Origin of the sequence: Phytoamicus setariae (assembly GCF_016722925.1) — a bacterium.
Taxonomy (GTDB): domain Bacteria; phylum Pseudomonadota; class Alphaproteobacteria; order Rhizobiales; family Rhizobiaceae; genus Rhizobium_E; species Rhizobium_E setariae.
On record NZ_JAEQNC010000013.1, the window covers coordinates 1 to 114,292 of the forward strand.

107 protein-coding genes, 2 tRNA genes, 1 other RNA gene and 1 pseudogene (1 of these 111 cut by a window edge) are annotated in these 114,292 nt (G+C 59.1%); 49 read left to right on the forward strand and 62 right to left on the reverse strand.

Features of this window, described 5'->3' with window-relative positions:
- Positions 1-230 precede the first annotated feature (230 nt).
- From JJB09_RS27165 to JJB09_RS20345, 6 genes and pseudogenes are all read left to right on the forward strand, one after another.
- Positions 231-386: a DUF3489 domain-containing protein gene (locus JJB09_RS27165; protein WP_425523750.1), complete on the forward strand. Its 156-nt coding sequence runs from the start codon at positions 231-233 to the stop codon at positions 384-386.
- A 160-nt stretch (positions 387-546) separates the two neighbouring features.
- A pseudogene (locus JJB09_RS26745) lies at positions 547-1,053 on the forward strand (DUF2924 domain-containing protein).
- Positions 1,050-1,661, forward strand: a complete 612-nt coding sequence (locus JJB09_RS20330) for a recombinase family protein (protein ID WP_246748833.1) — start codon at positions 1,050-1,052, stop codon at positions 1,659-1,661. The pseudogene JJB09_RS26745 and the gene JJB09_RS20330 overlap by 4 nt, the downstream one beginning before the upstream one ends.
- Complete coding sequence (locus JJB09_RS20335; protein ID WP_201662633.1) at positions 1,661-1,954, forward strand: recombinase family protein; 294 nt, start codon at positions 1,661-1,663, stop codon at positions 1,952-1,954. Before JJB09_RS20330 ends, JJB09_RS20335 begins: the two co-directional genes overlap by 1 nt.
- Positions 1,875-2,528, forward strand: coding sequence for a hypothetical protein (locus tag JJB09_RS20340; RefSeq protein WP_201662636.1), 654 nt, complete (start codon positions 1,875-1,877; stop codon positions 2,526-2,528). Before JJB09_RS20335 ends, JJB09_RS20340 begins: the two co-directional genes overlap by 80 nt.
- A 100-nt stretch (positions 2,529-2,628) precedes the next feature.
- On the forward strand, positions 2,629-2,799 hold the full coding sequence (locus JJB09_RS20345) for a hypothetical protein (RefSeq protein WP_201662639.1): 171 nt from the start codon (positions 2,629-2,631) through the stop codon (positions 2,797-2,799).
- A gap of 549 nt (positions 2,800-3,348) precedes the next feature.
- Here JJB09_RS20345 and JJB09_RS20350 read toward each other — a convergent pair.
- The 5 genes from JJB09_RS20350 to JJB09_RS20370 form a co-directional block, all read right to left on the reverse strand.
- Positions 3,349-3,424, reverse strand: a tRNA-Lys gene (locus JJB09_RS20350).
- Between the two features lie 79 nt (positions 3,425-3,503).
- Positions 3,504-3,579: transfer RNA gene (locus JJB09_RS20355), tRNA-Lys, on the reverse strand.
- Positions 3,580-3,707: 128 nt separating this feature from the next.
- Positions 3,708-4,607 (reverse strand): PhzF family phenazine biosynthesis protein, encoded by a 900-nt coding sequence (locus tag JJB09_RS20360; RefSeq protein WP_201662641.1) that lies wholly within the window; start codon positions 4,605-4,607, stop codon positions 3,708-3,710.
- 17 nt (positions 4,608-4,624) lie between these two features.
- On the reverse strand, positions 4,625-5,356 hold the full coding sequence (locus JJB09_RS20365) for an NUDIX hydrolase (protein ID WP_201662644.1): 732 nt from the start codon (positions 5,354-5,356) through the stop codon (positions 4,625-4,627).
- The gene (locus tag JJB09_RS20370) at positions 5,353-6,462 is read right to left on the reverse strand and encodes an endonuclease/exonuclease/phosphatase family protein (protein WP_201662647.1); all 1,110 of its coding nucleotides are present in this window, start codon (positions 6,460-6,462) and stop codon (positions 5,353-5,355) included. The genes JJB09_RS20365 and JJB09_RS20370 overlap by 4 nt, the downstream gene beginning before the upstream one ends.
- 267 nt (positions 6,463-6,729) lie before the next feature.
- On the opposite strand from JJB09_RS20370, the gene JJB09_RS20375 reads away from it, so the two are divergent.
- Positions 6,730-7,116, forward strand: a complete 387-nt coding sequence (locus tag JJB09_RS20375) for a DUF4189 domain-containing protein (RefSeq protein ID WP_201662650.1) — start codon at positions 6,730-6,732, stop codon at positions 7,114-7,116.
- A gap of 59 nt (positions 7,117-7,175) precedes the next feature.
- Here the strand turns inward: JJB09_RS20375 and JJB09_RS20380 are convergent, their stop codons facing one another.
- A complete protein-coding gene (locus JJB09_RS20380; RefSeq protein ID WP_201662652.1) occupies positions 7,176-7,988 on the reverse strand; it encodes a hypothetical protein in 813 nt (270 codons plus the stop codon).
- A 75-nt stretch (positions 7,989-8,063) separates the two neighbouring features.
- Between JJB09_RS20380 and JJB09_RS20385 the strand changes: the two genes are divergently transcribed.
- On the forward strand, positions 8,064-8,726 hold the full coding sequence (locus tag JJB09_RS20385; RefSeq protein ID WP_201662655.1) for a TetR/AcrR family transcriptional regulator: 663 nt from the start codon (positions 8,064-8,066) through the stop codon (positions 8,724-8,726).
- Between the two features lie 81 nt (positions 8,727-8,807).
- Here the strand turns inward: JJB09_RS20385 and JJB09_RS20390 are convergent, their stop codons facing one another.
- Complete coding sequence (locus JJB09_RS20390; protein ID WP_201662658.1) at positions 8,808-10,031, reverse strand: aminotransferase-like domain-containing protein; 1,224 nt, start codon at positions 10,029-10,031, stop codon at positions 8,808-8,810.
- A gap of 174 nt (positions 10,032-10,205) precedes the next feature.
- On the opposite strand from JJB09_RS20390, the gene JJB09_RS20395 reads away from it, so the two are divergent.
- Entirely contained in the window at positions 10,206-10,955 is a 750-nt protein-coding gene (locus JJB09_RS20395) for a hypothetical protein (protein ID WP_201662661.1), read from the forward strand.
- Here JJB09_RS20395 and betI read toward each other — a convergent pair.
- Positions 10,942-11,580, reverse strand: coding sequence for a transcriptional regulator BetI (gene betI / locus JJB09_RS20400; protein WP_201662663.1), 639 nt, complete (start codon positions 11,578-11,580; stop codon positions 10,942-10,944). The genes JJB09_RS20395 and betI overlap by 14 nt on opposite strands.
- Positions 11,581-11,684: 104 nt before the next feature.
- On the opposite strand from betI, the gene choX reads away from it, so the two are divergent.
- Entirely contained in the window at positions 11,685-12,632 is a 948-nt protein-coding gene (gene choX / locus JJB09_RS20405; protein ID WP_201662666.1) for a choline ABC transporter substrate-binding protein, read from the forward strand.
- Complete coding sequence (locus tag JJB09_RS20410) at positions 12,629-13,660, forward strand: alcohol dehydrogenase catalytic domain-containing protein (RefSeq protein ID WP_343229063.1); 1,032 nt, start codon at positions 12,629-12,631, stop codon at positions 13,658-13,660. Before choX ends, JJB09_RS20410 begins: the two co-directional genes overlap by 4 nt.
- A 212-nt stretch (positions 13,661-13,872) precedes the next feature.
- Here JJB09_RS20410 and JJB09_RS20415 read toward each other — a convergent pair whose 3' ends face one another.
- The 5 genes from JJB09_RS20415 to JJB09_RS20435 all read right to left on the reverse strand — a co-directional run bounded on the left by JJB09_RS20415 (position 13,873) and on the right by JJB09_RS20435 (position 18,484).
- Positions 13,873-14,622: a hypothetical protein gene (locus tag JJB09_RS20415; protein WP_201662669.1), complete on the reverse strand. Its 750-nt coding sequence runs from the start codon at positions 14,620-14,622 to the stop codon at positions 13,873-13,875.
- 91 nt (positions 14,623-14,713) lie between these two features.
- A complete protein-coding gene (ilvC, locus tag JJB09_RS20420) occupies positions 14,714-15,733 on the reverse strand; it encodes a ketol-acid reductoisomerase (RefSeq protein ID WP_201662672.1) in 1,020 nt (339 codons plus the stop codon).
- Between the two features lie 49 nt (positions 15,734-15,782).
- Complete coding sequence (locus JJB09_RS20425; protein WP_425523747.1) at positions 15,783-16,439, reverse strand: TetR/AcrR family transcriptional regulator C-terminal domain-containing protein; 657 nt, start codon at positions 16,437-16,439, stop codon at positions 15,783-15,785.
- Between the two features lie 185 nt (positions 16,440-16,624).
- Complete coding sequence (locus tag JJB09_RS20430) at positions 16,625-17,458, reverse strand: M10 family metallopeptidase C-terminal domain-containing protein (protein ID WP_201662678.1); 834 nt, start codon at positions 17,456-17,458, stop codon at positions 16,625-16,627.
- A gap of 123 nt (positions 17,459-17,581) precedes the next feature.
- Complete coding sequence (locus JJB09_RS20435) at positions 17,582-18,484, reverse strand: LysR family transcriptional regulator (RefSeq protein WP_201662680.1); 903 nt, start codon at positions 18,482-18,484, stop codon at positions 17,582-17,584.
- A 111-nt stretch (positions 18,485-18,595) separates the two neighbouring features.
- On the opposite strand from JJB09_RS20435, the gene JJB09_RS20440 reads away from it, so the two are divergent.
- The gene (locus JJB09_RS20440) at positions 18,596-19,600 is read left to right on the forward strand and encodes an aldo/keto reductase (protein ID WP_201662683.1); all 1,005 of its coding nucleotides are present in this window, start codon (positions 18,596-18,598) and stop codon (positions 19,598-19,600) included.
- 37 nt (positions 19,601-19,637) lie between these two features.
- On the opposite strand, the gene JJB09_RS20445 is transcribed toward JJB09_RS20440, so the two are convergent.
- The gene (locus JJB09_RS20445; protein WP_201662687.1) at positions 19,638-20,102 is read right to left on the reverse strand and encodes an Lrp/AsnC family transcriptional regulator; all 465 of its coding nucleotides are present in this window, start codon (positions 20,100-20,102) and stop codon (positions 19,638-19,640) included.
- Positions 20,103-20,272: 170 nt separating this feature from the next.
- Here JJB09_RS20445 and JJB09_RS20450 point away from each other — a divergent pair, with 170 nt between their 5' ends.
- On the forward strand, positions 20,273-20,998 hold the full coding sequence (locus JJB09_RS20450; RefSeq protein ID WP_201662690.1) for an aspartate/glutamate racemase family protein: 726 nt from the start codon (positions 20,273-20,275) through the stop codon (positions 20,996-20,998).
- Between the two features lie 31 nt (positions 20,999-21,029).
- Positions 21,030-21,395: a DUF4087 domain-containing protein gene (locus JJB09_RS20455; protein ID WP_201662692.1), complete on the forward strand. Its 366-nt coding sequence runs from the start codon at positions 21,030-21,032 to the stop codon at positions 21,393-21,395.
- Between the two features lie 11 nt (positions 21,396-21,406).
- On the opposite strand, the gene JJB09_RS20460 is transcribed toward JJB09_RS20455, so the two are convergent.
- Together JJB09_RS20460 and JJB09_RS20465 are read right to left on the reverse strand one after the other, a co-directional pair.
- Positions 21,407-21,913: a GyrI-like domain-containing protein gene (locus tag JJB09_RS20460; RefSeq protein WP_201662695.1), complete on the reverse strand. Its 507-nt coding sequence runs from the start codon at positions 21,911-21,913 to the stop codon at positions 21,407-21,409.
- 462 nt (positions 21,914-22,375) lie between these two features.
- Positions 22,376-23,128 (reverse strand): pyridoxine 5'-phosphate synthase, encoded by a 753-nt coding sequence (locus tag JJB09_RS20465; protein ID WP_201662698.1) that lies wholly within the window; start codon positions 23,126-23,128, stop codon positions 22,376-22,378.
- A gap of 531 nt (positions 23,129-23,659) precedes the next feature.
- On the opposite strand from JJB09_RS20465, the gene JJB09_RS20470 reads away from it, so the two are divergent.
- Complete coding sequence (locus JJB09_RS20470; protein ID WP_281431853.1) at positions 23,660-24,226, forward strand: MerR family transcriptional regulator; 567 nt, start codon at positions 23,660-23,662, stop codon at positions 24,224-24,226.
- 4 nt (positions 24,227-24,230) lie between these two features.
- On the opposite strand, the gene JJB09_RS20475 is transcribed toward JJB09_RS20470, so the two are convergent.
- The 3 genes from JJB09_RS20475 to JJB09_RS20485 form a co-directional block, all read right to left on the reverse strand.
- Positions 24,231-25,358 carry an ATP-dependent DNA helicase gene (locus tag JJB09_RS20475; protein WP_201662702.1) on the reverse strand — a complete coding sequence of 376 codons (1,128 nt, stop codon included), beginning with the start codon at positions 25,356-25,358 and terminating at the stop codon, positions 24,231-24,233.
- Positions 25,359-25,463: 105 nt separating this feature from the next.
- On the reverse strand, positions 25,464-25,871 hold the full coding sequence (locus JJB09_RS20480) for a VOC family protein (protein WP_201662704.1): 408 nt from the start codon (positions 25,869-25,871) through the stop codon (positions 25,464-25,466).
- 189 nt (positions 25,872-26,060) lie between these two features.
- On the reverse strand, positions 26,061-26,654 hold the full coding sequence (locus tag JJB09_RS20485; protein ID WP_201662706.1) for a LysE family translocator: 594 nt from the start codon (positions 26,652-26,654) through the stop codon (positions 26,061-26,063).
- 150 nt (positions 26,655-26,804) lie between these two features.
- On the opposite strand from JJB09_RS20485, the gene JJB09_RS20490 reads away from it, so the two are divergent.
- The 5 genes from JJB09_RS20490 to JJB09_RS20510 all read left to right on the forward strand — a co-directional run bounded on the left by JJB09_RS20490 (position 26,805) and on the right by JJB09_RS20510 (position 30,672).
- Positions 26,805-27,653, forward strand: a complete 849-nt coding sequence (locus JJB09_RS20490; RefSeq protein ID WP_201662708.1) for an aldo/keto reductase — start codon at positions 26,805-26,807, stop codon at positions 27,651-27,653.
- A gap of 165 nt (positions 27,654-27,818) precedes the next feature.
- Positions 27,819-28,706 carry an FkbM family methyltransferase gene (locus tag JJB09_RS20495; RefSeq protein WP_201662710.1) on the forward strand — a complete coding sequence of 296 codons (888 nt, stop codon included), beginning with the start codon at positions 27,819-27,821 and terminating at the stop codon, positions 28,704-28,706.
- A 280-nt stretch (positions 28,707-28,986) separates the two neighbouring features.
- Positions 28,987-29,364 (forward strand): COG4315 family predicted lipoprotein, encoded by a 378-nt coding sequence (locus JJB09_RS20500; protein WP_201662714.1) that lies wholly within the window; start codon positions 28,987-28,989, stop codon positions 29,362-29,364.
- Entirely contained in the window at positions 29,345-29,902 is a 558-nt protein-coding gene (locus JJB09_RS20505) for an RNA polymerase sigma factor (RefSeq protein WP_201662717.1), read from the forward strand. Before JJB09_RS20500 ends, JJB09_RS20505 begins: the two co-directional genes overlap by 20 nt.
- Positions 29,899-30,672 (forward strand): anti-sigma factor family protein, encoded by a 774-nt coding sequence (locus JJB09_RS20510; RefSeq protein WP_201662733.1) that lies wholly within the window; start codon positions 29,899-29,901, stop codon positions 30,670-30,672. Before JJB09_RS20505 ends, JJB09_RS20510 begins: the two co-directional genes overlap by 4 nt.
- An 81-nt stretch (positions 30,673-30,753) precedes the next feature.
- Here the strand turns inward: JJB09_RS20510 and ilvN are convergent, their stop codons facing one another.
- Entirely contained in the window at positions 30,754-31,326 is a 573-nt protein-coding gene (gene ilvN / locus JJB09_RS20515; protein WP_201662747.1) for an acetolactate synthase small subunit, read from the reverse strand.
- Between the two features lie 20 nt (positions 31,327-31,346).
- Positions 31,347-33,128, reverse strand: a complete 1,782-nt coding sequence (locus tag JJB09_RS20520) for an acetolactate synthase 3 large subunit (RefSeq protein ID WP_201662752.1) — start codon at positions 33,126-33,128, stop codon at positions 31,347-31,349.
- Positions 33,129-33,468: 340 nt separating this feature from the next.
- On the opposite strand from JJB09_RS20520, the gene JJB09_RS20525 reads away from it, so the two are divergent.
- A complete protein-coding gene (locus tag JJB09_RS20525) occupies positions 33,469-35,460 on the forward strand; it encodes an ATP-binding protein (RefSeq protein ID WP_201662755.1) in 1,992 nt (663 codons plus the stop codon).
- Positions 35,461-35,496: 36 nt separating this feature from the next.
- Here JJB09_RS20525 and miaA read toward each other — a convergent pair whose 3' ends face one another.
- Entirely contained in the window at positions 35,497-36,390 is an 894-nt protein-coding gene (gene miaA, locus JJB09_RS20530; protein WP_201662758.1) for a tRNA (adenosine(37)-N6)-dimethylallyltransferase MiaA, read from the reverse strand.
- On the opposite strand from miaA, the gene serB reads away from it, so the two are divergent.
- Positions 36,389-37,279, forward strand: a complete 891-nt coding sequence (gene serB, locus JJB09_RS20535; RefSeq protein ID WP_201662761.1) for a phosphoserine phosphatase SerB — start codon at positions 36,389-36,391, stop codon at positions 37,277-37,279. The genes miaA and serB overlap by 2 nt on opposite strands.
- A 133-nt stretch (positions 37,280-37,412) precedes the next feature.
- Positions 37,413-39,002 carry a tetratricopeptide repeat protein gene (locus JJB09_RS20540; RefSeq protein WP_201662764.1) on the forward strand — a complete coding sequence of 530 codons (1,590 nt, stop codon included), beginning with the start codon at positions 37,413-37,415 and terminating at the stop codon, positions 39,000-39,002.
- Between the two features lie 114 nt (positions 39,003-39,116).
- Here JJB09_RS20540 and JJB09_RS20545 read toward each other — a convergent pair whose 3' ends face one another.
- The 10 genes from JJB09_RS20545 to JJB09_RS20590 all read right to left on the reverse strand — a co-directional run bounded on the left by JJB09_RS20545 (position 39,117) and on the right by JJB09_RS20590 (position 48,495).
- Positions 39,117-39,776 carry a glutathione S-transferase family protein gene (locus JJB09_RS20545; protein WP_201662767.1) on the reverse strand — a complete coding sequence of 220 codons (660 nt, stop codon included), beginning with the start codon at positions 39,774-39,776 and terminating at the stop codon, positions 39,117-39,119.
- A 172-nt stretch (positions 39,777-39,948) separates the two neighbouring features.
- Positions 39,949-41,079, reverse strand: a complete 1,131-nt coding sequence (locus JJB09_RS20550; protein WP_343229064.1) for a glycosyltransferase — start codon at positions 41,077-41,079, stop codon at positions 39,949-39,951.
- A gap of 110 nt (positions 41,080-41,189) precedes the next feature.
- Positions 41,190-42,767 (reverse strand): glycosyltransferase family 39 protein, encoded by a 1,578-nt coding sequence (locus JJB09_RS20555; protein WP_201662770.1) that lies wholly within the window; start codon positions 42,765-42,767, stop codon positions 41,190-41,192.
- An 86-nt stretch (positions 42,768-42,853) separates the two neighbouring features.
- Positions 42,854-44,407, reverse strand: coding sequence for a Do family serine endopeptidase (locus JJB09_RS20560; protein WP_425523751.1), 1,554 nt, complete (start codon positions 44,405-44,407; stop codon positions 42,854-42,856).
- A gap of 50 nt (positions 44,408-44,457) precedes the next feature.
- Complete coding sequence (locus JJB09_RS20565) at positions 44,458-44,646, reverse strand: DUF2065 domain-containing protein (RefSeq protein WP_201662776.1); 189 nt, start codon at positions 44,644-44,646, stop codon at positions 44,458-44,460.
- Positions 44,643-45,551, reverse strand: coding sequence for a protease modulator HflC (gene hflC / locus JJB09_RS20570; RefSeq protein ID WP_201662779.1), 909 nt, complete (start codon positions 45,549-45,551; stop codon positions 44,643-44,645). The genes JJB09_RS20565 and hflC overlap by 4 nt, the downstream gene beginning before the upstream one ends.
- On the reverse strand, positions 45,548-46,633 hold the full coding sequence (hflK, locus tag JJB09_RS20575) for an FtsH protease activity modulator HflK (protein WP_201662782.1): 1,086 nt from the start codon (positions 46,631-46,633) through the stop codon (positions 45,548-45,550). Before hflK ends, hflC begins: the two co-directional genes overlap by 4 nt.
- Before the next feature lie 164 nt (positions 46,634-46,797).
- Positions 46,798-47,304, reverse strand: coding sequence for a dihydrofolate reductase (locus JJB09_RS20580; RefSeq protein WP_201662785.1), 507 nt, complete (start codon positions 47,302-47,304; stop codon positions 46,798-46,800).
- Positions 47,301-48,095, reverse strand: a complete 795-nt coding sequence (locus tag JJB09_RS20585) for a thymidylate synthase (RefSeq protein WP_201662788.1) — start codon at positions 48,093-48,095, stop codon at positions 47,301-47,303. Before JJB09_RS20585 ends, JJB09_RS20580 begins: the two co-directional genes overlap by 4 nt.
- A gap of 91 nt (positions 48,096-48,186) precedes the next feature.
- The gene (locus tag JJB09_RS20590; protein ID WP_201662791.1) at positions 48,187-48,495 is read right to left on the reverse strand and encodes a DUF2853 family protein; all 309 of its coding nucleotides are present in this window, start codon (positions 48,493-48,495) and stop codon (positions 48,187-48,189) included.
- Between the two features lie 128 nt (positions 48,496-48,623).
- Between JJB09_RS20590 and ssrA the strand changes: the two genes are divergently transcribed.
- From ssrA to JJB09_RS20610, 4 genes are all read left to right on the forward strand, one after another.
- Positions 48,624-48,978: a transfer-messenger RNA gene (gene ssrA, locus JJB09_RS20595) on the forward strand.
- A gap of 162 nt (positions 48,979-49,140) precedes the next feature.
- Positions 49,141-49,647: an SspB family protein gene (locus JJB09_RS20600; protein ID WP_201662794.1), complete on the forward strand. Its 507-nt coding sequence runs from the start codon at positions 49,141-49,143 to the stop codon at positions 49,645-49,647.
- A gap of 15 nt (positions 49,648-49,662) precedes the next feature.
- Positions 49,663-49,854 carry a DUF4169 family protein gene (locus tag JJB09_RS20605; protein ID WP_201662797.1) on the forward strand — a complete coding sequence of 64 codons (192 nt, stop codon included), beginning with the start codon at positions 49,663-49,665 and terminating at the stop codon, positions 49,852-49,854.
- A gap of 196 nt (positions 49,855-50,050) precedes the next feature.
- Positions 50,051-53,005 carry an FG-GAP repeat protein gene (locus tag JJB09_RS20610; RefSeq protein ID WP_201662800.1) on the forward strand — a complete coding sequence of 985 codons (2,955 nt, stop codon included), beginning with the start codon at positions 50,051-50,053 and terminating at the stop codon, positions 53,003-53,005.
- A gap of 101 nt (positions 53,006-53,106) precedes the next feature.
- On the opposite strand, the gene JJB09_RS20615 is transcribed toward JJB09_RS20610, so the two are convergent.
- Positions 53,107-53,598, reverse strand: a complete 492-nt coding sequence (locus tag JJB09_RS20615) for a thioesterase family protein (protein WP_343229065.1) — start codon at positions 53,596-53,598, stop codon at positions 53,107-53,109.
- A 108-nt stretch (positions 53,599-53,706) separates the two neighbouring features.
- On the opposite strand from JJB09_RS20615, the gene JJB09_RS20620 reads away from it, so the two are divergent.
- Entirely contained in the window at positions 53,707-55,119 is a 1,413-nt protein-coding gene (locus JJB09_RS20620; protein WP_201662802.1) for an FAD-binding oxidoreductase, read from the forward strand.
- Between the two features lie 70 nt (positions 55,120-55,189).
- On the forward strand, positions 55,190-58,822 hold the full coding sequence (locus JJB09_RS20625; RefSeq protein WP_201662805.1) for an AsmA family protein: 3,633 nt from the start codon (positions 55,190-55,192) through the stop codon (positions 58,820-58,822).
- 224 nt (positions 58,823-59,046) lie between these two features.
- Here the strand turns inward: JJB09_RS20625 and JJB09_RS20630 are convergent, their stop codons facing one another.
- Genes JJB09_RS20630 through JJB09_RS20640 form a run of 3 tightly spaced genes read right to left on the reverse strand, consistent with a single transcriptional unit; the run spans position 59,047 to position 63,583 of the window.
- A complete protein-coding gene (locus JJB09_RS20630) occupies positions 59,047-59,259 on the reverse strand; it encodes a ribbon-helix-helix domain-containing protein (protein WP_201662808.1) in 213 nt (70 codons plus the stop codon).
- 14 nt (positions 59,260-59,273) lie between these two features.
- Positions 59,274-62,411 carry an efflux RND transporter permease subunit gene (locus JJB09_RS20635; protein ID WP_201662811.1) on the reverse strand — a complete coding sequence of 1,046 codons (3,138 nt, stop codon included), beginning with the start codon at positions 62,409-62,411 and terminating at the stop codon, positions 59,274-59,276.
- Positions 62,408-63,583 (reverse strand): efflux RND transporter periplasmic adaptor subunit, encoded by a 1,176-nt coding sequence (locus tag JJB09_RS20640; protein WP_201662814.1) that lies wholly within the window; start codon positions 63,581-63,583, stop codon positions 62,408-62,410. Before JJB09_RS20640 ends, JJB09_RS20635 begins: the two co-directional genes overlap by 4 nt.
- A gap of 180 nt (positions 63,584-63,763) precedes the next feature.
- Here JJB09_RS20640 and JJB09_RS20645 point away from each other — a divergent pair, with 180 nt between their 5' ends.
- Positions 63,764-66,403, forward strand: coding sequence for an ATP-dependent helicase (locus JJB09_RS20645; RefSeq protein ID WP_201662817.1), 2,640 nt, complete (start codon positions 63,764-63,766; stop codon positions 66,401-66,403).
- Positions 66,404-66,527: 124 nt separating this feature from the next.
- Here the strand turns inward: JJB09_RS20645 and JJB09_RS20650 are convergent, their stop codons facing one another.
- The 4 genes from JJB09_RS20650 to JJB09_RS20665 all read right to left on the reverse strand — a co-directional run bounded on the left by JJB09_RS20650 (position 66,528) and on the right by JJB09_RS20665 (position 69,830).
- Positions 66,528-67,334 carry a CatB-related O-acetyltransferase gene (locus JJB09_RS20650; protein ID WP_246748835.1) on the reverse strand — a complete coding sequence of 269 codons (807 nt, stop codon included), beginning with the start codon at positions 67,332-67,334 and terminating at the stop codon, positions 66,528-66,530.
- A gap of 31 nt (positions 67,335-67,365) precedes the next feature.
- Positions 67,366-68,619 carry a cyclopropane fatty acid synthase gene (locus tag JJB09_RS20655; RefSeq protein ID WP_201662820.1) on the reverse strand — a complete coding sequence of 418 codons (1,254 nt, stop codon included), beginning with the start codon at positions 68,617-68,619 and terminating at the stop codon, positions 67,366-67,368.
- A gap of 169 nt (positions 68,620-68,788) precedes the next feature.
- Positions 68,789-69,523 carry a glutathione S-transferase family protein gene (locus JJB09_RS20660; RefSeq protein WP_201662824.1) on the reverse strand — a complete coding sequence of 245 codons (735 nt, stop codon included), beginning with the start codon at positions 69,521-69,523 and terminating at the stop codon, positions 68,789-68,791.
- 1 nt (position 69,524) lies between these two features.
- Positions 69,525-69,830, reverse strand: coding sequence for a Rieske (2Fe-2S) protein (locus JJB09_RS20665; RefSeq protein ID WP_201662826.1), 306 nt, complete (start codon positions 69,828-69,830; stop codon positions 69,525-69,527).
- 94 nt (positions 69,831-69,924) lie between these two features.
- Here JJB09_RS20665 and JJB09_RS20670 point away from each other — a divergent pair, with 94 nt between their 5' ends.
- A complete protein-coding gene (locus JJB09_RS20670) occupies positions 69,925-70,371 on the forward strand; it encodes a MarR family winged helix-turn-helix transcriptional regulator (protein ID WP_201662829.1) in 447 nt (148 codons plus the stop codon).
- A 6-nt stretch (positions 70,372-70,377) separates the two neighbouring features.
- Here JJB09_RS20670 and JJB09_RS20675 read toward each other — a convergent pair whose 3' ends face one another.
- Complete coding sequence (locus tag JJB09_RS20675; RefSeq protein ID WP_343229066.1) at positions 70,378-71,142, reverse strand: polysaccharide deacetylase family protein; 765 nt, start codon at positions 71,140-71,142, stop codon at positions 70,378-70,380.
- 194 nt (positions 71,143-71,336) lie between these two features.
- On the opposite strand from JJB09_RS20675, the gene JJB09_RS20680 reads away from it, so the two are divergent.
- Together JJB09_RS20680 and JJB09_RS20685 are read left to right on the forward strand one after the other, a co-directional pair.
- Complete coding sequence (locus JJB09_RS20680) at positions 71,337-73,430, forward strand: prolyl oligopeptidase family serine peptidase (protein WP_201662832.1); 2,094 nt, start codon at positions 71,337-71,339, stop codon at positions 73,428-73,430.
- A gap of 273 nt (positions 73,431-73,703) precedes the next feature.
- Entirely contained in the window at positions 73,704-74,837 is a 1,134-nt protein-coding gene (locus tag JJB09_RS20685) for a vWA domain-containing protein (RefSeq protein WP_201662835.1), read from the forward strand.
- On the opposite strand, the gene JJB09_RS20690 is transcribed toward JJB09_RS20685, so the two are convergent.
- The 3 genes from JJB09_RS20690 to JJB09_RS20700 all read right to left on the reverse strand — a co-directional run bounded on the left by JJB09_RS20690 (position 74,838) and on the right by JJB09_RS20700 (position 77,101).
- Entirely contained in the window at positions 74,838-75,749 is a 912-nt protein-coding gene (locus tag JJB09_RS20690) for a cytochrome c (protein WP_201662838.1), read from the reverse strand. It lies immediately after the preceding gene.
- Positions 75,750-75,890: 141 nt separating this feature from the next.
- Positions 75,891-76,331, reverse strand: coding sequence for a c-type cytochrome (locus JJB09_RS20695; protein ID WP_201662841.1), 441 nt, complete (start codon positions 76,329-76,331; stop codon positions 75,891-75,893).
- Positions 76,332-76,462: 131 nt separating this feature from the next.
- The gene (locus JJB09_RS20700) at positions 76,463-77,101 is read right to left on the reverse strand and encodes a LysE family translocator (RefSeq protein ID WP_201662844.1); all 639 of its coding nucleotides are present in this window, start codon (positions 77,099-77,101) and stop codon (positions 76,463-76,465) included.
- Positions 77,102-77,240: 139 nt separating this feature from the next.
- Here JJB09_RS20700 and JJB09_RS20705 point away from each other — a divergent pair, with 139 nt between their 5' ends.
- Complete coding sequence (locus JJB09_RS20705; protein ID WP_201662847.1) at positions 77,241-77,921, forward strand: WYL domain-containing protein; 681 nt, start codon at positions 77,241-77,243, stop codon at positions 77,919-77,921.
- Positions 77,922-77,977: 56 nt separating this feature from the next.
- Here the strand turns inward: JJB09_RS20705 and JJB09_RS20710 are convergent, their stop codons facing one another.
- Entirely contained in the window at positions 77,978-78,580 is a 603-nt protein-coding gene (locus JJB09_RS20710; RefSeq protein ID WP_201662850.1) for a superoxide dismutase, read from the reverse strand.
- Positions 78,581-78,761: 181 nt separating this feature from the next.
- Between JJB09_RS20710 and JJB09_RS20715 the strand changes: the two genes are divergently transcribed.
- Positions 78,762-79,166, forward strand: coding sequence for a hypothetical protein (locus tag JJB09_RS20715; protein WP_246748836.1), 405 nt, complete (start codon positions 78,762-78,764; stop codon positions 79,164-79,166).
- Between the two features lie 60 nt (positions 79,167-79,226).
- Positions 79,227-79,697, forward strand: coding sequence for an SRPBCC domain-containing protein (locus JJB09_RS20720; protein ID WP_201662867.1), 471 nt, complete (start codon positions 79,227-79,229; stop codon positions 79,695-79,697).
- Positions 79,698-79,767: 70 nt separating this feature from the next.
- On the opposite strand, the gene JJB09_RS20725 is transcribed toward JJB09_RS20720, so the two are convergent.
- The gene (locus tag JJB09_RS20725; RefSeq protein ID WP_201662870.1) at positions 79,768-80,139 is read right to left on the reverse strand and encodes a hypothetical protein; all 372 of its coding nucleotides are present in this window, start codon (positions 80,137-80,139) and stop codon (positions 79,768-79,770) included.
- 213 nt (positions 80,140-80,352) lie between these two features.
- On the opposite strand from JJB09_RS20725, the gene JJB09_RS20730 reads away from it, so the two are divergent.
- Positions 80,353-81,903 (forward strand): helicase HerA-like C-terminal domain-containing protein, encoded by a 1,551-nt coding sequence (locus tag JJB09_RS20730; protein ID WP_201662873.1) that lies wholly within the window; start codon positions 80,353-80,355, stop codon positions 81,901-81,903.
- Between the two features lie 278 nt (positions 81,904-82,181).
- Positions 82,182-83,705 carry an ATP-binding cassette domain-containing protein gene (locus tag JJB09_RS20735; RefSeq protein ID WP_201662876.1) on the forward strand — a complete coding sequence of 508 codons (1,524 nt, stop codon included), beginning with the start codon at positions 82,182-82,184 and terminating at the stop codon, positions 83,703-83,705.
- Between the two features lie 98 nt (positions 83,706-83,803).
- Here the strand turns inward: JJB09_RS20735 and JJB09_RS20740 are convergent, their stop codons facing one another.
- Positions 83,804-84,568: a VOC family protein gene (locus JJB09_RS20740; protein WP_201662879.1), complete on the reverse strand. Its 765-nt coding sequence runs from the start codon at positions 84,566-84,568 to the stop codon at positions 83,804-83,806.
- A gap of 158 nt (positions 84,569-84,726) precedes the next feature.
- Complete coding sequence (locus JJB09_RS20745) at positions 84,727-85,572, reverse strand: L,D-transpeptidase (RefSeq protein WP_246748837.1); 846 nt, start codon at positions 85,570-85,572, stop codon at positions 84,727-84,729.
- A 119-nt stretch (positions 85,573-85,691) separates the two neighbouring features.
- On the opposite strand from JJB09_RS20745, the gene JJB09_RS20750 reads away from it, so the two are divergent.
- Complete coding sequence (locus tag JJB09_RS20750; RefSeq protein ID WP_201662885.1) at positions 85,692-87,062, forward strand: TIGR03808 family TAT-translocated repetitive protein; 1,371 nt, start codon at positions 85,692-85,694, stop codon at positions 87,060-87,062.
- Between the two features lie 43 nt (positions 87,063-87,105).
- Here JJB09_RS20750 and aqpZ read toward each other — a convergent pair whose 3' ends face one another.
- Positions 87,106-87,795, reverse strand: coding sequence for an aquaporin Z (gene aqpZ / locus JJB09_RS20755; RefSeq protein ID WP_201662888.1), 690 nt, complete (start codon positions 87,793-87,795; stop codon positions 87,106-87,108).
- A gap of 212 nt (positions 87,796-88,007) precedes the next feature.
- Between aqpZ and JJB09_RS20760 the strand changes: the two genes are divergently transcribed.
- Positions 88,008-88,469, forward strand: coding sequence for a CreA family protein (locus tag JJB09_RS20760; protein WP_425523752.1), 462 nt, complete (start codon positions 88,008-88,010; stop codon positions 88,467-88,469).
- Between the two features lie 57 nt (positions 88,470-88,526).
- Here the strand turns inward: JJB09_RS20760 and JJB09_RS20765 are convergent, their stop codons facing one another.
- Positions 88,527-88,991 carry a chemotaxis protein CheW gene (locus tag JJB09_RS20765; RefSeq protein ID WP_201662894.1) on the reverse strand — a complete coding sequence of 155 codons (465 nt, stop codon included), beginning with the start codon at positions 88,989-88,991 and terminating at the stop codon, positions 88,527-88,529.
- A gap of 2 nt (positions 88,992-88,993) precedes the next feature.
- Positions 88,994-91,030 carry a methyl-accepting chemotaxis protein gene (locus JJB09_RS20770; RefSeq protein WP_201662897.1) on the reverse strand — a complete coding sequence of 679 codons (2,037 nt, stop codon included), beginning with the start codon at positions 91,028-91,030 and terminating at the stop codon, positions 88,994-88,996.
- A 170-nt stretch (positions 91,031-91,200) separates the two neighbouring features.
- Between JJB09_RS20770 and JJB09_RS20775 the strand changes: the two genes are divergently transcribed.
- The 8 genes from JJB09_RS20775 (at position 91,201) to JJB09_RS20810 (ending at position 97,935) form a co-directional block, all read left to right on the forward strand.
- Positions 91,201-91,359 (forward strand): hypothetical protein, encoded by a 159-nt coding sequence (locus tag JJB09_RS20775; RefSeq protein WP_201662900.1) that lies wholly within the window; start codon positions 91,201-91,203, stop codon positions 91,357-91,359.
- Positions 91,360-91,484: 125 nt separating this feature from the next.
- A complete protein-coding gene (locus JJB09_RS20780; RefSeq protein WP_201662903.1) occupies positions 91,485-92,087 on the forward strand; it encodes an SCO family protein in 603 nt (200 codons plus the stop codon).
- Between the two features lie 2 nt (positions 92,088-92,089).
- On the forward strand, positions 92,090-92,965 hold the full coding sequence (locus JJB09_RS20785; protein ID WP_201662906.1) for a 50S ribosomal protein L11 methyltransferase: 876 nt from the start codon (positions 92,090-92,092) through the stop codon (positions 92,963-92,965).
- A gap of 612 nt (positions 92,966-93,577) precedes the next feature.
- Positions 93,578-94,435 carry a pantoate--beta-alanine ligase gene (gene panC / locus JJB09_RS20790; RefSeq protein ID WP_201662909.1) on the forward strand — a complete coding sequence of 286 codons (858 nt, stop codon included), beginning with the start codon at positions 93,578-93,580 and terminating at the stop codon, positions 94,433-94,435.
- A 23-nt stretch (positions 94,436-94,458) separates the two neighbouring features.
- Positions 94,459-95,289 (forward strand): 3-methyl-2-oxobutanoate hydroxymethyltransferase, encoded by an 831-nt coding sequence (panB, locus tag JJB09_RS20795; protein ID WP_201662912.1) that lies wholly within the window; start codon positions 94,459-94,461, stop codon positions 95,287-95,289.
- A 237-nt stretch (positions 95,290-95,526) separates the two neighbouring features.
- Complete coding sequence (locus tag JJB09_RS20800) at positions 95,527-96,687, forward strand: ABC transporter substrate-binding protein (protein ID WP_201662915.1); 1,161 nt, start codon at positions 95,527-95,529, stop codon at positions 96,685-96,687.
- A gap of 232 nt (positions 96,688-96,919) precedes the next feature.
- Positions 96,920-97,633 (forward strand): AzlC family ABC transporter permease, encoded by a 714-nt coding sequence (locus tag JJB09_RS20805; protein ID WP_201662918.1) that lies wholly within the window; start codon positions 96,920-96,922, stop codon positions 97,631-97,633.
- Positions 97,630-97,935 (forward strand): AzlD family protein, encoded by a 306-nt coding sequence (locus JJB09_RS20810; RefSeq protein WP_201662921.1) that lies wholly within the window; start codon positions 97,630-97,632, stop codon positions 97,933-97,935. The genes JJB09_RS20805 and JJB09_RS20810 overlap by 4 nt, the downstream gene beginning before the upstream one ends.
- 15 nt (positions 97,936-97,950) lie before the next feature.
- Here JJB09_RS20810 and JJB09_RS20815 read toward each other — a convergent pair whose 3' ends face one another.
- The 11 genes from JJB09_RS20815 to JJB09_RS20865 all read right to left on the reverse strand — a co-directional run bounded on the left by JJB09_RS20815 (position 97,951) and on the right by JJB09_RS20865 (position 113,108).
- On the reverse strand, positions 97,951-98,595 hold the full coding sequence (locus JJB09_RS20815; RefSeq protein ID WP_201662924.1) for a lysophospholipid acyltransferase family protein: 645 nt from the start codon (positions 98,593-98,595) through the stop codon (positions 97,951-97,953).
- A gap of 144 nt (positions 98,596-98,739) precedes the next feature.
- The gene (locus JJB09_RS20820) at positions 98,740-100,572 is read right to left on the reverse strand and encodes an aminopeptidase P family protein (protein ID WP_201662927.1); all 1,833 of its coding nucleotides are present in this window, start codon (positions 100,570-100,572) and stop codon (positions 98,740-98,742) included.
- Between the two features lie 63 nt (positions 100,573-100,635).
- Positions 100,636-102,795, reverse strand: a complete 2,160-nt coding sequence (gene ligA / locus JJB09_RS20825; protein ID WP_201662930.1) for an NAD-dependent DNA ligase LigA — start codon at positions 102,793-102,795, stop codon at positions 100,636-100,638.
- A 60-nt stretch (positions 102,796-102,855) separates the two neighbouring features.
- Complete coding sequence (recN, locus tag JJB09_RS20830; RefSeq protein WP_201662933.1) at positions 102,856-104,529, reverse strand: DNA repair protein RecN; 1,674 nt, start codon at positions 104,527-104,529, stop codon at positions 102,856-102,858.
- Positions 104,530-104,550: 21 nt separating this feature from the next.
- Positions 104,551-105,399 (reverse strand): outer membrane protein assembly factor BamD, encoded by an 849-nt coding sequence (locus tag JJB09_RS20835; protein WP_425523753.1) that lies wholly within the window; start codon positions 105,397-105,399, stop codon positions 104,551-104,553.
- A gap of 206 nt (positions 105,400-105,605) precedes the next feature.
- The gene (lpxC, locus tag JJB09_RS20840; protein ID WP_201663057.1) at positions 105,606-106,559 is read right to left on the reverse strand and encodes a UDP-3-O-acyl-N-acetylglucosamine deacetylase; all 954 of its coding nucleotides are present in this window, start codon (positions 106,557-106,559) and stop codon (positions 105,606-105,608) included.
- Positions 106,560-106,836: 277 nt separating this feature from the next.
- Entirely contained in the window at positions 106,837-108,645 is a 1,809-nt protein-coding gene (gene ftsZ, locus JJB09_RS20845; protein WP_201662939.1) for a cell division protein FtsZ, read from the reverse strand.
- Between the two features lie 138 nt (positions 108,646-108,783).
- Positions 108,784-110,115 carry a cell division protein FtsA gene (gene ftsA / locus JJB09_RS20850; RefSeq protein ID WP_201662942.1) on the reverse strand — a complete coding sequence of 444 codons (1,332 nt, stop codon included), beginning with the start codon at positions 110,113-110,115 and terminating at the stop codon, positions 108,784-108,786.
- On the reverse strand, positions 110,112-110,999 hold the full coding sequence (locus tag JJB09_RS20855) for a cell division protein FtsQ/DivIB (RefSeq protein ID WP_201663058.1): 888 nt from the start codon (positions 110,997-110,999) through the stop codon (positions 110,112-110,114). The genes ftsA and JJB09_RS20855 overlap by 4 nt, the downstream gene beginning before the upstream one ends.
- A 26-nt stretch (positions 111,000-111,025) precedes the next feature.
- Positions 111,026-111,952 (reverse strand): D-alanine--D-alanine ligase, encoded by a 927-nt coding sequence (locus tag JJB09_RS20860; protein WP_201662944.1) that lies wholly within the window; start codon positions 111,950-111,952, stop codon positions 111,026-111,028.
- Positions 111,953-112,406: 454 nt separating this feature from the next.
- Entirely contained in the window at positions 112,407-113,108 is a 702-nt protein-coding gene (locus JJB09_RS20865) for a calcium-binding protein (RefSeq protein ID WP_201662947.1), read from the reverse strand.
- A 507-nt stretch (positions 113,109-113,615) separates the two neighbouring features.
- Here JJB09_RS20865 and adhP point away from each other — a divergent pair.
- Positions 113,616-114,292: the 5' portion of an alcohol dehydrogenase AdhP gene (gene adhP, locus JJB09_RS20870; RefSeq protein WP_201662950.1), read on the forward strand. It continues 349 nt past the right edge of the window; 677 of the gene's 1,026 nt are visible here — the first part of the coding sequence; the start codon lies at positions 113,616-113,618; its stop codon lies beyond the right edge, outside the window.

The following is a 114,292-nucleotide window of genomic DNA, read 5'->3' on the forward strand; positions in this document are numbered from 1 at the left end:
TTCCGACTGCGAGAGCTACGCGGCCAATTGGATCGTTCCGGTGGAGGTTACGGTCGTTCCCGAACCACAGACGTACGAGGAGGAATTCGTGATTTAATCACCCGCATGGGGCGGAATGGCGGCTTGGCGCAACTGCGACCCGCGTTATCACTGCGTCATGTCCGCTTTGCAGGGTTGCCTCAGCACCAGAGGCAAACACCCCGGTTGCCATCCCACAACCGACGCGAGGCATCACCCTTGCATCTGAAACCAAGGCAACGCTTGTCCTGAGGCTCCTGCAGCGAGAAGCCGGCGCAGCCCTCTCGGAGCTCATGGCTACCACGGGCTGGCAAGCACACTCGACCCGAGGCATTTTGTCCGGCACAGTGCAAAAAAGCTCGGCTTGAATCTGATCAGCGAAGTTACGGAAAATGGTATCCGGCGATATCGTATTGGCGATAAGACGGTGAACGATAGCGCACCCGAGCCGATCGAGCTACCTCCCTTCGGACCATTCAAAGGTGCCCAAACAGCTGAGCAACCCGTTACCGAGCCGGAGGCCTGATTATGGCTCGGTCGAGCATTGAGCAGAAAGTTGCTGCGGTCGGCGCCCTATCCCGGCCGGAGCTCGTCGACCTCTGGGTCAAAAAATACCGCTGCTTGCCCCCGTCCGGCGCGCGCCAACCACTATTAGTTCGATCTGCAGCTTGGCATCTGCAGGAAAAGCAGAACGGTGGTCTTTCGATGAACACTAAAAGGCTTATCAAAGCGACTTTGAAACGGATTGAAGCATCAACAAATGTCGGGGGCGTCGAGTTCATCAACGATCCTCCCGCAAAGGCGATTTAGCGCAACAAAGCAAATGCAAATGCCATCGATGACCATGCGGTTGGCGTGCGCGCCCAGCCCCTGCCTGGAGCCCGCCTGATCCGTGACTGGAATGGACACCGCTACGTGGTGGACGTGGTCGAGAACCGTTTTGTCATGGATGGCAAGCCCTACCGATCCTTGACGGCGATCGCCTTGAAGATTACCGGCGCGAAATGGTCCGGACCGAGGTTCTTTGGCCTATGAGCGAGTTCAAGAAACTCCGCTGTGCAGTCTATACCCGCAAATCCAGTGAAGAGGGCCTCGATCAGACCTTCAACTCGCTCGATGCACAACGGGAAGCCTGCGTGGCCTTTATCGCATCACAAGCAAGCCTCGGTTGGAAGCTTGTGCCCGAACCCTTTGATGATGGCGGCATTTCAGGCGGCACGCTTGAGCGGCTCGGTATCCAGCGCTTGCTCCAGCATATTCGCGACGGACGGATCGATGTGGTGGTTGTCTACAAGATCGATCGCCTCACCCGCTCGCTGATGGATTTTGCCAAGCTGATCGACGTGTTCGACGGACACTCAGTCTCCTTCGTCTCCGTCACCCAGCAGTTCAATACCACGACCTCAATGGGACGATTGACGCTGAATGTCCTTCTTTCTTTCGCCCAGTTCGAACGAGAGGTCACGGCAGAGTGCATCCGCGACAAAGTCGCCGCCTCTAAGAAGAAGGGGATCTGGATGGGCGGTGTCGTGCCTTTGGGCTATTGCGCTCAGGATCGCAAGCTTGTCATTGATGAGGATGGCGCCGTCACCGTGCGTCAAATTTTCAACGTTACCTGGAACTCGGTGCCGTTAAACCACTAATGCTGGAGCTGAACGAAGGGAGCGGTCGTTTGCCTGACGGAAGCGAGATCTTTGGCGCTTCGCTTCCTGCCTCTCCGCATAGCCGGGGCAAGATCTACCATGTGCTTTCCAATCCCATCTACATCGGCAAGATCCGTCACAAAGGCGAGTTGCACGATGGCGAGCTAAAGCCGATCGTTGACGCTGAGACGTACGAGGCCGTTCAGAGAATGCTTGCCAATAGCGCTGCCCAATCCCAAAGGCTCAATCATTCATTCGCGCCCCCCTCTGCTGACAGGGCGCCTCTTCGATGAGCAGGGCAATCGCCTCACACCCGTCCATACGCAAAACCACGGCAAGCGGTATCGTTACCATGTCACGGACACCCGGAAAGCCGACACCTACGATGCGGATGTCTGGCGCATCCCTGGATCGGTCATTGAACCGATTGTTGAAGCACAGCTCATTCAAGTCTTGAGGAATAGGGCGCAACTCGCGAAATGGATTCAAAAATATTGTCCTACCTCCAACCTGGCGCGAAGCCTTGAGAATGCCGCAGCGCTTGAGAGCCGCCTCTTGGCTGACAATCTCAGTGAAAGCAAAGCATCGATCATTCGGCGGATATTTATGCGTATCTCGCTGGCCACTAATAGCATCCACTTTGAGATCGACGTGCGCAGGCTGGTTGCGATTATCGCCAAGCATGGGCGCGGCATAGATATTCCGGCGGTCAATCAATCGGCAGAATCGGGCGGGAGGCAGCACGGGAAGCCCGCGATGAATCTGCAACCGCCACGATCTCGATCACCCTGCCCATCATTCTCAAGCGCCGAGGTGCGGAAGTACGGATCGTGGTTGAGGATGGCGCAACGCAAAACAAATCGTTGATCAAACTCTGATCGACGCCACCGCAAAAGCACATCTTGCCATGCAGAGGCTGACAGATGGATCAGGGAAATCCATCGCGCATATTGCCAGCGACTTCAGAATGGATGCATCAGATCTGAGCCGCATCCTTCCCCTCGCCTTTCTATCCCCCAAACTCACCGAGGCAATCCTGACAGGTCGGCAGCCGGCCGATCTGACGCTCCGCAAGCTCACGCGAGGTGTCGAAGTTCCCATCGAATGGGTCAAGCAGGATGAACTTCTGAGGGGCTAAAACACTTATTTTTACACCAAAAAAACCACGCCGGCACATTGCCGGCGGCTTTCGTTTCTGATCCGCTGCGGGCACACCTAGCACGCCATTCAAAAATGTCGAAAAGCGGCGGGTCGCAGAAGCCGGCCGACAGAGACTATCTCTGCTCTTCGGCGGATTTTTGGGAGAATTGGAGACGATTCTGGAAACTGTCCCAGCAGCATACCTTGCAAGTCTCGGAATAGTTTAAGTTATTCCAATAACTAGAAAATCAGCGTTTCTAGGAGGACTGTTTGGTGGAGCATGATGTGCTCACACCGACGACCTGTTGTTTTCAAGCCCTTGATTTGGCTGATGTTGCGAGACGCGGGTCGAATACATAACCCTTCACCTGCTGAAAACAACGGGTCGTGGAAATGGCCGAACGGAGACTACCTCTCGAAATTCGGGATAAAATCACGTTTTTGGAGAATTCGTACAAGCCGTTACGCACCAAAGGGCCGGCAACCCTTTGAATTCTCGGTAACTTATTGAGAGACAAGAGAATTCATGCACAAAGGCCAGACTGAATGGTGGGTGATGTAGGGTTCGAACCTACGACCCGCTGATTAAGAGTCAGCTGCTCTACCAACTGAGCTAATCACCCGCCGTGACCGCGCGTTTGCGACGCGTTTGATCGGCCGTATAAAGAAGAGTTTAAAGTCACCATTTTACTGGGGACTGAATGGTGGGTGATGTAGGGTTCGAACCTACGACCCGCTGATTAAGAGTCAGCTGCTCTACCAACTGAGCTAATCACCCGCCGTGACCCGCGTTGCTGCGCGTCTGATGGGCCGTATAAAGAGGAAGCTTCCCCTTGGCAACCCCCGCTCGGAGAAAACTTAAAAAAAACTGCAGTTTCCCCCGAGAGGGCAATTACCCTAGCGAAATCAAAGATAAAGTTTTCCCGAAGCAACCCGGACAGCTTCTCCACCGATGCGAGCACGGGAAATCTCGGCGCTTTCGACTTCGATATGCAGGTCGATATGCGAAGGGCGGCCCATCTCGACGCCCTGCTCGATCAACAGCGCGTGATGGCCGTCGGCGAGCGCATCGAAATGGCGGATTGCGCCGCTCATCGCAGCCACCGCGCCGCCCGTTGCCGGGTCTTCGGCAATGCCCATATCCGGAGCAAACATCCGCGCATGAAAGCTCGCGCGGTGATCGGCGCCGCCGCGGCAATAGACATAGGCGCTGAGGCTCTTGCCGACGCGCTTTTGCCACAAGCCGGCATCGAACGTCAGGGTACTGGCGATGCCCATGTCGCGCACCGGCACCATCAGGAAGGGTACGCCGGCGCTCCAGACCGACAGCGTATGATTCTCGAAACCGATATCGGCAGCGCTGATGCAGAGCGCATCGGCGACATTCTGTACATCGACATCAGCGGCGAGTTGCTCGGACTTGCGTGGCAGGTCGAATTCCGCGAATGACACCTGCCCGGGCGCAACGCGGACAAGACAACGGACTGGACCGACATTTTCCTCGAGCACGCTGACCACATCGAGTCCACGACTGGCATTTGACCGTTCCGCCAGCGCAATCGCCGTTCCGACGGTCGGATGGCCGGCAAAAGGCAATTCGCGGCCGGGCGTGAAGATGCGAATGCGGGCGGTATGGGCCGCATTTTCCGCCGGCTGCACGAACACCGTTTCCGACAGGTTGAATTCGCGCGCGATCGCCTGCATGGCATCGTCCGTCAGCCCCGCTCCGTCGAACACCACCGCTAGCGGATTGCCCGCAAGAGCCTTGCTGGTGAAAACATCGTAGATTGCATAGTCACGCGCCATGATTTCGTTCCCGTTACTCAATTGAACAGCCACCGCAGAATCGGCGGCATGAAGTAGGCATAGTCGTAGGCGGCAGGATCGGCATCGCGGATCGCCACCGCACCGGTGATTTCTGGTTGCGGGTCCGCCGCAACATGGGCCGCAATGATCTCCAGCATCGACGCAGCCGTTGCCGGGAACCGGAAAACCCGAAACACGCACACCGTGTTGAGAGCATGAAGCGCGTGATAGCCGGCGCCGGCCACCGCCGCTGCCAGATCGAGCCCGGTCTCCTCCAGAACCTCGCGCCGCATGTTGCCGTCAAGATCGCACAGGCCATCGACGACATCATGGCGATCCATTGAGCCCGCAGCGCAATAGACGCGCCCCGGATTGGCGGTATGCGCGCCCATGCGGATCGCAATCAGCGCGCCGTCCGAACTCATCACCACCGGCAAACCGAAAAGGTGATAGGCGTCTGGCCCTTGGCGCTGCTTTCGCCAATGCAGAAAGGCCGAGAACGGGATCATATGTGCCCTGCCCTCGAGCGCGCCGTTGCTGAAACTGAGCTGGCGCTGAAACACCATCTGCCCGTCATAGAGGTGCGGATTGGCGTCGATCTCGCGCGCCCAGTTCTCTGCAACTTCGGTACGGCGGGAGCAATGCCAGGGATGCTCGCCATCCAACACTGCCAGTCGAATGGCACCCGGTTCGAATATCACGCCCTCCGGCGGAAAGCCGGCTGCTTCGAGTGGAGTTAATTCAGTCATTGCAGATCGAGTTCCATGACGACCGGGCAATGGTCGGAGGCCTTCGGGCGGTCCCAACCCGTGCGCGGATAGCGCTCCACCTCCTGGCCCAGCGGAAAGACCGTCCTGAAGGGTTGGCCGCTACGGATGACTTCGGGAATGGCAGCTGGATTTAGCTTCGACAGAGCTCGCGACAACCAGATGTAATCGAGCTGGCACAGATGCCGCTCCAGCATTCCGCGCGCGTGGTAAAGCGTCCAGCGATCGTTTTCGGGTCGCCTCAGCATTGCGTTTTCCACAAAACCATCTGCCGAGAGGATATCGAGCGCGCTGACTTGCTCGCCTGCATGGGTAAAGGTAAACCCACTCCGCCGGGTGCCATCGATCATCAGTTTCTCCTGATAATCGTTCATGTCGCCGCAAATTACGAAATTCTTGTTCGCAGACGCATCCTTGCCGAACCGTTGTTCGATGATGCGCCGCACGGCCGTCAGTTCGGCGCGCCGGATCGCCATGGTGCCGTCGCGGCCGTCCACGCCTTCGCGATGCGTGCTCATGGACTTGAGATGCACGACATAGACTGTCAGCGGGCGACCGCCTATGCGCAGATCGAGTTCGAGGCAGTCTCGACGAAACACCCGGTCGTCGGGCTTTTCCGTCTCGGCAAGCTCCTCGTTGAACAGCCCAAGCTGCCTGTATGTCAGCTCCGAATGGCTGCGGACATCGACAAATTCGATCGGTTCGCCATCGGCCGTCTGGTCGCGCATCATGATGGCGACATCGATGCCGCGGGAATCGTTGCCCTCGATCAGGTACTTGTGCCGATATCCGGCTCCGATCATGCGGTAGAGATAGCCATATTCGAAAGCATTGAGCGCTTCGAGGCTCTCGACTTCCTGCAGGCAGAGGATATCGGCCTCCATGTCGGCGATCGCAAGCGCGGTCAGCTGACGGGTATCGTCGGTCGAGCCGATCATCCGCGCCTCTTCCAGCCGCTGATACTCCGCCTCGTTGTGAACAGCATAAAGGCGCATCACCCTGTCCTGCCGGACCTGATTGCGAAAACCGGTAAAATCAAAGCGGGTCAGCAGGTTTTCGATATTGAAGGTGCCGATGCGAACCGCCATGCCATTCTCCTCTGGGACTCATCCGAATCTATAGCATGCCGCAGTCTGGCGGTGAAATTGCCGGCGGCCATGACAAGTGGCCTGACTGTAAGTTGAACGCCAAACGCCGACTGCCGAAAACAGATTAAATCGGAGCGAAGCACCCAGAAATATACGCAAGTTCAGACAGTTGCGGTGAATCTCCTCTAAAATTCTCTGGACTCCAGAATATTGGGGAAAGATAGTTCGTCATTGGAAGGGAAACGCACCAATGCATAAGGGGACGACATGAATTCGCTTGGGAAATTACTTCTGGCAACATCGCTTGGGGCGGTATTGCTTTGCGAACCTGTGGCAGCGCTTGCGCAGGAGCTTTACGGCTCAATTGCCTACTCGCAACAGACCCGCGCCTATGGTTGGTCGATAGACAATGCTTCGCAGGCGGACGCCGAGAATTCCGCGATGAACGAATGCTACAAACGTGCGAGCGATTGCAAGGTCGCGATGTCGTTCCGCAATGCCTGCGGCGCGGTGGCGACAGGTGAAGACGGCGGCTGGGGCTCCGACTGGGGTCGCAATTACTCCGCCGCCCAGAACAAGGCCATGCACATCTGCGACGGCTATTCCTACAACTGCAAGGTCGTGGTGACGCAGTGCGTCACGGGCGCGCAGTAGGCCCGTAAAAAATACCATGGCCCTCCGGATTGCACCCGCGGGCTTCGCGGCGTGCAGTCCTATGCTGCGAGGGCCCAGTTTGTTCGTTCGTGCATGCACTTGAAGCCGGTGCGATACATATTCGCCAGCGATGGATTTGGGCCGTCCTGAATTCCTGTTTCGGTGAACACCCAGGCCTTTCCCAGCGATGCCGCATCGGCAATCCTACGCGCAATGAGTGCTCCCTGCGCGCCGTGCCTTCGCGCTTCAACAAGGGTCGCCGCAATTCCCAGCCAGCCGGCATCCTCGCCAATGTAGAGTGCAGCCCCACCGACTGCCCGCTTGCCATCGCGAGCGATATAGCAGCGCCAGCGGTCTCGGCCAGGCAGTGCTTCAAGCCACGGCTGGAACACGCCGGGCATCCCGAAACCGGCAAGCACCGTGCTGGCAAACTCCTTTGCCCTGTCTGCACCCGCCGGTTCGATCTGAAGGTCGGTCTCTACCTGTGGAACCTCATCCGTCATGCGACCCATCTTGGCCCAATTCGCAGGCAAGCGGGTAAAGCCCGCGTCCACCAGCCGTAGTTCGAATCCGCCCGGCATTGCGAATGGAGCCATCTGCAATTGTGCCACCGGCGCGGAATGGCTGCGCATATAGGCTGCTATTTTCGGCAACTCGCCAGCCTCGCCACGATGGTCGATACCGTAGCCGACCACGCGGTTGAACGTCACCAACGGAACATTCTTCGCACTGATGGAAAGCGCGCCGGCGATGGGACTGCAATCGGCGCCGAGCGCCTTGCCTGTCTCGGCGGGCATCGCGCTCATCATATCGGCGATGGCTTCCATTTCAATCGTCTCAGCCATGCAGGCTGCATCGGCCTTGCTCAACATTGCCAAGTCCTCCGAATTGCCTTACACCGTAAGGATAATCCACAGCCTCGCGATGTAAAGGAAATTTCGTCCTTCATGACGACGATGCCGAAAAAGCCGAAGCTGACACGCGAAACGATCGTCGAAGCTGCCATTGAGCTGATCGAGAGCGAAGGCCTGGACAGCCTGTCGACTCGCGCGCTCGGCAATCGGCTCGGGGTGCAGGCGATGTCGCTTTACCATCATGTCGAGAGCAAGGACGTCCTGCTCGATCTGATCACCGCCAGGCTGGCGACGATGATCGAGTTTGGCGACCATACGGGGAATTGGCGCTGCGAACTCGAGGCAGTCTCACGCAGCTATATCGACATTGCCAGGCGCTACCCCAGATCCTTCCCTCTGCTGGCGGCGCGCCGTTTCAATACGCCGGAGACCTTGCCGGTGCTCGAAAGGATCCTGTCGATATTCCGGCGCGCGGGCCTGCCACCGGCGGGAACCGCAGCGTCTTTTCGCATTTTGGGATATTACCTGAACGGCGCGGGCTTGACCGAAGGCGCGACGATAGAGGCCGAACGGCGAACCGATTTCCATCTCCAGGATTCCGGGTTCCTCGAAGGATTTCCAGTTTCCGGCGAGACGGTAGCGCATCTCGCCTTGCCAAATCTGTCCGGTATTTTCGAGAAGGGGTTGGAGGTGATCCTCGATTCGATCGAGGACGAGATAAGGCTTACCCGCGTGAACAGACCCCACTCCGTCTAGTGCAAAGCCCCAAATCCGAGATCCTGCCTCGGCAAGGTAAGACAGCGCCGCGCCTCGATTTCGAAGCGCGGCGCTGGTGGATCAGGCTGCTGCCAATTCAGATCGGATAAGGCTGCCAAGCCGAGAGATGCCCGTCTCGATCATCTCGTCGGATGCACAGGAGAAGCTCAGCCGCAGCGTATTCTGGCCACTGCCATCGGCATGGAAAGCCCTGCCGGGAACGAAGGCAACCTTGGCTTCGGCGATTGCCTTGGCCAACAATGCTGCGCCATCCATGCCCTTGGGCAGCGTCACCCAGACGAACATCCCGCCTTCGGGCTTTGTCCATTCGACACCGGCCGGCATCGACTTTTGCAGCGCCGCGAGCATCTGGTTGCGGCGATGGCTGTAGACCCGTTTGATCTTTTCGACCTGTTCGGCAAACACCCCGTCGGCGACCTTGCCTATTACCATCTGGTTAATGGTCGAGGAGTGCAGATCGGCCGCCTGCTTGATCAGCACCAGCTTGCGAACCACTTCCTCGTTGGCAACAACCCAGCCGACGCGCAGACCGGGTGCCAGCGTCTTGGAGAAGCTTCCGCAATAGAAGGTGCGGGTCTTGTTGATATCGCCGCCATGGCGGGCGATGTCGAGCGCCAGAATCGGCGGAACGGTTTCGCCGTCATAACGCAGCGCCTGATAGGCGGCGTCCTCTACAACAGGTATATCGAGCGTTTCAGCCAGGTCGAGCAGCCATTCGCGCTCGCCCTTGGTCATGGTTTCGCCAGTCGGATTGTGGAATTCGGCCACCGCATAGGCGAACTTCACCCGGCCGCCTGCCTTCTCCGCGGCGTCGACATAGGACGAAGCGGGGCGATTGCTCATCGGCAGCAGCTTGTCGTAGGTAGGCTCATAGGCGTTGAACGCGCCGAGTGCGCCCATATAGGTCGGCCATGTCACCAATGCGGTGTCGTTGGGCGACAAAAACAGCTTGCCGAGATAGTCCAACACCTGCTGGGAACCGGACGTGATGAACACGTTGGTCGCATTGCAGGGAATGCCGATCTTGGCCATTTCCTTGACGATCCAGTCGCGTAGCGGCTTGTAGCCTTCGCTGACGGAATATTGCAGCGCCGCGTCGCCCTGATCGCCCGCCAGCACCTCGCCATAGGCCTTGCTCACGGCTTCCTTGGGGAAAAGCGCGACATCGGGAATACCTCCCGCAAACGAAATAATATCCGGCTGCTCAAGCAGTTTCAGCAGTTCGCGAATTTCCGACGCCTTCATGCGCATCGCGCGCGAGGCAAAAACCTTTTCCCAATCCATGTGTATTTCCTCGTAATCTTCTTATAGCTTCGAATACACCGTGAAACGCATATTATGTCAATATTACTGACCTAATTAGACGGCGTGCGGTGATCACGATTTCTTTCATTTTACCGGCTGCGATCGTGCGTGCATGGACGTCATAGCAGAAAGCAATTGATACGGAGCCCCCTTGTGTACATGCACACCGGAAAACTTGTCTTCCTTCTCGCCCTTTTCGCTGCCTCCTCCACCGCCCAGGCAGGCTGCTACGACCTTTCCAAGGCCGAGCCGCGCCAGCTAGCGGGCTTGCTCAGCTATCGCATCTTTGCCGGACCCCCAAACTTCGAGGATGTCCAGAAAGGCGACACGCCCGAGCCGGGTTTCATTCTGAAACTCGCCACGCCGATCTGCCTGCAGGGCGACGAATTCGCTGATCCAGCCGCATCGTTCGATGAAGTCCAACTGGTCGAGACCGAGCAGACCGCCGGCACCCTGGCGAAATACAAACAGCAGAATATTGCGGTAACGCTCGAACGCGCGATGGCGGCCCACACCGGTCATCACCACCGGCCCTTGGTCGCCTGGGTCACCAGCATATCAGCGCCCGGGGACTCCGCTGAGGAATACGGCACGGCCGCGTCCACCATTCGCGCCTTCTACCTTGCGCTGGCGGCCGTCGATGGCGACACTGCGTCCAACTTTGTTGTCGCAGAAAAGCGCATCAGCGGCCCCTTTTCCGCTCATGCGCTGACTCGCTTCTACAGAAACCTTACAGAGCCGCTGCAACTGATCAACATCCAGCCATCCGGCAAAGACCAGTTCAAGGTCCGGTATACGTTCAAAAACGGGAATGCGCGTTGCGACGGCGAAGCTGCAGTGACCACCACAAAGCGCAAAGGGGTGGATTTCATCAACGGCATAAAGGCCCTCAATGGGTGCTGAGCGCAGTTGTCTTCAACCGAGCGACCAGTTCGTCGCCCAGCATTTTCTCGCAGTATTCGACCAGCAGCAGCTTGGCCTCTTCCAGCCAGATGTCTCTTTCCGCATGGCCGCGCCTTAGCCACAGGCCATCGATCATCGCGGCAAAGCCGCGGATGAAATGATCGGTTGGCTCGCGAGCCAACAGCGGCATCAACGCTGAGGCAACGTTCGATCGCAACCGGCTGTAATAGGGCCGTTGCAGGCGGGCGTAGCGCTCATTGTGCGAGGCTTCGGTGTAAAGCGACATCCACGCGCTGGCCGTGCTCTTATCGTAGCGGTGAGCCGGAAAGTTGCCGTCGATAATGGCGATCAACCGATCCCAACGCGTGGTCGCCTTCTTCATGTTGGCGACGACTTCCTCCATCAGCACGCGGTTGGCCAGCCGAACCATTTCGAAAAGAACTTCTTCCTTGTCTTTGAAATAGTAGGTTAAAATCCCCTGCGACATACCCGCCTCGTTGCAGATGCGGGTGGTCGTCAGCCCCTTCAGTCCCTCGCGCAGAAATATCCGATGCGCGGCATCGATCAGTTCAACACGGCGGATGTCTTCGATACGAGTCTTCTGTTTTTTAAGTCGTGCAACCATGCTTGCTTATTAGCGCAATAATTTTTTGTACGCTCTAACAATTTTTCATCTTGCCATACAAATAATGCTCGATAAGCTGCCCTCATAAACAAAAGGGGAAGCCAATGCGCAAATTCACCGCCGCCATGCTGATCGCAATCAACAGCGTGAGCCTGCCTTCCGTGGCGCTCGCCGCCGACAAGGAGGAATGTCAGGCCGTCCGGATGTCCGATCTCGGTTGGACCGATATCGCACTGACCAACACGACAGCAGAGATCATCCTGAAGGCTCTGGGCTACCAGCCGACTCAAACGCTTCTCGGCCTCAATGTCACCTATGACGCCCTCAAGCGCGGCGAAATGGATGTCTTTCTCGGCAATTGGCGGCCCGTGCAGGATATCGAATACAAGGCCTACTACGACGAAGGCTCGGTCGTCGCGCTCGGCAACAATCTCGAAGGCGCGAAATACACGCTCGCCGTGCCGAAATACGTCTCTGACGCCGGCGTAAAATCGTTCGCCGATCTCGCCGCCCACGGCGACAAGTTCGGCAAGACCATCTATGGCATCGAGCCCGGCTCCAACCTGCCGCTGGTGGAAATGCTGGCCGAGAAGCGCCACGGCCTCGATGGCGACTGGAAACTGGTGGAATCGAGCGAAGCGGCCATGCTGGCGCAGGTACGCCGCGCCATCTCCAGCAACGAGTGGATCGTCTTCCTCGGCTGGCAGCCGCACCCGATGAACATGTCGATGGAAATGACCTATCTGTCCGGCGGCGATCAGGAATTTGGACCCAACTTCGGCGGCGCAACCGTGCGCACCATCGTCCGCAAGGGCTATCCCCAAGACTGCCCGAACGTGTCGAAGTTCTTCACCAATCTGGCATTCGATATTGCTTATGAAAATGCCGGCATGGATCTCATCATGACCAAGGGTACCGAGGTTCCTGCAGCCGCCCGCGAGATGATGGCCGCTCACCCCGAAAAACTCGAAGCATGGCTCGCCGGTGTCACCACCCTTGACGGCAAGCCGGGCCTCGACGCCGTCAAGGCAGAACTTGGAATGAACCAGTGATCCTGCATACGTCCACAATGCGTGCCGCCGTGCTCACCGAGCACGGCAAGCCACTCCAGATCGCCGATGTGCCACGCCCCCGCCCGGGTCCCGGCCAGATTCTCGTGCGCCTGCAGGCCTGCGGCGTCTGCCATTCCGACGTTCACATCTGGAAGGGCGATGTCACCCCGCCTGATGTCCCCGCGCCGTTCGTGCTGGGCCATGAGGGCGTCGGCATCGTTGAAGGCGTCGGCAAAGGCGTCACCGAATGGCGGCAAGGCGATCTCGCCGGCGTTCCCTGGCTGCACGATACATGCTTCCACTGCGACGAATGCCTGGATGGCATGGAGTCCTTCTGCCAACACCAGCGGGCTCATGGATTGAATGTACCGGGTGCATTTGCCGAATATGTGATTGCCGATGCCCGCTTTGCCGTGCCTCTGCCATCCGGCATGGAACCGGTCGGCGCCGCACCCATCATGTGCGCTGGCGTAACCGCTTACGGCGCCATTCGTCGGGCAAGGCTGGAGGCCGGCGAGAGCTGCGTGATATTCGGTTGCGGCGGGCTTGGGCTCTATGCGGTCCAGATCGCCGCCCGACTGGGGGTCAAGGTCACCGCCGTCGATCGCGACCCGGCGAAACTCGCTCTGGCGCTCGAATATGGAGCTTCGCGCACGGAAGTTGCCGGCGAAGAACTTGCCAAGAGGTTCGCGAGCGAACATCCGAAGCACCACGCGGTGATCAACTTCGCGCCAACGACCGCGACCTGGGACGCGATGATAGCGGCCGTCCGGCCGCGTGGCCGTATCGTAGCGGCAGCTCTTGTCGCCGATCCGGTGCCCCTCAGTCAGGAATGGTTGACCGGAACGGGGGTGACGATAACAGGCACCAGCGTCGGCACCCGGCAGGAAATGGCCGAAGTGGTAGAGATGCATGCGGCCCAACCGCTGCTGAACGAGATCGAGGCCATCGATCTGGCCGGGGCCTCCGCAGCGCTCGCGGCGCTGGACCAGGGCCGTGCGAAAGGCAGATATGTGATAAAGTTCTGACCCGGTTATCGGGCTGGGCCGTCGCTGACAAAGCCCATGACGACAACTGTGAGAAACGCCGCAGCTATTGCGGCGTCGAACCAGCTGAGATGCTCGAGAAACGTCATCGTACCCCCCTCCAGACGATGCAACCTCCCCAGAAACCTAACACAACTTACCGCATTTTGTTCCATTGGCCAGACGAAATGGCTAAGGGACCTGCCCCGCGAGCATCAGGTATGTTTCAGATGCAGTATGGCCTTCAATGCTTCCTCGAACAGCCAGATATCTGAATTCGCCGCGGCCACTCCGGCACCGCGCAACCTTGTTTCGACGTCGGGATCACAGAGAAAAACAATAATCGACTGCCGCACCCCCTCTGGAACGCCGGACCAAAAATCCTCCGGCTCCCTCAGGTCCCGCATGCGCGCCACGAACTGCGCGAACTGCGCCGCCGAGCCCGGCGCCTGGTCGTCCAGCCAGACAGTCAGCTTCGGAACAACCGAAAGCCCGAGAAGCGCTGTCGCGCACAGCCAATCCTCCGCGTCACGCTCATCCGGATGGAAAAAGCGAAGTCGTGCCCAGGCTGCTTCGACAACCGCGATAATTGTAACCCTCTCCGCCTCGGGCCAGCCCGGCCAGTTTGCATAGAGGAGTTTTTCGGCGATAAGCGTCGGATCCAGGCCCGGTTCACCTTCCGCGCCCACCACGGCAAGGTGAATGATCCGCGGCAGAAAATGCTTGTAGTCGTCAACATCTCCGACCGTGGTAATCGCATGCGAGGCGAAGCGACCCAGCGCGTTCGCCGACAGCTCCTTCAAAGGCGCGGAAATCAGATGCGCAAGAATCTTTGCAGTATCCCTCAACGGCGATGCATGCAGCTGGGTCGGCACCGGATATGCAGAAAATACCGCATACAGATCCGCCAGTGCATCGGCGAGATATGCATTCGCTGTGACGACATCTCTGGGTATCTCGTTCATGTCTGGCTGATGTAGCAGTTCGCAGGCCAAACAAAAAGCCGGGGAAGTTGCCCTCCCCGGCTCCAATAGCTATTGGCTACCGCCAATTGGCTTAGTTGCGGGCCTTGTCGACCAGCTGGTTCTTGGCGATCCAGGGCATCATGCCGCGCAGCTTGGCGCCGACTTCTTCGATCTGGTGGCTGTCGTTCATGCGGCGGATGCCCTTGAAGCGGGCAGCACCCGAACGGTATTCCTGCATCCAATCCGAGGTGAACTTGCCGGTCTGGATGTCATGCAGCACGCGCTTCATTTCGGCCTTGGTTTCGGCAGTGATGATGCGCGGACCAGAAACGTATTCGCCCCACTCGGCCGTGTTGGAGATCGAGTAGTTCATGTTGGCGATGCCGCCTTCATAGATCAGGTCGACGATCAGCTTCACTTCGTGCAGGCATTCGAAATAGGCCATCTCGGGGGCGTAGCCACCTTCGACCAGCGTTTCGAAACCGGCGCGGATGAGCTCGACCAGACCGCCGCAAAGAACGACCTGTTCGCCGAAGAGGTCGGTTTCGCACTCTTCCTTGAAGTTGGTTTCGATGATGCCCGAACGGCCGCCGCCAACGCCACAGGCGTAGGAGAGAGCGAGTTCAAGCGCGTTGCCCGAAGCGTTCTGGTGAACGGCAACCAGGCACGGCACGCCGCCGCCCTTCTGGTATTCGCCACGCACGGTGTGGCCCGGGCCCTTCGGCGCGATCATGACGACGTCGAGCGTCGACTTCGGCTCGATCAGGCCGAAATGCACGTTGAGGCCGTGGGCGAAAGCGATTGCGGCGCCATCGCGGATGTTGCCGGCGATGTCAGCCTTGTAGATGTCGGCCTGCAGTTCGTCCGGCGTTGCCATCATCAGGAGGTCGCCCCACTTGGCGGCATCGGCAACGGTCATGACCTTGAAGCCGTCGGCTTCGGCCTTCTTGATGGTCGGCGAACCGGCCTTGAGCGCGATGACGACGTTGGCGGCGCCCGAATCCTTGAGGTTCAGCGCATGGGCACGGCCCTGCGAGCCGTAACCGACGATGACGACGTTCTTGGACTTGATGAGGTTGAGATCGGCATCACGATCGTAATAGACGCGCATTTGAATGTCCTTCCCTTTGCTTGTCTTGTCAGTAAATTCCGGCGGATCTCTATCCCGCCTGTCTGGTTCCGTAAAGGCGGAGAAATGCGGAAACCGATCGCTTCGCCCGTGGGCCAAAATCCTTTGCCCGCTCGGTCATGTCTTCGCCGAGCAGCATGCGTACATGCCAGTCCTTGACGATCAGCCCGTAGAGCGTCTCGTAGGCCTCGCCGGCATCCTCGAATTCGAGCAGCCCTGCCCGCTTGGCCGCGATCAGCAGGCTGGCCGCGCGACGGCCGATCTGCTTGCGGCCGCGCTCCAGCAGCATCTCGCCCAGCATCGAGCCATCACGGCTCGACTGGCCGATCGCCAGCCGGTTCAGCGCCAGCGACACATCGCCCGAAAGCACTTCCAGCAGCGCCACGGCGAACTCGTCGAGCAGGCGCTCCAGCGTCTCGCGGTTCAATGTACCCGATGACACCTCGCCGGTCCGCACCTTGGATGCCTGATAGACGATCATCGCCTCCATCAATCCGTCGCGGTCGCCGAACCACTTGTAGAGGCTCTCCTTCGAACAATTGGCCGCACGCGCCACGCCCGCCGTAGTCAAGGCCTTTTCGCCGCCGGAAACAAGCAGGCGAAGTGCCTCCTCCAGCACCGCGTTCTGGCGGGGCGAGAAGCTTTCCGAGCCTTGACTGTCAGTCGTGTTCAACATCGCGAAACCCATACGTACCGTACGGTACGGTTCGCAGTGTTTATGCGCCGGTTTTGGGCAGGGGTCAAGCTGATTTTTTGTGAGGCACAAGCAAGTTTCGTAACTTGCCTCTACAGCTGGCGCGCACCGACTTTCGGGCGCAACGAAGGGGAACACCGACCAGCCGACAAAGTGACCTGCTGCAGGCGTCCCTCACTTCAAAACAGGAAATCGCCAGCCTTCAGGTTGGTGGCAGGGTCCAGGCGGATCAGGAAATCGGCCTTGCCGTCGCCGTCCGTGTCACCATAGAGATAGTTATCGCCCCTCACTGTCTCGTATCGCAGCTCACCGGCCTCCTTGCTGAAAGCAGCCTTGCCGATGAAATCAAAATCCTGCAGTCCCTTCGTCGTGGAATCCGCGTCCCAGCCGCTGAGATCGATCTTGTCTCCCTGCTTCCTGCTGAAGTCAAAAATCGTATCCGCGCTTGCCCTGGTGCTGCCGCTGTCGCCCGTGCGAAAAACGAAAATGTCCTGCCCAACATCGCCATAAAGCTTGTCGGCGCCCCTGCCGCCAGAGATCCTGTCGTCGCTAACAGCACCTTTGAGCAGGTCGTTGCCACTTTTGCCGGAGATTTCGTTCAACTCGAATTCCACCGACAGGGTTATGTGGCTCCTCTGGCCAAAGGAAGCCCCCTGGAAGTTGATGGCAAACGAATTGCCATCGGGCGAAATCGATATATCCCGCGCATCGAGCCCGTGCACGTTGGTGTTCATTTTAACCCCGATAATCGGATTGAGCGCACCGTATTTGTCTTCAAACAGCACGCCGTTGAAAGCAGCCCCCGAGAATATCCCGGCATCGTGAAACGCGAAGCGTATCTGTGTGTCTGATACATCGATCGAGTAAAGGCTGGCCGTAGTGCCGAGCTCGATGCCGTCTTTGACAGTAAGGTCCTTTTGGGTCAGGACGCCACCGTAGGTCTCACCCTTCCAGGGAGTATTCGTGTCCGCATAGAAGTAGCTGTAAAAAATCTTCTTGCCCTGAAAGCCCACAATACATCCCCTTGAATATGCTCGGGAGCCTAGAGGGGCATCGTAAACAAAATCTTACCGCGGCCAGCATTGCCTAGCCGTCTGACGGGCGCGCCGGAATCTCCTTCTCAGCTTCGTCGAGCCTTACGCATCCAGACGCCTGCCTTTCACGAAATCCACGAATGCCCTCAGCGGTGCAGGCATGTGCCGGCGACTTGGATAATAGAGATACGGACCGGAAAACGGCTGCTGCCAGTCCCTCAACACTTCGACCAGGGCCCCGCTCTCCAGATGGGTTCGCAAGAGATCCTCGAAAGTCGATAGAATGCCCACCCCTGCGAGTGCCGCGCGCAATTCCATGTCGATCGTATTGGCGACAAGCGGGCCGTTCGGCGTTATGCGGACGATTTCCGCGTCGCGCTCGAACTCCCAATTGGAAATGCGACCACTGTCGAATTTGTGGCGAATGCAGGAATGATGCAGCAAATCGCGGGGATGGGCAGGCACGCCTCGCGCCTTAAGATAATCAGGTGATGCGGCCGCCGCAAACCGCTGCTGGCGCGGTCCGAGCGGAACGGCAATCATATCGAGGTCCAGGCTTTCGTCATAGCGAATGCCGGCATCAAAGCCCTCGGCAAACACGTCGACAAAGCTGTCCTTCGCCTCGATTTCCAGCGTCACACCGGGAAACTCTTTGAGGAAGGCGGCGGCGATCGCCGGTATGATTTCGCGGGCAACGAATGTCGGTACGTTGAGCCTGAGACTCCCCGCCGGGCTTTCATCAGAGCTCCGGACCTGATCGAGTGCTCCCGAAATCTCGCCCAACATCGGCGCTACTCTTTCGAGCAGCCGCTGGCCGGCCTCCGTCGGCGTCACACTGCGGGTGGTGCGATTGAGCAACCTTGTCTCAAGCCGCGCTTCCAGGCGTCGGACCGCCTCGCTGAGCGACGACGCCGAGACCGCGCGCAGCGACGCGGCCCTGCGAAAGCTCCTGACCTCGGCAACGGCCGCGAAGGCTTCGAGATCGGCGAGCGGCAATGAATTCATTGTACATATTTCCGAACGGGCCATTCAACGATGAGCGGATTATCGCACAAGCATGTCAGATGTAAAAGACCTGCATTCCGTTGAGTCAACCGGCGTTAAAGGAGCAAGACCGTGAAATACGTTACGTTAGGCAAGACAGGTCCAGAAGTGTCAGCATACGGCCTCGGCTGCATGGGGATGTCGGGGATGTACGGCCCCGCTGACCGGGCAGAATCCATCGCCACCATCCATGCCGCCATGGAAGTCGGCGTCACCCTGCTCGACACCGGCGACTTCTACGGCATGGGCCACAATGAAATGTTGATCGCCGAAGCGCTGAAGGGCAAGGATCGCGACAAGGTTCAACTCAGCGTCAAGTTCGGTGCCCAGCGCGACCCAATAGGGAACTGGCTCGGCTACGACGCGCGGCCAGCTGCGGTGAAATCGGCGCTCGCCTATACGCTCACTCGCCTCGGCGTGGATCATATTGACATCTACAGGCCTTCCCGCCTCGATCCGAACGTGCCGATCGAGGATACGATCGGCGCCATCGCCGAAATGGTCGAGGCCGGTTACGTCAGGCATATCGGGCTATCGGAACTTGGGGTGGACTCGATCCGCAAGGCAGCGGCGGTACATCCGATCTCGGACCTGCAGATTGAATATTCGCTGATGTCTCGCGGCATCGAGGACGAGATCCTACCCACCTGCCGTGCGCTCGGCATCTCCATTACCGCCTATGGCGTGCTGTCGCGTGGCCTCCTGAGTGGCCACTGGAACAAGGAGGCTGCTGGCAAGGGCGATTTTCGCGCCCATAGCCCGCGCTTTCAGGGCGAGAATGCCGAAAGGAACATGGCGCTCGCCAACGCCTTGCAAAAGGTGGCTGAAGAAAAGGGTATGACCGCGTCGCAGGCCGCCATTGCCTGGGTGGCGGCTCAAGGCGCCGATATCGTGCCATTGATCGGCGCCCGCAAACGCAACCAATTGTCGGAATCGCTAGGCGCGCTGGACAAGCCGCTCACATCCACCGATCTGGCCGCACTCGAAGCCGCCGTACCGAAGGGCGCTGCCGCAGGAGGCCGTTATGCCGAGGCGCAGTTGGCGCATCTTGACAGCGAAAAGCGCAAGGCTGGCTGATTGCCAAAACGATCTCGCCGGCAGGAGCAGGCGAGATCTAAACGGCGTATCCGACCGGCAACGCCCCGGACTCCTTCAGAGCCTCCATGGATATCGACGCCGAAACGTCGAACAGTTCGACCTGACGGATGATCTGCTTGTAGATCACATCGTAATGCTCGACACGCGGCAGCACGATCTTGAGAATGTAATCGTGGTTTCCGGTCAGACGGTGCGCCTCGACGATCTCCGGAATATTCGCAATCGCCCGGTGGAAGGCCGCCAACCAGTCATCGCCATGGCGCGCGGTCTTGACCAGGGCGAAGACCGTCGTCGGCACGCCCATCTTGGTCCTGTCGAGAACCGCCTTTCTGCCGAGGATATAGCCTTCGCTCTCAAGCCGCAGGATACGGCGCGAACAGGCCGATACGGACAGGTTGACGATATCTGCAAGCTCGGCAACGCTCATGCCGCCGTCACTTTGCAGCAAACTCAAAATCTTGCGGTCCCGGTCGTCAAGCATGCTCGGGCCTCCGTTAGGAAATATAGCTACGCACATCTATTGCGCATTATCGAGACAACCCGCAATATATTCGCACGAAAGCGCGATAATGGTAAAATCTTCGCTAACAATCTCCCATCCCTCCATGTCATCCTGCATTCAAATTGGCACAACTTGACGGCAGGATTGGAATGAAGACCATCGGATTGATCGGCGGGATGAGCTTTGAAAGCACCGCAATCTATTATACCGGCCTCAATCGCATGGCACGCGACCGTTTCGGGGGGCTTGTTTCGGCTGAGGTACTGCTGCATTCGGTGAACTTTGCCGAAATCGTCGCCCTTCAAAAGGCGGGCCGCTGGAATGAGGCGGGCGAGAGGCTTGCGACGATCGCCCGCAATCTCGAGACAGCCGGAGCGGATTGCGTCCTTATCTGCACCAATACCATGCATAAAGTCGCCGAACGAGTGCAAGCCGCTATCGACGTGCCGTTGATCAACATCATCGACGAGACCGCGGCCTCGCTGGCAGCGGCAGGCAGGAAGCGACCCCTCCTGCTGGCGACACGCTACACGATGGAGGATGGCTTCTATCATGCTGGGATGGAGGCCGCGGGCGTGGATGCCATGGTTCCGGATGAACCCGGTCGTGCCCGTGTCCACGACATCATTTTCAACGAGTTGTGTGCCGGCCACGTCCTCGACGCATCACGAAGCGAACTGCTTGAGATCATCGATACGGCCCGGAGTGCCGGCGCCGATAGTGTCATCCTCGGTTGCACCGAAATCTGCCTCAGTCTCGACCCCGCCAGCCTTGCCTTGCCCGGTTTCGACTCGACGGCGATCCATTGCGAGGCGGCTGCAAGTTTTGCTTTTGGACCGAACGCAGTATTGGCAACCAAACGGAGATATGCATAATCCCGACAACCAAACGGGAGAACGCATATTTATGAAAAGATTAGCAGTTTTCGCAGTAGCCGGCGCAACGTTGCTTTTGGCGGCGTCCATTGCACAGGCTGAAAAACGTTGCGGCTGGCTGGAAAATCCCACACCGGGAAACTGGTGGCTAACCGACTCCGAGATGTCCTGGACAATCATGACCCAGGGCGGCTTTGAAGCCGAGGGCATGGACCAGATCGGCGACATTTCAGCGGGAGACTATGCGGCCACCAATGGCAACTACGGCCACGCCTGCGCCTGCATGGACGTGATGACGGACCCGGATAACGGCCGTATCACCATGATTCATTCCTTCAAGCAGCTTTCGCTTGCCAAGTGCGCAAACGACAAGGCGCTTCCTGCCCCTGGCCAATAGATTTGCGCCTCCTATTCGGAGGCCGATTTGTGCAGGACCGCGATTTCAGTAATCCAGTCCTCCGGTGGCAAGCCCTCCAGCATGCTTTTCTTGAACACCGCAAGCCGGCAACCATATTGTATCCCGGCGTCAGTATGCGTTGCATCCCATTCCGCACCCGTTATGCTGCCCCACCCGGTCAGCATGGCGTGTGCATCGCGAAGGCCTGAATAGTCACCACGCCAAGTCACCGAGGTAAATGTACCTCCCGGCATCATGCCACCACGCATCGGACCGCCGCCCGGATGCAACTTGTCGGTAAAGTAGCCGAATTCAAGTTCCAACTCGCTGGATTGGGAGACGAGATTGTACCGAAGGAAGGAGTGGCCGGTTTCGGCAATCCCCTGCGCCTGCATGTACTGGCGCAATTCCGGATAGTACAGCCGAGCCTGCTTGCTGATCTGACGCTGCAGCAACCGGGCCCGGATCGCAAGATAGGGCTGCTTTTTGCGCCTCACTTTTTCAGGCAGGGTGAGCATGATAATATTCCTAGGGCAATTCAAATTCTATGTGACTGTTGATCACATTTGGAATTCATATAGGGTTAAAGCATCGACTTAAAAGTACCACCCCTAAAAAAACACAAGGAATGCACAACTTGATGTGTATACCTATTACAACACCAAAAAACACCCAAACTACAGGACCAAAACGAAACAATACAAATATGGAACACCTGCAATAAAGTGGCCGCCATCTTAAAGAATAGCTAAATTTAACTCAAATTTAACCACAAAAAATTCTGTTTCATTTCTACATATTTCAAGCATTACAAAATCAACAACCGACCAGACGACCATGAATCTTGAAAATCTCAAGATCAATTCATAGACACACTGAGAACAGCGCGACGAAGACGCGCGCAACACCAGACTGCTCTTCTCGCAGAACGGTCACCTCGGCCGAAGAGGCCGGATCAGATCATTACAATATGAGGCGGCTTAAACGCTGTCGCCAAGCGCCCGGCGATAACGTTTGACAGTCTCGGCCATGCCATATTGAAGAGCATCCGCAGTCAGCCCGTGACCGATCGACACTTCGGCCAACTTGGGGATCCGGGTGGCAAGTGCCGGCAGATTTGCAATCGTCAGGTCATGACCCGCATTGATATCGAGACCCCTTGCCATGGCGCGATCCGCAGTCGTGCCGAGCTTTTCCACCCACCGTGCCGCCGCGCCAGCATCGTCGTAGCATCCGCCATAGGGGCCGGTATAGAGCTCTATGCGGTCGGCTCCCACCTCGCGGGCGATGGTCACATCGTCTTCACTGCAATCACCATCAGCAAACAGCGACACACGCATGCCTGAGCGCTTGAGACGTGCGCAGACTTCACTGAGCCGCTCGCGGTTGGCGGCGAAATCCCAGCCGTGGTCCGATGTGGCCTGGGCGGGATCGTCGGGCACCAACGTAACCTGGTCCGGCAGGTGGCGTTCGACCAGTTCGAGGAAATCCTCGGATGGATAGCCTTCGATGTTGTACTCCCTGCCCGGAAACTCGTTCTTGACCAGCGCCTTCAGCGCCGGCACGTCGCTGAAGCGTATATGGCGCTCATCCGGACGCGGATGAATCGTCACGCCAGCCGCTCCGGCTTCCAGTGCGATCCGGCCAAATCCGACAACATCGGGCCAGGGAAGATCGCGCCGGTTGCGCAACATAGCGATTGCATTGAGATTGACAGAGAGTTTGGCGGCCATTTCTCGATCCGATGATGCAGTTAGACGAATGCATCATTTCAGTAACCGATTGAAATGACTGACGCCAGCCACATTTCTTCATAAATCGATCGCGATTATTGATCGGTATTCGCCGAAAGGCCCACGCCACTTCATGATGTATGCTTTCACGCATAAAATGGCTTACAATCTGACTATATTTCATATATAACGACGGTTGTGTCGAAATGCGCCCTTACCTTGACATTATGAAACAAGATGTTCTTAGGAAGCGGTTGATGTTTGCTGCGCAAATCGAAAGAATGCCATCGGGGAAATACCAGCACGATATGAGGCTGACCGCGTGCATTGCAATGCCGGTCGCTCAATAAGCGGTAACCTGAAAACGGTGAGAACCGTCTGCCTGATCGAAAACGGGGGCACGGCTACATGCATGGAATCTTGGATCAACACATACCAGAAGTTGAAACAGACAACGAAGACCGCGGCTCGCATCTTCCGTCCATTCCACTCCCTTCAAAGTTGCCGAACAAGCCAATCGCCATCGCCGACATGGCCAACATGTTTGGCGTGACGCACCGCACCCTTCATTTCTACGAGGAAAAAAGACTATTGAGGCCAAAGAGGCTGGGGGCAATGCGCGTCTATGAACCTCGCCAAGTGCAGATCATGGCCACCATCAATCTCTGTCGAGAAATCGGCATGCCGGTTGCCCAGATCCAGGAACTCCTTGCCGAACTGGCCGATACCGCGACCCAGTCCGAATGCGACCGCGTATTCCATGCCGCTCTGGAGAGCCGCAAGAAGGAACTGATCGCGGATGAATCCCTGATCCGCCGACAGATGCAGCAAATCAACGAAATCCTTGATGACGACCGCGCCGCCTCACGTGAGGGAAACGACTACCGTCAGTCCGGCGCACCATTCCTGTCGGATTTCGAATTTCACTGCCTCAAGCTGATGGCCGAAGGCAATACGCCCGCGCGCATCGCTCACACCACCAACAAGCCATTGGAAGACATCCTGACGATCGAGGCGACCATCATTCGTAAATTCGGCTCATCCAACCGCTTTCAGACCGTTGCCAAGGCTGTGCTGCTCGGAATGATCGGCGACTGAAGGATCACCGCACGATCGTCAGCGTCTCCGCCGCGCGCGTTACCGCCGTGTAGAGCCAGCGTTCCCGGGTTTCGCGGAATGCCCAGGCCTCATCGAACAGCACCACATTGTTCCACTGCGAGCCCTGCGCCTTGTGCACTGTCAGCGCATAGCCATAGTCGAACTCGTCATAGCGCTTGCGCATGTTCCAGGGGATCTCGCCGTCGACTTCCTCGAAAGCGGCCTTCAACAGCTTGATCTTGGCCGCGCCGCGATCCATGTCGTCGTCTTCCGGCCGGATCAGCAGGTTGATGCCGGGCTTCGTCGTTTCCTTGGAGGATGACATCACCTGCCAGAGCGAGCCGTTGAGCAACCCCTTCACCTGGTCGTTCCTGAGGCAGACGAGCTTGTCGCCGGCCGCCGGATAGGCTGACGGAAAGCCCTTGAGCTCGCGAAGCCGCTGATTGTAGCGCTTGCGCGTCTTGTTGGTTCCCACCAGCACCTGATCGGCTTCGAGCACCAGATCCTGCGTCACATCGTGGCGCGAGATCACCTTGGCGGCGCCGTAGTCGCCGGGCAGAATCTCCCTGCCTTCGCGCACCTGCATCGCCAGTTGGATGATCGGGTTGTCGCGTGCTTGCCTGTGGATTTCCGAAAGCAGGAAATCAGGCTCCTGCTCCGTGAAAAAACCACCGCCGGAGACCGGCGGCAACTGGCCCGGGTCGCCCAGCACCAGCACCTTGGTGCCGAAGCTGAGCAGGTCCCTGCCGAGCGCCTCGTCGACCATCGAGCATTCGTCGATGACAATCAGCGGCGCCTTGGCGACGGGGCTTTGACGATTGATGGAAAACATCGGCGCGATGTTTGTCTTGCCAGTGATTTCGTCGGCGACCTCTTCCTCGCCACGCGGACGATAGATCAGCGAGTGAATGGTCTTGGCATTGGACGCACCGCGCGAACGCAACACCTGTGCGGCCTTGCCGGTGAAGGCGGCAAACAGCACCTCGCCGTCGACATGCTCGGCAAAGTACTTTGCGAGCGTCGTCTTGCCGGTGCCGGCATAGCCGAACAGCCGGAAAACCTGGCTGTGGCCATCCTTCAGCCAGCGCGAAACGGCTTTGAGAGCCTCATCCTGTTGGGTCGAAAATTGCATAAGGCGACTTGGCAGGATTCGCAGTCGATAAGCAAGATGTTCTTGCCACGTTCCACCAGCGATGCGGCATTGTCAGCGGTACTGCGAAAGCCGGAAGTGCACGTCTCACGTCGAATGCGGGTCCAGCACGCAGAACACGGACACCTTGTTGCCCACAGGATCCCTGAGATAGGCGACATAGAAATCTTCTGAGTAATAGGCGCGGGTCCCGGGCGGCCCCTCGTCGGTGCCGCCAGCCGCGATGCCGGCTGCGTGCAATCTTTGCACGGTTTCGGGATCTGCGGCCCGGAATGCCGGCATCATGCCGTTGCCCGCTGTCGCCACCTTGCCGTCGAAGGGTTTCTGGATCCAGACCGTTCCCGGACCGTTGTCCTTGTCAGCGACGCCCCGGAGAGAGAAGCGGGCCGAGCCTTCTATTTCATGGCGTTCATAACCGAGTGGAACAAGCACAGCCTCGTAGAACTGTCCCGAGACAACGGGATCATTTGCACCAATGCTTATATTGCTTAGCATTGCACTCTCCCTTTACCTGCAAAAGCGATAACAGCATAAGGAAAGCAGCGAAAAAGCCAAGCAGGGGCACTGGCGAAAATGAACCGACCTGAAGAAACTGACTCAAGCCTCGGATTGGAATCGACTTCTCGCCGGACAGGATGTGGTCGTCAATTGCGCCGGCTGATGCTGAACAAGCCGGACATCGCCCTATTTTAGCATCGGCCAGAGCGACAGAACCAGCAGAACGGCCATCGTGATGTTGAAGCGCTTCAGGCGCACCGGATGCGACAGCCAATCGCGCAGCAGGGCGCCGAAGCCGGCCCAGCCACCCTGGCACGGCAGTGCAAGCAGAAGGAAGGCAAATGTGACGAGCAGAATCGAGCCAATGGGGTCTTCGGCATTCGCATAAGCCGCCATCGAAGAAACGGCCATCACCCAGGCCTTTGGGTTCACCCATTGAAACAGGGCAGCAGCCCAAAACCCCATCGGCGCCGATGTCTCCCCGCCCTCGCCCAGCGTCCGTGACGTGCCGATTGACCAGGCGATATAAAGAAGGTAGGCGCCGCCGGCGATCTTCAACAAGAGATAGGCGATCGGCACGGCGTGCAACAGCGCCCCCAGACCGAAGCCGCATGCGACCAGAAGGCTTGCAAAGCCAAGCTCTATGCCGAGCATATGCGGAACCGTCCGTCGAAGCCCGAAATTGACCCCGGAAGCCAGCAACATCATGTTGTTCGGACCGGGCGTGATCGAGGTTGTAAACGCAAACAGTAGCAGCGAAAGGAATATTTCGGGTGACATGGGCTTCTCCGGTTAGGTCAATAATACTGACCTAACTCCCCGCGTCCAATGAATAACATTGGAGGGCATCGCACGGAAATTGATTGAAGACCGTTTGACGCCGAACCGACAGGGAATATGCTCAGGCGAACAAGCAACAGGTGAGCACGCATGGACAACGACCCGATCCCGACGATTACTTTTCCCGATGGCACGGAAGTGCCGGCGCTCGGCCAAGGCACATGGAACATGGGCGAGAATGCCAGTCAGGCAAAGGCGGAAATCGACAGCATTCAGGCAGGCATCGACCTCGGCATGACCCTGATCGATACCGCCGAAATGTATGCCGAAGGCGGCGCCGAGATGATTGTGGGTCAGGCGATCAAGGGCCGGCGCGACGGGCTTTTCATCGTCAGCAAGGTCTATCCGTGGAATGCCAGCCACAGGGGCACGATCGATGCCTGCGAGCGCAGCCTTGTGCGCATGGGCATAGAGCGTATCGATCTCTATCTACTCCATTGGCGCGGCGACCACCCGCTGGCCGAGACGGTCCAGGCGTTCGAGACGCTGAAAGCCGACGGCAAGATCGGCGCCTGGGGAGTCTCCAATTTCGACACCGACGACATGGAAGAACTCCTGACTGTCCCGGGCGGCAAGAATGTTGCCGCCAATCAGGTGCTCTACAATCTTTCCCGACGCGGCCCGGAATTCGACCTGCTGCCCTGGTGCCAGGACCGCAACATTCCGCTGATGGCCTATTCGCCGATCGAACAGGGGCGCATCCTGCGTCATCCCGAACTGATCCGCATCGCCAAGGCCTATCAGGCGACGCCGGCGCAACTGGCGCTCGCCTTCCTGCTGGAACGCGACGGCGTCATCCCCATCCCCAAGACATCCAGCCGCCAACGGGTCGCAGAAAACCGGGATTGCGTCTCGCTGGATGTCAGCGACGAGGACTGGGCCGTGCTGGATGCAGCCTTCCCGCCGCCGGCGCGAAAGGTGCCGCTGGAAATGAATTGAATCAGCACAAGGGCCGGCAGCTTCTCTACGTGTGTTCCCACGGGTTTGCTGCCGCTCCCGCCGACTACCAGGGCTTACTATCTTGGATTGTTTCGTTAATCGGCGATTAACCATGTTTGAATAGCTTCCCCTGCAGGTAACCTACGTGCAGCCTCCGGGGGAAAAATGGAAATCGATTTCAAGGTCAAAGTCACAAACAAGCTTGGCGAGAGCAAGGAAATCACCCTCAAGCTGGACGATACCAATGCGAATGAAAATCATATCCTTTCTTTCCTGAGAGCGGGCCACTCCTACGAACCGGATGTCACGAAGATCGTACAGAAGATCCTCGAACCCGGCGACGTGTTCATCGATGTCGGTGCCAATGTCGGCTACTTCACGCTGCTTGCATCGACGCTCGTCGGACCAGAGGGGAAAGTCTATGCCTTCGAACCGGATCCGAAAAACATCGAACGGATCACGCTTCACTGCGCCAATAACGGATATGACAATGTCGAGATCATCTCGAGGCCGGCGTCGCATTGCGTGGAGGACGTCAACTTCTACTTCAACAAGAGCAGTTCGGGTGGCAATGCGCTGTGGAACCCCGGTGAATTCTTTGGCGATCCAGAATTCAATGACGGCTATTCGGTAATGAAATCCACGACGCTGTCGAACGAGTTCACGAGCCTCGGCCTCGACAAGGTCAAGATGGTCAAGATCGATACCGAAGGCGCCGAGCACGCCATTCTGCGAGGAGCATATGACTGGCTGAAAAATCAGTCGATTCCGTTCATCATCGCGGAACTGAACACGTTTGGCCTCAAAAAGCTCGATTCATCCACCGAACAGTTGATCGACTACATGTATACGCAGGGCTATCTGGCATTCCTGCTGTACTTTGACGGCCGTTCACCGCAGTTCATCTGCCCGGGCGTCGACATCCACACTGCCGTCATCTCCAATATCCTTTTCACCACACCGGCCGGATTCTCCAAGATCTGGCCTGTCGTTCAGCACAATCCCGGCGTCGAGATTGACAAGGACACCGGCAAAATGCGCATTGCCGCCTGAGCACAGCGCAGCCCATTCAAAGCGGCGCCACACGAGACCGAAGGGCGCCGCAAATCGTTTCCCGGCAAGCCCCAATCGAGGTAAGCATATCGCCGAAAACCACGCCCTCTGTGCCTACGCCTGATCGACAAGGCTGGGCACTTCCGGGTGCCGCCGGCGGCGCGAAAGGTGCCGTTGGATATGATCTGAGTTTTTTCGGAATCGACGGAATAAATCGCCTGCCTCATGTTTCCCATGAACGGTCGCGCAAATCGTGCGGCGTCACACCAGGGAGACCACCATGCGTATCCGAACACTCGTTCCCCTCATGCTGCTCGCAAGCGCGTCCTTCGCCTTTGCGGGTCCGGCAGTGAAGATCGTCAAGACCGAGAAAGGCGAAGTGATTGCCGGAGCCTCAGGCATGACCCTCTATACCTTCAAGAAGGACAAGAAGGGCGTGTCCAATTGTAACGGCGACTGCGCCAAGGCCTGGCTGCCACTCATGGCCAAGGCCGGCGACAAAGATGACGACGACTATTCGATCATCAAGCGCAAGGACGGAACGATGCAGTGGGCTTACTATGGCAAGCCGCTCTACTACTGGATAAAGGACAAGAAGGAGGGCGACGTGACCGGTGACGGCTTCAAAGGTGTCTGGAATGCCGCAAGGCCCGAGTAAACCGCATTTTCGGGCGGGGCGCGCTGATGTGCCCTCGCCCGGCAGCCTCGAGGGCGGGCTGCTTGCCCTGCTGCCCGACCTGCGCCGCTATTCGCGCAGCCTGACCCGGTCCGATGCCGATGGCGAAGACCTGCTGCAGGACGCCGTGGAGCGCGTGCTCTCCAGCCGCGCCGCATGGTCCGGCATCAATCTGCGCGGCTGGGCTCTGACCATTATGACCAATCTCTATCGCAACGGCACGCGCCGCATTAGGCGCTTTCCCGAGGTTGAGATTGCGGAGGCGGAAGACATCGCGACGCCCGATATGACGGGCGACCCTCTCGAGCGCGCCCGACTGGCTCGCGCGCTCGAAGCGCTGAGCCCTGACCATCGCGCCGTGTTGATGCTGGTGGTGATCGAGGGTTATGCCTATGCCGAGGTGGCGGCAATGCTGAAAGTGCCTGTAGGCACGATCATGTCGCGACTCGCCCGGGCCCGAGAACATCTGGGCAAACGTCTCGCTGAAGACAACATCGTACCGATCCGGAGATCCGAATGAGCGACGCGGACAGACCAGTCACCGCCGAAATGCTGCACGCCTATGTCGATGGACAATTGCCCGACGGCGATATCGCACGTGTCGAACAGTGGCTGGCGGATCATCCCGACGATCAGGCCCGGCTATTGGAGTGGCAAGCACAGAACAATAGCATCAAGAGCATGTTCGCACCGTATCAGCGTGCATTGGCCAACGACGCCACACTGCTGAAAACGCCGGAGGCGGCACCCACCCGCCGGTGGTCGACCAGCGTGGCACTCGCAGCCGCAAGTATCTGCCTGTTTGCCGCCGGTGCCCTGACCGGCTATCTTGCGGCGCCTTCCCGAGAACTCCCTGTTCACGAGGCATCCGTACGCGACGAGGCCAGTTCGGCATTCCTGATCTACGCGAGCGAGGTGCGCCATCCGGTCGAAGTGCGTGCCGACGACAAGGACCATCTCGTTGCATGGTTGGGCAAAAAGCTCGGTCACAAGCTTTCGGCTCCGGATCTTTCCGGGCTGGGTTTCAGCCTGGTCGGGGGCCGGCTGGTTCCTGCCAACGGCAAGGCAGGCGCGCTTCTGATGTATGAGGAAGCCAGCGGCAAGCGGCTGACGGTGCTGATCGGCCAGAGCCAGGAAAATGCCGTCACCAGCTTCCGCTTCGCTGCCAACGGCCCTGTCGAAACCTTCTACTGGATCGACGACAAGCTTTCCTATGCCGTCACGGGAGAAATCCCTCGCGACCTGCTCAGGCGTGTTGCCGACACCTGTTACCAGCAGTTCGATACGTGACGGGCCGCATCACCTTAATCTCCACCCAGCTTATCCGGGCACGAGAGCATAAAGACGGCGCTTGCGCGCCGCCTTTCACAATCACATCCCCTGCGGGCCGCGGTTCATCGCCGCGATGCCGGTGCGGCACACCTCGATGAGGCCGAGCGGCTGCATGATGGCGATGAACTGGTCGATCTTGGAGGATTTGCCGGTGATCTCGAACACGAAGTGGCTCACCGTCGCATCGATCACCTTAGCATGAAACGCCTCGGCAAGGCGCAGCGCCTCGACGCGATGTTCGCCGTTGCCGGCAACCTTGATGAGCCCCAGTTCCCGTTCGATCGGTCGCTCCTGGCCAAGATCACGGGCCCGCACGGTCAGGTCGACGACCCGATGCACCGGTACGATGCGCTCGAGCTGCGACTTGATCTGTTCGAGCACATGCGGCGTGCCGCGCGTCACCACGGTGATGCGCGACAGGTGTGAGGCGTGTTCCGTTTCGGAAACGGTCAGGCTTTCGATGTTGTAGCCGCGCCCCGAAAACAGCCCGATCACCCGGGCGAGCACGCCCGGCTCGTTGTCGACAAGCACCGAAAGCGTGTGGCTTTCAGCTAGCGCCGTGTCCTTGGAGATGAAGTAGGCCGAACCGGTCGGCTGAAGGTGTGTGGTCATAGTCTCTCGCTCCCGAAAACTTAAACTAGCTGGCGGCCCTTGGCGTCGATCGCATTGGCGACCGCATCGTCGGTGGCCTCATCCGGCAGCAGCATCTCGTTGTGTGCCTTGCCCGACGGAATCATCGGGAAGCAGTTGGCGAGATTGGCAACACGGCAGTCGAACAGCACCGGCTTGTCGACGTCGATCATTTCCTGGATCGCCGCGTCGAGTTCACCCGGCTTTTCGCAACGGATGCCGTGTGCGCCGAAGGCTTCCGCCATCTTGACGAAATCCGGCATCGCTTCGGTATAGGAATTGGACAGGCGATTGCCATGCAGCAGCTGCTGCCACTGGCGGACCATGCCCATGTACTGGTTGTTGAGGATGAAGATCTTGATCGGCGCATTGTACTGCACCGCCGCCGACATTTCCTGCATGGTCATCTGCACCGACGCATCACCGGCGATGTCGATGACCAGGCTGTTCGGGTGGGCGATCTGCGCACCCAGTGCAGCCGGCAGGCCGTAGCCCATCGTCCCCAGGCCACCCGACGTCATCCAGCGGTTCGGTTCCTCGAAATGATAGAACTGCGCCGCCCACATCTGGTGCTGGCCGACTTCGGTGGTGATGTAGGTATCGCGATCCTTGGTCAGCGCATAGAGCCGTTCGATGGCATATTGCGGCATGATCACGTCGTTGTTCATGGTGTAGGCCAGCGAATTGCGGCTACGCCAGCGATCGATCTGCGCCATCCACTCCTTCATGCGCCCTTTGTCGGCGGTCTTTGCACTGACCCGCCAGATGCGCAGCATGTCTTCCAGAACAGACGCGGTGTCGCCAATGATCTTGACGTCAGCAGGAACGTTCTTGTTGATCGACGACGGATCGATGTCGATGTGGATCTTCTTGGAGTTCGGCGAGAACGCGTTCAGGCGGCCGGTGATACGGTCGTCGAACCGGGCGCCGACACAAAGCATGACGTCGCAGTCGTGCATGGCCATGTTGGCTTCGTAGGTACCATGCATGCCGAGCATGCCGAGCCAGGCCGGACCGGAAGCCGGATAGGCGCCAAGGCCCATCAGGGTCGAAGTGATCGGAAATCCTGTCAGTTCGACCAGTTCGCGCAGCAGCTTTGAGGCGGTCGGGCCGGAATTGACGACACCGCCACCCGAGTAGATGACGCCCTTCTTCGCGCCGGCCATCAGGGCGACGGCCTTTTCGATTTCAGCCAGATCGCCCTGGATCTTCGGCTGATAATGCGCAGCAGTTGGGACCGCAGAAGGCGGCTGGTAGGTGCCGGTGGCAAACTGCACATCCTTGGGGATGTCGACGAGAACAGGACCGGGGCGGCCGGATTGGGCAACGCGGAAAGCCTCGTGCAGGATCTTGGCGAGATCGTTGACGTCCTTGACCAGCCAATTGTGCTTGGTGCAGGGGCGCGTGATGCCGACAGTATCGCATTCCTGGAATGCGTCGGAGCCAATCAGCGACGACGGAACCTGGCCGCTGATGCAGACGAGCGGGATGGAGTCCATCAGCGCATCCTGCAGCGGGGTGACCGCATTGGTCGCGCCAGGACCGGAGGTGACCAGCAATACGCCGACCTTGCCGGTCGACCTCGCATAGCCTTCGGCGGCATGTCCCGCGCCCTGTTCATGGCGAACGAGGATATGCTGGACTTCTTCCTGCTGGAAGATCTCGTCGTAGATCGGCAGCACCGCGCCGCCCGGATAGCCGAATATGTGTTCGACGCCATTATCCTTCAGCGCTCGCAGAACGATTTCCGCTCCAGTCATCCGCATATCATCTGTGCCCGTCATGTCTCAATTTCCTTCCCTTCGTTATCCGCGCGATAGCAAGTTTTCAGGCATAAAAAAAGGCCCCCGGAGGAGCCTCGATTTGCGCATGGGTGGCTTTCGCCGGATGGTTACACCATCCTGCCCATACGCCTACCCACCACAAGAATGTTTGCGATCGTGTTCATGGCGCTTTGCATAACGGGATTTTTTTTCATCGTCAATGGCCGCGAGCCGGTAAAATTGCCCGAGAAATGCCGGGAAGCCGTCATTTGCGGCGTGTCATTTCGGGACAGGCGTCCCGAAACAGGATTTTAACCCGCAAGCGCTAATATGCATTTCCTAACATAAGTGGAGCCAGCAATTGTACAGCAAGGATCTGCAGAATTCTCCCAGTGCTGGCATTCAGGAAAGGCGCGCTTGGGATCAACCTGAAGACCGCTCGTTAGGCCACATCGTTGCCTGCGACGGCGGCAAGGCTACGATTTCCGCCAAGGTCGACGCCGGCGAAAGCGATGATCTCGCCGGCTGGGCGGTCGGTCGCCTTGTAACGATCGCAGTCGGTGCCAACCGCGTGGTGGCGCTCACCCGCTCGATGCACACCACCAGTGCCCTTTGGATAGAAGAAGCGCCGAACGCTTTCCATGTCGAACTGGAACTGATGGGCGAAGTCCGGCGGCAGCCCGATGGCAGCGAGCGCTTTTCGACCGGCATCAGCACCTATCCTTATCTCGGCGCGCATGCACATCATATTCGCTCATCCGATCTCGTCCGCATTTATGACCACGGCAAATCCGACGTCTCCATCATCGGCCATCTGAGCCAGGACGAAAATGCCGACGCGGCAGTCCACATGTCCTCGATGCTGTCGAAACATTTCGCTATCGTCGGCAGTACCGGTTCGGGTAAATCGACGGCGGTGACGTTGTTGCTGCGCGAGGCGATTGCCTCCGATCCAAAATTGCGTGTGCTGATCCTCGACCCGCATAACGAATTCGCCGCTGCATTCCCTGAAAGCGCTGTCGTTATCGACACCCACAATCTCGATTTGCCGTTCTGGTTGTTCAGACTGGAGGAATTCACCGAAGTGCTGTTCCGGGGTCGTCCTGCGGTACCGGACGAACTCGATGCGCTACGCGACCTCATCCCCGAAGCCAAGAAAGCCTTTCGCGGCGAACAGGCGGGAAGCCGACGACACGGCGAGCGCAACGGGCTGACTGCCGATACGCCGGTCCCCTATCGCATCGCCGACCTGATCGCATTGATCGACGAACGCATCGGCAAGCTCGATGGCCGCAACGAGAAGCCGTATCTGCGCGCGCTGAAGCTCCGGCTGATGGCAGCGCTCAATGATCCACGCTACCGCTTCATGTTCTCTTCGAACACGATCAGCGACACGATCAACGAGACCATCGCGTTCATATTCCGCATCCCCGGCGGAGGCCGCCCCATCAGCACATTCCAGCTCGCGGGCATTCCCTCCGAGGTGGTCAACTCGGTTGCCTCGGTCCTCTGCCGGATGGCATTCGAAATCGCCTTGTGGAGCAAGGGAGCGGTTCGCATCCTCGTCGTATGCGAAGAGGCACATCGTTATGTGCCGTCAGATCCTTCTCTCGGCTTTGTTCCGACTCGCCAGGCAATCGCCCGGATCGCCAAGGAAGGCCGCAAATACGGCGCCTCACTGGGGATTATCACCCAGCGCCCCGGCGAACTCGACCAGACCATATTGTCGCAATGTTCAACGATTTTTGCCTTGCGCCTGTCCAACGATCGCGACCAGGAAATCATTGCCAAGGCCCTGCCGAGTTCGTCCACATCGGCGCTGACCTTCATTTCATCGCTGGCAAATGGCGAGGCGATTGCATTCGGTGAAGCCGTGCCGGTTCCGATGCGGCTAAAATTCAACCGGGTTCAGCAGAAATTCCTGCCGACCGCCAACGGTACAGAGGTGGCCGAGAGCACCGACGACCCCAACACCATCAGCCTGACGACGATTGTCGATCGGATGCGGACCAGCGGCGGCCCCGATATTTCGGACTTCCAGTCTCGCGTTTCCGCTTCGGAAGCTTCGGTGTTCGATGCGGTCGCCGTAACGCGCCCGGAGACCACTACCGAGAGTTTCGAGCCTCCCCGGCGCAGCATGCCTGAGGCTGCAGACACAAATCTGGAGCCGTATAACCCCAACATGCTGCCGGGATCCATGCGTGTTGCTGACCCATCGGCGTCTCGGCCGGATTCACGCATTGATCGCTACGATTCGCTGCTTCGAGGCGATGAACGGCAAGGCGCCTGCGGATCGAGCGGTTTGCGCAATACGCTGCTGAAACGTCCCCACGATAGTTTTTTCAAGAAGTGATGGCGCCGGCCAGTGCCGGGGAAATCTCTGCCAGGCCTATTGTCGGCGCGTCCAGCTGTCGTCCATCTGGTTGCGAAACCAGGTCATCTGCCGCTTGGCGTATTGCCGGGTGGCGGCGGATGCCCTTTCGATCACCTCTGCCCGAGACATCGTCCCCGCGAGCAGCGCGGCGATCTGTGGCACGCCAATCGCCTTCATCACAGGCATGGCGGGATCGAGCGCGAGTGCTAGAAGCGCCTCAACCTCCTCGATGGCCCCGTTGTCCAGCATGCTGGCAAAGCGTCTGTTGATCCGGTCATGCAATACGGCGCGTTCCGGTTCGACGATCAGCTTCAGCGCCCCCTCGGGATCGATGACCGCCCTGCCCGCCTCCGCCTGAAAATCCGCGATCGACTTGCCGCTCACCTCAAAGACCTCCAGCGCCCGGACGATCCGCTGGCCGTCCGAGACGCTGAGCATGCCGGCCGCCTTCGGGTCCAGCGCCAGCAATCGCCTGTGCAGGGCTGCTGGCCCCTCCTCCACGAGAAGCCCCCGCCACTTATCACGAACAGCCGGGGAAATCTCCGGCATGTCAGACAGGCCGCCCGTCAGAGCCTTGAAATAGAGGCCCGTCCCGCCAACGAAGACGGGAATCCGCCCTCTTGCCCGGATATCGCCAGCCACGCCTTCGGCCGAGCGCAGCCACTCTCCTGACGAATATTTGGCCGACGCGGGAACCGTGCCATAGAGATGATGTGGGATCCCTGCCATCTCCGAGACGCGCGGTCGCGCGGTCAACACGTCCAGCGTGTCGTAAATCTGCATGCTGTCGGCGTTCACAACTTCGCCGCCATGCAGTTTGGCCAGTTCCACCGCCAGAGCGGACTTGCCGCTGGCCGTCGGCCCGGTTATCAGGATCGCATCCATTCCATTACCTGAGGAAGTCTTCATGGCCCTCGTTGCCACGCTTATAGCCAATCCGTCAAATCCCATCCTCACTTCGGAGCTTGCAGAGCGAGCGGAAGCCGCCGCCAATGCATCCGGCCTTTACTGGCTGGCGGACAACATCGCCTGCGACATCGCGCTTCGGGACGGGACCAATGCAACAGCGGCCGAAGCCACGCTGAGGAATGCCATCGGCGACCTGGCCATCGATGTGGTCGTGCAGGAAGCCGAGCTCCGTCGCAAGAAGCTGCTGATCGCCGACATGGATTCGACCATGATCGGGCAGGAGTGCATCGACGAACTGGCTGCGGAAGTCGGCCTGAAGGAAAAGGTCTCGGACATCACCGCGCGCGCTATGAACGGCGAAATCGCATTCGAACCCGCGCTTCGCGAACGCGTGGCTTTGCTCAAGGGCCTGTCGCTTTCCGTCGTGGATGAAGTGATCGCCAAGCGCATTACGCTAACTCCGGGAGGGATCGAACTCGTCCGAACCATGAAGGCCAGGGGCTACTTCACCGCACTGGTATCGGGTGGTTTCACCGTCTTCACCGGTCCGATCGCAGCAACGATCGGCTTCGACGTCAACCGCGCCAATGTCCTGCTCGAAGAAGGCGGCAAGCTGACCGGCAAAGTCGCCGAACCCATCCTCGGCAAACAGGCAAAGGTCGATTCGCTCGTCGCATTCTCGGAAATGCTCGAGATCACGCCGGCTGATGCGATCGCGGTGGGCGACGGCGCCAACGACCTCGGTATGCTGCAGCTCGCTGGATCCGGAGTGGCGCTGCATGCAAAGCCCGCGGTAGCGGCCGCGTCGCGCATGCGTATCGACCACGGCGACCTGACCGCCCTGCTCTACATACAGGGATACCGCAAGTCGGATTTCGTCACGGGATAACCGGCGAAAACAATTCTGGGTGGATGGCGCGCCCTGTCGTTCGACGTCACCATGGAACAACGAACAGGCGAGTCGGTGAAAATCGGCCGCCAAAACGTTATTCCACGAAGAATGAAGTTCGAACGATTTGCCCATGATAAGCCTATTTCACATCGCCGCGCTCGCGGTCGGCCTCGGCACGGGCACTGTTAGTGATGTTGCCGTTGCCGAGAGCCAGCCAAGCGATGTGGCGACGCGTTGCGACGTTCTCGCCGCCGATCCCGCAGATACGACACGCCCCGAGCACGTTGCCGGGGTCGATATCCATTTGATCAACAGCGGCGAAGCTATCGCTGCGTGCGAAGCTGCCGTTGCGGTAAGCCCCGGCGACGCCAGGCTGCAGTTCCAGCTCGGTCGGGCATTTGAAAGTGCCGGGCAATATGCGCGCGCGCTGACCTGGTACCTGAAGGCGGCGGACGAAAGCCAGGCGCGAGCGATTTCAAGCGTCGGCACATTTTACGAAGACGGAAATGCCGTTCCGCAGGACCTCGACGCAGCGGCGCATTGGTATGAACGTGCCGCATCGCTCGGAGACCGCACGGCAATGTACAATCGCGGTCTTCTCTATGACGAAGGCGACGGCCACTCGATCGATTATGCAAAGGCAATGGAGTGGTATCGCAAGGCCGCCGCGCTCGGAGATCCCGACGCGATGAACAATATCGGCATACTCTATGAAAACGGTCAGGGCGTGAATGCCGACATCGTTGAAGCTTTCCGCTGGTACTCGAAAGGCGCCAGTGCTGGCAGTCCGGTGGCAATCAACAATGTCGCCATCATGTACGACGATGGAACCGGCGGCGTTCAGGCGGATCCGGAAAAAGCGTTCGAACTGCATTTGAATGCCGCCGAACTCGGCAACTCCGACGGCATGTACGACACAGGCGTCATGTATGAAAACGGCAAGGGCGTTCCGCGCAACTATGCCGAAGCCGTTCGCTGGTATCAGGCTGCTGCGGAGCAGGATCACGCGGAAGCCACCAACAGCCTCGGCCTCATGTACCAGCGTGGCTTGGGCGTCGAGAAGAACTATCGGAAAGCACTGGAACTCTTCCGCCGCGCCGACGAATTAGGGGCTCCGGATGCCGCCTTCAATCTGGGCACCATGTATCAGCTGGGGTATGGCGTAAAGCAGGACTATGCGCAGGCGATGAACCTGTTTCGCCTTTCCGCCAGCGAAAATCTGCCGGCTGCGATGAACAGCCTTGGCAATCTCTATCAGCATGGCCTGGGCACGCCGCCGGATATACAGCAGGCCATAGACTGGTATCGAAAGGCTGCAGACGGTGACAACGCAGAGGCTGCGCTGAACCTAGGCGCCATCTATCGGCAGGGACTGGGCGTCATGAAGGACGAGCGCGCCGCGTTTGACTGGTACGCCAAGGCGTCGGACCTGGGAAACCCGGCCGGCGATGTCGGTATGGCCGAGCTCTATGACCATGGCCAGACAATTCAGCGCGACACCGGCGAAGCCGTGGACCGGATGCTGAAGGCGTTGGCAACGGGTGAACCCGCAGCCTTGGACGCACTCTTCAACCGTTGGGCCAGTTGGTCGGAGGATTTCCGATCCCGGCTCCAGGACCGGTTGAAGGCGAAAGGCCTGCTCAAGGGCGACAAGTCCGACGCCATGACGCCCGCATTGGAGAGCGTGCTCAAGTCGCTGCTGGACCAGAATACACCCTAGGCCTATGCGGCAGGCGGACTTGGAGGTGCATGTGCGGCGATCACAGCCAGAGCTGCATCGTTACGCCCGCACGCTCGCCACCATGATCCCGGCCAGGGGTTGCAGCGCAAGGCTTCAATCCCGATCCGGCGCTCCCAGAGGGAAGTTCGGCCGGAACCACCGCGCCTCGTCCACCGCCCGGGCGAAGGACGGGCGGGCAAGCAACCGCGCACGGTAGGCGCGCAACGCGGGAAACGCCTCCGAAATCTGGTGCGTCCAATCGGCGTAGAATAGTGAGGGCGCGGCCGCGCAGTCCGCCAGCGTGAAGCCCACACCTGCAGCCCAGGTCCTGCCGGCAAGATGTCCTTCAAGCCAAGCATAGGCGCGTTCCAGCAATTCCTTGGAAAGCGCAAGTCCCTCTTGGCGCTTTACCGGGTCACCGGTCAACGCTCCGCCTACTGCGTGCTGTACCACGTTCATGACGTGTAGATCGAAAAAGCGGTCGAGAAAACGCACGTCCAATGCCACCGTCGGGTCCGTTGGGAGGAGACGCACGGGCCCTGGATGTACGAGATGCAGGTACTCGATGATGATGCTGGACTCGGCGACGTCGCGCTCGCCATCCGACAGCAGCGGAAATTTACGCAGCGGCCAATGCCGCAGCCACTCGGCCGAGTGCTCAGGCGTGTCCGGGCCGATGCAGCGAAATTCAAAGGGCGTGTCGTTCTCATAAAGCGCTATCAACACTTTCTGCGTGTACGACGAGAAGGGATGACCGTAAAGCGCAAGTGACATCGTGGAGCCTCCCGAGAAAACCGATTGCATTTCGCAAGTGGATTGCTCGTATCTCAACCAGTTGCATGCTGCAAGCAGTAATTCGCGCCGAGCTTCTGGAAATTGGCAATAACTTCAGGCCGCCTGCGAGACGGCACTAGGCTGACCGGTCATGAAATCAGCCCCACCGCAATCATTTGCGTTTCCAGATCAGCGCCGAACTGACGGCGTAATTGAACACCGCACCGATGATCGCGCCGGCAAGGCCGGCGACCCAGGCAGTCGCATGGTAGGAGTAGATCCAGCTCGCCACGCCGACATTGCCGATGGAACCGATCGAGCAGGCAAGATAGAACATCATGAGCCCGCCGACGAACCGCCAACCCGACAGGCGGGCGTCGCGATAGGTCAGCTGATTGTTGAGGATAAAGTTCCAGGTCATGGCGGCAATCACGGCGGTCAGTTGCGACCATTCGAAACTGAGGCGAAGGGTCGAGAGCGCATAGCCTAGCACCAGCAGATGCACGCCGACGCCTGAAAGGCCCACCGCGCCGAACATGAGGAAGCGGACGGGCAACACACCGCCAAGCAATTTCGAGAACAGCAGCCCCAGATAGTCGATGGTCACACGCGCATCGAGCTTGCTCTCGCCACTGCGTCTTTCGCGAAAGCGGTAGGCAAGCTCCATGATCTTGAGCGATTTTCCCGTAGTCCAGAGAATATCCAGAAGCAATTTGTAGCCTTCCTTGGCCAGCGCCTCTGCATGTTCCTCGATTGCTTCGCGGCGGATCATGAAGAAGCCGGACATGGGATCCGACACCTGCGTACCCGTCAAAATCCGAGCCATGCCCGTCGCCAGTCCACTGCCCCACCGGCGCAAGCCGGAAAAACCCTGTTCGGCAGACCCGCCGGCGACGTAGCGGCTCGCGACGACCAGATCCGCGCCCCCGTGGATTGCCTGTAGCATCTGCGGCAACAGCGTTTCGTCATGCTGGAGATCGGCGTCCATAACGGCGACGACGGGGGCGGATGAAGACAGGATACCTTCGATGCAGGCACCGGACAGACCCCGCCGCCCCACCCGGCGGATACACCGGATATGAGGATCGGTCGACGCAATCGATTTTGCCAGCGCCGAAGTTCCGTCCGGACTGTCGTCGTCGACAAAGACAACCTCCCAATCAATGCCGGCGAGGATCGAGGTAAGCCGCCTGACCAGTTCAGCGATGTTGTCTCGCTCGGCGTAGGTGGGAACGACGACCGTTAACTCCGCGACAGGTCCGTGAATGGACGGTGGCCATGAAACTGCTCGTGCAGCTTGCACACCGGAAGCCGTTTTATCCGGCGCGGAGGTACTGCGACTGCCCGATATCCTGCTTCGACTGCCGATCTGCACCATGGTTTGCTGACCGCCATCCCATAAAAGCGATTGGCTCACTCGAAGAGATCGACCCTTGCGAGCGAGTTTCCATAATACCGCACGAATGTCCTGGCTGCTGCGATTCTCGACCTTACAATGCTCTTCGGGTCATAAAGTTGCACCGAAACCTGGACCAGCCAAACGCGCCCATGTGTGCTGAGCGCGCGGTCCACGATCTCGCCATCAGCCTCGATCAGTTTCGGAGCGCCAAAATTACTGCCATAGACTCTGGGCAGGTTGCGTTGGGGATAGCAGCCGGGAACGCAAACCACAGGTGGGAAATGCGCCTGACGCGCTGCATAGTAACCGACGGCAATACTGCCCTCCGCTGGTACAGCGATAACGACATCGCCCGGCCGGGCGTTGCGCGCGATCTCTGCCACAATCGCTTTCCAGTCATCAATCGGCCTGTCGATATCCACGACGGACCTGGCAGCCGAAATCAAGACGACGAGAAGCATGAGCACAAGCCTGAGCCACTGCCGGTTTGTCGCCGTCAGGATGCCAAGCGCGATGACCAGAGACGCAAGCGGCACCATCCACGCAAACAGGCGTTGGATGTAGATCGGTTTTACCGCAAAGCTCAGCATCAATACGCTGTAAAGCGGCACCAGCAGAATTGCCCCGGCAAGCAGCGCGAATACCGGCCCGCAGCGAGCAAGGCGGAAAATGCCAAACCCTAAAAGCACAAGGCTTAGGGAAAACGCCGGCCAGCTTTCCCCCAGAAGCAACATCCATGCACTGTAGAGATCCCGCGTCTTCGGCTCGAGCCAGAAGGCCAGGCCAGAAAAGGCGTGGGACTGCTCGATGAACAGCGGCGCATAGGGCGCCCAGATGACGAGCGCCAGGATACCCGCAGCGCAGAAGATGGCAAAATTCCGAAGCCGCTGTCCTGCCGGCGTGACAATCAGCGACAGACCCAAACCGCACCAGATTCCCAGGGCAATGAATAGGCTAGTATTGTGGATCCATAGCGCGCAGCCGGTGGACAGGCCAAGGACCAGCCCAGCGGTCCGCCAACCATCCGCCAGCCGTCCCTCGGAATGCTCGTTGGCAATTGCGGACTGGTTGAGACGCGCAACGAGCGAGAACGCTGCGAGGATAGCGACTGTGATGATGAAGGTCTGCAGCGCATAGGGACGGGCATTCTGGGCATCACGGATGTTGGCATAATTCACGGCCAGAAAGGTCGCTGCGAGGAGGCCAACGCCCTCAGCCCGCAAGCCGGCCTTCAGGAACCGGCCGGAAACGGCAACGGCAAGGATCGTTGCCATGCTCGCCACCAGTGACAGGCTTCGGAGGCCTAGCTCGGAATCGCCGAAGACAAGCGTCCATAGCTTGAGCAACGTATAATAGGACGGCGGATGCGTTTCGTAGGATGGTACATCTCGCCACAGCTCAGCAAACGACCTCGACGAGAACCATTGGCTATAGAGTTCGTCGATCCAGAGCGACCGGCTGCTGAGGCCTGGCAGTCGGAAAATCAGCCCGATCGCGAGGATCAGAGCGACGAGCGCCCAGAAGAATCGCGCGACAAGGCCGGCGGCTCCGTCCTGCGTCTTGCCCGGTATGATATCCAGACTCTGATACATGAGCGAAGTACCAAGGAGTAATCCAGGAATACGCTATACGTTAAACATCCTTCAAAGTCTCGCAGCCGCGGCGCAACGGACGCGCCTCAATCCAGCGGTACGGCCACCAGCCGCAGTTCACCCTTGTTGTTGGCGATCATCAGATAGGCGTTGCGGCGATCGTTCTGCTTGAGTTCGCCAACCTTGGAGGTCACGGCGTCCGGCGTATCGACGAATTCCTGCGCAATCTCGACAATGACATCGCCCTTGCGGATCCCCTTCTCGTAGGCTGCGCTGGTTTGCGGAACGTCGGTGATCAGCACGCCCTCCACGCTATCGGGAATATTGAACTGCTTGCGGGTTTCCGCATTCAGCACCGAAAGGCTGAGTTGCAGCGTATCGACAGACGGCTCGGGAACCGTGGTATCGGGGTCCGTGGGCATGCTTTCGTCAGGTTCGACCTCTTCCTCGGTGCTTTCCTGCACGGGCTTTGCATCCGCCGGTTTGGCAGCCTCGTCCGTCTGGCGGCCGAGTGTAACCATCACTTTGATTTCCTTGCCGTCGCGCAGGATTACGGCCTCGAGCGGCTTTCCGATCGGGCTCTCGGCGACGATGCGCGTCAGGTCACGCATCTCCACGACGTCGTTTCCATCAAGCTTCAAGATGATGTCGCCGGTTTTGACGGTGCCATTGTCCACCGGGCCACCCTTGACGATGCCAGACACCAGTGCACCGCGCGGCGCATCCATTTTAAGGTCGGCAATCATCTCGTCAGTCACAGGCTGGATGCGCACACCCAGCCAACCGCGCCGTGCTTCGCCGAACTCCTTGAGTTGATTGATGACATTGGCGGCAATTTCGGTAGGCACCGCAAAGCCGATGCCGATGGAACCGCCGCTGGGAGAAATGATGGCTGTGTTGATGCCGATCACATCGCCATACATGTTGAACAACGGTCCGCCCGAATTGCCGCGATTGATCGCCGCATCGGTCTGGATGAAATTGTCGTAAGGGCCGGCATTGATATTGCGGTTGCGCGCCGAGACGATGCCCACGGAAACCGAGCCGCCGAGCCCGAATGGGTTACCGATCGCCATCACCCAGTCGCCGATCCTCATCTTGCGGGAATCGCCCAGCTTGACGAAAGTCAGCGGCTTCTTCGGCTCTACCTTGAGAACGGCGATATCGGTCTTGGTGTCTGTTCCGACCAGTTTCGCTTTCAGCTTGGTGCCGTTGGCAAAATTGGCCTCGATTTCGGTCGCGCCTTCGATAACGTGATTGTTGGTGACGATATAGCCGCTCGGGTCGATGACGAAGCCCGAGCCAAGCGAACTGACCTTGCGCGCAGTCTTGGCGCCGTCCTTGTCCTTACCCTTGAAGTAGTCGTTGAACAGATCCTCGAACGGGCCGCCTTCGGGCAGGTTCGGCGAGGGAAAACCCTCGTCGCCTTCCGGCTTCACACTTTGAGTAATGGCAATATTGACCACAGCACCCGTCAGACTTTCGGCAAGGTCGGCTACTGATTCAGGGCCGTGCTGGGTGCGCTGCGAACCTGTCGTTTCCTGCGCCGCGAGCGGCTGAAGGGCTGTGCCGGCAAGCAGCGCCGAGATGACCGTCAAGGAAAGTCCGGCCTTGAGAACCCGGGATTTACGCGCCTGCATTGCTGCCATTCCTGCCTCCGCTGCCCGTCAACTGCGGGCCAGTGCATTTTTCAGGCGCCGCGTATGAGCCAGATTCCAGCCACGCCAAGCGCCATCGCTATCAATCCCGTCGTTCTCAGTTGCCGTTCGGGAATCATTGGCAACACTGTAGCCAACTTCTTGACGAAAGAAGGGGCTGCCGCATAGAGCAACCCCTCGATCACAAGAAAGAATGCCAGTCCGGTCAGGACGTCGTTCATTCAGCGGCAGCCGGAGCGTCGGCTTTCTTCGGAACTTCACTGTTGAAATACTGGAAGAATTCCGAATTGGGCGAAAGAACCATCGTCGCGTCCCCACCGCCGAGCGCCTGCGAATAAGCAGCCATCGAACGGTAGAAGGCATAGAATTCCGGATCCATCGTGAAAGCTTCACCGAAGACACGGTTGCGCTCGGCTTCGCCCTGACCACGCAGGATCTGTGCGTCCTTGGTCGCCGCAGCGATGATTTCAGCCTTGCCACGATCGGCCACGGCCTGCCGGCGCTGTGCGCCTTCATTACCGCGGGCGCGAATGGCTTCGGCTTCGGCCAGGCGTTCTGCCTTCATGCGGTCGAAGGTCTGCTGCGAGACTTCCTTCGTCAGGTCCGTACGGCGGATCCGGACATCGGTAATCGTCAGGCCGAGGGATTCCGCATCCTTGGTGATGTCGTTGCGGACTTCCTTCATCATCGATGCGCGCTCATTGGACAGTGCGGCTTCGAAGCCGCGCAGACCGTAGACGCGGCGAAGCGCCGAATCGAGACGGGTGCGCAGGCGGGATTCTGCCTGGGCGACGTCACCCGAAGCAACCTGGCGGAACAGCCGCGGGTTGGAGATGCGGTAGACCACGAAAGCGTCGACTTCATAGAACTTGCCGCCGGAAACCTGGACGCGCATGTTATCGAGGTCCATGCGCATTTCCTGGTTGGAAACGTACTGCACCCGATCAGCGTCGAGGAAGGCGAAGGGCAGCTTGAAATACACGCCGGGCTCGGTCTTTACATCGGTGATCTGACCGAAGCGGATCACGATTGCCTGTTGGCGAGCGTTGACAACGTAGAACGAGGAAAAAGCAAGCAACAGGAGAACGAAGGCTATTGCTGCAGAAATGGTGATCCGGTTGCTCATTTCGTGGCTCCCTTGTCAGTTGGTTTGGCAAGGTCGTTGAGCGGCAGGATCGGCAACACGCCATTGTTGGCCGCAGTGCTGTCCGTGATCACTTTCTTCGAATTCTGCAGAACTTTTTCCATTGTTTCTAGATAGATGCGCTTGCGGGTAATCTCGGGCGCCTTCTTGTATTGTTCATAGACGGCCAGGAACCGCTGGGCTTCACCTTCGGCTTCCTTGACGACCTGGTTCTTGTAGGCGGCCGCCTTTTCGCGAATCTGGGCCGCTTCACCGTTGGCTTCACCGCGAACCTTGTTGGCGTACTGGTTGGCCTGTTCGATCATCTTGTCCTCGTCCTGTTCGGCACGCTGGACTTCATCGAAGGCGCTGGAAACTTCGCGCGGCGGCGACACGTCTTCGATCGAGACGGTGTTGACCGCAATACCGGCATGGTAGTTGTCGATCGTCAGCTGGATATGATCCTTGACTTCCTGGGCGATCGCCTGACGGTTGTCACGGAAAATGTCCTGTGCCGGACGGCGGCCGACCACTTCGCGCATCACGCTATCCGCCACCTGGGCGAGCGTCTTGCCGGGTTCGGCGACGTTATAAAGATAGGCGCGCGGGTCGGTGACGGAAAACAGCAACGAGAACTGGACATTGACGACGTTCTGATCGCCGGTCAGCATCAAGCCTTCGCCCTGCTGGCCCGTTCCGGAAGCCCCGATTTTCTGCTGTTGTTCGGTCACGTTGACAAGTTCGACCGTTTCAACTGGCCAGAACATGAAATGCAGGCCAGGCTCCGCAACGGAATCCTTGGGCTTGCCGAACACGGATTCAACGCCGCGCTCATCAGGCTGCACGGTATAGACCGCCTGTGTCAGCCAGAAGCCGACCGCAAGCACGGCAATCAGCAGCGCAACGCCGCTGTTGAAGCCGCCCGGCAATACATTCTTGAGCCGATCCTGGCCGCGGCGGATGATCTCGTCGAGATCGGGTGGCGTGTTGCCGCCCCCGCGTGGCCGGTTCGGCCCTTGTCCCCAAGGGCCCTGGTTCTTGCCGCCGCCCCAAGGGCCGCCGCCATTCTGATTGCTCCAGGGCATTCATACCTCGCTACTAAATAAACATCAGACCGCCCGCTTTCCGAGCGACCGCCTTCCCGAAACCCGTTATAGGTATCCCCGGGGTTCGTTTCAACGCATGCTGCCAGAGAACAGCCATTTTTGATGAAAATATGTTTGCGGTCGAACGGTGGAAATTGCCGAGGTCAGCGCATCTTCTGGTATGTGACGAAGCGCGTCGGATATTCATCGCGCTCGCCTGCCGGCTGCTCCTCGGAATGAACAGCATTCCACGTGCTGGAATCGATATCTGGGAAGAAAGTGTCGCCGTCGATTTCCGCCAGGACGTGCGTAACATGCAGCAGGTCGGCACTCGCCATCGCCTGTCGATAAATCTCGCCGCCGCCGATAACGCAGATTTCCTCCCCGCCCAAGGCTTTCGCCTCTGCTGCCGCGAGCGCCAGCCCCTCTTCCAGCGAATGCGCCGTCAGGATACCATCCGCCTTAAAGTCGGGACTGCGGGTAATAGCGATATTTGGCCTGCCCGGAAGCGGCCGACCGATGGAATCGTAGCATTTGCGACCCATCACGACCGGCTTGCCTACCGTCATCGCCTTGAAGCGCTTGAGGTCCGAGGAAAGCCGCCACGGCAGGCCGTTGTCCCGACCGATCACACCATTGTTGGCCATAGCAACGACGAGAGAAACGATCATACTGCCACCGGTGCCTTGATGTGGGCATCGGCCTCATAGCCGATGAGCTCGAAATCCTCGAAGCGGAATTCAAAGAGATCCCGGACATCCGGATTGATCCGCATCTGCGGCAGCGCTTTCGGCGTACGGCTGAGCTGCAGCTTGGCTTGCTCGAAATGATTGGCATAGATATGCGCATCGCCGAGCGTAAGAATGAAGTCTCCCGGCTCCATCCCCGCGACCTGCGCCACCATCATGGTCAAAAGCGCGTAGGAGGCGATATTGAACGGCACACCGAGAAAAATGTCGCCCGAACGCTGGTAGAGCTGGCAGGAAAGCTTGCCATCGGCGACATAGAACTGGAACAGCGCGTGACAGGGTGGCAGCGCCATCTCGTCGACCAGCGCCGGATTCCACGCCGAAACGATGTGGCGGCGCGAATAGGGATTGGTCTTGAGGCCTTCGATCAGATTGGCAATCTGGTCGATATGGCGACCATCCGGTGCCGGCCATGAGCGCCATTGATAACCATAGACCGGTCCAAGCTCGCCCTTCTCGTCGGCCCACTCGTCCCAGATGGAAACGCCGTTCTGCTTGAGGTAGGCGATATTGGTGTCGCCACGCAGGAACCAGAGCAATTCATGAATGATGGACTTGAGGTGCAGCTTCTTGGTCGTCGTGACCGGAAAGCCCTGGGAAAGATCAAAGCGCATCTGGTGGCCGAACACCGAGCGCGTGCCCGTTCCGGTGCGGTCGCCGCGGTCAGTGCCGTTTTCGAGCACGTGGGAGAGCAGTTCGAGATATTGCTTCATGGTGGCCGCCTGACGATTCCGTTAGCCTCAATATAGGCCCGTCGCCGCCAGGCTCCAACCCGCAGAGTTGCGTACTCCAGCGAAATTTCGTCTAGAGGGAGCCGAGTTTGCCGAGTTCCTTCGCAACGAGATAGTAGAAGGTCACGCGCGACTTGGAGCTGTCAGCCTTCATTGCCGTTGCGGCGGCAGCGACGGCAGCCTTCGCAGATGGGCCGGTCACGCCGAGCTTCTTGCCGCACCACTTTTCCTCTACCCTGTCGAGCTCGGTCTGGTCAGTGGCCGAGACCAGCGACGAGTCCCGATTGCGCAACGCGATGCCCAGATGCTTGACGATCTTGGCGACAACAGCTTCATCGGCCGAGGTATCGTATTTGCGTACGTCAGCAAGGTAGTCCGTCATGCTCTTCTCCCTTGGGGTTCAATGCACCGCGAGAGTGCTCCAAGGCATACAACCTGTCAAGGCTCGGCCATTTGTTCGATTTTTCCGGTTTGCGGCCATCTTGGACAAGATCGAAAAAGCGGCGTTATTCCCTTTTCAAACCGGAGCCGACGTCCTATATAGAGAGTGCCGGTTCGCCGGCTATGGCAATAAACGGGCGGTGAAATAAACCCATTGGACCCGGGGGCGGTACCCGGCGCCTCCACCAAAAACCGATCGGTCAGACCGGTTTTTGATGGGGGCGAAATAGGATCGACAAGGGCGTAAAGATCGACTTTTTGCTCGGCATTGTACCACCGTTATCGGGCTATATTGTAGTTGCAAACGACAACTATGCTGAAGTTCGTCTCGCTGCTTAATCGCAGTGCGACTCTTCAAATCAAGTCCTTGCGGGTAGCACCGTAAGGCGGGGTTCGAAGGCACCTGGCAACAGAAGCCTTCACTTCATCCCTTCTACCGACATCACGCAACAGTTCTGGGCCTTGTCAGTGCTTTTGCTGAAATATTGCACAGTTCACATGTGGTTCAGTGCCATAAAACCTTTGCCAAGCAACAGGAAAATGGCATAGTTGACGACAATTCAGAGACTGGAAGACAGGAATCAACATGGGGCAGGATCACATCCGCTACGATATTTTGGCACAGGATGCGCTTCGCGGCGTCATTCGCAAGGTGCTGTCCGAAGTGGCCGCCACCGGCAGCCTGCCCGCCGATCACCACTTCTTCATCACCTTCCTGACTCAGGCGCCGGGCGTTCGCATTTCCCAGCACCTGAAGGCCAAATATCCCGAGCAGATGACCATTGTCGTCCAGCACCAGTTCTGGGAACTCAAGGTTACCGAGACCTATTTCGAAATCGGACTCTCCTTCTCCGACAAGCCGGAGAAACTGACGGTGCCGTTTGCGGCCGTGCGCGGCTTCTATGACCCGTCCGTCAACTTCGAACTGGAATTCGACGTAGCCATGGGCGAGGCCGAGGAAGAGGAAAGCGCGGAGATCACCGCCTATCCGGTCAGCGAGGATGGCTCACCTGCCGCCGAAGCGCCCAAGGATGGCGAATCCAAGGCCGGCGGCTCGGTCGTATCGCTCGACGCATTCCGCAAGAAGAACTGATTTCCGGAGACGGATATGACAGGCGACATCGTCAACCTTCGCCAGTTCCGCAAGCAGAAAGCGCGTGTGGAAAAGGAAAAGGTTGCCGATGCCAATCGCCTGCAGTTTGGCCGCACCAAGGCCGAGAAGACCCTGACCCGTACCCTGAACGACAAGGCCGAAAGAGCGCTGGACCAGGGAAAGCTGGACGGACCAAAAGATTCCTGAAGACCGCATTCCCAGACCCTCTCACCGGAAGCTTTCGCCTGCCCGGCCAAAACAAGCCATCAGCGCCAAGAAAACCCAACCACGGGTTGATGCCGCGGATGTTTTAATCTAGTCATTATCAAAACCATTCATTGCATGAGCATTTAGTATGGGTTCCTTTCCCGGACGCCGCGGCAAGCATCACGATGTTGCTGAATTGAATTTATCTGAAACAACCCTGGAAATGTTTCCAGGCGCCGAAAAGCTAGGCGCCAAGGTCATCCTCGGCACGGGAGGCATCGACCAGATTGTCGGGACCATAACCGATGACATCATCAAGGGCCTGGTGGGCACCGACTTCCTCAACGGCTGGCGCGGTAACGACATCATCTACGGGGGCGCCGACAACGACAGTATCTCGGATACCTTCGGCGCAAACACACTCTACGGCGGAAGCGGCAACGACTACCTCTACATGGGCTCAAGCCCCAGCCAGGCTTTTGGCGGAACGGGCGATGACTATCTCAGGGGTGGAACGAGCCGCAGCGTGCTGAACGGTGGCAGTGGCAATGATTACTTCCTGCTCGGCACTGGTGGCACGGCGATCGGCGCAGCCGGCGATGACATATTTGAAGTCAACTACCGAAACAAAGTCATCGATGGCGGAACGGGCAAGGACACCGTTACATTCAATGTGAATTTCAAATACTTCGAGATTGTTTACAAAGAGAACGGAATTCTTCTCAGAGATGGAGACTATCACAGGATGTCGGGGATCGCCCCGAACCTGACGACCTTCGTCGACGACACGATCGAGAAGATTGTCTGGAAAAACTTCTCCATCGACCGGATGGATTTCGCAACGCCGACAATAACCTCCATTGGCGATACCCGTGAAGACAAGCCCCACGCCATTTACGAGGGGAGAAGCACCGTTTACGGACGCTCCGATCCTTTCGCAACGATTACCATCGTGTTCGGCGATACCGTCCTTGGTCAAACGATCGCCGACAGAAAAGGCAGTTGGTACTTTGCCGGCAATTTCAAGATTGAAAGCGGCGGTTCCTATGCGTTGACCGCAATTGCGGATTTCGGTCTCGAAAACTTCAGAAAGGCATCCGAAAGTTACCACGTGGAGTTCGTCAAGCCGTTGGTCGCCGAAAAACTGAGCACCACCGAGGGGGCAACGATCATCGGCGCCCCTGAGGATACGTTCGGTTCGAACGCTGTCGTGCTCGGAGACATCAATGGCGATGGACTTGACGACATCGCCATTTCTGCAGAACGAGGAAAGACCTTCGTTCTTTATGGCCGGTCTGATTGGGCTGGCCATATGCCCGACCTGAAGAGCCTGACCGCAAGCGATGGGTTTGTGCTGGACGGTTTCTCCACTGTGACAGGCCCGGCCGGCGATCTGAATGGCGATGGAATAGACGATTTCGCGATTGGGGCTTTCTCTAACGGCTTCTTTGGCTACGCGATCATCTACGGCGCCAAATCCGGCCCGACATTGGTCGATGTTGCGAACCGGCCGGTGATCACGTTCCAGGATCTCGACGAGTCTCTCGGGGTTGTTGTGCAGAGCACAAGTGTCTGGGGCCTTTCATTCGATGCACTGAATTCCATCGGCGACGTCAATGGCGATGGAGTGGATGACATTGTAATTGGCGCCAACTCGTCGTCGATGCCCAATGGCGGTGCTTACGTCCTCTACGGAGGAACAGAGCTTGCAAAATACATCTATCAAGGACGCGCCAATCTCGACATAGAAGATCTAAACCCGGATCAAGGCTTCCTCGTTCGCGGCGATCCGGCGACTGGCCGCGCCGGCCCGCACGTAAAATCCGCGGGCGACATCAATGGCGATGGGCTCGGTGACTTTATAGTGGGTGCAGAACGATCAGGCAGTCGAGGCTACATCGGCAGCGAATACGTGATCTTTGGCAAACAGGGTGGTCTGGGCGAGACGATCGGTGGCCAGTCCATCCTGGCTCTTCAGAACCTTCGACCGGAAGACGGCTTTGTCGTGGAGCATGAGACGATAGGTGGCCATTCCACCACCGGCATAGGTGACTTCAATGCCGATGGCTATGACGATCTCATTGTCAGTGTCCCTTGGGCAGACCGGCATCCTGCAGGAGTATTTCTGATCTTTGGCCATGCTGGCTCGTACATTTCGACCGTCGATCCTTACCAGTTGGAGCCGGATAGAGCCGTTTTGCTGACAGACACGATGTCGAACAGGCGTAGTTTGGGCGATGTTGCTACGACTGCCGGCGATTTCAATGGCGACGGCTACGGCGATTTTGTCGTGTCCGGCGGCGGCGATGTCAGGGTTATTTTCGGCACTGCGGACGAGTTCGGCGAGGTGGTCGATGGTGTGCGAACACTGGAAATCGACAGGTTGAAACACGAAAATGGCCTCCTGATCAGAGTGGATCTGGATAAATATGGTAGCGTCAGGGGCCCCCAAGTGAATATATCGTCTGCCGGAGACCTAAACGGCGACGGTTTCGACGACTTGGTGCTTGCCCTGGAGGCAGATTCCGGGTCGTCAAACAAGCGAGGCGTCGTTTACATCATTTACGGAAATGAAGGAGGTTCTGCCACGGGTTCGGTCGCGCAAACAGGAACTCCGGCTGCTGAAGTTCTGATTGGTGGCGCCAGCGACGACACACTTGACGGCAAAGGCGGTGAGGACATCTTCCGAGGCGGCGGTGGCAATGATGTCATCCGAATTGGTGACGCTAACTTCAGACAGATCCGGGCCGGCAGAGGCGGCCTGGACACGGTAGAATTCAATGGTTCCGGTGTTGTACTGGATGCACGTAACTTCAGCAATTCCCAGATGTGTGGCATCGAGCAGTTCAATCTCACCGGCACAGGAAGCAATGGCCTGCTGATTTCTGCAGCCGACATCTTCCATTTTTCCTCACGCGGCAATAGCGACTTCACCAGCGCTGAAAGCATCAACAATCTGGTCGTCAAAGGTAACTCAGACGACCTGCTGCAGTTGTTAGACTACGCTGCGAAGAATGCCGAATGGGAGCTCGATCATGAGAATGTCTATCTCAACGGCGTTGCGGGCGGCGATTTCGACACCTACAATCTTACAGATGGCAACCGGACATTCGCCAGCATCGCTGTTAGCGCGGACATGACGGTGCTTTGACGAAAACGCGATAGCGAAGCTCTTTCAGAGGCTTGGCTCTGGTTATTGACTCAGGATGAAGCTCTGGTTGAAAACGCTGCAGACCTTTGGGCACTCGCGCACTACCGCTTGATGCCAATCGTGCGGCCGAGATATTTCGGCCTAGGCAGCGACCGGTGGTAGAGCAGCATCGTCTGGATGTCGGCTTGGACCTGCTCGGGGAACGGCTTCACCTTCGGACCGGACAGATCGACATGCAGCATCATGTTCTCCGACGCCGCCGAGAGCCAGCCGTCGCTGTGGAAAAGTTCGTAGTAGATATGCATGCGCTTTTCATCGGCATCGATCAGGCGGAATGTACCGCGCACCTTCTCGCCCTTCTTGAGTTCCCTGATATAGGTGACATGCGCCTCCGCCGTCATGAGGGTGTGGTTGGTTGCCCGGCGATAGGCTTCACCGCAATTTAGGATATCGACAGCGAAGTCCCCGGTACGGTCGAACAGGACGTTGTAGTAGGCGAGATTGAGGTGGTCGTTATAGTCGATCCACTGCTCTTCTACCGTCATCTCGGGTCCGATGACGGGCGTGTCGAAATTGGCTGGATTGGTCGTCAACAATGATTTCACCGGCTAGACATTAAACAATGATTGGAACATTACTCATCCACCAAACAAACACAAGATATTGGAATACCTTCCAGTCTGCAGCTTCAGGACTTCACAATGGGAATTTCTGCTCTTCGACCCGGCACCCGCAACGACACTGGAATTCAGGCGATGTCGGAGGACCTGCGCACGCGGTTCGGAGAGCGTTTCCAAACCGGCGAGGCCATACGGGCGCAACATTGCCACACGACCACATGGGTGCCGTCGCAACTGCCTGATGGCGTAGTATTTGTCGAAACCGTCGAGGATGTGAAGTCCGTCGTCCGGCTCGCAGGCCAGCATGAGGTGCCGATCATTCCCTTCGGCGCCGGCTCTTCGCTGGAAGGCCAGACCAATGCGCCTTCGGGAGGCATTTCGCTCGACTTCACCCGCATGAACAAGGTGCTGTCGGTGAATGCCGAAGACCTGGACTGCACTGTGGAGGCCGGCATCACCCGCGAGGAACTCAACGAGTATCTGCGCGACACCGGCCTGTTTTTCCCTATCGATCCCGGCGCCAATGCCACGATCGGCGGCATGGCGTCGACCCGTGCCTCCGGCACCAATGCCGTGCGCTACGGCACGATGAAGGACAATGTCCTGGCAGTGACGGCAGTCATGGCCGACGGCGAGGAAATTCGCACCGCCCACCGTGCCCGCAAGTCGTCGGCCGGCTACGACCTGACGCGGCTTCTTGTGGGGGCGGAAGGCACATTGGGCATCCTGACATCGGTGACGCTCAGGCTGCAGGGCATCCCGGAAGAGATCGCCGGGGGGTACTGCAATTTCCCAACTCTGCAGCAGGCGTGCGAAGCCGTGATCATGACCATCCAGCTGGGCATCCCTGTCGCGCGCATCGAACTGATGAACCCGCCGCAGGTGCGCGCCTGCAATGCCTATTCGGGGCTGGCGTTGCCGGAACTGCCGTCGCTGTTTCTCGAGTTCCACGGCTCGCCAGCATCGGTGAAGCTGCAATCGGAAGCTTTTGGCGAGATCGCCCGTGACAACGGATCGAGCGAGTTCCAGTGGACCGCGAACCCCGAGGAACGTGCAAAGATCTGGAAGGCCCGCCACAACGTCTTCTGGTCGGCAAAGGGCTTGCGACAGGGCGGCACTGTCATCGCCACCGACGTCTGCGTGCCGATCTCGCGGCTTGCCGAGTGCATCACCCAGACCGAAGCCGATATCGAGGCGCACGGCCTGCTGGGCCCGATTGTCGGCCATGTCGGCGATGGCAATTTCCATGTTTCGCTGGTCATCGACGCCGACAATCCGGCGGAAATCGCAGCTGCGGAAGACTTCATTGCCCGTCTCAACTCCCGTGCGCTTGCCATGGACGGAACCTGCACCGGTGAGCACGGCATCGGTCAGGGCAAGCAGGAATTCCTGGTGGCAGAGCTGGGCGGCGCCGTCGACGTCATGCGCCAGATCAAGCGCTCGCTTGACCCGAAGAACATTCTCAATCCCGGCAAGATCTTCGCGCTGGATTAACCAACTTGCGGCTTGCACTTGACGACCCATGGCCTTTACCTTGAGGCAAAACGGTAAGGAATAGACCGAAGTGCTTGGCCGGATTCTGGTTTTCATAGGTGGTGTTCTGGTGGTCGCGCTTTTTGCCGCGCTGCTGGCCCCCTATTTCATCGACTGGACGGACTTCCGAAAGGACTTCGAGACCCAAGCAAGCCGGATCATCGGCAAGAAAGTCGTTGTGCACGGGTCAGTCGATGCGCGATTGCTGCCCTTCCCCATGGTGACGATGAACGACGTTCGCGTCGGAGAAACCGGCGGTGGCGAGGCGCTCGTTACCGCCGAGCGGTTCACGATGGAAACAGAACTCGCTCCCTTCCTGAGTGGCGAAGCCCTGATCTACAACATGCATATCGAAAATCCCAAGGTGAAGCTGCGCCTCACCGAGGACGGCACGTTCGACTGGGTCAAGACCGGAGTTCCGCAAATCCCTGCCTCGACCGTCGTGCTGGAGAAGGTGACGGTCAGCAACGGCGAAGTGCAGATTATCGATGAACAGACCGGCCACAACCGCCATGTGACCGGCCTCGACATGCAGCTTTCCGCCAAGACGCTGGCCGGCCCATGGAAAGTTTCGGGGGCCGGCGCCGTCGATGGGCAATCCGGCAGTTTCGTGATGAACACCAGCGTTCCTGAAAATGGGCGGATGTTTCTCAAACTTCGGCTTTTGCCGGAGGCTCCAGGCATCGTGGCTGAGCTGGATGGCTCACTTGGCCTCAAGAATTTCCGGCCCAACTATGCCGGCAGCTTTCGCATCCGGGAAAAATATCGCAGCGAGACCGCCGCCCAGGCAGAGGCCGAGGCCCAGTCCGCTGCCCCACGCATTTCCGGCGAGTTCGAACTGTTCAACGATCGTCTCCGGATTGGAAAATACGAATTCCAGATGGGCAATCCGGCCGACCCCTATATTGTGACCGGCGAAGCGACCATCGATGCCGGACGCCAACCCGATTTCCTGCTTACCGCAGTAGGCCAGCAGATAGACTTGGGCCGGCTGGGGGCCAACCCGGAAGCAACGGGCGACAACCAGCAAACAGTGATTCCGTTCAGAGATCGGCTGAATGCACTGCTGACGCTCGCCGCCGATGTTCCCATTCCGCCAATGCCGGGTAAGGCCGACATCCGCCTTCCGGCGCTGATCGCCGGCGATACCGTCATCCGCGAGATCAGACTGTCGATGCGGCCGGACCGCAACGGTTGGCTGGTGGACGACGCAGAAGCGCAGCTACCCGGCCGCACCGTGCTGAACGCCAAAGGCAAGCTGACGCTCGCTGCAAGCCAATCCTTTGAAGGCGAGCTGTTGCTTGCCTCGCGCCAACCGTCCGGATTTGCGGAATGGGTCACAGGCGCGGTACCGGAAACGGTGCGCAAGCTGAAGACTGCCGGGTTTTCCGCCAATGTCAGCCTGACGCCCGATCTCCAGCGCTTTGAAAACCTGGAAATTGCCTTCGGCCCGGCAACTCTGAAAGGCCGGCTCGAACACCAGATCTATGACGGCCAGGCGCCGTCGCTGTCAGCCGAGCTTTCCGGCAATGCCTTTGACCTCGACACGGTCATGGCGCTGGGCGGTCTGCTGACCGGCGAAGCCTCGCCGAAATCGCTCATTGACCACAGGATCGCAGCGCGGCTGAAGTTCGACAAATTCTCCGCCTTCGGCGTCCAGGCCGGGGATTTCAACACGACATTCACGCTTGCCGAGGGTGGAGTTTCCGCGGCACGGGTCTCGATTGGTGATTTCTACGGCGCTCGGGTCGAAGCAGAAGCCGGAATGGCCGGGCTCGGCGACAAGCCGGCGGGCAATGCCAAGATATCCGTCCAGGCTTCCGATGCGTCTGCATTGTTGGCGCTTGCGGCCGACAGGCTGCCTCCGCACCCCGCATTGCGGCGGCTTGCAGCCAGCGCGCCGTACTTCGCCGACAGCGACCTGATGCTGGAACTGGCGATTGGCAAGGGCGATTGGCCGGTCGAGGCAACCCTGACCGGCACCACCCATGGCAGCCAGCTGCAGGCAAAGCTGGCGGCTCAGTCGCTGCATCTCAGCGACCCGCAGGGCCTGTCGATCGATGCAAGCCTGAGCAACCCCGATGCCTGGGTCCTGCTTGGTCAGGCCGGGGTGCCTACGATACCTTTCGATGCGGATCAGGACGGCGTACTGAAACTGAAGGTAAACCAGCCGGAGGATGCAGATCCGCAGATCATGCTGGATTACACTTCAGGCACGACCACCATCCGCGTGGAAGGGCAATCGGCGCTCGATGCACAACACTTCCTCAACGGCTCCTACGCGCTGACGGTCGATAGTGGCGATCTCGCTCCCTACCTCATAATGTCCAGCATGACGCTCCCTCGCATCAGCGAAGGCCTTCCATTCGCTGCGACCGCCCATATCTATGCGGCGCCCGAGGCCGTGACGCTAGACAGCATCGATGGCGATGCCGATGGCAACGCCTTTTCCGGCATCGTCAGTTTCGATCGCAAACAGGGAAGCTCGTCCTTTGCCGGCAATCTCAAATTCAATTCGGTCGACCTTCTATGGTTGGCGGAGAGCGTCTACGGGCAGATTACCGATCCCTTGACCGGGGAATTGTCAGCACTTGCGGTGCCGAAGGTCACCGGCCTGCCCGCGGACGCCACCCTTGCCTTGTCTGCCAGAAAGTTCCAGCTTGGCAATCTCGGCGATGTAGATGATTTTCGCGGCACCCTTACCGCCCTGCCCGGCCGCGTAACGATTTCCGATTCATCAGGTGCGTTTTCGACCGGGCGTTTCAAGGGCAAGGTCGAGTTGGGCAACACCGACGGCAATGCATTCCTACGGGCGAGCCTCAACATCGACAATGCTGCCCTCAAAACCACCTTCTGGCAGTATGCGGGTGAACCCGCCATCTCGGCAAAGACGAACCTGGCTGTCGTCATCGACAGCACCGGAACCAGTCCGCAAGCCATGCTTGAAACCGCGACGGGCTCCGGCGCCATGCGCCTCAGCGACTTGAACATCCGTGGCCTCAACGATCATGCTCTCGGCGATGTCCTCGGTGCAGCGGACCTCGTCCAGGGTGACATATCCGAATCCACTGTCCGGCCGATTGTCGAACCGGCTCTCTTCAACGGTGCAATGCATTTGCAGTCGCTCGACATCCCCTTCACCATCACTGGTGCACGGCTGCGCGCCGACAAGATCAATGCGGAGAATGCCCGAGTATCGATCGACGCCCAGACCGGCCTGTCGCTGGAAGACGCCCAGATGGAGTCCCGGGTCGATCTGAAATTCAATCCGGGCGATCAGGCTCTGGCGGGTGCCGATCCCTTGGTGACGCTTGGCTGGACGGGACCACTCGTTGCTCCGGAACGATCGGTCGACATCACGCAGATGACCAGCTTCCTTTCACTGCGCAAGTTCGAGCAGGAGCGACGCCGGGTTGAAATACTGCAGGCGAAAATGGCAGAAAAACAGCGCCTTAGGCGTGAAACCGGACTCTATCGTGCAAGAGAGGCCGAGCGCCTGCGCTTGAAGGAAAAGGCCGCCGCCGAAGAAAGGCTGTTTCGCCAGGCACAGGAAAAGCGGGCCCAGATTGCCCGCCAGGAGGAGGAGGAGAGGCAAAAGAGCAAGCAGTTGAGGCTCGACAATCCGGCTGTCGACAACTTCGACTTCAGCGCGCCACTCCAGTAAATACAGAAACGCAACAAAAACAAAGCCCTAACAAGACAAACGGAATCAATCTCCGAAGGTTCCTGCTTATTTCTCGATTCATGCGAAGCTTTCATAGACACGCGTCTCCCCCTCACCAAGATCGTCCAGCCGATCGGCTATCCCTCTTGGGGTCGAACGATCCCCTCCCTCAGGGGGAGAGGTAAGGCGCCGCAAACGCGGCTGCCTCCCGTAATTTCTGCAAATCACACATCCGCCTTCAGCGTGCGCAGCACAAACACGCGCAGCGCCGAGGAAAGATTCATGCTTTCGTCGCGCGTCTCATCCACCGCGGCAATCAGGCTGGCCAATGATTGACCCCGCCGGTCCGCGATCGCCCGCAGCGCGCTATGGAACTCCTCCTCGAGGGAAAAGGAGGTCCGATGGCCGTGCAGCGTGGTCGAATATTTGCGGATCATCCAGTCACCCGATTTCACTCCGCTGCCAAGGCAGGCGGCTGTTTTTCGGTATCTTCGATAGCCGCCATCTCGCGGTCTATCCGCTCTTCTTCATGCGCATGCGGTTTACTGAGGCCGGCAAGCAGCAGGTAGGCGACCGGCGTGATGTAGAGCGTCACCAGCGTCGCCAGTCCCAGTCCGCCGACGATGACCCAGCCGAGCGCAATACGCGCCTCGGCGCCTGCTCCCGAGGCGAGAATGAGCGGTACGCCGCCAAGCACCGTGGCGATCATCGTCATCATGACCGGCCGCAGGCGAATGCGGCACGCATTGCGAATGGCGTCCCTCACGCTCTGGCCGTCGTCGCGCAACTGGTTGGCGAATTCGACGATCAGGATGCCGTTCTTGGCCATGATACCAACCAGCATCACCAATCCGATCTGGCTGTAGATATTGATACTCTGACCGGTCAGAAGCATCGCGAAGACCGCGCAAGCGAGGCCGAGTGGCACAGTCGACATGATAATGATGGCCGAGAGGAAGCTCTCAAACTGTGCTGCCAGCACCAGGAAGATGATGACCAGCGCAAACCCGAAGACAGCCGCCATGCCCGACGAATTGTCGTTAAGCGTCGCTGCTTCCGACAGCGGCAGGATGCTGACACCAGGCTGCAACGTGCTGTCACCGATTTGACGTGTCAGCGCCAGCGCATCGCCAAGCCCGAATCCGTCCTTGGGGATAGCGATGATGGAGACCGAGCGTGTCTGGTTTTCGCGCGCCAGCTGCGGCGGGATCGATCGCTCCTTGAGTGTCGCGACCGCCGACATTGGTACGAATTTTCCATCCTTGGCCTTGAGGAATATGTTTTCCAGATCCTGCGGGTCGTTGATGGGATTACCTGAAGAAACCAGCAGGATCGAAATACTGCGGCCCCCGATGTACACGTCGCCGATGCTTGTGCCGTCGAGAAGCGCCTGCAACGCGTCGGACAGACCGGCAATGTCGATGCCGATATCGGCCGCCTTCTCGCGATCGATATTGACCGATATCTGCGCCTGGGTCGGGTCGGCTTCGAGCCGGACGAGCTCGAACCGGCCGCTCGCATTGAGCCCGTCGATCATCTTGGCCGCGTTCTGGTAGAGCGTGTCGTAGTCGGTTCCGGTCAGTGCGAAATTGAGGCCACTGCCGGCGCCGCGAATGCCGAGACTGTTTGGCTGGACGACATTGGCCTGCAATGCGGGCGCAACCCGCAACGCCTTGCGTACATCGGCCGAGATCTCGGCTTGCGTCCGCACCCGTTTTTCCCACGGCGCCAGCGTCAACACCATGAAGCCGCTGTTGGAGGATCCCCCCTGCCCGCTGATCGTGAAGACGTTGACGATCTCGCCGCTGTCGATAAGAGGCGTCAGTTGCGCCTCGACCTTGCGCAGCTGCTCCTCCGTGTATGCCAGGCTCGTGCCCTGCGGCGTCTGGGCACGGACCATGATGATTGAGCGATCCTCCTGCGGAGTCAGTTCCTGGCCGAGAGAAAAGAAGGTGACGACCGCGGCAAATGAAATCAGCACCGAGGCCGCGATCACGATTCCCGGCACAGCGAGCAGAACGCCAAGTGATTTCTCGTAGGCCTTGGCAAAGGCGCGGCCGAACATTGCCAGCAATCCCCGGTCTTCAGCTTCGATATCGTGCTCGCCGATCATCCGTGACGCCAGCATGGGGCAAAGCGTCAGCGCCACCACCCCCGACAACAACACCGATATGGCCAAGGCAAAACCGAATTCGCGGAACAGTCCCCCCGCCTGTCCTGGCAGGAACGCCAGCGGTACGAAGACTGCCGCAAGCGTGATCGTGGTCGCCACGACCGCGAAGAAGACCTGGGTGGTTCCGATAACGGCGGCAGCGCGCGGCCCCATGCCCTGTGAGCGGTATCGCACGATGTTTTCCAGCACAACGATGGCATCGTCGACCACCATGCCGGTAGCCAGCACGATCGCCAGCAAAGTCAGGATATTGATGGAAAATCCGGCGAGATAGATCGCCGCCAACGCGCCGATCAACGCCACCGGCATGGTGATCGTCGGGATAAGAGTGGCCCGCAGGCTGCGCAGGAACAGGTAGATGACCGCGATGACAATGACGACGGCGAGTATCAGCGACACCACAACCTCGTGAATGGCGCCACGGATGAAATTTGCATCGTCGCTGGTGACACGAACCTGCATGCCCTCCGGCAGGGTTTTGGAAAGTGTATCGACGGCGGCACGGATGCCCTTGGAGATATCGAGCGTGTTGGATTGTGCCTGCCGGATGATGCCCAGCCCCACCCCGGAAATGCCGTTGGAGCGCATGGACGAGGTGCCGTCTTCCGCGCCAAGCGTAACATCGGCAACGTCTCCAAGCCGCACCTTGCCGTCGACGACAACGGCCATGAATTGCTCGGGCGTGGTGATATCCGATGTCGCCCGTACCACGATGTCAGTCGTCGCACTTTCTATAGAGCCTGCCGGCACATCCAGCGCGGCGGTGGAAAGCGCAGTTTTCAGGTTTGCCACCGTCAGCCCACGGCTGGCAAGCTTGGCCTGATTGACATCGATGCGGAAAGCTTTCTGCTTTTCGCCGAAATACTGAACGTCGGCAACCCCGTCGACCGCGGCCAGCCGGGACTCGATGTTGTCCTCGACGTAAACAGTCAGGTCTTCCGCCTTCATTGTCGATGACGTGACGGCAAGCCGCATCACGGGCTGGGAATCGGCATCCGCCTTGATGATCCTCGGCGCCTCGGCATCGTCGGGCAATGTATTGGTGACACGGCTCAGCGCATCGCGTACGTCAGCGGCAGCCGTAGCCAGATCGGTGGTGTCGGAAAATTCGAGCGTTACCCGGCTGTTGCCGAACGACGACGACGACGAAACGGATTTCAGGCCGGTAACCCGGGCGACCGCCCCCTCGATGACGTCGGTCACTTCCCGGTCGATGGTTTCCGGTGCGGCGCCTTCGAGAACAGTGCGGACGGTAATGACAGGTTGATCTACGGACGGAAGCTCGCGCACCTCGATGCCGCGAAAGGCCGCAAGACCGGCAACCACGATCAATGCATTGAGCACCAGCGCCAGAATTGGCCGGCGCACGAACAGGGAGGCGGAAAACGCGCCCTGCAGTTTGGAGGCCGCGCTCATTGGGCTGCTGCCTTGTTGGCATCGGCGACCTTGTCAGCGGCCTCCTTCTCGCCAAAGATCTTGACAGTGGCGCCGTTGCTCAGACGCTGCAGCCCCTCGGTGACGATCATGTCGCCCGGCTTGATTGCCGCGTCCACCAGCACCTTGTCCGGGTTGCGCTCGATGACGCTGGCAGCCACTCGCTCGACCTTGTGATCCTTGACGCGCCAGACATAGGAGCCGCTGCTGTCCCATTGGATGGCAAGCGGATCAACGGCAGGCCAGGTGTCGCCCCCAAGGTTCAGCACCACCTCGAAGGATTGGCCAGCGCGCAACTGATCATTCTCGTTGGGAATTTCAGCCTGGATGTGCAAGGTCCGGCTTGCGGCATCGATACGATTGTCGATCGCCGAAATCGTACCCGAGTAGACTTCGCCGGGCCGCGCAATCGGATTGGCCTGCACCGTCATGCCTTCCCGAATGAGGCCGGTAAACCGCTCCGGCACCCAGAAATCCACCAGCAGGCGCGAGCGGTCATCGATGGTAACGATGGCGGAACTGAAGGTCACATAATCGCCGACCGAGAAATTCACGATACCGGCAATGCCGGTCACCGGCGAAAGGACCGCCCGTCGCGCCAGGTTGAGTTCGGCTTCTGCCACCGCCAGCCGCGCGGTGTCGACGGCCCTCTCGGCGATATCGTAATCGGCACGGGAAATAATCTTCTTGAGATCCTCGCTTCGACGCAGGATCGATTTCGCCCCTTCCAGGATCACCTTTGCCTTGGAAACCGCAATCTTTTCGACATCGTCGTCAAGCCGCGCAATAACGTCGCCCGCCTTGACCTTCTGTCCCGGTCGGATCCGCAATTCACTGATTTGCCCGGAAACTAGTGGCGTGACCGCGACGGAACGGATGGCATCTCCATCGCCGATCGCCTTCAGCCGGTCATTGACCTTGCCATCCGAAGCGGGCTTGACGACGACGACCAGCGGCCCGGAAGCATTCTGCCCACGACGGCTATTGTTGCCCGGTCCGGCGTCCGGCACCTCGCGGGCGACCACCGACACGATCGCTTCCGGAATGCCGATCTTACGCGCAAACGTGGCGGATCCCGGCATGAAATGCAGCAGGATCAGTGCACCGACAACGAAGAAAACAAATCCGGTTAGCAATTGGGTGACAAAGCGCATCAAGTAACTCCGTCCAAGGTCATGGATTCTCTCCCCCTATGTGCTTATCTGAGATATGGTTGCCAGCGGCAAGTTTCCGTTTGCCACATGGACGAATTGTAATGTAATCGTGAACGGAGATTGCGAACAAACCGTGACCAGGCTTTGCCAAAAATTGCCGAATCATACAAGGAACTCCCTATGATGAACGGCTTTGACGATATTCCCTTCTTCGATGAAGAGCCCACCGCCCGCCCGGCAAAGCCTGATCCCGCACCGGAGCGGCCTCAGGCTGGCGCAATTCCCAGTGGACTGGCAGCGCGCGCGATGGCCGCGCGCCAGGCTTCGGCCCCACGGCCCACTTATCTGGATGGCCTGAACCCCGAACAGTTGCGTGCTGTCGAGACGCTCGATGGCCCGGTTCTGGTGCTGGCGGGCGCCGGCACCGGCAAGACGCGCGTGCTCACCACCCGCATCGCCCACATCCTCGCGACTGGCCGGGCATTTCCAAGCCAGATCCTTGCGGTCACCTTCACCAACAAGGCGGCCCGCGAAATGCGCGAGCGCATCACTCATCTGGCCGGTGAAGCGGTCGAGGGCATGCCCTGGCTCGGCACCTTCCATTCGATCGGCGTGAAATTTCTGCGCCGCCACGCCGAGCTCGTCTCGTTGCGGTCCGACTTCAGCATTCTCGACACCGACGACGTGATCCGGCTGCTCAAGCAGTTGATCCAGGCCGAAGGCCTCGACGATAAGCGCTGGCCGGCGCGCCAGTTCGCCCAGATGATCGACGGCTGGAAGAACAAGGGCCTGGACCCAAACCAGATTCCGGAAGGCGATGCCCGCGCGTTCGGCAACGGCAAGGGCCGCGAGCTCTACACCGCCTACCAGAACCGGCTGATCGGGCTGAATGCCTGCGATTTCGGCGACCTGCTGCAGCATCCGATCCGCATCCTCAAGAACAATCCGGATATCCTCGCAGACTACCAGAACCGCTTCCGCTACATTCTCGTCGACGAGTACCAGGACACTAACACAGCACAGTACATGTGGCTCAGGCTCTTGGCGCAGCGGCCGAAAGGTAAGAACCCCTCCCCAACCCATCCCCACAAGGGGGCGGGGCTCGACGCTCCGAGCACGGCGACAGGTCGAAATACACGGCTTGCTGATGACGACTTCCCCGGGAGCGACCCACAGGTTAGCTCCCTCCCCCTTGTGGGGAGGGTTGGGGAGGGGTCTTCCTCCCATGTCAACATCTGCTGCGTCGGCGACGACGACCAGGCGATCTATGGGTGGCGCGGCGCCGACATCGACAACATCCTGCGCTTCGAGAAGGATTTTCCCGGCGCCACCGTCATCCGTCTGGAGTGCAACTATCGCTCGACCGCGCATATTCTTGGTGCCTCGGGCCACCTGATCGCCCACAACGAGGGCCGGCTCGGCAAGACGCTGTTCACCGAGCGCGCCGATCCCGACGACGAAAAGGTGCAGGTGCATGCCTCGTGGGATTCCGAGGAGGAAGCCCGCGGCATCGGTGAGGAAATCGAGCAGCTGCAGCGGCAAAAACACCCGCTCAACAACATGGCGATCCTGGTCCGCGCGTCCTTCCAGATGCGCGAATTCGAAGACCGGTTCGTTACGCTCGGACTGAACTACCGTGTCATCGGCGGCCCGCGCTTTTACGAGCGGCAGGAAATCCGCGATGCGATGGCCTATTTCCGACTGGTCTGCCAACCCGCCGACGATCTCGCTTTTGAGCGGATCATCAACACACCCAAGCGCGGCCTGGGCGACACGACAGTTCGCCATCTGCACGATTATGCCCGCGCCCGCGACATTCCGATGCTGGCCGCGGCCGGCGACATGGTCGAAACCGAGGAGCTGAAGCCCAAGGCGCGCAAGTCTCTCTACGACGTGGTGGTGAACTTCAAGCGCTGGAGCCAACTGCTTGAATCGACTCCGCATACCGAGCTTGCTGAACAGATACTTGAAGAGAGCGGCTATACCGACATGTGGAAGGCCGACAAGTCGGCCGAAGCGCCGGGCCGGCTCGACAACCTCAAGGAACTGATCCGCTCGATGGAGCAGTTCGAGTCGATGCGCGGCTTTCTCGAGCACGTCTCGCTGGTCATGGATGCCGAGCAGAACGAGAACATGGACGCGGTGTCGATCATGACACTGCATTCGGCCAAGGGGCTGGAATTCGACACCGTCTTCCTGCCCGGCTGGGAAGAAGGCCTGTTTCCCCACCAGCGCGCGCTGGACGAAGGCGGCCGCAACGGGCTTGAGGAAGAGCGGCGGCTGGCCTATGTCGGGCTCACCCGCGCCAAGAAACGTCTGCACATCTGGTTCGTCTCCAACCGCCGCATCCACGGCCTCTGGCAGTCGACCATTCCGTCGCGCTTTCTCGACGAATTACCCGAGGACCATGTCGAGGTCGCCGAAGTCGAACAGTCCTATGGCGGTTACGGCCGCAACCAGTATGGCCAATCGCGTTTCGACAAGCAGGAGCCGTTCTCTTCGGGCTACTCTTCGCCCGGCTGGCAGCGCGCCCAGGCCAACAAGACCGACGCCACCCGCAACAACTGGGGCAACCGCTCCGGCCATCAGGTAGAGCGTATCGGCTATGGCGAAGCAGGCCCGACCGGCCGCGTCATCCAGGGCGAACTGGTGGCCAAATCCAAGGTCGACACCCCCTCGGCCTTCTCCGTCGGCGACCGGGTGTTCCACATCAAGTTCGGCAACGGCAACATCGCGGGCATCGAAGGCAACAAACTGACGATCGATTTCGACCGTGCAGGCCAGAAGCGGGTGCTGGACGGGTTTGTCGAGAAGGTATGAGGCGACTGCGATGGCCCGGACGGCTCCGGGTTCCAAAGCTATCGTATGTCGCGGTGCCCCCTAATGACTGCCGAGAGCGGATTGCCGCTCCCAGCATCTCAGGCGCCAATTGGGAAGTGCAATCCTAGCGGGGCAAGAGCCCCTGGCTCTGATCATATTTCGCCGAAGCGGCAACGAGTGCGTCAAAATCGCTCGAACACAGGTAGGGCTTTAGTGCATCGAACTTCGCCTTCTCCCATTCGTAGATGCCCAAAGCGACCAAGGAATCGACCGTCGCTGAAGGAAAACGCTGGCGGATGGGCGCTGCCGGATTGCCAGCCACGATCGTGTAGGGCGCAACATCTTTCGTGACGATCGCTCCAGAGGCAACCACCGCGCCTTCACCGATAGTAATCCCCGGCATGATCATGGCCCGCATGCCAATCCATGCTCCGCTGCCGATGATCGTGTCCCCTTTCCCGAGATAGGCATCAAGAATGACCTCGGCGAACGGGTAAAGACTGAACCAGTCCGTCCGATGGGTGTGATTTCCGCCCATAAGGATAACCGCTTCGGCACCGATGCAGACATAATCGCCGATATAGAGCTGATCGATAGGCCATTGCGGCTCCCAAGCATCGAGGCTGTATTCATCGCCATAGAGATAACGAACAACGCTATCTTCGAATGAGCCGGTCCACGCATTGCTGTAATAGCTGTTGTTTCCCCGAACGTGGATGTTGGGATTTTTTACCGTCTCATGGAGAAGTTCGACTTTGGACCAGTGCTTGTCTTGAGCGTTTTGAAGAGACAATTCAGTTATGTTTCCCTGTTTAGGCCATTCGAAACGGAAGCAGTGATTCTCAGGCAAATTAGAGACCACAAATATCAGCTGCCACAAAATGCGAAAAGGCTCGAAACCGGATCTCGACTGTCCGGTAACGCCAGGCAAATCTCGCGGCCGGTTCAGGCCGGGTCGCACCTCAATACTCGACCCTCTCCAGCGGCGCCCTCGTCGCCTCGAAGGCCCTGAATGCAGCCTCCTTGCGCGCGATATAGTTGCGGTCGAAGGGCACCATGTCCTGATGGCGGGCGATCTGGATCTGGAAGATGAACAGCCGGTCGTGGCGGAATGCGACTTCCGAGACCGCCAAGTAGAATTCCCACATGCGGAAGAAACGCTCGTCGTAGAGCGCTATGGCTTCGGCCTTTTTCGACACGAAGCGCTCGCGCCAGGCGCGCAGCGTCCAGGCATAGTGCATGGGTAGGACCTCGATGTCCTTGATCAGCAGCCCTGCCTTCTCGACTGCCGGCAGGACTTCCGCCAGCGAAGGGATATAACCACCGGGAAATATGTATTTCTCGATGAACGGATTCGTCATGAGATTCGGCTTGGTGCGGCCGATCGAGTGCAGCACCATGACACCCTTCTTTTCGAGAACATCCGCGATCTTGCGGAAGAAGTTGCGGTAATTGCCGACGCCGACATGCTCGAACATGCCGACGGAAACAATGCGGTCGTATTGGCCCTTCAGGTGACGGTAGTCGGTCAGCTCGAAGCGGACCTTGTCGCCAAGGTCGCGTTTCGCAGCGCGGGCGCGGGATACCTTGAGCTGTTCCTCAGAAAGCGTGACGCCGGTGACGTCGACGCCTGCGGCTTCAGCGAGATAGAGACCGAGCCCGCCCCAGCCCGAGCCAATCTCCAGCACCTTCTGGCCGGGCGCAAGCTGGAGCTTGGCCGCGATGTGGCGCTTCTTGGCGAGTTGGGCTTCGTCAAGGCTTATGCCTTCCGGTTCGAAATAGGCGCAGGAATACTGCCAGTCCGGATCGAGGAACAGGTCGAACAGCTTGGCGCTCAGGTCGTAGTGGTGCGAAACGTTGGGCAGATTGCGATTGATTGGAAGCCGCGCGGAAAACTGGGCGGCGACGATCCGGCCGAGGCCTTGCGCGATCATGCGCGGGGTGGCGGCCTTGCGGATGCCGTTGCGGGCGAGCAGGGAAAGGAAATCGAAGATATTGCCGTCCTCGACCAGCATGCGGCCATCCATGTACATCTCGCCGAGCTTCAGCGCCGGATCGGTGGCGACCGCGCGCTCGGCCTCGGCATCGGCAAACCGGATGGAGATGGTTGCCTCCGAGCCATCGCCAAAAGTCTGAGCGACACCGGAGGCAGAGGTCAATTTGAGCGATCCCTGGCGGACCACCTTTTTCATCATCATGCTGATACCGGATGCCATGCCTTCTCCTCTGAGCGATGCCAATCACGGAGGTCATCACGACCACACGTACAGGACTTTAGAGGGTTCGAAGGCGGGAGCAAGCGCTGATCGCAATGGATGCGCGAAGTTTCCTCAGCATAATAATTGGTGTGCAGCGCGCCAACCGGCTGGTTGATGTGGGCAACAATCACAACGCCGTCGCGGGCCGCCGCAAAACGCCGCTGCGTCTCGCGGACGCCGAGCGTCGCGCCGCCTCCGCCTGTTTCATCATTCCGGCAAGCAGGCCATCATGCCTGCGTACGAAGGCCAGCAGCCGGTCGGTGTAGTCGGGCACGACGGCGCCACGCACCGATGGCCGCGCCGCAAGTGCCCGCCGCCATGCGACAAGCTTCGACCTGCCGACAAACACCTCGAGATCGACCGCCTGCTCGAAACCGTCGAAATAGCGAAACACCGGTGCGAAGACCGCATCGACGATCGTGAACTTCTCGCCAGCGAAGAACGGCCCCTTCCCCAGCTCAGCCTCAAGCCGCTCGAACTTGCTGCCGATTGCGGCAAGCGCGGCATCGAAAGCTGCCCGATCTTTCGTCGTCTCCACAGTCCAGATATTGGCGAGCACCTGCGAGCCGAATTCCACCCAGCCACGATGGCGCGCCCGGGTCAGTGCATCTTCGGGATGCAGCGTGGGGGTAACCGTCTCGTCGAGATATTCGACGATCGCAGCACTTTCGAACAGCACTTCGTCGCCGACCATCAGCAGCGGCACCTTGCCGAGCGGCGAAATCGCCTTGAACCAGTCCGGCTTGTCGGTGAGGTCGATGGTGATGCGCTCGAATGGAACCCCCTTTTCGGCGAGCGCAATCGCCGCGCGCTGGACGTAGGGGCAGAGATCGAAGGATACGAGCTTGAGCTTAGCGGTCATGTCAGTCTCCCCAGACGTAGTAGAGCGCATCTCCTTCGACGCGAGTGGATAGGAACATCAACTTGGAATCGCGCGGCGCCGGGCCGCTTTCACGCTCGCCCGTTGCCATGTCGAAATGCGCGCCATGCCAGGCGCAGACGAGCTTTCCCTCGCGACATTCAAGCGGCCCGCCGAAATGCAGACAGGTATTGGCAATCGCCCGGATCCGCTCACCGGCGCGATAGACATGCAGTTCGCGCCCGAAGAACGGCACCACAACAGACCCGGTCGTCGGGATATCGTCAATCTTGATCAGTTCATGCTTCATCGCATACCTCCACTTAATGCAGCTGCATCTAGATTAATGCAATTGCATCAAATGTCAAGCTTGATGCAATTGCATTAAACTGCATAATGACGCCATGAACGAAGATATCCCCTCCGAAGCCGTCATCGATGCATGGATCAATCTGGTGCGCGCCCAGCACCGGGTGCTGAGCAGCGTCGAAACTGATCTGAAATCAGCCGGTTTTCCGCCGCTTGCCTGGTACGATGTGCTGCTGGAGTTGCGAAAGGCGGGTGACGACGGCCTGAGGCCACTCGAAATCGAGGCGCGGCTGCTGCTTGCCCAACACAGCGTTTCACGGCTGGTGGACCGACTGGAAAAGGCCGGCCATGTCGAGCGTAAGGCGCATGAAACCGATGGCCGTGGCCAGCGCATCAGGCTCACGTCCGAAGGTCGCGGCCTGCTCGAACAGATGTGGCCAGCCTATCGCTCGTCGATTAACCGCCACATTGGCAAAAAGTTGCGCGACGACGATGCTGCAAAAGAACTTGCTGCGCTGCTCGGGCGCCTGCTGGACGGGTAACAGGCTTTACTTCGTCGCCAGCTTGCCCATTTGCTCAGGCTGGTCGCGCAGCAGCACGAAGCGATAGCCGCGCTTTTTGAGATCGCGAACGCCGGCCACCACGCCCTCGCCGGCCTTGCGGTCCGGCTGGTTGATATGGGCGATGATCACATCGCCGTCGCGGGCCGCCGCAAAACGCCGTTGCGTCTCGCGGGCGCCGAGCGTCGCACCGCCGTCGCCGTTGATGGAAAAACCAGCGACGCGGAAGCCCATTGCCTCGATCTGCACCATCGATTGCGCCGAATACTTGGCCGTCGCGCCGCGAAACCAGGTCGGCCTTGCGCTCCCCGAACGGATGATGGCATCAGCCCCACCCGCGACCTCTGCGGCCACCGCCTCCGGCGAACCGGCTGCCCGTATCCCGTAGATGCTGATCGGCATCTCCACCGCTGGCACATGATTGGCGCCGTGGTCCTCGATCTCGAAGAGATCGGGATGAGCCTTCATGACTGCGAAAGCATCCGGGTTGCGCTTCAGCCAGCGTGCGGTCACGAAGATCGTCGCCGCAATCTTCTCCGTCACCAGCATGTCGAGAATGCGATGGTCGACCTTGCCCATGCAGGCATCGAAGGTCAGGGCGACCTCCGGTGCATCGACAGACTTTTTTGCCAGTCGCAGGCTCGGCTCAAGCAGCCGGTGACCGGGCGCAATCGCACCGGACGCGGGAACAGCAAGTGAAAAGACCAACAGCAGGAGGCTTGTGGAACGGACGATATTGGATTTCTTGCGCACGCATTGACCCTGGAAATAAGGCTAAAAACACCGAGAAAGCAGCATAGGCCGTCTCTATAGAAGATTCGTTTCCAGAGTTTGTTCAGATTTCGCTGATGCCACACAAAATGCGTGAAGGGCGCAGCAAGCTTGAAGTCGAAGGTGAAGCCCTTTATCTCAGGGACCATCAATAACAAAAGACATGAGGTCATTTAGTGCCAGCATTCAAGGATCTGCCCACGCCGCCCAAGCCCGCCAAGAAGCCGGTGACGGATACCCACCACGGCGTTACGCGAACGGATGATTATGCCTGGCTGAAGGCGGACAACTGGCAGGCGATGTTCCGCGACACTTCCATTCTCGACCCGGAAATCCGGTCCTACCTCGAGGCTGAAAACGCCTATCAGGAAGCGGCGATGGCCGATACCGGTGACCTCCGAAAGACGCTGTTCAACGAGATGAAGGGCCGCATCAAGGAAGACGATTCCTCTGTGCCGATGAAGGATGGCGCCTATGCCTATGGCACGCTGTTCGTTACAGGCGGCGAGCAGGCACACTATTTCCGCACGCCACGCAGTGGAGGCGTGCTCAAGGAAGTGCTGCTCAACGGCGACCGCGAGGCTGACGGAAAGGACTATTGCCGGATCTCCGGGTTGGATCATGCGCCGGGTCACGACAAGGGCATCTGGGGTTATGACGACACCGGCTCGGAATTCTTCACCCTGAAAGTGCGCAACTTCGCCACCGGACAGGACCTGGATGATGTCATCGAGAATACCGGCGGCGGCGGTGCCTGGGCGCCAGACGGCCAAAGCTTCTTCTACACAATGCTGGATGAAAACCACCGGCCGTCGAAGGTTTACCACCATATTCTCGGCACGCAGCAATCAGCGGACCGCCTGGTTTATGAGGAAGAAGATCCAGGCTTCTTCATGGGCGTCGGCGGCTCGCTGCTCGACGACTATATCTATATCGACATCCACGACCACGAGACGTCGGAGTACCGCATTCTCTCGACCAAGGACCTGACCGCAGAACCGAAGCTGGTCGCGGTTCGTCAGACTGGAATCGAATACGAGATGAGCGAAGGCGGGGATGTGTTCTTCATCCTCACCAACGATGACGGCGCCAAGGATTTCAAGATCATGCAGGCGCCTGTTGAATCACCTTCGAAGGAAAACTGGACCGAAGTGGTGCCCCACCGGCCCGGCACGCTGATCCTGTCGGTGAGCGCCTACAAGCATCACCTCGTCTGGATGGAGCGTCACGAAGGCCTGCCGCGCATCGTCATCCGCGACCGGCTGAGCGGCGAGGACCACGCCATCGCGTTTGACGAGGAAGCCTATTCGCTCGGCTTCGGCGGCGCGCTGGAATACGACACGGACTGGGTCCGCTTCTCCTACTCGTCGATGACCACGCCGACCCAGCTTTACGATTACAACCTGTACACCCGCGAGCGCGTGCTCCTGAAAACCCAGGAAGTGCCATCGGGTCATGTGATCGAGAACTATCTGACCCGCCGGGTCTTCGCGACCGCCGAGGATGGCCAGAAAGTGCCGGTATCGCTGCTCTACAAGAAGGACACCAGGCTCGACGGTTCGGCGCCCTGCCTGCTCTACGGCTATGGTGCCTACGGCATCTCCATCCCCGCCTCGTTCAGCACCAATGCACTGTCGCTCGTCGATCGCGGCTTCGTCTATGCCATCGCCCATGTCCGCGGCGGCAAGGACAAGGGCTTTGCCTGGTATGAGCATGGCAAGATGCAGCACAAGACGAATACCTTTACCGACTTCATTGCTGCAGCGAACCATCTTGTCGCCGAAAACTTCACCGCTTACGACCGGATCATTGCCGAGGGCGGTTCGGCCGGCGGCATGCTGATGGGCGCGATCGCCAACATGGCGCCGGAAAAGTTCGGCGGCATCATCGCCGCCGTGCCATTCGTCGACGTGCTCAACACCATGTTGGATGACACATTGCCGCTCACACCGCCGGAGTGGCCGGAATGGGGCAATCCGATCGAGAGCGCATCGGATTTCCGCAACATCGCGTCCTACTCGCCCTATGACAACATTGCCGCCAAGGCCTATCCGCCGATCCTCGTGCTGTCGGGCCTGACAGATCCGCGCGTCACCTACTGGGAACCCACCAAATGGGTGGCCAAGCTGCGCGACCATTCGACCAGCGCCGACCCGATCCTGCTCAAGACCAATATGGGGGCGGGGCACGGCGGCGCTTCGGGGCGCTTCCAGCGGCTTGAGGAAATTGCCTACGAATACGCCTTCGCCTTGAAGGTTACGGGCAAGTAAAACGACACAGTATTGTACCGAAATGACACCGCCCGGATTCGGGCGGTGTTTTGTTTTCAGCCAACATTCGCCAAACAGGACCGGCTTTAAGGCTGTGCTAACCACATCGCAGCAATTCGGACCGCTAAACCGCTTAAATCTAATGCATTAAGCGAAGATTTCACCACTCGCAGGGCATTTGAGGTTCATGAAATGTATTTGCCCTGAGCAGCAATAGGGATCTTCGTGATGTTCAAACGTAGCAATTTTCTGCATGACGCATCCAGGAACGCAATGTCCAGTCTCGGAAGACGGCTGAAGGCGCTTGCGAACGATCGCAGCGGCAATTTCGCCCTCACCTTCGCGCTCGTCAGCGTTCCCCTGCTGGTCGCCGTCGGCTGCAGCTTCGACTACGTCCGGGCCATGAACACCCATCGCAAGATGCAGTCAGATCTCGACGCGGCGCTCGTTGCGGCCGTCAACAAGGTCGGCGTCAAGGATGAAAAGGCCCTCAAGACGGAAATCAATACCTGGCTCGAGGCGGAAGCCGAGACCAAAGGTATTTATGTGCTCAACACCGATGCGGTCGCCATCGATGCCACGAATGCGACAATTAAGGCCAGCGTGAGGGCAACCGTACCGACCACCTTGCTGAAGATCGTCGGCATTAACACTGTGCCCGTCGCCGTCGAGGCCGCCGTACTTGGCGGCAAGACGACGACCACCGTAACTCATAGCGCGTTTTCGATGTATCTGGTACTCGACCGCTCCGGATCGATGGACGAAGATACCAACACCACTTACACGACCACCTGCTACAAAAAAGAGTCGACAAAATCCGGCCCATACACCTGCACCAAGAAGTACACCAAAATGGAAGCGCTGAAGCTCGCTGTCGGCAGCCTCACCACGCAGTTGACGAACGCCGACCCAGAAGTAAAGTATGTTCGTCTGGGTGCCGTCTCCTATAATGACAAGATGCAGCCGCCGACACCGTTGGCCTGGGGTACGTCCGGAACCACCACTTACGTCAACGCCCTGACCCCAAAGGATCGCACCAATTCCGGCGGTGCATTCAAGATGGCCTATGACTCTCTTGTTGCGCCTTCGGAAAATACCGCGCATATGAACAAGAATGGCAACAACGCGCCGTCAAAATACATCATCTTCATGACCGATGGCGAAAACAACGAGAATGGTGCAGACACCCTCACAAAGGAATATTGTGACAAGGCACGGAACGCCAATCCGCAGGTTCGGGTCTACACAATCGCCTTCATGGCCCCCACGGCGGGCCAGAACCTGCTGAGATATTGCGCCACCAACCCGGAAGACTACTTCCCGGCGGAAAGCACTGGTCAGCTCGTCAACGCCTTCCAGGTGATCGGCCAGACCTCGGCCAAGACCTTGCTGCGCTTGACGCAATAATCAGAGCTTCGGGATCACCTTGAGATAGGCCGCGATCGCTTCGCGGTCTTCCTTTGGCAGCTTGGCCATGTTCTTCTGCACCTCGACCATGGTGCCGCCAGCGGTGTCATATTCCGGCGTGAACCCGGTCTCCAGGTAGTTGGCGATATCGCCCTCGCTCCAGGAGGCAACGGACCCGCCCGGCGTGATGTCGGGGATCTTGCCCTTGCCCTCGGGGTTTGGCGCGCCCGACAGCCACTGCCCGGCCTTGAAGCCGCCAAGCTCGTCGCGCGGCGTATGACATTCGCCGCAATGCCCCGGCCCTTCCACGATATATTGGCCGCGCTTGACCGTCGCATCGGCATTGGCAAGTTCGACGCGCGGCGCATCGCTGAAATAGAGCCACTTCCAGCCGCCGAGCGCCAGCCGCATATTGTAGGGAAAGCCAAGCTCGTGCGGTGGCGCGACATTGTCGCTTTTCGGCAGCGTCTTGATATAGGCGAACAGGTCGCCAACATCTTTCGGGGTCATGCGGCTGTAGGACCCATAGGGCAGAGACGGATAGAGGTGGCTCCCATCCGGGCCGACACCGCGGGTAACGGCATTGCCGAACTGCGCAAGCGTCCAGTTGCCGATGCCGGCCTTCTCGTCAGGCGAAATGTTCGGCACATGAAACTTGCCGTAGGGACTGTCGATCGTCACGCCACCGGCAAGCACCAAGGCGTCGGCACCCTCGGCGCCGGGTTTCTTGTGACAGCTGACGCAGCCGCCCATCGAAAACACCAGCTCGCCGTTCTTGACGTCAGGCGTCCCGGCCGTGGCCCAATACTCGTCCGGCAACGGCTGCGGGCGCGTAACGACGAGGAAGACCCCTGCACCAATTACCCCCAGGCCAATCAATGCGCCGATGGATTTGACCAGTCTTCCCGCCATTTGGATTTTCCCGTTCTAATCGCCGCGCCGCACGCCAATCCTGCCACGCATGTCGCATTTCAACCAGACAGAATCTGGAGACAAAAAAACCGCCGCGATTGACCTGAGGTCAGGCAATCGCGGCGGGTCGGGAGGAAACCGTCAGTCTTTCTTGATACGATAGAGTTCGTGGCAGCTGCCGCAGTCCTTGCCGAGAGCAGCCACTGCCGCGCCCACGGCGGCCTGGTCAGCCGGCAGTTGCGCCAGTATTGCCTCGGCATCCGCACCCAGCTTGTCCGCCTTGGCCTTGAAGTCATCCATGTTGGCCCAGATCTTCGGGCTGGCGCCTTTCGAATCCTGCTCCGTACCAGGACCGAAATGCGCGGGAAACCCCTTGATCACAGTGGCGATGCTGGTCAGAGCTGCCTTGACGGTTTCGGCATCATAAGGCTTCTCGCCTTTGGCAATCGCGCCAAGCGCGCCCATCGCGCCACCGTTCTTTTTCATGTCCGCGACACGCGCCTCTTCCATGCCCGCTGCGGACACGACGACGGTGGCGCTGAAAAGACAGAGAATTCCCGCGGCCAATACCCTCTTGATCATTGTCTAAAATCTCCCAATATCGATTGACCCATGTCTGGTACGCAAATCGCGGCCCCAGAGATTGCCAGTGAAGCAGCCAACACCCCTGAAAGCAAAATAACTTTTTGGTGATCGCGCTCGATTGGTGCGCCTTAGCCTGCGACGGCAAGCCCCTGCCACGCAGTCCAGATCGCCGCTGCGATCAACAATGCGCCGGCGATGCGCCCTGTCCAGATGGTTGCCGAAGGGTTGGCGAGCAGAAAGTCCCGGCTGCGCGCAGCCGCACCCGCGATACTTCCGTAGACGAAGAGCTGCATCAGAACCGTCATCAATCCCATCGCGATCGCCTGCGGCCAGAGTGGCCCGAAGGCAGGTTTCATGAATTGTGGAAACACCGCCATGATGAAGAGATAAGCTTTGGGGTTGAGAAGGCAGACAACAAGGCCCTGCCGGAAAATCGCCGACGCCGGTCGCGCCTTTGCCACGCCCACGCCATCGACGGTGATGGCACTCCTCACCAGTGTCCAGCCGATCCACATCATGTAAAGCGCGCCGGCCAGAATGAGAGGATTGCGCAGCCATGGAATGACAAAGGAGAGCACCCCGACGCCCAACGTGCCGGTGAGCGTATGGACCGCACCACCGAGCATGATGCCGCCGACAGCCGCGAAACCAGCCTGCTTGCCACCTGTCAGCGCATTGGTCAGCACGAACAGCATATCCATCCCGGGCACAACGATGATCCCGAAGAGCAAAATTGCGAACAACCAGAGATTTTGGGTGTATTCCATGTCAGTATCTTTCGTGCCGTGAGTTCGGGATTCGAATTAAATCATACGAATACAGTGTATTGGCACCTTCATAGCGCACCTCAATTGACACCGTTGTGTCAGGAGTGTTTGCTCATCAGGTCAGTTTGGGAGAAATCCTGTGCGCAAATCGTCCCGCCTGTTCGAGATCATCCAGATATTGCGGATGGCCAGCCACCCGGTGACGGCTGCACAGATTGCAGAGCGCCTGGAGGTGACGCCGCGATCGATCTATCGCGACATCGCAGCACTTCAGGCGATGCGGGTGCCGATCGAAGGCGGCAGGGGTATCGGCTACATAATGCGGGCAGGCTTTGACCTGCCGCCGTTGATGTTCACCATCGAGGAATCCGAAGCCATCGTTCTGGCACTGGCGCTCTTACAGCGAACCGGCGATGTCGCATTGAAGAAAGCCGCCGACCGGGTCACGGCCAAGATCGCCGCGACCATGCCGCCGCCGCTCAGACAGGTTCTGGAGGGAAACGCCATCTTTGCGTGGGGCAGCGTGGCTCCCTCGCCCGACGGCACCGATCTTGCGCTGCTGCGCCAGGCCATTCGCGACGAACAGAAGCTTTTTATCCGCTACCGCGACGAAGCCGCCCACGAGAGCGAAAGGACGATCCGCCCGATTGCCCTCATCTACTACTCGTCCACTGCGGTCGTGGTTGCCTGGTGCGAGTTGCGCGACGCATTGCGCAACTTCAGGACCGACCGGATCCAGCAGAGCGAAGCGGTCGACGCCTATTTTCCCGGACAGGGGGACGGACTTCGCCAGCAATGGATCAGGGGATGGAAAAATTGAACGAAAAAGGCCCCGCCCGGAACGATCCGACGGGGCCTCTATAAAAGCAGTTGCGATTACTTGGTCGCGGCTTCGTACATTTCCAGCACGTAATCCCAATTGATCAGGCTGTCGACGAATGCTTCGAGGTACTTCGGACGCGCGTTGCGATAGTCGATGTAGTAGGAATGCTCCCACACGTCGACGCCGAGGATCGGCTTGGCGCCGTGCACGAGCGGGTTTTCACCGTTCGGGGTCTTGGAGATTTCGAGCTTGCCGTTCTTGACCGACAGCCATGCCCAGCCGGAGCCGAACTGCGTCGTGCCGGCGGCAACGAAATCGGCCTTGAACTTGTCAAAACCGCCGAGATCGGACGCGATAGCTGCTTCAAGCTTGCCAGGAAGCTTGGTGCCGCCGCCGCCCTTCTTCATCCACTTCCAGAAATGGATATGGTTGTAATGCTGGCCGGCATTGTTGAACAGGCCGGCATTCTTGCCGAAGGACTGGACGACGACCTCTTCGAGGGAGAGGTTGGCCATGCCGGCTTCTTCCGCCAGCTTGTTGCCGTTGGTCACATAGGCCTGATGATGCTTGTCATGGTGATATTCAAGCGTTTCGCGCGACATAAACGGCGCCAGAGCATCATAGTCGTAAGGCAGTGCAGGAAGTTCAAAAGCCATAGTGGTGTCTCCTTCGTCATTCTTTGCATTAAAGGTGCAAACCGGGTTGGAACATAAGTTTGCCGCTCTTGGATGGCAACCGTGCTGAGCGAATAAATTCGCCTCTGGAAACGTCGTTGCCGGAAGCCTATTTTCAACTCGAATACAACCCCTTAAGTTCCCACATTTCATGAGGTCCACTATGAAAACCGTCGCTCGCACATGCTCCGCAGCCCTTGCCCTGGCAATGCTGCCCGCCGTCGCCATGGCCTCTTCGGAAGAAGAGTGGAAAAAGATGGCGGCCGATGTCGAGAAGCAATGCACGCAAGCAGCTTCCGACACCTTCAAGAAGCCTCAGGTCGCAGTCGACCCGACAGGCAGCGAGAACTACGGCCTCGCAATCGTCTATGGCCGTTCCAAGGAAGCAAAGGCGCCGGCCGCCATCATCTGCGTCTACGACAAGAAGACCATGAAGGTCGAGCTTGGGAGCGAACTCAGCAAGGATCTCGTGCGCATCCGCAAGCCGAAGGTGGACGGCGATCAGGATGCCAGCAAAAAGGATGCCGGCAATCAGGACAAGAGCGGCGGAGAAGACGACGCCGAATAGCAAGCCACTGTACGATGCTCCCGGCCGCCACAAGCGGCTGACCAGCATAGAGCTGACACCATGTCCGCATTGCGAAGCACGACAGTACAAAGAACCATCGGCGTCCCAACCGACGCTGTCTATAGTGCTTTTTTGGATGCGGAAGCGGTGGCCACCTGGCTGCCGCCGGGGGAGATGCGCGGCGTCGTCCATGCGTTCGAGGCACGCGAAGGCGGCGCTTTCTCGATGTCGCTCGTCTACCCGACAGACAGCACGACAGGCCAAGGCAAGTCTTCGGACACGACCGACAAGTTCGAAGGCCGGTTCGTACGGCTGGTGGCCAACCGCGAAGTGGTCTGGGCGACAATCTTCGCATCGGCCGATCCCGCCTTTGCCGGCGAGATGAAAATTCGAAACGAATTGACCCCGGCCTCGAACGGCACCATCGTCACCATCACTTGCGAAGGCATTCCCTCCGGCATTGCTCTTGAAGACAATGCGGAGGGGTGCCGGCTAAGCCTGGAGCAGCTTGCGGCATTTGTCGGCGGATGAGAGGCTAAGGTGGCGAAGCCCATCAACGAAGTTGGGCCGCCATGGTGGCGCTTCCCATTTTCTGATCGGATCAGACGAACTGACCCAGTCCGGGCACGGATGCCACAACCTCATCGACCACTTCTTCGCCGGCATATTTGCGGGCAACGTTGATCGTTTCCTTGGCGAGTGCCGTGATTTCCCCCATGCCGAGGCCGAGACCCATCAACTGCTGGCCGAGCCCCATAATGCCGCCGCCCATGAGACTGCTGAAAAAACCGCCGCGGTCGCCGCCATATTCGGATATCAGCTCTGCGGCTCCCGGCAGCGAAGCGATCATCTTTCGAACCGGCGCTTCCTCGGCTTCCTTGTCAAGAAAAGCCAAAATCATGGCGATTGCCTTTTCCGCCGTCTTCGGGTCCAGGCCGACCGAGTGAGCGATAGGATTGACAATTTCCATCATGTGTTTCTCCATTGCGACCTGACGCTTACGTCAAAGTACTTCGTTGTCTGATGCCAGCAGTCCCACACTGGAAATGCTTCGAAATATCATTATCTTCCGGGCATGGCATGGTTGTCCAGCGCCATCACGCACCTTATAACAGCCTGGTCAGGATTCAATTGTGGCGCACCGATTGCGCCTCGTCCTATGGGGCGCCACGCGCGGGAGAACAGCATGCTCGAAGAAGGCAAGATCTATCTCGGAACCAGCCGCAAACCCGACGATTCGATCAATCGGCCGGAATATCTCGATCTCAAATTCGGCAACCGCCATGGGCTCGTGACAGGCGCGACGGGCACCGGCAAAACGGTAACGCTGCAAGTTCTCGCGGAAGGTTTTTCCAACGCTGGAGTTCCGGTATTCTGCGCCGACGTCAAGGGCGACCTCTCGGGCATCGCCGCGATGGGTCAGGAAAAAGACTTCCTGATGAAACGTGCCCAAGACATCGGCTTCGCCGACTACGATTTCCAAGAGTTCCCGGTCATATTCTGGGACATCTACGGCGAGAAGGGCCATCGCGTCCGCACCACGTTGACGGAAATGGGTCCGCTGCTGCTTTCCCGCCTGATCAATGCCAGCGACGCACAGGAAGGCGTGATCAATATCGCCTTCAAGATCGCCGACGAAGGTGGCCTGCCCCTGCTCGACCTGAAAGATCTGCAGGCGATGCTGAACTATATGGGTGACAATGCCACCGAGCTTTCCAACAAGTTCGGCTTCATTACCAAGGCATCCGTCGGCTCTATCCAGCGCGAACTGCTGATACTGGAGCAGCAGGGAGCGGCAAACTTCTTCTCCGAACCGGCGCTAAAGATCAGCGACATCATGCGCACCACCAATGACGGCCGCGGCGCCATCTCGGTGCTGGCCGCAGAAAAGCTGATGATGAATCCCCGGCTCTATGCCACGTTCCTGCTCTGGCTGATGTCCGAACTCTTCGAACAGCTTCCGGAAATCGGCGATCCCGAAAAGCCCCGGCTGGTATTCTTCTTCGATGAAGCGCACCTGCTCTTCAACGACGCACCGCCGGTGCTGGTCCAGCGCGTCGAGCAGGTCGTCCGGTTGATCCGTTCGAAGGGCGTCGGCGTCTACTTCGTCACCCAGAACCCTATGGATGTGCCGCAAACCGTGCTCGCTCAGCTTGGCAATCGCGTACAGCATGCGTTGCGCGCCTATACGCCGAACGAGCAGAAGGCCGTCAGGACCGCAGCCGACACGTTCCGGCCAAATCCCGATTTCGACTGCGCCACCGTCATCACCACGCTCGGAACGGGCGAAGCGCTGGTTTCGACCATCGAAGCCAAAGGTGCGCCGTCGATCGTCCAGCGGACGCTGATCCGCCCGCCCTCTTCCCGCCTCGGTCCGATCACCGATCAGGAGCGCAAGCAGGTCATGTCGGTCAGCCCTGTTGCCGGCGTCTACGACGCAGACTTCGATCGCGAATCCGCCTTCGAGATCCTGACCAGAAAGGCGGAAGCGGCCGCACAGGCACAGGCCCCTGAGCCGGCACAGCCCAAATCCACCGGAACGATCGGTGGCTGGACGCTGCCCGGCTTTGGTACAGACGACACGCCGCAGCCCCAGCAGAAGGAACAGAAGCGCTCGGGCTACCAGCGCGAGAGCGTCGTGGAGGCGGCAATGAAATCGGCAGCAAGGGCCGCCGCCACTGCGGTAGGCGCAGCCATCGTGCGCGGTATCCTTGGTAGCCTGCGCGGCCGGCGATAGGCCCGATTGAAATTCGGACAAGGCGATGCTAGTTTTGCGCATCGATTTCAAGAAAGGAGGGCCTGGCGATGACGCGTATCTATTGGCAACACCGCAAGTTTGGCCCCAACCAAGCCCTGCAAATGCGTTTGCAGGGCTGACCGGAAACCGAAACTCACTTCCTGGTCTGCCTTTGCGGCACCGCGACCCAAGCCTGAGCGCTTGAGCCGCTACCGTCGAATTTCCGAGCACTGTGATGCGCCTGCTGGCGATCCTGCTCGAAAGACCAGAGACCTGTCATGACTTTGATCAATATCCGCAATCTCGGCGTTGTCAGAAGCACGCCGCTGTTTTCCGCCCTCAATCTTGTCGTCAGTTCCGGAGACCGCCTTGGCATCGTCGCCGCCAACGGGCGCGGCAAATCCACCCTGTTGCGCTGCATCGCAGGCACGGATGAAGCAACGACCGGCGACATAGTCCGCGCCCGCGGCCTGACAACGGGCTATGTCGAACAAAACATACCCGAGGCAGTGATGCGCATGTCGCTCTATGAGGCCGTGCGCGCGGCATTGCCCGGGGACCAGGCAGATAGCGAAAGCTGGCGCGTCGATATACTGCTCGATGATCTTGCCGTGGACATGGCGCTCCGCGCGCGGACACTGGCTCAATTGAGCGGCGGCTGGCAGAGGCTTGCAATGCTGGCGCGCGCGTGGGTACTCGAACCCGACCTGCTGTTGCTCGACGAACCGACCAATCATCTCGATCTCGCCGGGATCGCCATTCTTGAGGGCTGGCTCGCCAGCTTGTCGCGCGATACGCCGGTGGTCATCGCCAGCCATGATCGTGCATTTCTCGATGCAGTCACCAACCGCACGCTGTTTCTGCGGACCGAGCAATCCCCCTGTTATTCGTTGCCCTATTCACGTGCCAGGGCCGCGCTGGACGACGCAGACGCGTCAGATGAGCGGCGGTACATCAGCGACATGAAAACGGCCAAGCAGCTGCGCCAGCAGGCGGCCAAGCTCAACAATATCGGCATCAACTCCGGCAGCGACCTCCTGGTGCTCAAGACCAAGCAACTCAAGAGCCGCGCCGACAAGCTGGAGGCGACTGCCAGACCAGCCCATCAGGAACGATCCGCCGGCGCGATCCGGCTTGCCAATCAAGGCACGCATGCAAAGGTGCTGGTGACGCTCGACGATGCCACGGTTGCGACGCCTGATAGCACCGTGCTCTTCAGCACCGGCAAACGCTTTATCTGCCAGGGCGACCGTATCGTCTTGTGGGGCCGCAACGGCACTGGCAAGACGCGATTGATCGCGATGCTGAAGGCGGCAATTGAAAATCCGCAATCGAGCCCGTCAGGCATCAAGGTTACGCCGTCGCTGGTGCTGGGATACGGCGATCAGGCCCTTGCCGATCTTGATGACAAGGATACGCCGATGAGTGTGCTGGTCGGACGGTTCGAACTTGGCGACCAACGTGCGCGGACGCTGCTGGCGGGTGCTGGCATCAATGTCGATATGCAGGGCAAGGCACTTGGCCGCCTCTCCGGCGGACAGAAAGCCAGACTGGGCATGCTCGTCCTGCGACTGACCAATCCGAACTTCTACCTGCTCGACGAGCCGACCAACCACCTCGATATCGACGGGCAGGAAGCGCTTGAGGCAGAACTCCTCAGCCATCAAGCAAGCTGCATGCTGGTGTCGCACGACCGCAGCTTCATCCGCAATGTCGGCAACCGGTTCTGGCAGATCGACAAGCGAAAGCTCATCGAAGTCGATGATCCCGAAGCGTTCTTCGCATCACAGTTCGCTGAATGATAACGGGAGGTCGGCCCGGAGCAACATGCTCGCGGGCCGATCTGAAGCCTTGCCGTGCCGTCATCTGCGTGGGGCACGGCAACGCACCCATGCAAGCTCTATCCGAGTTTGCCGACAAGGGCGAACGCGCCGCCCTGCGGATCCGATGCCTGGGCGATATGATCGCCGCCGGGAACCTCCATCGGCCCGCTGAGTATCTTGCCGCCAGCGGCTTCGAGAGCCTTCATTGCCGCCGTCAGGTTCGGCACGTTGAAATAATAGAGCCAGGCCGGCTGGGGCACCCCATCCGGCTTCTTCATCATGCCGCCGATCGCGTTTCCTTCATGCTCGAAGAGCTGGTAGATGCCCATGTCGCCCATGTCCATCGCTTCGCCCTTGGTCCACCCGAACAACGCGGAGTAGAAGGCCCACGCCCCGTCGAGGTCACCAGCATACAGTTCGTTCCAGCCGATCCGGCCGGGTGCCTGTCCGAACGGTGACTCCGGCGGTGGAGAATCGCTGTAGAAGAGCGAGATGATCGCACCGTGCGGATCCTTGATGACGGCAAAGCGGCCAATGCCAGGAATGTCCGTCGGGGGCTGTTCGATTGATCCACCGAGCGCTTCCGCTTTCTTGGCGGCGGCATCGACATCCTTCACCCCGACATATCCGAACCAGACCGGCGGAACGCCTGCCTCCAGAAGCGCATCGGGATGATGCATGACGCCGGCTATTGGCACCTCGCCCATCTGAAACAGGCGGTAGTCCATGCCAGGCATAGCCGCGTCCTTGGGCTGCCAGCCTACAATCCTGCTGTAGAAATCCACCGCACCATCAAGGTTCGTGGTGGAAAGTTCGTACCAGACAAAGCTTCCATGCGCCATGACAGCCTCCTCCCGTGTGTCTTGCCAATGGGTGCGGGCCTATCGCCCGGCACTTTAGAGCATTACCACAAAAAGAGAACAATATCCCGTCAGATACAACCAACAGCGGCGCAGCGTCCAAGCGTTGCGCTGTATCCCTGCCCAGCAGAGATGTGAAACTAGAGGACGATGATTTTCGCGCCATCCCTGACGCGGCCATAGAGATCGATCACATCCTGGTTGAACATTCGGATGCAGCCCGAGGAGACCTGCTTGCCGACCGATTTCCAGTCCGGGGTGCCGTGAACCCTGAACAGCGTGTCTTTGCCGTCTGCAAAAATATAGAGCGCCCGCGCCCCGAGCGGGTTGTTGACCCCGCCGACAAGACCGCCGTAGGAAGCGGAGAACATCTTCATCTCGGGCTTATCAGCCACATAATTTTCCGAGGGCGTCCAGCGCGGCCACTTTTTGCGATACTGGATACGGCCCTCTCCTTTCCAGGCATAACCCTGACGGCCGATGCCGACGCCGTAGCGCATGGCGCGTCCGTTACCGAGGACCAGGTAGAGATGCTTGGAGCGCGTATCGACCACGATTGTGCCTGGTCGTTCCGAACTCTTGTAGCTAACCTCGCGGCGCAGAAACTGGTTTGGCACGTCCTGCGTCGGAATTTCCGGCAGCCAATGGCCACCATCATCCAGCTTTGCATACATCGCCATCGAGCGCTGCATGGGAATGGATTGCGTTGTGAAGGTTTCGTCGGTTTCATACACCGTCACCGGTTCCGCACGCGGCGGCACATAGAGCGATTTCTGCGTGGCATAATCATCCTCCCGGAACATGTCCCGTTCCTTATAAGGACCGGTGACGTTCCAGACCGGATATGTCTGCTTGGCAAACCTGTCAGCGTCCATCGATCCCGTATCATAGGGATCGTATTCGTTGACTTCGGAGGAAGTGCACCCACCGAGCATCAACGTCAGCAGTGCTAGCGCAGGCAGGATGTTCGCCGATTTCGTCGTCATGACAGGATTCGCCCTAGTATTGAATTCACAACGATCTTGCACAACCATCTGGCGCGGGGCTTGCCGCCTGTCTCGTTTCGGTGCAACGGCGTTGGCATGCAACTTGCTGCGCGAGAGGCATGACAGCTTTTCTGAGACCGACCAGACGCACCTTTCTTGCTGGCCTTGCTCTTGCAGTGCCCGCCACCGTGCGCGCTTCGCCATTGCTGAGCGAAGTTGATTTCCGCGGCGCGCTGAATGCCCCGGATTATGGCATCCATCCCGGCACGCTCGATCGCGGCTCCAAAGCCTTCATCAAGCTTCTCAAGGAAGCGTCGGCGCGCAACATGCCGGTTTTCCTGCCGCCTGGAACCTACGAGATCTCCAACATCGACCTTCCCGACAACGTTCGCCTGCAAGGCGTGGCGGGTGCGACGCGGCTAGTCTATGGTGGCGAAGGCAAGTTTCTCGGGGCAACCGGGGCGAAATTCATCTCGCTATCTGGTCTCGTCATCGACGGCGCCAACCGCTGGCTGGCCGACGACCAGCAAGGACTGGTGACATTCCGAAGCATCAGCAACCTCACCATCGAAGACTGCGAGATCGCCGGCGCTGCCAAGTTCGCGATCTGGGCCGAAGGATCGAGCGGGAAAATCGCCGGAAACACGATCTCCGGTGCCGCGGAATCGGCAATTTACGCCGTCGACAACAGCGATTTCGAGATTCGTGACAACAGGATATCGGATTGCGGAAACGGCGGTATTCTCGTGCATCGGTGGACGAAAGGGCGCGATGGCACCATCGTCAGCGGCAACCGTATTCAGAGGATCGCCGCCCATGGCGGTGGCACCGGCCAGAATGGCAACGGCATCAACATCTTCCGGGCCGACGACGTGCTGATCTCCGACAATCACATCAGTAATTGCGCCTTCACCGCGATCCGTTCCAATGCGGGATCGAACGTGCTGATATCCGCCAACCATTGCACGAATTCGGGAGAAACCGCGATCTACTCCGAATTCGGTTTCGAAGGCGCGGTGATTGCCAACAACGTGATAGATGGCGCAGCCAACGGCATTCTGTCCGTCAATTTCAACGAGGGCGGCCGTCTCGCCGTCATTTCAGGCAATCTCATCCGCAACCTCAAGCTCACGGCCCCCTATGAGGCGGAAGACGCGTTGTTCGGCATCGGACTTGAAGCCGAAGCCGAGGCGTCCGTCACCGGCAACGTGATCGAGAATGCGCCGCGCTGGGGCATGCTGCTGGGTTGGGGACCGTATGGCCGCAATATCAGCGCGACGGGCAATGTGGTGCGCAAGGCAAAAGTGGGTTGCGCGGTTACTGTCGTCGAGGGAGCAGGCCCGATACTGGTGCGAAACAACCAGTTCAGTGATTGTTCCGAAGCGGCGATATCCGGCTATCGTTGGATCGAGAAATCCAGCGGAGAACTCGCATCCAACGATGGCAAGGAATTTCCCCATATCGATATCGGTGGCAACCAGGTATCCTGACGAGCCGGGGACGGCCCTCTCCGGCCATCCCCGAAGGATCGGATCAATCCTTTTCGGCGATTGCTTTCCAAACCACGCCAGCAATGATCGCCCCGATGATTGGCGCCAGCCAGAACAGCCACAACTGACCGGGCGCCCAACCGCCTTCGGCGAAGAACGCCACCCCAGTCGAACGCGCCGGGTTGACCGAGGTATTGGTCACCGGAATCGAAATGAGGTGGATCAGCGTCAGACCAAGGCCAATGGCGATCGGTGCAAAGCCCGCGACGACCCGTCCATGCGTTGAACCGAGAATGATGAACAGGAACATAAAGGTCAGCAACGCTTCGATCAGGAACGCCGACATCATGGAGTAGCCACCCGGCGAGTGCTCGCCGTAGCCGTTGGAGGCGAAACCGCCGGCTGCAAATCCAGCCTTACCGCTGGCAATGAGGTAGAGCACCGCACCGGCAATGACCCCGGCGATGACCTGGGTGATAATGTAGGGGATCAGGCTGGATAGAGGAAACCGGCCGGCAGCGGCAAGACCGCAGGATACTGCCGGATTAAAGTGGCCGCCGGAGATTCCACCCACCGCATAGGCCATGGTCAGAACGGTGAGGCCGAATGCCATGGCGACGCCGACAAAACCGATACCCAGATCCGGAAACGCAGCCGCCAGAACGGCACTTCCACAACCGCCGAACACAAGCCAGAACGTTCCAATGAATTCCGCAAGCAACTTCTTCAGCATGTCTGCTCCTCCGTGGATGATTCCACACCTCACGAGGCTACCAACAGCTATCGGTAATTCAACATAGACGTGCGAAAGCACATTGGCACGTACCCGTTTCTGCACAACAAGTTCCAACCGGCGCTTGAATATGCAACCGCCGGCCTCCAAGTTGTAGGCAACAGACAAGGAGACAGCCGATGAAGAAGCCTCTCGTATCGCTGGTGATCGCTATGTTGATGGTGGGCGCGACAGCGGCTGCATCCCCTGCCGAGCGTGTAGGCAAAGTGGGTGTCGACTGGACAGGCAACGATATCGTCATCGATGCGGTGCACGATCCGAAAATCGAGGGCATCACTTGCCACGTCACCTATTTCGATCGCGGCATCATCGACCGGCTAAGCAAGGGCAACTGGTTCGAAGACCCGTCCAACTCGTCGATTTCCTGCCAGCAAACCGGCCCGGTGGTCATCGGCGACATCGATCTGTCGCAGAGTGGCGAGGAGGTTTTCAAATCGGGCCTGTCGCTGATTTGGAAATCGCTCTACGTGACGCGTATCTATGACAAGCAGAACGACACACTTGTCTACCTGGTACACTCCCGAGAGGTGGTCGAGGGGTCAGCGAAGATGGCAATCTCGACCGTGCCGCTGTTCAACCAGAAACCGACATGGAAAAACGGCAAGCCGGAATGAAAGAGCGGATGCAGGTTGCCCTGCATCCGCCCAATCTAGTTCACAGTGCGACTGTTGTTATGCAGCCTGTTTCAACTCGTCCGCAATGACGGTATCGAGGTTCAGGAAGCAGACCATCGACTTCTCAAGTGCGACGATGCCGCGGCAGAAGGCGCGCTGGGCTTCCGGAATGATTTCCGGTGCTGGCTGCAGGTCCTCGGACTTGATCGTCATCATGTCCGACACCTGCTCGACCAGCAGGCCAACCAGCTTGCCGCCGATATCGGTGACGATGATTGCCGAACGCTCGGACGGTTCTGTCATCTTCATGCCAAGACGGCAGGCCATGTCGATGACTGGGATCACCGCGCCGCGCAGGTTGATGAGACCAAGTACATACGGCGGCGTGTGCGGCATGGGTGTGACGGGCGCCCAGCCGCGGATTTCGCGGATAGCCATGATATCGATGCAGAATTCCTGATCGCCGAGGTGGAAGGAAACGATTTCAAGATGTGCAGCGGACTGCTTGATCGCCATGTTCATGTTCAGAATTCTTCCCAATTGTTGTTGGATGCGCCGGCGGCGTTGCTTGCGGCCGGCTTGGTGTTGAAGGCCCCGGCGAGTCTGTCGGCCAGATGGCGCGCAGGGGAAGTTTTGGGCCGTGAAGCCGTGTCGGCAACCTGAAGGACCGGACGGATCGGGGATGCGACGGAACGTAGTACCGGGCGTGAGGCCGTCTGCCCGACAGGCGCAGCATTGCGCACGGCAGGCTGGTCGCCGGTCTGGAACTGACTGATGATCTGGCTCAAGTTGCTCGCATCCTGCGCCAGCGTATGGCTGGCAGCATTGGTCTGTTCGACCATGGCGGCATTCTGCTGTGTCATCTGGTCCATCTGGCCGATGGCCGTATTGATTTCCTGGATACCGACAGATTGTTCATTGGCTGCGGTGGCGATGGCGCGGACGATCTCGTTGATGCGCGCGACGTCGGAGGCGATGCTGCCAAGCGCCTCGCCTGTCTCTGTCACCAACTGTACGCCGCTGCGCACCTCGGTGCTGGAACGGCCGACCAGGATCTTGATATCCTTTGCTGCACCGGCGGCGCGGCCGGCAAGTTCGCGCACTTCCTGGGCCACCACGGCAAAGCCTTTGCCAGCCTCGCCGGCGCGCGCTGCCTCGACACCGGCGTTCAGGGCAAGAAGGTTTGTCTGGAACGCGATTTCATCGATTACGTTGATGATCTTGCCGATTTCGTTCGATGCCGCCTGGATGCGCTCCATGGCCGACATCGCGTCGGAGACGATCCTGCTCGATTGCTCGGCGCTGGCCTTGGTGCCGTCGACCATTTTGGTCGCCTCATCGGCCCGCATAGTCGAATTGCGAACGGTGGAAGTGATCTGCTCGAGCGCCGCCGAAGTTTCTTCCAGAGAGGCTGCCTGCTGCTCGGTACGGCGCGCCAGATCGTCGGCCGCACTGCGCATCTGCGTACTGTTGGCCTCGATCGAACCGCTGTTGGATTTTACTTCCGAGATAACCTGCTGCAGCTTTTCCACGGCGCGGTTGAAGTCCCCACGCACCTGTTCGAGGTCCTCCCGGAAAGGCTTGTCAAGCGCCACGGACAAGTTGCCGTCGGCCAGATTTGCCAGGCCGGTGGCCAACGCGTCCACAGCAAAGCGGATCTGCGTTTCCTCCCTGAGCTTCTGGGATTCGCGAGCGGCTCGCTCGGTTTCGTTCTGGTCGTAGTCTCTCAGGCTCTTTGCGGTAAGGCTCCGTTTTTCAACGGCCGACTCGCGTAGCGCCTCGGCAGTTCGTGCCATCTCGCCAAACTCGTCGCCCCGTTCCCAACCGGCAACAGGCGTATCCAGATCGTCCCGGCGAATTCGCTCCAGGCTGTCGCGGACGCCAAGAACGCCCCGGCGGATCGCACCCGCATGATACGGAAAGAGCACGCCCATGATGGCGATGCCGATGATGCCCAGCGACAGTTGCAGGTAGAGCGCCCATTGCGATTGGGTTTTCGCTTCGGCCACCGCCTTGTCGGCAAGTGTACGACCATCTGCAGCCAGAGTGCCGAGCATCGACGAAAGCCTTTCGCCGGCGCCGTCAATTGCGTCGTCAATCCGCGCGAACTCCTCGGGCCCGCTGCCATTCTCGATTAATTTGGGGAGCTCGCGAACAACCGCTTTTTCAATGTCGCCGATGTCGGAAACGTAAGTGCCAACGAGTGCGGACTTTCCGGCCTCGTTTGCGAGACCCTTTACCAGGTCAACACTCTTACGCATCACCGCCAAGGACTTGGTCATGGTTTCGATGCGCTCCGGGCTGACCTTGCGCTCATCCTTGTCGACGATCGAATCCATGGCCGCCAGCACCATTTCAACATTGGCGATGCGAATGTCGTTGATGGCGGTCACCTGACTCCTGATCAATTGCTCGTGATCGAGCGCAGCACTCGCCTTTGAGTTTTGATACCATCCGACACCGATCATGGCAGCAAATCCGGCGAAGGCTGCCACGCCCAGCGTCAGCAGGCGTTGTTTGACCGACATGGAGCGATTGGTACTGGCTGTGTTGAAAGGCATGAGAGTCCCCGATTTGTCGGCAGTCTAGCGTGGCAAAAACTGAAATACGGTTAACGAACCTCCCCCAGTCCACATCCGGTTTATTGCGAAAAGTGATGATCTGTATCGAAATCGTCCGTCGAACTGACCGGGGCTTGAAGCAAGGGCGGAAACATGCAGAATCTCCAGCCATGAACGAAATGCCCACGACCAACAGAAATGGCCTAATTGGCGTTGCCACCATCCTCGCAGCGACGGTGCTGCTGTTTGCGGCATTCTTCGGCTGGATGCACTATGGCAGCTCCATCCTGCTGACCCTTGCGTCACAAGGACTGTCCTGGTGCCTCTGAAGCCGTTCGATGCCTGTCTGCATCCAATTGCCGCCTTGCGCAGCACCGTTATTTAAGGGATAGGGCGTGACAAGCGGCGTGGATCGAAGATCCGGCGCCGGGGTGCAGAAATCCGAGGCCTGTCGATGAAAACCGTCCGAATTGTACTCTTCATACTCGCCGCGCTGATGGCCGGTCTGTTCTTTTGGCTATGGAGTGAAGTTTCCACCAAACAGTCCGCGCTTTCGGAAGAGCCATTCGGCGTGGCATTCAGCCTTGTCGGGCAGGATGGAAAGCCCGTGACCGAACAAGCATTCCGCGGCAAGCCGACGGCGCTGCTCTTCGGTTTCACCCACTGCCCGGAAATCTGCCCGACAACCGTCTACGAACTCTCGGGCTGGATGAAGACCGCCGATCCGGACAAGACCAAGCTCCAGGCCTATTTCGTCTCGGTTGATCCCGAGCGCGACACGCCGGCAATCCTTGGCACATACCTCTCCAATGTCACGGACCGGATTTCGGGTATCTCCGGCGATCCCGCAAAGGTCGAAGCGATGGCGCGCGGCTTCAAGGTTTACTTCAAGAAAGTGCCGACGGACCCGGCAAAGCCGGATGGCGAGTACACGATGGATCATTCCGCCTCCGTCTTCCTGCTTGACAAGGAAGGCCGGTTTGCCGGAACCATCGCCTATGGCGAAAACCCAGAGGTTGCCGTCAAGAAACTCCAGAATCTGATTGTGAGAAACTGACTGTGAGCGAAATCCGCCTCTACGTAAGCACCACGGAAACCGTGGCCGAAGACGTGTTGAATGCGCTCTCCGACCTGTTCGGAGAAGAAGACTACGTCGTCGCGACGCAGGAAGTGGACGAGGTCAAGGAGATCTGGGAAGCCTCCATCTACATGCCCGCAAGCGCGGAAGACGAGACGGCCATTCGCTTCAAGGATCTTTTGGCGGAAGAATTTCCCACGCTCGAAATGCAGCGGGAAGTGCTGCCTGACATCGACTGGATCGCCAAATCGCTGGAAGGACTGAAGCCCGTACGGGCCGGCCGTTTCCTTGTGCATGGCAGCCATGATGCCGACAAGGTCGGCCCCAACGATATCGGCATCCTCATCGAAGCCGGTCAGGCATTCGGGACCGGCCACCACGGCACTACGGCCGGATGCCTTGCGATGATCAGCGACGTGCTGAAGTCCCGCGAGATCCGCAATGCGCTGGATCTCGGCACCGGCTCGGGCGTACTGGCCATCGCGGCCCACCAGATGGCGAAGATTCCGGTCGTGGCAACCGATATCGATCCGGTGGCCACCCGCGTCGCGACGCAAAACGCCCGCATCAACGGTGTCGTCAGCGGCATTCATCTTGCCACCGCCCCAGGCTTTCACCATCAGGTGTTCAAGAAGTACGGTCCCTTCGACCTGATCATCGCCAACATTCTGGCCCGTCCGCTGATGAAGCTCGCGCCAAGCCTGGTTCAGCACCTGTCGCCCAACGGCACGGTGATTCTATCGGGTATATTGTCGAGCCAGCGCTGGAAGGTGATCTCCGCATATAACGGCGCCGGCCTCAGCCACGCTCGCACGACATGGATGAATGGCTGGGTGACGATTGAGCTGAGAAAATAGGCTTTCGATGCGGTCTGCCTGTCTCGGATAAGCCTCGGCGCATCCGGGACGTTGCCGTGCTCATACGGCTATGAATCGATCGCCCGCAATGGCCTCTCCAGCTTTCCTACACACATGCATGAAGACGCTGCCGCGCAATCCGCACGGGAGAAGATATCCGCTTGAAAATCAGGCAATAAAAAAGGCGGCGCCGGGAGGAGGATGGCGCCGCCTTCGATCAGCGAAGCTGATCTGTCCTTGAAGAGCTGGGAGGAGGAGTGCTCTTCGAGGACAAAATCATGTCCCAAATCTGCACGGCCTGGGAGGAGGAGTGGCCAATGCAAACCTGTCGGAACATGAAACTCTGACCATCTGGTCGAAACTTCAGGTCATTTGCGTTTGGAACAATCTGTCCCGCCCGCTGATGATTGGTAGATAGGATATGTCAGATGATTTGGTAAGGGGGACCTGCACATGGGAGCCATGCATTTTTTGCATATTTAGAACATCGCGCGAGGCGATAGGACTTTGCCCGATCAATAGGCAACGCGTTGCATAGCCGCCAGGCGGATATTGTCATTTTGCGCTGCAGCATGTATTCAGTGCGGCACTGGTGCCGTCAGGGAGGCATAATTGCACATTGTTTCATCAATTTCGGCGCTGCGTGAGCACCTCCTGCCGCTGAGACGTGCCGGCAAGACGATCGGCCTGGTGCCGACCATGGGCTATCTTCACCAGGGTCATCTTTCACTCGTTGCACGTGCTCGCGCTGAAAATGACGTGGTGGCGACGTCCATTTTCGTCAATCCCTTGCAATTCGGTGCCAACGAGGATCTGTCGAAATATCCGCGCGATCTCGCACGCGACAGCGCCATGCTCGAGAACGCTGGCGTCGACTTCCTCTTTGCACCAACTGTGTCCGACATGTATCCGCGCCCGATGGAAACCGTGGTCGATGTGTCCAGCCTTGGCGGCCAGTTGGAAGGCGAAGTTCGCCCCGGCCATTTCGCCGGTGTTTCCACTGTCGTCACCAAGCTGTTCAATATCGTCCAGCCGGATCGCGCCTATTTCGGCGAAAAGGACTACCAGCAACTGCAGATCATTCGCCGCATGGCGGAAGATCTTGCCCAGCCCGTCACCGTGATCGGCGTGCCGACTGTGCGGGAGGCCGACGGCCTTGCCTGCTCCTCGCGCAATGTCTACCTCAGCTCCGACGAACGCCAGGCAGCCGCAATCGTTCCCAAAGCCCTTGACGAGGCCAACCGCCTGCTTGCCGAGGGCATCACCGATCCAACAGACCTTGAAGAGCGTTTGATCGCCTTCCTGGAAGGCGAACCGCTCGCCAATCCTGAGGTCGTCGCAATTCGCGATCCGGATACACTCGAACGCCTGACGAAGATTGCCAAAAAACCGGTACTCCTGCTGCTGTTCGTCAGGTTCGGTACGACCAAGTTGCTTGATAACCGTGTATTGACTGCCCATCTGGGCTAACAGCGGTAGAAACGGAGACTTCCATGAGCGTCCAGCCCCTGCAGAAACGCCGTACAGCGGCCTCGATTCAAGCGCTCAAGGGTGAACGCCCGATCGTCTGCCTCACGGCCTACACGGCGCCCGTCGCCAAGCTTCTCGATCCGCACTGCGACATGCTGCTGGTCGGCGATAGTGTCGGTATGGTGGTCTATGGCTTCGAATCCAGCGTGCAAGTGACGCTGGAGATGATGATCGCACACGGCCAGGCGGTCATGCGCGGTTCCAACGACGCCTGCATCGTCGTCGATCTGCCTTTCGGCTCCTACCAGGAATCCAAGGAACAGGCATTCCGCAATGCAGCCCGCATCATGAAGGAAACCGGCGCCTCTGCCGTCAAGCTCGAAGGCGGCGAGGAAATGGCCGAAAGCGTGCATTTCCTCAGCCAGCGTGGCATTCCTGTTGTCGGCCATGTCGGCTTGATGCCGCAACTCGTCAACGCCACCGGCGGCTACCGCTCGCTGGGCCGCTCTGACGCCGAGGCCGACAAGATCCGCCGCGATGCCAAGGCGATCGACGCCGCCGGCGCTTTTGCGATGGTGATCGAAGGCACCATCGAGCCGCTGGCGCGCGAAATCTCTGCAGACCTCAAGGCCGCCACCATCGGCATCGGCGCATCTGCCGCCTGCGACGGCCAGGTGCTGGTCAGCGACGACATGCTCGGCATCTTCACCAATTTCAAGCCGCGCTTCGTCAAGCACTTCGCCAATCTTGCACCGCAGATCTCGCAAGCCGCCGCCGACTATGCGGCCGAGGTGAAGGCGCGCACCTTCCCTGCGGAAGAGCATACCTACCAGATGAAGCGCCAGAAGCTTTAGCGCTAGTTGGCGCCTGTCCCGGACCCGGTGGCAGAGCCCTATGAGTCAGCCGGTTCGGGATGCCTCCTTTGAATTGGGTGGATCAAGTGGCGGATCCTCAACTCCGAACAAGCGTGTCCGAGGTGTTTGAAAGAAACTCCGGACACTGCGAAGTTGTGTATTGGCAATTTCCCCGACCCCTTCGAGCTGCTATGATCGACCTCGACTGTTGATCATCAGTTATGGAAGGAAACGACCATGAAAACAGGTGGAAGAGCGGGCTACCTGGTGATGCCATTATCGTCGGGTCCGATGGACGGGCTGGTGGCAGCCGCCAAGGCCGAGGGCCAACTCAACGTTATTGCTCTGCCTCGCAAATATTGCGGATATGGCGGCATTATCAACAGGTTCAAGGCGAAGTACGGCGTCACAATCAACGAGTTTTTGCCCCAGGCGTCATCCTCTAGTGAGATCAATGCGATCAGGAACGCGCGAGACAAAACCTACCCGCAGGCGCCGGATGTAATCGATATCGGCCTGTCCTTCGCTCCATCGCCGGCCAGAGATGGCCTTTTGCAGCCTTACAAAGTGTCGACGTGGGCCACCATCCCGGACCGTGCCAAGGATGCGGCCGGTTACTGGTATGGCGCCTACTACGGGAGGGTTGTTTTCGAGATCAACGCAGATCTAATCACGAAAATACCTTTGGATTGGGCCGACCTCACGGCACCGGAATACCGAGGGGCGGTCGGTCTCGCTGGCGATATTGCGTCAAACCAGGCGATCCAGGCCATCCTGGCCTCTGGCCTGTCTGCCGCGAACGGCGATGTGAGCGAGGCAGCCGATCAGGGTCTGCGCTTCTTCGCAGATCTCAACCAGACGGGCAACTTCGTTCCCATCATCGGCAACCGTGATTCCCTCATTGACGGACGCACGCCTATCCTCATCCGCTGGGATTACCTTGCTCTCGGCGACCGCGATGCGTTGATGGGCAAAACCAGAATCGAGATCGTACGGCCGAAGACCGGCGTGGTCGCAGGCGTCTACGCCCAGGCTATCAGCGCCTTCGCTCCGCACCCGAACGCCGCCCGCCTGTGGATGGAATACCTCTATTCGGACGAGACGCAGTTCGCCTGGCTCAATGGCCACTGTTATCCGATCCGATTGCCGGACCTCGTGCGCAATGGGAAGGTGTCGGACGATATGCGAACAAGACTCGCGCAGTTCAAGGATTATGGAGACAATCTCGATCCGTACTTCCCGACCCCCGAGGAGCAGGAAAAGGCAAGGGAGACAATCATGAAGGGATGGGACAGCATCGTCGGCGTGACGGTGCGATGCTACCCGAACGAAAGCCCATCCAATGTCCCGATGGTCTTCAATGACAGCGCCATCCTCCAGCACCACATTCCGCTGTAGCTCAAGGGAGGTTTCCAGTTCCTCGAACCTGCCGCCAGCGGCAAAGGAGTAACCTCCCAGCGGCACCTCGGAAACCCGGTTCCGCATTTGCCCTGTCTGTGGCGCTAGTGAGCCACAGGGATCAATGAAACTGATCCATCTATCAGAAGCACTCGTTTGTTTCGGCGTCGCATTTGCGATATCGCCGACGAAACATCTGAAACACGTGGATTGAGTTCCCCAAAGTACCCCTATGAATCGCGACGAAATCATCTCCGGCATCCGCACTGCCCTGCCAACGCTGCTTAGCGCGCTGCCCTTTGCCATCCTGCTGGGCGCCGTTTCATCCAACATGGGCCTGTCCATCGGCGAGATCCTGCTGATGAACATGACGGTCTATGCCGGTGCGAGCCAGCTCGTCGGCATCGAGTTGTTCAAGCATGATATCGCACCCTGGCTGGTGGTGGTTTCCATCTTCGCCGTCAATTTCCGGCATATCCTCTATTCGGCAGCCCTTGCGGCCCATATCGAGCATTTCAACCTCGGCCAGAAGATCGCAGCCCTGTTCGTGCTGGTCGACCCACAATTTGCGGAGAGCCTGAAGCGTGCGGAGAGCGGAAAGAAGCTCTCCTTCACCTGGTATATGTCCTTCGGTCTGACCTTCTACATCACTTGGCAGATCACCGCCGTAATCGGGGCAGTGTTCGGTAAGTTTGTCGGCGACCCACGCGCGCTCGGCCTCGACGTGCTGCTCACGGTCTATTTTCTCGGGCTGGTACTCGGCTTCCGCAACAAGGATAACTGGCTTCCGACGGTCGTTGCCAGCGCAGTGGCCTCCACGGCCGCCTGGCATTTCGTCGGCTCGCCCTGGCATGTATCGATCGGCGCCGTTGCCGGCATCGCGGTCGCAGCGGCCCTGCCCCTGAAAGCCAGGCCGCAGCTTGAAGCTACGCCGGAGGCTGCATGATGGATATCACCTTCAGCCTGACAATTCTTGCTGCAGCTCTTGCTACCTTTGCCACCCGCACCGGCGGCTACCTGCTCATCAAGTCGATGAAGACGATCCCACCGCGCATGGAAGCGGCTCTCAATGCCGTCCCGGCTGCCGTTCTGACGGCGCTCGTTGCTCCGAGTTTCGTCTATGGCGGCATCGATGTGACAATCACACTGATCTTGGCGCTGCTAATCGGCCTGCGCGCCCCGACACTGACCATGCTGGTGATGGCCTGGGCCTTCGTCGTCGCACTCCGGCAGATGACAGGGTACTGATCCCATCTAAAGTTTTCAGAGGGGCGTAGCTAGCGGGGCCGAGTTCCCTTGCACCTGTGCGGTGAGTTTGTTCAGGGCAACGCTCAGATCACTCGGAGTAAGGTCTTCCAAGGGGTCACCATAGGCGACACGGATCGTGCTGAACGGATAGGGAAAGCGGAATTTGTCCCAGGTATTGAAGCATTTTCCGCGCGACGGCCATGCCGCGCAGGGAATGAGCGGCAGGCGCGTGAGACGGGCGATTTCGGTCGCGCCTTCCTTCGCCTCACAGGCAGGACCGCGCGAGCCATCGGGGGTGATGTAAAGGGCATGGCCCTCGCGTGCGGCCTTGATAAGCAACCGTGCACCGGCAATACCGCCGCGAGTGGGAGACCCGGCCACGGCTCCAATGCCGAACCAGGCGGCAACGGTGCGGATGAAGGTGCCGGCACGGCTGTCGGATATGAGGGCGAGAAGCCTGCCCGGATTCGAGCGACGCATGACAGGTATCATGAGGATCTGCTGATGCCAGCTCGCCAGGACGACTGGGCCAGTGAGGAATACTGCCGGCAAAGGCGTGATCACATGCACTCGACTCGTTGCGAAGACAAGGTACATGTAGCCTGCGATAAGCGCCGCAAGTGCGCGCACCGTGAGCGGATGGTGGAAAAGCTTCTTCATGTCGGCACTACCTTACGTTGGCGTGCGCCGAAGGTCAAACCTCTTATATTATAGATTTGGTATAAACGTAGAGCCGACAGCCGAATGTATCGCCGGCTCTCAGGGCGATCCGACGACCAACGAACGGGAGGCTCAAGACCTGTTTTATGAGATCGGAGCAGTGGCGCGTTTCAGCCACGATTTGATCTCGGCATCCTCTATCAACGGCAATAGCTTTTCGCGCGTTTCGGCATGATAGGCATTCAGCCATGTCAGTTCTTCGTCGGTGAGCAGCCGCGGAACAATCAGTCGCCGGTCGATTGGGCACCAGGTGAGCGTCGCGAAGGCGAACATCGGCCGGTCGCCACCTTCGATCGTCTCCATGTCGGTGACATAGACAAGGTTTTCGATACGAATGCCGAAGGCTCCGGGCCGGTAGTAACCCGGTTCGTTGGAGAGGATCATCCCCGGCAGCAGTTCCTGCATGGCGGCGCGCGAAATCCTCTGCGGCCCTTCATGGACCGAGAGGTAGGACCCGACGCCGTGGCCAGTGCCGTGGCCATAATCGGCGCCCGCCTTCCACAGCGCAATCCTAGCCAACGGATCGAGATCGACGCCACGCGTTCCCTTGGGAAAGCGTGCCGTGGAGATCGCGATCATACCCTTGAGGACAAGAGTGAAGAACCGCTTCTGCTCGTCCGGCACGTTGCCGATCGCAACTGTCCGGGTAATGTCCGTGGTTCCGTTGGTATATTGCCCGCCGGAGTCCACCAGGAACATCTCCCCAGACTTAAAGCGCCGGTTCGTCGCTTCGGTCACGCGATAGTGGATGATCGCGGCATTCTCCCCTGCCCCGGATATGGTATCGAAGGAGATATCCTTCAGCGCGTTCTGCATGCGCTCGCCGACGCGCGTGCGCGCCGCCTCGAGCGCCTTGACCGCTTCGATTTCATTCAGCTGCTCAAGCGGATAGTTGTCGAGCCAGTAGAGATACTCGACCATCGCAGCGCCATCCTGCAGGTGCGCCTTTGCCGAACCCGCAAGCTCGGCCACGTTTTTTGTGGCGCGCGGCAGTGCGGCGGGGTCGGTCGAGGCCGACACTCTGCCGCCTGCAGCTTCGACGATTTGCGACAGGGCATAGGGCGCCAGATCGGGATCGAGCATGACCGGCGAGCCGGATCTGGCGACCGCTTCGACACTGGAAACAAAGTCAGATGGCGGTAGCTGTGCAGCCATCTGCGCCAGATAGGCCTCGGACTCGATGCCTGTCTTCTTCTGGTCGAGGAAAATCTGTGCCCGGCCGTCGGCAAGAATGATAGCCCGCGCCAGCGGATGCGGCGTGTGCGGAACGTCGCTGCCGCGGATATTGAAGACCCAGGCGACCGAGGACGGATCGGTCAGCACGACTGCGCCTGCGCCCGCTTTGCTGACCACTTCGGCAATGCCGGCAATCTTTGCGGTTGCCAGTTCGCCTGCCTGCTCGATGTACTGGATGCTGACCTGGCCCATCGGTTCGGCAGGGCGCTCATCCCAAATCTCGTCGAGCGGATTGGCCGCAAGGAAGACGACGCTGCCGTCCTTGTCAGCCAGAGCCTTTTCAAGCTTGGCGATTTCTGCCGACGTGTGAAGCCACGGGTCGAGACCCAGCCTGAAACCGGCAGGCGTATGCGCAGCAAGCCATTTTGCCGGCGGCTCGCCGACAAGATCGCCGCCAGTGAAAACATTGCCGTCCACCTGTTCCTTGAGCTGGGTCGTGTAGCGGCCATCGACGAACACGACTGCCTTGTCGGCCGTCACCAGTGCTACTCCGGCTGAGCCGGTGAAGCCGGTCAGCCAGGTGAGCCGCTCGGCCGAGGCCGGGACATATTCGCCCTGGAATTCATCGGCGCGCGGCACAAGAAAGCCGTCGATCTCGAGTGCCGCCATCCTCTCGCGGAGCTTGGCCACGCGTGCGGCGCCAAATTGCGGTTCGGCAGTGGTTTCGAAGGACTGGAACATGGGGCACTCCCGAGATGTGGGCTACAAACAGAATCTACACGCAAACTTCGACAGGAATAGCACTCACCCACCGATGAACGCCAGCCAATCGTCCTCTGTCATGACCGTCACGCCCAATTCGCGGGCCTTGTCCAGTTTCGAACCAGCGCCCGGACCAGCGACGACATAGTCTGTTTTCTTCGATACCGAGCCGGCAACCTTGGCGCCCAGCCCTTCGGCGCGCGCCTTGGCCTCGTCACGGGTAAATCTTTCCAACGACCCGGTGAATACAACCGTCTTTCCGGCCACGGGACTGCCAGAAGTCACCGGGGCCTCGACAGCCTGCGGCGTGACCTCGGAGAGCAACCGCGAAATGACGTCGAGATTGCGCGGCTCCTTGTAGAACTCCACGATCGCGCGGGCGACGATCTCGCCAATCCCTTCGATGGCATTCAGTTCATTCCAGGCTTCACCGAAAAGTGGTGCGGCCTCTTTCATGCCCGTTTCAAACGCGTCGTAGGTACCATAGGCGCGCGCCAGCAGCTTCGCCGTGGTCTCGCCGACATGGCGGATACCGAGCGCATAGATGAACCGGTTGAGCGCGATTTCGCGGCGTGCATCGATCGCATTGAGGAGCTTGGTCACGCTCGTTCGACCAAAACCTTCTATGTTCTCGAGCTTGACGAGTGTCGAGGCTTCCTGACGCGCACGCAGGGTAAAGATTTCCGGCGCGGTCCGGATCCGCATAGAGGGATCCTCGCTGGTGAAAAAGAATTCGATCTGCTTGGAGCCAAGCCCCTCGATGTCGTAGGCATCGCGTGAAACGAAATGCTTGAGATGCTCGATGGCCTGCGCCGAGCAGACGAAACCGCCCGTGCAGCGCGTCACGGAATCAAGCTTACCCGTCTTTTCGTTTCGCTCGCGGACGGCATGGCTGCCGCAAACCGGGCACATCTTCGGAAATTCATATGGCACGGCAATTGCGGGCCGCTTTTCCAGCACGACATCGAGCACCTGCGGGATGACGTCGCCGGCTCGTTGGACAATGACTGTGTCGCCCTTGCGGATATCATGCCCCTCCGGGCGGATCCGTTCGCCGGAATTTCCGATGCCCTCGATATAGTCGGCATTGTGAAGGGTTGCATTCGTGACAACAACGCCGCCGACCGTCACCGGCTCCAGACGCGCGACCGGCGTCAGCGCGCCGGTGCGGCCGACCTGAATATCGATTTCGGTCACAGTCGTCGTCGCCTGCTCGGCGGGAAACTTGTGTGCGGTGGCCCAGCGGGGGCTGCGCGAACGGAACCCCAATCGCTCCTGCAGGTCCAGCCGGTCGACCTTGTAGACCACGCCGTCGATATCGTAATCGAGCGAGGCGCGTTGCAGGCCGATCTCGTTATAGTGGGCAATGATCTCCTCGACATCGGAGAGGCGCTTCATCAGGGGATTGGTCGGAAATCCCCATTCGGCAAATGTCTGCACCATTCCCAGCTGCGTATCGGCGGGCATCTCGGTAATCTCGCCCCAGGCATAGGCGAAGAACCTGAGCTTGCGGGTCGCCGTCACCTTCGGGTCGAGCTGGCGGAGCGAACCGGCGGCGGTATTGCGTGGATTGACGTAGGTAGGCTTGCCCTCGGCCTCCATCTGCGCATTCAACGCCGCAAAGTCGGCTTTGGCCATATAGACTTCGCCGCGCACCTCGACCACATCGGGCACACCAGCCGGAAGGACTTGCGGGATTTCCTTTATGGTGCGGATATTGGCGGTGACATTTTCGCCGACCGTTCCATCGCCGCGGGTTGCGGCACTCACCAGCCGGCCGCGTTCGTAGCGCAGCGACATCGACAGACCGTCGATCTTCGGCTCGGCGGTAAAGGCGATGGAATTATCCGGAAACACGCCAAGGAACCGGTAGACGCTGGCAACGAAATCCCGCACGTCCTCGTCGGAAAACGTGTTGTCCAGCGACAGCATCGGCCTGGAATGGGTGACCTGCTGGAATCCCGAAACCGGAGCAGCACCGACCTTGCGCGACGGGCTATCTGCGCGAGCGAGATCGGGGAATGTCTGTTCGACCTCATCGTTGCGGCGCTTCAACGCATCGTAGTCGGCATCCGAAATTTCGGGCGCGTCCTTGCCATGATAGAGCGCATCATGCCGGGCGAGCTCGCCTGCGAGATATTCAAGTTCTGCGGCAGCCTGCTGGGCGGTCAGATCGGCGACTGGTGTGTTCGAAACTGGCATGACTCTCCCCGAAATGCTTCGGGGAATATCTAGACCGGGATATCACAGAAGTGAAGGCCTCTAAGCCTCGCCTCGCAGCAGCTTGCTGGCGGCGGCCCGCGCCTCTTCGGTGATCGAGGCACCGGCCAGCATGCGGGCGATCTCCTCGCGGCGTTCGCCGTCGTCCATGGTGGCAACCCGGGTGGATATGCGGCCGGACGTATCCTCGACCGGCGCCTTGGAAATCAGCAGATGGGTGTTGGCGCGCGCCGCAACCTGCGGCGCATGCGTGACCGACAGGACCTGCACCCGCGACGAAAGGCGCTTCAGCCGCTGGCCGATGGCATCGGCAACCGCGCCACCCACGCCGCTGTCGATCTCGTCGAAGACCAGCGTTGGCGCCGAGCCGCGATCGGCCAGCGCCACCTTGAGCGCCAGAAGAAAACGCGACAGTTCCCCGCCCGACGCCACTTTCATGATCGGGCCGGGCCGTGTGCCCGGATTGGTCTGGACGTTGAATGCCACCTGATCGATGCCGGAGAGGCTGGCATTGTCCTTATCGGTGGAAATCTCGGTCATGAAGCGGGCGCGCTCGAGTTTCAACGCCGGCAGTTCTGCCATGACAGCGTCGGAAAGCGCCTGACCGGCATTGTGACGTTTCTCCGAAAGGCTCTGGGCGGCAACAATATATTCTGCCCCCGCCTCCGCTTCCCGCTTTTCCAGTTGCTTCAGTTTCGACTCGCCCTGATCGAGATCGGCAAGATCGGCGATCATCCGGGCGGCAAGTGCCGGCAGGTCGGTCACCGGTACCGAAAACTTACGGGAGGCGGCGCGCAATGCGAACAGCCGCTCCTCAACCCGCTCAAGCTCCTTCGGGTCGAATTCAGTGCGTCGGAGTGCTTCCTCGACCATGTTCTGGGCCTCGGACAACAGATCCAGTGCCTCATCCAGAGTTTTGACCGTGTCTTCAAGCAGCCCTGGCGCCTCAGCCGATTTGCGCTCCAGCCGTCGCACCATCGAGGCGATATGCGGCACAGGCGAAGCCGAGCCGTTGAGGTAATCGGATGCTTCGGAGATATCGCCGGCGATCCGCTCGGACTTCATCATCCGGGAGCGTCTTTCGGCAAGCTCGTCCTCTTCACCATCCACCGGGGAAAGTTTTTCCAGTTCCTCCACGGATGCTCTGAGATAATCGGCTTCGCGAGCTGCCGCCTCTACCTTGGCGCGATGGGTCCTGAGCTCCCTGCCCGCGTCTTTCCAGACGCGATAAAGTCGACCGAGCCCATCAGCTTCCTCGCTGAGACCGGCAAAGGCGTCGAGTAGCATACGGTGCGCTTCGCCATCGACCAGTGCCCTGTCGTCGTGCTGGCCGTGGATTTCCACGAGCTTGCCGCCCGCATCGCGCATCAGCTGTACGCTCACCGGCTGGTCGTTGACGAAGGCACGGCTGCGGCCATCGGCCGATTGAACGCGCCGGAAGATGATGTCGCCATCGTCGTCGATGCCGTTTTCACGCAGGAGGTGACGTAGCGGATGGCTGGAGCCGACATCGAAAACGGCCGTCACCTGGCCCTTGTCCTCGCCGTGTCGGACGAGTCCGCCATCGCCGCGGCCACCGAGCGCAAGCGAAAGTGAGTCAAGCAGGATCGATTTGCCGGCACCGGTTTCGCCGGTCAGCACGGAAAGGCCCGGCGCGAAACTGAGATCGAGCCGATCGATCAGAACAATATCGCGGATCGACAGCTGAATGAGCATGAGCGGGCCTGGTCCTAGCGATCAGGACTCGCCGAGCAGCAGCTTCTTGCCAGCGCGGGAAATCCAAGAACCCTGGTTCTCGCGTGGTGCAAGTCCCTTGGACTGCAACAGTGCGAAGCTATCCTTATACCACTCGCTGTCCGGGTAGTTGTGGCCCAGGACGGCTGCGGCGGTCTGCGCCTCGTCGGCGAGGCCGAGCGCATAGTAGCTTTCGCACAGGCGGGCCAGCGCTTCCTCGACCTGATTGGTGTTCGGGAACTGCTCCACAACGGTGCGGAAGCGAGAGATAGCGGCAAGATATTCCTTGCGCTCCTCATAGTAACGGCCGACCTGCATTTCCTTGCCGGCCAGCTGGTCGCGAGCATACCGGATCTTCGTCTGCGCATCATCGACATATTCCGACTTCGGATAGTCGTTGACGACTTTCAGCATGGCTTCGATGGTCTTGGCAGCGGCACGCTGGTCCTGCGTCACCGTCGGGATCTGCTTGGAATAAGAAAGGCCGATCAGATACTGCACGTAGGCAGAATCCTTGGTTTGCGGGTACAGGCTAAGATACCGGGTGCCGTTCTGAATGGCACCCTCGTTGTCGCCGCTGCGATATTTCATGAAGGTGCTCATCACCAGCGCCTTACGTGCCCATTCAGAGAATGGATGCTGGCGATCGAGCGCATCGAACTTGCGCTGCGCTTCGGCGGTCTTACCCGCGTTCAGGTTCGCCAGACCTTCGTTGTAGAGCTGCTCAGGCGGATCGGTCTCGGCGGCGAGCTTGGTGATGTCCAGATCTGGATCGCTCGTGCAGCCAGCCAGCAATGTGCCAGAGGCACCAATAGCCAGCGTCAGAAGCACGGCGCGCACGGATAATTTCATCATGTCTCTTCCTGCAAATCCCCAGAGGGTGACGAACATGGGCGGCTCGGGCCGCAAGGCCCGGTTCCCGCCGAGGCTGTTCTAGCCACAAAACGGCCGGAACCGCAACGCCACCTTCTCCAATTCGTATACATTTATGGCAAAACCGGGTCAGGGTGTTGCCTTCATACCGGGGAATTGGCGACAACGCACAAGAGATCCAGGAATTACGCCGTCCAGGGCGCGTATTCCTGATGTGTGACCGCGATCATCTCGGGGGCAGCGACGCGCTGCCGTTGGCCGGCCGACTCCACGATCTCGTAAGCCGAGCTGTCCGACAGCAGGGCCTTGAGCGCTAGCGCATTGACCTTGTGACCACCGCGATACGAGCGATAGAGACCGAGGAACGGAGCACCTGCCAGCGCAAGATCGCCGACCGCATCCAGCGTCTTGTGCCGCACGAACTCGTCGGGATAGCGCAAGCCTTCCATGTTGATCACACGGTTGTCGTCACCGATGACGACCGAATTTTCCAGCGAGGAGCCAAGCGCCAGGCCTGCCGCCCAAAGGCGCTCGACATCGCGCATGAAGCCGAAGGTGCGGGCCCGTGACAGCTCGGTCTTGAAGGTCGAAGCCGTCATATCGCCCTTCCAGGACTGACGACCGATCAGCGGGCTCGAGAAGTCGATCTCGACTTCGTAGCGCGTGCCGTCATAAGGATGGAACTCGGCCCAGGATGGCCCCACGTCGATACGGACCTGCTTCTTGACCCTGATATAGCGACGCTTCTTGACCAGCGACCGAATACCGGCCTGCTCGATCGCGTCAACGAAAACGGCGGAACTGCCATCCATCACAGGCATCTCGGCGCCGTCGATCTCGATCACCGCATTGTCGATTCCAAGCGCATAAAGCGCGGCCATGACATGCTCTACCGTTGCGACGGAACGCACGGGATGGGTGCCGAGCACCGTGCAGAGATCCGTGCTGCCGACGGTTGCCGAGACGGCCTTGAGTTCAGTGACTTCGCCATTGGGGCCAGTGCGAACGAAAACGATACCGGTACCGGCTTCTGACGGATTGAAGGTCGCGCTGACCTCCACGCCAGAATGAACACCGATTCCACGAAGAGTGAAGGGGTTTGCAAATGTTGTTTCAAATCCCTGAAGTCCAGACGCCATGTAGCCCCGCTTTTCCGCGCGGCCCTTGGGGGACCGCCTGTCCGGCTTCATCCGGACATCTCATGCCAAACCAAAAATGCGCAAGCCGCATTCAACTCAAAAACAGTCTCCACTCCCCCAAGCAGACCCAGCGTGAAAATAGTTGCGCGTGACGCGCAATCCAAATCAATGTTTCTTTCGAAGTGTAACGTTCTGCCAGACTTAATGCCCGGCATGGCAAAAGGCCCGGGAAATCCCGGGCCTTTCGCGTTTTCCACAACCTGGCTTTGACAGATGGTCAGTTCGTCTGGCGACGAAGGAAAGCGGGGATGTCGAACTCGTCGGCTTCCTGGCGATTCTGCTGTCCCGGAACCTGACGACCCTGATCGTCGAGATTGCCGCGACGCGGTGCATACAGGCTGGCCTCGGGCGAAAGGGCCCGGCGCTGCTGGGATGCAGCAGAAGGCGCACCGGCAGTCAGATCGGAAGGAACATTCTCCTCCTCCCGGCGGCTCAGCGACGATGTCAGACGTTTCAGCAGGCCCATCGGACCACGCTCTTCTGCCTGAACCGACGCTGCTGCTGCGCGATGCTCGATCTCGGCCTGCACGACTGGCGGGAAATCCTCCACCTTCGGCATGCGCGATGCTTCCGCCTCGGCGCGAACCGATGCCATCAGCGACGGCTCGTGACGAACCTGCTGCTGGTAGACCTGCTGGGGCTCCTGAGCCTGCATGACAGGACGCGGCTGGATCTGCGGCGCTTCCATGCGCTGCGGAACCGGCTGCGGCGCCATCGGCGTCGCGCGGGGCGCAAACTCAGCCGCAGGAGAAGCAAACAGCTTGCTTGCCGGACGGAACGCCTCCTGTGCGGATGCCTGTGCGACTTCAGCCATCATCGGCTCGGCGACAGCAATCTCCAGTTCGCGTTCCATATCCATCTCGGCGGCGCGAATCGTTTCCGCAACCGGGTCTGAATAGACTTGAGCGGCGACCTGCGGCTGAACCTGCACCGGCTGCGGGGCTGGCGCGGTGGCTACGGGAGCGGACATGACCGGCTGGGCAGCAGCAACCTGGGGACGCAAAACCGGACGCGCAGCGACCGGCCTTGCGTCAAAAGGGCGCTGTTCACCGGCCCCCGTTGCGCGATCGATACCCGTCGCGACAACAGAAACGCGGATAATGCCTTCCAATGCTTCGTCGAATGTTGCGCCAAGGATGATGTTGGCGTCGGGATCGACTTCTTCGCGGATTCGGGTCGCAGCTTCGTCGACTTCGAACAGGGTCATGTCGCGACCGCCGGTGATGGAGATCAGCAGGCCCTGCGCGCCCTTCATCGAGGTTTCGTCGAGCAGCGGATTGGCAATCGCAGCTTCCGCCGAGGCCAGAGCGCGGCCTTCGCCAGACGCTTCGCCAGTACCCATCATCGCGCGGCCCATTTCCCGCATGATCGAGCGGACGTCAGCGAAATCGAGGTTGATGAGGCCTTCCTTGACCATCAGGTCGGTGATGCAGGCGACGCCCGAATAGAGCACCTGATCAGCCATGGAGAAAGCATCAGCGAACGTCGTTTTGTCGTTGGCGATCCGGAAGAGGTTCTGGTTCGGAATAACGATGAGCGTATCAACGGACTTCTGCAGTTCCTGAATGCCCTGGTCGGCGATGCGCATGCGGCGACCGCCTTCGAAATGGAACGGCTTGGTAACCACGCCGACCGTCAGGATACCCTTGGAGCGGGCAGCCTGGGCGACCACTGGAGCGGCGCCTGTGCCAGTTCCGCCGCCCATGCCGGCGGTGACGAAGCACATATGCGTGCCGTTGAGATGATCGATGATCTCGTCGAGGCATTCTTCGGCAGCCGCACGGCCGACTTCCGGCTGCGAACCGGCGCCTAGACCTTCGGTAACCTGTACGCCCATCTGGATGATGCGTTCAGCACTCGTCATCGCGAGCGCCTGAGCGTCGGTGTTGGCAACCACGAAATCAACGCCCTGAAGGCCGGCATTGATCATGTTGTTGACGGCATTGCCGCCACCGCCACCGACGCCGAACACCGTGATGCGCGGCTTCAGCTCGGTAATGTCCGGCTTCTGCAATTTGATGGTCATGTTACCCGTCCTTCCTCTAGACTAGCCGGATCGCCGTACCGGCCTCAATTCCTATTTTGTCAGCTCGCGCTTGCCTGATGCTGTTCAGGCGCTTGCCGACGAGTCCACTCACCAAGTCCGCGGGGAACACCCGCAATCTCAGAAACTGCTTTTCAGCCACTGGCTGACGCGGGCGATCCGGCCATTGCCGCCTGCCAGCGCAGACAACACGCCATGATCGGACGCGTGAATTTCGATATCCGCGAATTGCGGATAGATCAGGAGCCCGACCGCTGTCGAAAAGGCTGGGCCTTTGGCAGCGGGTGGCAATCCCTTGACACCCATCGGCCGGCCGATCCGCACGTTGCGTGCGAGAATCTGTCGGGCCAGATCGGGCAGGCCAGTCAATTGGCTGGCGCCGCCCGTCAGTACGACGCGTTTGCCGACGATCGGGGAAAAACCCGACGAACGGATTCGGTCGCGAATCATTTCCAGCGTCTCCTCGACTCGGGCGCGGACGATCTTGCTGATCAAAGCGCGCGGAATTTGGGTCGGAAGCTCATGTTCGTCTTCGCTGATCGGCGGAACCGGTATCAGTTCGCGATCATCGGTGGAGTTCGCCAGCGCCGAGCCATGCATCACCTTGATACGCTCCGCATCGTCGATGCGGGTGGAGAGCCCGCGGGCCAGATCGGTGGTCACATGATGGCCACCCAGCCCGATGGCGTCGGAATGCACCAGCTTGCCCTCGGCAAACACGGAAATCGTCGTCATGCCGCCGCCCATGTCGATTGCGGCGCATCCCAGTTCGAGTTCGTCGTCCACGAGTGCGGCAAGTCCGCTGGCATAGGGCGTCGCAACCATGCCTTCTACAGAGAGATGGGCGCGATTGACGCACAGCTCGATGTTCTTGACCGCCATGCGCTCAGCCGTCAGCACGTGCATGTCGACGCCGAGTGTCTCGCCAAACATGGAGACGGGATCGCCGATGCCGCGCTCGCCATCGAGCGAAAAGCCGGTCGGCAGCGAATGCAGCACCGCGCGTTCGTTGCGCTGCGATTGCTGACATGCGGCGACGAGTACCTTGCGGACGTCTTCCTGATCGACTTCCTGGCCACCCAGATCGATCGAGGCGGTGTAGATGTCGCTCTGCAGCCGGCCAGCGGAAACGTTGACGATCAGGCTGTCGACCGTAAGCTTCGCCTGGCGCTCCGCTGTATCGACGGCATTGCGGATCACGCCTTCGAGCGCGTCGAGATCGGAAATAACACCCGACTTGATACCGCGCGACTTCTGGTGGCCGATGCCGATGATTTCGACCTTGTGGGTCCGTCCGGGCAAAACCTCGGAGGCTTCGCGAGGCGTCAACCGGGCGATCATGCAAACCACTTTGGTCGATCCGATATCGAGGACCGACACGACATGCGTCTTCTTGGAGGCCAGTGGCTTCAGCCGGGGTGCAGACGAACCGTTAGGACGAAAAATACTCATATCGCCTCCCCTGCTTTCTTGAGTGCCTTGGCGCGTGCCACGACGGCATCGGTGCGACGCTTGGTGGCGTCGGCTGTCAACTGGACCGTGACACGGTCTTCAAGGCGCAGATCGACGGCAACGATATCGCGCTCGACCAACTGATGTTCGCTGTTGAGTTTTGCGAGATCGGCCATGGCGCGCGCCATGTTGTGCTCCGGCAACTTGACGATGACGCCATTGGCCAGTTGCAGGTCCCAGCGACGGCCCGCGACACGCATGAATGCTTTCACCTGCTTCTTGACGTCCGGCCACTGATCGAAGTCGGCCATGATTTCCTCAGCCCCGGATTCGGCATCGCGGCCGACGAACAGCGGGAGGTAGGCAAACTTGTTGTCACGCAATGGTGCAATCACGCTACCGGATTTCTCGATGAGCGAAAGCTCTGCGCCATGCTGCCAGATACCGAAGGCCTTGCGCTCCGTCAGCTTGATTTCGATCGTGTCTGGATAGATCTTGCGAACCTCGGCGTCCTGCACCCAGGGCAATGTCTTCAGCGCGGTGCGAGTATCGACCACGTTGAGCGCCATCAGCGACGTCGTGCCATCGAGGCCGAGACGCTCCAGAATATCGATCTCCGAGGTCTCGGCATTGCCGGAAACCTTGACATTGTTGATGGCAAAGCCAACCGCCGAAGTCAGCGCCTGCGTGACATCGCGGGTCTCGCCCGATAGTGATATCGAATAGCCGCCCGCCACTGCATAGAATGCCACGAGCGAGGCCGTACCGAGATGACGCGGTATGTCGATGCGGCCGGTTGCCAGGCTGCCGAGAAAGCGAACCGCGCGACGCAGGTGGCGAGGCAGGATTACCTTGTCGCCGGAAGCCGGCGCCAGATCCTGCATGGCCTGAGCTGTCGATTTTCGGGATTTCAACGCAAGCACGACGCGTCCTCCACCATCCAACGAAGAAATTCACCAAAGGAATGGCCAGCATGCTGTGCCATTTCCGGCACCAGGGAGGTTGGAGTCATGCCGGGCTGGGTGTTGATCTCCAGCCAAATCACTTCGCCTTCTTCCGAGAAGCGGTCGTCGTAACGGAAGTCAGAACGACTGACCCCGCGGCAACCCATCGCCTTGTGCGCCTTCAGAGCCAGTGTTTGTATTTTTTGGTAAATTTTTGGTGAAATTTGCGCCGGAATGACGTGTTTTGAGCCACCGGACACATATTTGGAATCATAATCGTAGAAACTGTGTCCTTGCGGCACTATTTCGGTGACACCGAGCGCCACATCACCCATCACCCCACAGGTCAACTCGCGACCGTAGATGTAGCGTTCGACCATGATCGTGTCGCCATAGCGCCATTCACTTGACGTAATGACCTGGGGCGGATGAGCCTGATCTTCCTTGACGATGACGACGCCGAAGCTTGACCCCTCGCGCACCGGCTTGACAACATATGGCGGCTTCATCGGATGGGCAGAGGTAAAATCGAAGCGATTCATGACCTTCGCCTCGGCGACCGGCATGCCATACGACTTGGCAACGCGCTTGGCTTGCTCCTTGTCCATAGCAAGGGCAGACGCCAGCACGCCGGAATGGGTGTAGGGAATTTGAAGATATTCAAGAATACCCTGGATGGTGCCGTCTTCGCCAAAGGGCCCATGCAGCGCATTGAAAACCACGTCCGGCTTCAACTCGGCAAGAACCGCAGCCACATCGCGCCCGACATCGACCCGGCTCACCTGGTAGCCTTCGGCCTCCAGCGCCTCGGCGCATGCCGCTCCTGACGACAGGCTCACCGGACGCTCGGACGAAAACCCGCCCATCAATACCGCGACGTGCTTTCCGCTCATGCACATTCCCCAAAGACTCAATTCTGTCGGCTACCAATCCGCGCTTGCCCGAGACTGACTTCAGGGACGGTCAGCACATGCGGATCACTTGGGGCCACTAGAAACGATTAAGGTTAACGACGCGTTAACTTTTGGTCGTATGGGATCCAAATGTGTCAATTGTTTACGGAAAACTGTAAAACGTAGGGTGCCGTGTGACATATATGCAGAAGGCTCGTGCGGCCCTGCGTCATCGGCATTCTGTCGGCTATGTCCTAGCCCGCCAGCGACAAGGCGGCACATATCAGCCGCGAATTAACACATTTCCAAGGCGGTAGTATTGTCGGTTCAAACCGCTGATATTTCAGGTGGAATTTCGGGCGGCGACCAACACGCGAGGCCCTGACTGCTTTCGACGTCATCGAATTGAGATGCCGCCGCCCAGGGACAGCGGCACCTTAGGAAGACCCGAGCCTTAAACGATTTCGGGAAGCGCCACGATGAAATTGGAGCTGAAATCTTCAGCGTCCACGTGCTTCAGGATGAGCTTGTCCTCGCCACCGAAGTCGATCACCAGGTTCTTGCCATCCTGCTGCCAGTGCGCGAACTCGATAAGATCGGCATCGACCGCGATGAAATCGCTGCCCTTGTTGCCGAGGTTGAAATCCTTCACGAAATCGGTGCCGCCACCGACTTTGAAAACGAAACTGTCGCTGCCGTGACCGCCGATGAGAAGGTCATTGCCAACGCCGCCGTCCAGGAAATCGTCTCCCTTGTCGCCGACCAGCCGGTCTTCGCCGCCCATGCCGTCAAGCCAGTCCGCACCCTTAGAACCCTTGATATCGTCATCGCCAACAAGGGCCGCCGACAAGACGCCGTCCAATCCGTTCTCGTTGAACGCGGCCGTGAAGCTGGCTGCATCGAGCTTGACGTCCTTGATCTCGAAAAGCTCCTTGCCTCTCTCATTGCTCAGCGAGATTTCGCGGATCACGCCGCCGACGAGGCCGGCATCGGTCCAGTCGAGGTTTTTGCCGCTGAATTCGAGCTGGTTGCCTGCAGCGTCTTCGACGACAACCTTGTCGCCGCGATCGCGTGTCACTGTGAGCTCAGTTTCAGAGATGCCGTCCCAGATCGTCTGGAAAGTTTCGATCGGGGCGTTGTATTTAATGCGGGCCATTCCCTACCTCCGTATTGGTGAGCCGACCCCTGATGACATGATTCCGATGCCGATGCGCAAGTGAATTTTTGAGATTGCTAAAGTTCGTTAAAGAGGTTCGCACGCATTTTAACGGTTAGGCATCGGCCGACTCCAGAGTGCCCGCAACAGCAAATAACCGTCTTCCTCCCTTGAGCGACAAGCACCCAAACCGGCTTACCTCAATGCGTTGAGATCAATCCCGGCAGGCGCATAGTCCACGTGGAAATTCGTTCAGCGAGATCCGGAACCGCTCAGGCAAACTATGCCACCTCACGATAAATACTCTCGCAACCGCTGCACAATCCGCAATTGGGAAGGCACGCAACAAAAACCTCGAATTGTAACTGGTTGACATGGATCAATGTCATAATGGTCATGCACAATAGGCTCATGAGAGTGAACCGCAACAGGCGGGGTTCCAGCTGGGGCCAAACAATCAGCCTTTGCGTTCTCATCGTTGCGAAACCGTCAATGAAGGAGAGTCCAATGCCGAAAATGATGAAAGCAGCCGTCGTGCGCGAGTTCCGCAAACCGCTTTCCATCGAGGAATGGCCAATTCCCGAACCCGCAGACGACCAGATCCTCGTCCGCTTCGCAGCAACCGGCGTTTGCCATACGGATCTCCATGCTGCTCATGGCGACTGGCCGGTAAAGCCCAACCCGCCATTCATTCCCGGCCACGAAGGTGTCGGTTACGTCGCCAAGGCCGGCAAATCGGTCAAACGGCTGAAGGAAGGCGACCGGGTCGGCGTTCCATGGCTTCATACCGCCTGCGGCTATTGCTCCTATTGCCGAACCGGCTGGGAGACCCTTTGCGGGAAGCAACAGAATACCGGCTACTCCGTCAATGGTTCATTTGCCGAATACGCCGTGGCCGATCCCGACTATGTCGGCATCCTGCCCGCCAAACTGGAATTCGGTCCCGCCGCGCCTGTCCTGTGTGCCGGCGTCACCGTCTACAAGGGTCTCAAGGAAACAGAGGTCAATCCCGGTGAATGGGTGATGATCTCCGGCATTGGCGGCCTGGGGCACATGGCGGTCCAATATGCCAAGGCGATGGGCATGAATGTCGTCGCTGTTGATGTTTCCGACAGCAAGCTGGATCTTGCGCGCAAGCTCGGCGCCGATCTTGTCGTCGATGCGCGCAAGGCAGGCGCCGTCGA

What these genes read in the sequence shown, in the direction of transcription:
- JJB09_RS20460 (WP_201662695.1), bottom strand. Translation starts at nt 21,913, where the DNA reads ATGCTCACCCTGCCTGAAAAAGTGAGGCGCAAAAAGCAGCCCTATCTT.
- JJB09_RS20450 (WP_201662690.1), top strand. Translation starts at nt 20,273, where the DNA reads ATGAAGACCATCGGATTGATCGGCGGGATGAGCTTTGAAAGCACCGCA.
- JJB09_RS20560 (WP_425523751.1), bottom strand. Translation starts at nt 44,407, where the DNA reads ATGCAGGCGCGTAAATCCCGGGTTCTCAAGGCCGGACTTTCCTTGACG.
- JJB09_RS20720 (WP_201662867.1), top strand. Translation starts at nt 79,227, where the DNA reads ATGTCCGCATTGCGAAGCACGACAGTACAAAGAACCATCGGCGTCCCA.
- JJB09_RS20415 (WP_201662669.1), bottom strand. Translation starts at nt 14,622, where the DNA reads ATGAACGAGATACCCAGAGATGTCGTCACAGCGAATGCATATCTCGCC.
- hflK (WP_201662782.1), bottom strand. Translation starts at nt 46,633, where the DNA reads ATGCCCTGGAGCAATCAGAATGGCGGCGGCCCTTGGGGCGGCGGCAAG.
- JJB09_RS20590 (WP_201662791.1), bottom strand. Translation starts at nt 48,495, where the DNA reads ATGACGGACTACCTTGCTGACGTACGCAAATACGATACCTCGGCCGAT.
- JJB09_RS20605 (WP_201662797.1), top strand. Translation starts at nt 49,663, where the DNA reads ATGACAGGCGACATCGTCAACCTTCGCCAGTTCCGCAAGCAGAAAGCG.
- lpxC (WP_201663057.1), bottom strand. Translation starts at nt 106,559, where the DNA reads ATGGCGTCTGGACTTCAGGGATTTGAAACAACATTTGCAAACCCCTTC.
- JJB09_RS20540 (WP_201662764.1), top strand. Translation starts at nt 37,413, where the DNA reads ATGATAAGCCTATTTCACATCGCCGCGCTCGCGGTCGGCCTCGGCACG.
- JJB09_RS20480 (WP_201662704.1), bottom strand. Translation starts at nt 25,871, where the DNA reads ATGCTAAGCAATATAAGCATTGGTGCAAATGATCCCGTTGTCTCGGGA.
- JJB09_RS20855 (WP_201663058.1), bottom strand. Translation starts at nt 110,999, where the DNA reads ATGCAGGATCTGGCGCCGGCTTCCGGCGACAAGGTAATCCTGCCTCGC.
- JJB09_RS20580 (WP_201662785.1), bottom strand. Translation starts at nt 47,304, where the DNA reads ATGATCGTTTCTCTCGTCGTTGCTATGGCCAACAATGGTGTGATCGGT.
- JJB09_RS20710 (WP_201662850.1), bottom strand. Translation starts at nt 78,580, where the DNA reads ATGGCTTTTGAACTTCCTGCACTGCCTTACGACTATGATGCTCTGGCG.
- betI (WP_201662663.1), bottom strand. Translation starts at nt 11,580, where the DNA reads ATGGTTGCACGACTTAAAAAACAGAAGACTCGTATCGAAGACATCCGC.
- JJB09_RS20800 (WP_201662915.1), top strand. Translation starts at nt 95,527, where the DNA reads ATGAAAACAGGTGGAAGAGCGGGCTACCTGGTGATGCCATTATCGTCG.
- JJB09_RS20805 (WP_201662918.1), top strand. Translation starts at nt 96,920, where the DNA reads ATGAATCGCGACGAAATCATCTCCGGCATCCGCACTGCCCTGCCAACG.
- JJB09_RS20375 (WP_201662650.1), top strand. Translation starts at nt 6,730, where the DNA reads ATGAATTCGCTTGGGAAATTACTTCTGGCAACATCGCTTGGGGCGGTA.
- JJB09_RS20780 (WP_201662903.1), top strand. Translation starts at nt 91,485, where the DNA reads ATGAAAACCGTCCGAATTGTACTCTTCATACTCGCCGCGCTGATGGCC.
- JJB09_RS20660 (WP_201662824.1), bottom strand. Translation starts at nt 69,523, where the DNA reads ATGACCGCTAAGCTCAAGCTCGTATCCTTCGATCTCTGCCCCTACGTC.
- JJB09_RS20565 (WP_201662776.1), bottom strand. Translation starts at nt 44,646, where the DNA reads ATGAACGACGTCCTGACCGGACTGGCATTCTTTCTTGTGATCGAGGGG.
- JJB09_RS20490 (WP_201662708.1), top strand. Translation starts at nt 26,805, where the DNA reads ATGGACAACGACCCGATCCCGACGATTACTTTTCCCGATGGCACGGAA.
- JJB09_RS20380 (WP_201662652.1), bottom strand. Translation starts at nt 7,988, where the DNA reads ATGTTGAGCAAGGCCGATGCAGCCTGCATGGCTGAGACGATTGAAATG.
- JJB09_RS20865 (WP_201662947.1), bottom strand. Translation starts at nt 113,108, where the DNA reads ATGGCCCGCATTAAATACAACGCCCCGATCGAAACTTTCCAGACGATC.
- JJB09_RS20425 (WP_425523747.1), bottom strand. Translation starts at nt 16,439, where the DNA reads ATGGGTTTCGCGATGTTGAACACGACTGACAGTCAAGGCTCGGAAAGC.
- ftsA (WP_201662942.1), bottom strand. Translation starts at nt 110,115, where the DNA reads ATGAGTATTTTTCGTCCTAACGGTTCGTCTGCACCCCGGCTGAAGCCA.
- JJB09_RS20455 (WP_201662692.1), top strand. Translation starts at nt 21,030, where the DNA reads ATGAAAAGATTAGCAGTTTTCGCAGTAGCCGGCGCAACGTTGCTTTTG.
- JJB09_RS20445 (WP_201662687.1), bottom strand. Translation starts at nt 20,102, where the DNA reads ATGCTTGACGACCGGGACCGCAAGATTTTGAGTTTGCTGCAAAGTGAC.
- JJB09_RS20495 (WP_201662710.1), top strand. Translation starts at nt 27,819, where the DNA reads ATGGAAATCGATTTCAAGGTCAAAGTCACAAACAAGCTTGGCGAGAGC.
- JJB09_RS20475 (WP_201662702.1), bottom strand. Translation starts at nt 25,358, where the DNA reads ATGCAATTTTCGACCCAACAGGATGAGGCTCTCAAAGCCGTTTCGCGC.
- JJB09_RS20770 (WP_201662897.1), bottom strand. Translation starts at nt 91,030, where the DNA reads ATGCCTTTCAACACAGCCAGTACCAATCGCTCCATGTCGGTCAAACAA.
- JJB09_RS20470 (WP_281431853.1), top strand. Translation starts at nt 23,660, where the DNA reads ATGGCCAACATGTTTGGCGTGACGCACCGCACCCTTCATTTCTACGAG.
- JJB09_RS20545 (WP_201662767.1), bottom strand. Translation starts at nt 39,776, where the DNA reads ATGTCACTTGCGCTTTACGGTCATCCCTTCTCGTCGTACACGCAGAAA.
- JJB09_RS20555 (WP_201662770.1), bottom strand. Translation starts at nt 42,767, where the DNA reads ATGTATCAGAGTCTGGATATCATACCGGGCAAGACGCAGGACGGAGCC.
- JJB09_RS20730 (WP_201662873.1), top strand. Translation starts at nt 80,353, where the DNA reads ATGCTCGAAGAAGGCAAGATCTATCTCGGAACCAGCCGCAAACCCGAC.
- panB (WP_201662912.1), top strand. Translation starts at nt 94,459, where the DNA reads ATGAGCGTCCAGCCCCTGCAGAAACGCCGTACAGCGGCCTCGATTCAA.
- JJB09_RS20815 (WP_201662924.1), bottom strand. Translation starts at nt 98,595, where the DNA reads ATGAAGAAGCTTTTCCACCATCCGCTCACGGTGCGCGCACTTGCGGCG.
- JJB09_RS20635 (WP_201662811.1), bottom strand. Translation starts at nt 62,411, where the DNA reads ATGAGCGCGGCCTCCAAACTGCAGGGCGCGTTTTCCGCCTCCCTGTTC.
- JJB09_RS20330 (WP_246748833.1), top strand. Translation starts at nt 1,050, where the DNA reads ATGAGCGAGTTCAAGAAACTCCGCTGTGCAGTCTATACCCGCAAATCC.
- JJB09_RS20520 (WP_201662752.1), bottom strand. Translation starts at nt 33,128, where the DNA reads ATGACGGGCACAGATGATATGCGGATGACTGGAGCGGAAATCGTTCTG.
- JJB09_RS20690 (WP_201662838.1), bottom strand. Translation starts at nt 75,749, where the DNA reads ATGGCGGGAAGACTGGTCAAATCCATCGGCGCATTGATTGGCCTGGGG.
- JJB09_RS20820 (WP_201662927.1), bottom strand. Translation starts at nt 100,572, where the DNA reads ATGTTCCAGTCCTTCGAAACCACTGCCGAACCGCAATTTGGCGCCGCA.
- JJB09_RS20335 (WP_201662633.1), top strand. Translation starts at nt 1,661, where the DNA reads ATGCTGGAGCTGAACGAAGGGAGCGGTCGTTTGCCTGACGGAAGCGAG.
- JJB09_RS20630 (WP_201662808.1), bottom strand. Translation starts at nt 59,259, where the DNA reads ATGATCCGCAAATATTCGACCACGCTGCACGGCCATCGGACCTCCTTT.
- JJB09_RS20500 (WP_201662714.1), top strand. Translation starts at nt 28,987, where the DNA reads ATGCGTATCCGAACACTCGTTCCCCTCATGCTGCTCGCAAGCGCGTCC.
- JJB09_RS20360 (WP_201662641.1), bottom strand. Translation starts at nt 4,607, where the DNA reads ATGGCGCGTGACTATGCAATCTACGATGTTTTCACCAGCAAGGCTCTT.
- JJB09_RS20700 (WP_201662844.1), bottom strand. Translation starts at nt 77,101, where the DNA reads ATGGAATACACCCAAAATCTCTGGTTGTTCGCAATTTTGCTCTTCGGG.
- JJB09_RS20365 (WP_201662644.1), bottom strand. Translation starts at nt 5,356, where the DNA reads ATGACTGAATTAACTCCACTCGAAGCAGCCGGCTTTCCGCCGGAGGGC.
- ilvC (WP_201662672.1), bottom strand. Translation starts at nt 15,733, where the DNA reads ATGCGCGTCTATTACGATCGTGATGCCGATCTCAACCTCATCAAGTCC.
- ilvN (WP_201662747.1), bottom strand. Translation starts at nt 31,326, where the DNA reads ATGACCACACACCTTCAGCCGACCGGTTCGGCCTACTTCATCTCCAAG.
- JJB09_RS20390 (WP_201662658.1), bottom strand. Translation starts at nt 10,031, where the DNA reads ATGGATTGGGAAAAGGTTTTTGCCTCGCGCGCGATGCGCATGAAGGCG.
- JJB09_RS20465 (WP_201662698.1), bottom strand. Translation starts at nt 23,128, where the DNA reads ATGGCCGCCAAACTCTCTGTCAATCTCAATGCAATCGCTATGTTGCGC.
- JJB09_RS20835 (WP_425523753.1), bottom strand. Translation starts at nt 105,399, where the DNA reads ATGAAATTATCCGTGCGCGCCGTGCTTCTGACGCTGGCTATTGGTGCC.
- JJB09_RS20645 (WP_201662817.1), top strand. Translation starts at nt 63,764, where the DNA reads ATGATGAACGGCTTTGACGATATTCCCTTCTTCGATGAAGAGCCCACC.
- choX (WP_201662666.1), top strand. Translation starts at nt 11,685, where the DNA reads ATGCGCAAATTCACCGCCGCCATGCTGATCGCAATCAACAGCGTGAGC.
- JJB09_RS20620 (WP_201662802.1), top strand. Translation starts at nt 53,707, where the DNA reads ATGGGAATTTCTGCTCTTCGACCCGGCACCCGCAACGACACTGGAATT.
- JJB09_RS20810 (WP_201662921.1), top strand. Translation starts at nt 97,630, where the DNA reads ATGATGGATATCACCTTCAGCCTGACAATTCTTGCTGCAGCTCTTGCT.
- JJB09_RS20735 (WP_201662876.1), top strand. Translation starts at nt 82,182, where the DNA reads ATGACTTTGATCAATATCCGCAATCTCGGCGTTGTCAGAAGCACGCCG.
- JJB09_RS20670 (WP_201662829.1), top strand. Translation starts at nt 69,925, where the DNA reads ATGAACGAAGATATCCCCTCCGAAGCCGTCATCGATGCATGGATCAAT.
- JJB09_RS20765 (WP_201662894.1), bottom strand. Translation starts at nt 88,991, where the DNA reads ATGAACATGGCGATCAAGCAGTCCGCTGCACATCTTGAAATCGTTTCC.
- recN (WP_201662933.1), bottom strand. Translation starts at nt 104,529, where the DNA reads ATGCTCATTCAGCTGTCGATCCGCGATATTGTTCTGATCGATCGGCTC.
- JJB09_RS20655 (WP_201662820.1), bottom strand. Translation starts at nt 68,619, where the DNA reads ATGGCATCCGGTATCAGCATGATGATGAAAAAGGTGGTCCGCCAGGGA.
- ligA (WP_201662930.1), bottom strand. Translation starts at nt 102,795, where the DNA reads ATGCCAGTTTCGAACACACCAGTCGCCGATCTGACCGCCCAGCAGGCT.
- JJB09_RS20345 (WP_201662639.1), top strand. Translation starts at nt 2,629, where the DNA reads ATGGATGCATCAGATCTGAGCCGCATCCTTCCCCTCGCCTTTCTATCC.
- JJB09_RS20505 (WP_201662717.1), top strand. Translation starts at nt 29,345, where the DNA reads ATGCCGCAAGGCCCGAGTAAACCGCATTTTCGGGCGGGGCGCGCTGAT.
- JJB09_RS20745 (WP_246748837.1), bottom strand. Translation starts at nt 85,572, where the DNA reads ATGACGACGAAATCGGCGAACATCCTGCCTGCGCTAGCACTGCTGACG.
- JJB09_RS20740 (WP_201662879.1), bottom strand. Translation starts at nt 84,568, where the DNA reads ATGGCGCATGGAAGCTTTGTCTGGTACGAACTTTCCACCACGAACCTT.
- ftsZ (WP_201662939.1), bottom strand. Translation starts at nt 108,645, where the DNA reads ATGACCATCAAATTGCAGAAGCCGGACATTACCGAGCTGAAGCCGCGC.
- serB (WP_201662761.1), top strand. Translation starts at nt 36,389, where the DNA reads ATGGCCCTCGTTGCCACGCTTATAGCCAATCCGTCAAATCCCATCCTC.
- JJB09_RS20695 (WP_201662841.1), bottom strand. Translation starts at nt 76,331, where the DNA reads ATGATCAAGAGGGTATTGGCCGCGGGAATTCTCTGTCTTTTCAGCGCC.
- JJB09_RS20665 (WP_201662826.1), bottom strand. Translation starts at nt 69,830, where the DNA reads ATGAAGCATGAACTGATCAAGATTGACGATATCCCGACGACCGGGTCT.
- aqpZ (WP_201662888.1), bottom strand. Translation starts at nt 87,795, where the DNA reads ATGCTGAAGAAGTTGCTTGCGGAATTCATTGGAACGTTCTGGCTTGTG.
- JJB09_RS20370 (WP_201662647.1), bottom strand. Translation starts at nt 6,462, where the DNA reads ATGGCGGTTCGCATCGGCACCTTCAATATCGAAAACCTGCTGACCCGC.
- JJB09_RS20715 (WP_246748836.1), top strand. Translation starts at nt 78,762, where the DNA reads ATGAAAACCGTCGCTCGCACATGCTCCGCAGCCCTTGCCCTGGCAATG.
- JJB09_RS20585 (WP_201662788.1), bottom strand. Translation starts at nt 48,095, where the DNA reads ATGAAGCAATATCTCGAACTGCTCTCCCACGTGCTCGAAAACGGCACT.
- miaA (WP_201662758.1), bottom strand. Translation starts at nt 36,390, where the DNA reads ATGAAGACTTCCTCAGGTAATGGAATGGATGCGATCCTGATAACCGGG.
- JJB09_RS20510 (WP_201662733.1), top strand. Translation starts at nt 29,899, where the DNA reads ATGAGCGACGCGGACAGACCAGTCACCGCCGAAATGCTGCACGCCTAT.
- JJB09_RS20860 (WP_201662944.1), bottom strand. Translation starts at nt 111,952, where the DNA reads ATGAGCGGAAAGCACGTCGCGGTATTGATGGGCGGGTTTTCGTCCGAG.
- hflC (WP_201662779.1), bottom strand. Translation starts at nt 45,551, where the DNA reads ATGAGCAACCGGATCACCATTTCTGCAGCAATAGCCTTCGTTCTCCTG.
- JJB09_RS20485 (WP_201662706.1), bottom strand. Translation starts at nt 26,654, where the DNA reads ATGTCACCCGAAATATTCCTTTCGCTGCTACTGTTTGCGTTTACAACC.
- JJB09_RS20775 (WP_201662900.1), top strand. Translation starts at nt 91,201, where the DNA reads ATGAACGAAATGCCCACGACCAACAGAAATGGCCTAATTGGCGTTGCC.
- JJB09_RS20685 (WP_201662835.1), top strand. Translation starts at nt 73,704, where the DNA reads ATGTCCAGTCTCGGAAGACGGCTGAAGGCGCTTGCGAACGATCGCAGC.
- JJB09_RS20435 (WP_201662680.1), bottom strand. Translation starts at nt 18,484, where the DNA reads ATGAATTCATTGCCGCTCGCCGATCTCGAAGCCTTCGCGGCCGTTGCC.
- JJB09_RS20750 (WP_201662885.1), top strand. Translation starts at nt 85,692, where the DNA reads ATGACAGCTTTTCTGAGACCGACCAGACGCACCTTTCTTGCTGGCCTT.
- JJB09_RS20725 (WP_201662870.1), bottom strand. Translation starts at nt 80,139, where the DNA reads ATGATGGAAATTGTCAATCCTATCGCTCACTCGGTCGGCCTGGACCCG.
- JJB09_RS20385 (WP_201662655.1), top strand. Translation starts at nt 8,064, where the DNA reads ATGACGACGATGCCGAAAAAGCCGAAGCTGACACGCGAAACGATCGTC.
- JJB09_RS20640 (WP_201662814.1), bottom strand. Translation starts at nt 63,583, where the DNA reads ATGCGCTTTGTCACCCAATTGCTAACCGGATTTGTTTTCTTCGTTGTC.
- JJB09_RS20760 (WP_425523752.1), top strand. Translation starts at nt 88,008, where the DNA reads ATGTTGATGGTGGGCGCGACAGCGGCTGCATCCCCTGCCGAGCGTGTA.
- JJB09_RS20600 (WP_201662794.1), top strand. Translation starts at nt 49,141, where the DNA reads ATGGGGCAGGATCACATCCGCTACGATATTTTGGCACAGGATGCGCTT.